Origin of the sequence: Streptomyces sp. NPDC052687 (assembly GCF_040678395.1) — a bacterium.
Taxonomy (GTDB): domain Bacteria; phylum Actinomycetota; class Actinomycetes; order Streptomycetales; family Streptomycetaceae; genus Streptomyces.
Map to the genome: position 1 here is coordinate 115,344 of NZ_JBFATR010000005.1, position 115,343 is coordinate 230,686.

Annotated in this window: 99 protein-coding genes, 3 tRNA genes and 1 riboswitch (2 of these 103 cut by a window edge); of the genes, 61 read left to right on the plus strand and 41 right to left on the minus strand. The window is 70.2% G+C overall.

Annotated elements, in window-relative coordinates; genetic code table 11:
- Positions 1 to 752: the 5' portion of a cytochrome ubiquinol oxidase subunit I gene (locus AB0K92_RS08065; protein WP_365920516.1), read on the minus strand. 754 nt of this gene lie to the left of the window's left edge; only the first 752 of its 1,506 coding nucleotides appear in the window; it begins with the start codon at positions 750 to 752; its stop codon lies beyond the left edge, outside the window.
- 209 nt (positions 753 to 961) lie between these two features.
- On the opposite strand from AB0K92_RS08065, the gene AB0K92_RS08070 reads away from it, so the two are divergent.
- Positions 962 to 1,381, plus strand: a complete 420-nt coding sequence (locus AB0K92_RS08070; protein ID WP_365920518.1) for a cyclophilin-like fold protein — start codon at positions 962 to 964, stop codon at positions 1,379 to 1,381.
- Positions 1,382 to 1,711: 330 nt separating this feature from the next.
- On the opposite strand, the gene hisC is transcribed toward AB0K92_RS08070, so the two are convergent.
- A complete protein-coding gene (hisC, locus tag AB0K92_RS08075; protein WP_365920520.1) occupies positions 1,712 to 2,791 on the minus strand; it encodes a histidinol-phosphate transaminase in 1,080 nt (359 codons plus the stop codon).
- A gap of 439 nt (positions 2,792 to 3,230) precedes the next feature.
- Between hisC and AB0K92_RS08080 the strand changes: the two genes are divergently transcribed.
- The 3 genes from AB0K92_RS08080 (at position 3,231) to AB0K92_RS08090 (ending at position 6,802) form a co-directional block, all read left to right on the plus strand.
- A complete protein-coding gene (locus tag AB0K92_RS08080) occupies positions 3,231 to 4,343 on the plus strand; it encodes a LacI family DNA-binding transcriptional regulator (protein ID WP_365920522.1) in 1,113 nt (370 codons plus the stop codon).
- Between the two features lie 204 nt (positions 4,344 to 4,547).
- The gene (locus AB0K92_RS08085; protein ID WP_365920524.1) at positions 4,548 to 5,657 is read left to right on the plus strand and encodes a metallophosphoesterase; all 1,110 of its coding nucleotides are present in this window, start codon (positions 4,548 to 4,550) and stop codon (positions 5,655 to 5,657) included.
- Between the two features lie 281 nt (positions 5,658 to 5,938).
- A complete protein-coding gene (locus tag AB0K92_RS08090; protein ID WP_365920526.1) occupies positions 5,939 to 6,802 on the plus strand; it encodes a hypothetical protein in 864 nt (287 codons plus the stop codon).
- Between the two features lie 89 nt (positions 6,803 to 6,891).
- Here the strand turns inward: AB0K92_RS08090 and thiC are convergent, their stop codons facing one another.
- Positions 6,892 to 8,697 carry a phosphomethylpyrimidine synthase ThiC gene (gene thiC / locus AB0K92_RS08095; protein ID WP_365920528.1) on the minus strand — a complete coding sequence of 602 codons (1,806 nt, stop codon included), beginning with the start codon at positions 8,695 to 8,697 and terminating at the stop codon, positions 6,892 to 6,894.
- A riboswitch (TPP riboswitch) is annotated at positions 8,690 to 8,879 on the minus strand. It overlaps the preceding gene by 8 nt.
- 71 nt (positions 8,880 to 8,950) lie before the next feature.
- Here thiC and AB0K92_RS08100 point away from each other — a divergent pair.
- Positions 8,951 to 10,726 carry a YibE/F family protein gene (locus AB0K92_RS08100; RefSeq protein WP_365920530.1) on the plus strand — a complete coding sequence of 592 codons (1,776 nt, stop codon included), beginning with the start codon at positions 8,951 to 8,953 and terminating at the stop codon, positions 10,724 to 10,726.
- Between the two features lie 229 nt (positions 10,727 to 10,955).
- Here AB0K92_RS08100 and AB0K92_RS08105 read toward each other — a convergent pair whose 3' ends face one another.
- The 4 genes from AB0K92_RS08105 to AB0K92_RS08120 form a co-directional block, all read right to left on the minus strand.
- The gene (locus tag AB0K92_RS08105; protein WP_166000368.1) at positions 10,956 to 11,393 is read right to left on the minus strand and encodes an SsgA family sporulation/cell division regulator; all 438 of its coding nucleotides are present in this window, start codon (positions 11,391 to 11,393) and stop codon (positions 10,956 to 10,958) included.
- 99 nt (positions 11,394 to 11,492) lie between these two features.
- Positions 11,493 to 12,206, minus strand: coding sequence for an IclR family transcriptional regulator C-terminal domain-containing protein (locus AB0K92_RS08110; protein ID WP_365920532.1), 714 nt, complete (start codon positions 12,204 to 12,206; stop codon positions 11,493 to 11,495).
- Positions 12,207 to 12,731: 525 nt separating this feature from the next.
- A complete protein-coding gene (locus AB0K92_RS08115) occupies positions 12,732 to 12,944 on the minus strand; it encodes a DUF5326 family protein (RefSeq protein WP_365920534.1) in 213 nt (70 codons plus the stop codon).
- Positions 12,945 to 13,070: 126 nt separating this feature from the next.
- The gene (locus AB0K92_RS08120) at positions 13,071 to 13,388 is read right to left on the minus strand and encodes a cupin domain-containing protein (protein WP_166005035.1); all 318 of its coding nucleotides are present in this window, start codon (positions 13,386 to 13,388) and stop codon (positions 13,071 to 13,073) included.
- 58 nt (positions 13,389 to 13,446) lie between these two features.
- Here AB0K92_RS08120 and AB0K92_RS08125 point away from each other — a divergent pair, with 58 nt between their 5' ends.
- The 5 genes from AB0K92_RS08125 (at position 13,447) to AB0K92_RS08145 (ending at position 17,239) form a co-directional block, all read left to right on the plus strand.
- A complete protein-coding gene (locus AB0K92_RS08125; RefSeq protein WP_365920536.1) occupies positions 13,447 to 13,824 on the plus strand; it encodes a phage holin family protein in 378 nt (125 codons plus the stop codon).
- A 5-nt stretch (positions 13,825 to 13,829) separates the two neighbouring features.
- Complete coding sequence (locus AB0K92_RS08130) at positions 13,830 to 14,321, plus strand: low molecular weight protein-tyrosine-phosphatase (protein ID WP_365920538.1); 492 nt, start codon at positions 13,830 to 13,832, stop codon at positions 14,319 to 14,321.
- Positions 14,318 to 15,460 (plus strand): cystathionine gamma-lyase, encoded by a 1,143-nt coding sequence (locus AB0K92_RS08135; RefSeq protein ID WP_365920540.1) that lies wholly within the window; start codon positions 14,318 to 14,320, stop codon positions 15,458 to 15,460. Before AB0K92_RS08130 ends, AB0K92_RS08135 begins: the two co-directional genes overlap by 4 nt.
- Positions 15,461 to 15,751: 291 nt before the next feature.
- Positions 15,752 to 16,657, plus strand: a complete 906-nt coding sequence (locus AB0K92_RS08140) for a LysR family transcriptional regulator (RefSeq protein ID WP_365920542.1) — start codon at positions 15,752 to 15,754, stop codon at positions 16,655 to 16,657.
- 99 nt (positions 16,658 to 16,756) lie between these two features.
- Complete coding sequence (locus AB0K92_RS08145) at positions 16,757 to 17,239, plus strand: NUDIX hydrolase (RefSeq protein WP_365920544.1); 483 nt, start codon at positions 16,757 to 16,759, stop codon at positions 17,237 to 17,239.
- Between the two features lie 25 nt (positions 17,240 to 17,264).
- On the opposite strand, the gene AB0K92_RS08150 is transcribed toward AB0K92_RS08145, so the two are convergent.
- Complete coding sequence (locus AB0K92_RS08150) at positions 17,265 to 18,773, minus strand: globin domain-containing protein (protein WP_365920546.1); 1,509 nt, start codon at positions 18,771 to 18,773, stop codon at positions 17,265 to 17,267.
- A gap of 345 nt (positions 18,774 to 19,118) precedes the next feature.
- Positions 19,119 to 19,751 carry an HAD-IB family phosphatase gene (locus AB0K92_RS08155; protein WP_365920548.1) on the minus strand — a complete coding sequence of 211 codons (633 nt, stop codon included), beginning with the start codon at positions 19,749 to 19,751 and terminating at the stop codon, positions 19,119 to 19,121.
- 219 nt (positions 19,752 to 19,970) lie between these two features.
- Here AB0K92_RS08155 and AB0K92_RS08160 point away from each other — a divergent pair, with 219 nt between their 5' ends.
- Positions 19,971 to 20,837: a GNAT family N-acetyltransferase gene (locus tag AB0K92_RS08160; RefSeq protein ID WP_365920550.1), complete on the plus strand. Its 867-nt coding sequence runs from the start codon at positions 19,971 to 19,973 to the stop codon at positions 20,835 to 20,837.
- Between the two features lie 94 nt (positions 20,838 to 20,931).
- Here the strand turns inward: AB0K92_RS08160 and AB0K92_RS08165 are convergent, their stop codons facing one another.
- Together AB0K92_RS08165 and AB0K92_RS08170 are read right to left on the minus strand one after the other, a co-directional pair.
- Positions 20,932 to 21,354, minus strand: coding sequence for a heme-binding protein (locus tag AB0K92_RS08165; RefSeq protein WP_365920552.1), 423 nt, complete (start codon positions 21,352 to 21,354; stop codon positions 20,932 to 20,934).
- 96 nt (positions 21,355 to 21,450) lie between these two features.
- The gene (locus tag AB0K92_RS08170; RefSeq protein WP_365920554.1) at positions 21,451 to 22,653 is read right to left on the minus strand and encodes an MFS transporter; all 1,203 of its coding nucleotides are present in this window, start codon (positions 22,651 to 22,653) and stop codon (positions 21,451 to 21,453) included.
- 142 nt (positions 22,654 to 22,795) lie between these two features.
- Here AB0K92_RS08170 and AB0K92_RS08175 point away from each other — a divergent pair, with 142 nt between their 5' ends.
- Both AB0K92_RS08175 and AB0K92_RS08180 read left to right on the plus strand, forming a co-directional pair.
- On the plus strand, positions 22,796 to 23,254 hold the full coding sequence (locus tag AB0K92_RS08175; RefSeq protein ID WP_365920556.1) for a MarR family transcriptional regulator: 459 nt from the start codon (positions 22,796 to 22,798) through the stop codon (positions 23,252 to 23,254).
- Positions 23,255 to 23,341: 87 nt separating this feature from the next.
- The gene (locus AB0K92_RS08180) at positions 23,342 to 23,794 is read left to right on the plus strand and encodes a GNAT family N-acetyltransferase (protein ID WP_365920558.1); all 453 of its coding nucleotides are present in this window, start codon (positions 23,342 to 23,344) and stop codon (positions 23,792 to 23,794) included.
- 63 nt (positions 23,795 to 23,857) lie between these two features.
- On the opposite strand, the gene AB0K92_RS08185 is transcribed toward AB0K92_RS08180, so the two are convergent.
- Complete coding sequence (locus AB0K92_RS08185) at positions 23,858 to 25,243, minus strand: serine hydrolase domain-containing protein (protein ID WP_365920560.1); 1,386 nt, start codon at positions 25,241 to 25,243, stop codon at positions 23,858 to 23,860.
- A gap of 153 nt (positions 25,244 to 25,396) precedes the next feature.
- Between AB0K92_RS08185 and AB0K92_RS08190 the strand changes: the two genes are divergently transcribed.
- On the plus strand, positions 25,397 to 25,960 hold the full coding sequence (locus AB0K92_RS08190) for a dihydrofolate reductase family protein (protein WP_365920562.1): 564 nt from the start codon (positions 25,397 to 25,399) through the stop codon (positions 25,958 to 25,960).
- 86 nt (positions 25,961 to 26,046) lie between these two features.
- Here the strand turns inward: AB0K92_RS08190 and dnaB are convergent, their stop codons facing one another.
- On the minus strand, positions 26,047 to 27,522 hold the full coding sequence (gene dnaB, locus AB0K92_RS08195) for a replicative DNA helicase (protein WP_365920564.1): 1,476 nt from the start codon (positions 27,520 to 27,522) through the stop codon (positions 26,047 to 26,049).
- 460 nt (positions 27,523 to 27,982) lie between these two features.
- On the opposite strand from dnaB, the gene AB0K92_RS08200 reads away from it, so the two are divergent.
- Positions 27,983 to 29,320, plus strand: coding sequence for an MATE family efflux transporter (locus tag AB0K92_RS08200; RefSeq protein ID WP_365920566.1), 1,338 nt, complete (start codon positions 27,983 to 27,985; stop codon positions 29,318 to 29,320).
- Between the two features lie 218 nt (positions 29,321 to 29,538).
- On the opposite strand, the gene rplI is transcribed toward AB0K92_RS08200, so the two are convergent.
- The 4 genes from rplI to rpsF form a co-directional block, all read right to left on the minus strand.
- Entirely contained in the window at positions 29,539 to 29,985 is a 447-nt protein-coding gene (gene rplI, locus AB0K92_RS08205; protein ID WP_166000401.1) for a 50S ribosomal protein L9, read from the minus strand.
- Between the two features lie 18 nt (positions 29,986 to 30,003).
- On the minus strand, positions 30,004 to 30,240 hold the full coding sequence (rpsR, locus tag AB0K92_RS08210; protein WP_003949403.1) for a 30S ribosomal protein S18: 237 nt from the start codon (positions 30,238 to 30,240) through the stop codon (positions 30,004 to 30,006).
- Between the two features lie 45 nt (positions 30,241 to 30,285).
- On the minus strand, positions 30,286 to 30,861 hold the full coding sequence (locus AB0K92_RS08215) for a single-stranded DNA-binding protein (RefSeq protein WP_365920568.1): 576 nt from the start codon (positions 30,859 to 30,861) through the stop codon (positions 30,286 to 30,288).
- Positions 30,862 to 30,941: 80 nt separating this feature from the next.
- The gene (gene rpsF, locus AB0K92_RS08220) at positions 30,942 to 31,232 is read right to left on the minus strand and encodes a 30S ribosomal protein S6 (RefSeq protein WP_014673750.1); all 291 of its coding nucleotides are present in this window, start codon (positions 31,230 to 31,232) and stop codon (positions 30,942 to 30,944) included.
- Between the two features lie 287 nt (positions 31,233 to 31,519).
- Here rpsF and AB0K92_RS08225 point away from each other — a divergent pair, with 287 nt between their 5' ends.
- The 3 genes from AB0K92_RS08225 to AB0K92_RS08235 all read left to right on the plus strand — a co-directional run bounded on the left by AB0K92_RS08225 (position 31,520) and on the right by AB0K92_RS08235 (position 34,221).
- Positions 31,520 to 31,822, plus strand: coding sequence for a hypothetical protein (locus tag AB0K92_RS08225; RefSeq protein ID WP_365920570.1), 303 nt, complete (start codon positions 31,520 to 31,522; stop codon positions 31,820 to 31,822).
- 162 nt (positions 31,823 to 31,984) lie between these two features.
- Positions 31,985 to 33,106: a peptidoglycan bridge formation glycyltransferase FemX gene (gene femX, locus AB0K92_RS08230; protein WP_365920572.1), complete on the plus strand. Its 1,122-nt coding sequence runs from the start codon at positions 31,985 to 31,987 to the stop codon at positions 33,104 to 33,106.
- 83 nt (positions 33,107 to 33,189) lie between these two features.
- Complete coding sequence (locus AB0K92_RS08235; protein WP_166000409.1) at positions 33,190 to 34,221, plus strand: alanine racemase; 1,032 nt, start codon at positions 33,190 to 33,192, stop codon at positions 34,219 to 34,221.
- 169 nt (positions 34,222 to 34,390) lie between these two features.
- On the opposite strand, the gene AB0K92_RS08240 is transcribed toward AB0K92_RS08235, so the two are convergent.
- The gene (locus AB0K92_RS08240; RefSeq protein ID WP_365920575.1) at positions 34,391 to 35,899 is read right to left on the minus strand and encodes a glycosyltransferase 87 family protein; all 1,509 of its coding nucleotides are present in this window, start codon (positions 35,897 to 35,899) and stop codon (positions 34,391 to 34,393) included.
- A 155-nt stretch (positions 35,900 to 36,054) separates the two neighbouring features.
- The gene (locus AB0K92_RS08245; protein WP_365920577.1) at positions 36,055 to 38,325 is read right to left on the minus strand and encodes a transglycosylase domain-containing protein; all 2,271 of its coding nucleotides are present in this window, start codon (positions 38,323 to 38,325) and stop codon (positions 36,055 to 36,057) included.
- Between the two features lie 740 nt (positions 38,326 to 39,065).
- Here AB0K92_RS08245 and AB0K92_RS08250 point away from each other — a divergent pair.
- The 4 genes from AB0K92_RS08250 to AB0K92_RS08265 all read left to right on the plus strand — a co-directional run bounded on the left by AB0K92_RS08250 (position 39,066) and on the right by AB0K92_RS08265 (position 42,852).
- Positions 39,066 to 39,749 (plus strand): PadR family transcriptional regulator, encoded by a 684-nt coding sequence (locus AB0K92_RS08250; protein WP_166000415.1) that lies wholly within the window; start codon positions 39,066 to 39,068, stop codon positions 39,747 to 39,749.
- Positions 39,750 to 39,794: 45 nt separating this feature from the next.
- The gene (locus AB0K92_RS08255; protein WP_166000417.1) at positions 39,795 to 40,877 is read left to right on the plus strand and encodes an inositol-3-phosphate synthase; all 1,083 of its coding nucleotides are present in this window, start codon (positions 39,795 to 39,797) and stop codon (positions 40,875 to 40,877) included.
- 102 nt (positions 40,878 to 40,979) lie between these two features.
- Positions 40,980 to 42,242: an MFS transporter gene (locus AB0K92_RS08260; RefSeq protein ID WP_365920580.1), complete on the plus strand. Its 1,263-nt coding sequence runs from the start codon at positions 40,980 to 40,982 to the stop codon at positions 42,240 to 42,242.
- 136 nt (positions 42,243 to 42,378) lie between these two features.
- On the plus strand, positions 42,379 to 42,852 hold the full coding sequence (locus AB0K92_RS08265; protein WP_365920582.1) for a hypothetical protein: 474 nt from the start codon (positions 42,379 to 42,381) through the stop codon (positions 42,850 to 42,852).
- A 120-nt stretch (positions 42,853 to 42,972) separates the two neighbouring features.
- On the opposite strand, the gene AB0K92_RS08270 is transcribed toward AB0K92_RS08265, so the two are convergent.
- A complete protein-coding gene (locus AB0K92_RS08270; RefSeq protein ID WP_365920584.1) occupies positions 42,973 to 44,415 on the minus strand; it encodes a CCA tRNA nucleotidyltransferase in 1,443 nt (480 codons plus the stop codon).
- 257 nt (positions 44,416 to 44,672) lie between these two features.
- On the opposite strand from AB0K92_RS08270, the gene AB0K92_RS08275 reads away from it, so the two are divergent.
- From AB0K92_RS08275 to trxA, 7 genes are all read left to right on the plus strand, one after another.
- Positions 44,673 to 47,138, plus strand: a complete 2,466-nt coding sequence (locus AB0K92_RS08275) for a DUF6049 family protein (RefSeq protein ID WP_365920586.1) — start codon at positions 44,673 to 44,675, stop codon at positions 47,136 to 47,138.
- Positions 47,139 to 47,182: 44 nt separating this feature from the next.
- Complete coding sequence (gene murJ, locus AB0K92_RS08280) at positions 47,183 to 49,492, plus strand: murein biosynthesis integral membrane protein MurJ (RefSeq protein WP_365920588.1); 2,310 nt, start codon at positions 47,183 to 47,185, stop codon at positions 49,490 to 49,492.
- A 138-nt stretch (positions 49,493 to 49,630) separates the two neighbouring features.
- On the plus strand, positions 49,631 to 51,337 hold the full coding sequence (locus tag AB0K92_RS08285; RefSeq protein ID WP_365920590.1) for a protein kinase family protein: 1,707 nt from the start codon (positions 49,631 to 49,633) through the stop codon (positions 51,335 to 51,337).
- A gap of 18 nt (positions 51,338 to 51,355) precedes the next feature.
- Positions 51,356 to 52,075, plus strand: coding sequence for an RNA polymerase sigma factor SigM (gene sigM / locus AB0K92_RS08290; RefSeq protein WP_365920592.1), 720 nt, complete (start codon positions 51,356 to 51,358; stop codon positions 52,073 to 52,075).
- Positions 52,072 to 53,100, plus strand: coding sequence for a hypothetical protein (locus tag AB0K92_RS08295; protein ID WP_365920594.1), 1,029 nt, complete (start codon positions 52,072 to 52,074; stop codon positions 53,098 to 53,100). The genes sigM and AB0K92_RS08295 overlap by 4 nt, the downstream gene beginning before the upstream one ends.
- A 174-nt stretch (positions 53,101 to 53,274) precedes the next feature.
- Positions 53,275 to 54,246, plus strand: a complete 972-nt coding sequence (gene trxB, locus AB0K92_RS08300; protein ID WP_365920596.1) for a thioredoxin-disulfide reductase — start codon at positions 53,275 to 53,277, stop codon at positions 54,244 to 54,246.
- Between the two features lie 38 nt (positions 54,247 to 54,284).
- Positions 54,285 to 54,617, plus strand: coding sequence for a thioredoxin (trxA, locus tag AB0K92_RS08305; RefSeq protein ID WP_166000436.1), 333 nt, complete (start codon positions 54,285 to 54,287; stop codon positions 54,615 to 54,617).
- A 96-nt stretch (positions 54,618 to 54,713) separates the two neighbouring features.
- On the opposite strand, the gene AB0K92_RS08310 is transcribed toward trxA, so the two are convergent.
- The 9 genes from AB0K92_RS08310 to rpmH form a co-directional block, all read right to left on the minus strand.
- Entirely contained in the window at positions 54,714 to 55,331 is a 618-nt protein-coding gene (locus AB0K92_RS08310; protein ID WP_365920599.1) for a GNAT family N-acetyltransferase, read from the minus strand.
- 158 nt (positions 55,332 to 55,489) lie between these two features.
- Positions 55,490 to 56,611 carry a ParB/RepB/Spo0J family partition protein gene (locus AB0K92_RS08315; protein ID WP_365920601.1) on the minus strand — a complete coding sequence of 374 codons (1,122 nt, stop codon included), beginning with the start codon at positions 56,609 to 56,611 and terminating at the stop codon, positions 55,490 to 55,492.
- Positions 56,608 to 57,687, minus strand: coding sequence for a ParA family protein (locus AB0K92_RS08320; protein ID WP_365920751.1), 1,080 nt, complete (start codon positions 57,685 to 57,687; stop codon positions 56,608 to 56,610). The genes AB0K92_RS08315 and AB0K92_RS08320 overlap by 4 nt, the downstream gene beginning before the upstream one ends.
- A 319-nt stretch (positions 57,688 to 58,006) precedes the next feature.
- Positions 58,007 to 58,723 carry a 16S rRNA (guanine(527)-N(7))-methyltransferase RsmG gene (gene rsmG, locus AB0K92_RS08325; RefSeq protein WP_365920603.1) on the minus strand — a complete coding sequence of 239 codons (717 nt, stop codon included), beginning with the start codon at positions 58,721 to 58,723 and terminating at the stop codon, positions 58,007 to 58,009.
- A 118-nt stretch (positions 58,724 to 58,841) separates the two neighbouring features.
- Positions 58,842 to 59,354, minus strand: coding sequence for a R3H domain-containing nucleic acid-binding protein (locus AB0K92_RS08330; RefSeq protein WP_365920605.1), 513 nt, complete (start codon positions 59,352 to 59,354; stop codon positions 58,842 to 58,844).
- A 15-nt stretch (positions 59,355 to 59,369) separates the two neighbouring features.
- A complete protein-coding gene (gene yidC / locus AB0K92_RS08335) occupies positions 59,370 to 60,641 on the minus strand; it encodes a membrane protein insertase YidC (RefSeq protein ID WP_365920607.1) in 1,272 nt (423 codons plus the stop codon).
- 3 nt (positions 60,642 to 60,644) lie between these two features.
- Positions 60,645 to 60,995: a membrane protein insertion efficiency factor YidD gene (gene yidD / locus AB0K92_RS08340; protein WP_166000448.1), complete on the minus strand. Its 351-nt coding sequence runs from the start codon at positions 60,993 to 60,995 to the stop codon at positions 60,645 to 60,647.
- Entirely contained in the window at positions 60,992 to 61,363 is a 372-nt protein-coding gene (gene rnpA, locus AB0K92_RS08345; protein WP_365757026.1) for a ribonuclease P protein component, read from the minus strand. The genes yidD and rnpA overlap by 4 nt, the downstream gene beginning before the upstream one ends.
- A 21-nt stretch (positions 61,364 to 61,384) precedes the next feature.
- Positions 61,385 to 61,522 carry a 50S ribosomal protein L34 gene (gene rpmH, locus AB0K92_RS08350; protein WP_003956500.1) on the minus strand — a complete coding sequence of 46 codons (138 nt, stop codon included), beginning with the start codon at positions 61,520 to 61,522 and terminating at the stop codon, positions 61,385 to 61,387.
- Between the two features lie 395 nt (positions 61,523 to 61,917).
- Here rpmH and dnaA point away from each other — a divergent pair, with 395 nt between their 5' ends.
- The 11 genes from dnaA (at position 61,918) to AB0K92_RS08405 (ending at position 76,860) form a co-directional block, all read left to right on the plus strand.
- Entirely contained in the window at positions 61,918 to 63,873 is a 1,956-nt protein-coding gene (gene dnaA / locus AB0K92_RS08355) for a chromosomal replication initiator protein DnaA (protein ID WP_365920609.1), read from the plus strand.
- Between the two features lie 1,086 nt (positions 63,874 to 64,959).
- On the plus strand, positions 64,960 to 66,090 hold the full coding sequence (gene dnaN / locus AB0K92_RS08360) for a DNA polymerase III subunit beta (protein WP_166000453.1): 1,131 nt from the start codon (positions 64,960 to 64,962) through the stop codon (positions 66,088 to 66,090).
- Positions 66,091 to 66,305: 215 nt separating this feature from the next.
- Positions 66,306 to 67,181 (plus strand): phosphogluconate dehydrogenase (NAD(+)-dependent, decarboxylating), encoded by an 876-nt coding sequence (gene gnd / locus AB0K92_RS08365; protein ID WP_365920611.1) that lies wholly within the window; start codon positions 66,306 to 66,308, stop codon positions 67,179 to 67,181.
- Positions 67,182 to 67,264: 83 nt separating this feature from the next.
- Positions 67,265 to 68,386 (plus strand): DNA replication/repair protein RecF, encoded by a 1,122-nt coding sequence (gene recF / locus AB0K92_RS08370; RefSeq protein WP_365920613.1) that lies wholly within the window; start codon positions 67,265 to 67,267, stop codon positions 68,384 to 68,386.
- A complete protein-coding gene (locus tag AB0K92_RS08375) occupies positions 68,383 to 68,913 on the plus strand; it encodes a DciA family protein (RefSeq protein WP_365920615.1) in 531 nt (176 codons plus the stop codon). Before recF ends, AB0K92_RS08375 begins: the two co-directional genes overlap by 4 nt.
- A 560-nt stretch (positions 68,914 to 69,473) precedes the next feature.
- A complete protein-coding gene (gene gyrB, locus AB0K92_RS08380) occupies positions 69,474 to 71,546 on the plus strand; it encodes a DNA topoisomerase (ATP-hydrolyzing) subunit B (RefSeq protein ID WP_166000462.1) in 2,073 nt (690 codons plus the stop codon).
- Between the two features lie 42 nt (positions 71,547 to 71,588).
- A complete protein-coding gene (gene gyrA / locus AB0K92_RS08385; protein WP_365920618.1) occupies positions 71,589 to 74,183 on the plus strand; it encodes a DNA gyrase subunit A in 2,595 nt (864 codons plus the stop codon).
- Between the two features lie 18 nt (positions 74,184 to 74,201).
- Entirely contained in the window at positions 74,202 to 75,119 is a 918-nt protein-coding gene (locus AB0K92_RS08390) for a DUF3566 domain-containing protein (protein WP_365920620.1), read from the plus strand.
- A gap of 135 nt (positions 75,120 to 75,254) precedes the next feature.
- A tRNA-Ile gene (locus tag AB0K92_RS08395) sits at positions 75,255 to 75,331 on the plus strand.
- Positions 75,332 to 75,613: 282 nt separating this feature from the next.
- Positions 75,614 to 76,075: a lactococcin 972 family bacteriocin gene (locus AB0K92_RS08400; protein ID WP_365920623.1), complete on the plus strand. Its 462-nt coding sequence runs from the start codon at positions 75,614 to 75,616 to the stop codon at positions 76,073 to 76,075.
- 161 nt (positions 76,076 to 76,236) lie between these two features.
- Complete coding sequence (locus AB0K92_RS08405) at positions 76,237 to 76,860, plus strand: DUF6518 family protein (protein WP_365920625.1); 624 nt, start codon at positions 76,237 to 76,239, stop codon at positions 76,858 to 76,860.
- A gap of 166 nt (positions 76,861 to 77,026) precedes the next feature.
- Here the strand turns inward: AB0K92_RS08405 and AB0K92_RS08410 are convergent, their stop codons facing one another.
- On the minus strand, positions 77,027 to 77,425 hold the full coding sequence (locus AB0K92_RS08410) for a DUF6344 domain-containing protein (RefSeq protein ID WP_365920627.1): 399 nt from the start codon (positions 77,423 to 77,425) through the stop codon (positions 77,027 to 77,029).
- Between the two features lie 340 nt (positions 77,426 to 77,765).
- On the opposite strand from AB0K92_RS08410, the gene AB0K92_RS08415 reads away from it, so the two are divergent.
- A complete protein-coding gene (locus AB0K92_RS08415) occupies positions 77,766 to 77,894 on the plus strand; it encodes a DLW-39 family protein (RefSeq protein WP_003999697.1) in 129 nt (42 codons plus the stop codon).
- A gap of 322 nt (positions 77,895 to 78,216) precedes the next feature.
- Positions 78,217 to 79,497 carry a hypothetical protein gene (locus AB0K92_RS08420; protein ID WP_365920629.1) on the plus strand — a complete coding sequence of 427 codons (1,281 nt, stop codon included), beginning with the start codon at positions 78,217 to 78,219 and terminating at the stop codon, positions 79,495 to 79,497.
- Here AB0K92_RS08420 and AB0K92_RS08425 read toward each other — a convergent pair.
- Together AB0K92_RS08425 and AB0K92_RS08430 are read right to left on the minus strand one after the other, a co-directional pair.
- The gene (locus tag AB0K92_RS08425) at positions 79,484 to 81,097 is read right to left on the minus strand and encodes a protein kinase (RefSeq protein WP_365920631.1); all 1,614 of its coding nucleotides are present in this window, start codon (positions 81,095 to 81,097) and stop codon (positions 79,484 to 79,486) included. The two genes, AB0K92_RS08420 and AB0K92_RS08425, sit on opposite strands and share 14 nt — an antisense overlap.
- 164 nt (positions 81,098 to 81,261) lie before the next feature.
- On the minus strand, positions 81,262 to 81,810 hold the full coding sequence (locus AB0K92_RS08430; RefSeq protein ID WP_166000479.1) for a DNA-binding protein: 549 nt from the start codon (positions 81,808 to 81,810) through the stop codon (positions 81,262 to 81,264).
- Between the two features lie 184 nt (positions 81,811 to 81,994).
- Here AB0K92_RS08430 and AB0K92_RS08435 point away from each other — a divergent pair.
- Positions 81,995 to 82,067: transfer RNA gene (locus AB0K92_RS08435), tRNA-Ala, on the plus strand.
- A 492-nt stretch (positions 82,068 to 82,559) separates the two neighbouring features.
- On the opposite strand, the gene AB0K92_RS08440 is transcribed toward AB0K92_RS08435, so the two are convergent.
- Positions 82,560 to 83,261, minus strand: a complete 702-nt coding sequence (locus tag AB0K92_RS08440) for a DUF5324 family protein (protein WP_365920633.1) — start codon at positions 83,259 to 83,261, stop codon at positions 82,560 to 82,562.
- Positions 83,262 to 83,544: 283 nt separating this feature from the next.
- Here AB0K92_RS08440 and AB0K92_RS08445 point away from each other — a divergent pair, with 283 nt between their 5' ends.
- Both AB0K92_RS08445 and AB0K92_RS08450 read left to right on the plus strand, forming a co-directional pair.
- Positions 83,545 to 84,078, plus strand: coding sequence for a peptidylprolyl isomerase (locus tag AB0K92_RS08445; protein WP_365920635.1), 534 nt, complete (start codon positions 83,545 to 83,547; stop codon positions 84,076 to 84,078).
- A 98-nt stretch (positions 84,079 to 84,176) separates the two neighbouring features.
- Positions 84,177 to 85,070: a rhomboid family intramembrane serine protease gene (locus AB0K92_RS08450; RefSeq protein WP_365920637.1), complete on the plus strand. Its 894-nt coding sequence runs from the start codon at positions 84,177 to 84,179 to the stop codon at positions 85,068 to 85,070.
- Between the two features lie 276 nt (positions 85,071 to 85,346).
- On the opposite strand, the gene crgA is transcribed toward AB0K92_RS08450, so the two are convergent.
- Positions 85,347 to 85,601 (minus strand): cell division protein CrgA, encoded by a 255-nt coding sequence (gene crgA, locus AB0K92_RS08455; RefSeq protein ID WP_166000487.1) that lies wholly within the window; start codon positions 85,599 to 85,601, stop codon positions 85,347 to 85,349.
- A gap of 141 nt (positions 85,602 to 85,742) precedes the next feature.
- On the opposite strand from crgA, the gene AB0K92_RS08460 reads away from it, so the two are divergent.
- The 5 genes from AB0K92_RS08460 (at position 85,743) to AB0K92_RS08480 (ending at position 89,349) form a co-directional block, all read left to right on the plus strand.
- A complete protein-coding gene (locus tag AB0K92_RS08460) occupies positions 85,743 to 86,522 on the plus strand; it encodes a DUF881 domain-containing protein (protein ID WP_365920639.1) in 780 nt (259 codons plus the stop codon).
- Positions 86,523 to 86,635: 113 nt separating this feature from the next.
- On the plus strand, positions 86,636 to 86,833 hold the full coding sequence (locus AB0K92_RS08465) for a hypothetical protein (protein ID WP_365920757.1): 198 nt from the start codon (positions 86,636 to 86,638) through the stop codon (positions 86,831 to 86,833).
- Entirely contained in the window at positions 86,830 to 87,468 is a 639-nt protein-coding gene (locus AB0K92_RS08470; protein WP_365920641.1) for an aminodeoxychorismate/anthranilate synthase component II, read from the plus strand. Before AB0K92_RS08465 ends, AB0K92_RS08470 begins: the two co-directional genes overlap by 4 nt.
- Positions 87,465 to 88,580: a class E sortase gene (locus AB0K92_RS08475; protein WP_365920643.1), complete on the plus strand. Its 1,116-nt coding sequence runs from the start codon at positions 87,465 to 87,467 to the stop codon at positions 88,578 to 88,580. Before AB0K92_RS08470 ends, AB0K92_RS08475 begins: the two co-directional genes overlap by 4 nt.
- 13 nt (positions 88,581 to 88,593) lie before the next feature.
- On the plus strand, positions 88,594 to 89,349 hold the full coding sequence (locus AB0K92_RS08480; protein WP_365920645.1) for a class E sortase: 756 nt from the start codon (positions 88,594 to 88,596) through the stop codon (positions 89,347 to 89,349).
- A gap of 87 nt (positions 89,350 to 89,436) precedes the next feature.
- Here AB0K92_RS08480 and pknB read toward each other — a convergent pair whose 3' ends face one another.
- The 6 genes from pknB to AB0K92_RS08510 form a co-directional block, all read right to left on the minus strand.
- The gene (gene pknB, locus AB0K92_RS08485; protein ID WP_365920647.1) at positions 89,437 to 91,449 is read right to left on the minus strand and encodes a Stk1 family PASTA domain-containing Ser/Thr kinase; all 2,013 of its coding nucleotides are present in this window, start codon (positions 91,447 to 91,449) and stop codon (positions 89,437 to 89,439) included.
- 167 nt (positions 91,450 to 91,616) lie between these two features.
- Positions 91,617 to 93,089 (minus strand): penicillin-binding protein 2, encoded by a 1,473-nt coding sequence (locus tag AB0K92_RS08490; RefSeq protein WP_365920649.1) that lies wholly within the window; start codon positions 93,087 to 93,089, stop codon positions 91,617 to 91,619.
- Complete coding sequence (locus AB0K92_RS08495; protein WP_365920651.1) at positions 93,086 to 94,525, minus strand: FtsW/RodA/SpoVE family cell cycle protein; 1,440 nt, start codon at positions 94,523 to 94,525, stop codon at positions 93,086 to 93,088. The genes AB0K92_RS08490 and AB0K92_RS08495 overlap by 4 nt, the downstream gene beginning before the upstream one ends.
- A 27-nt stretch (positions 94,526 to 94,552) precedes the next feature.
- The gene (locus AB0K92_RS08500) at positions 94,553 to 96,091 is read right to left on the minus strand and encodes a Stp1/IreP family PP2C-type Ser/Thr phosphatase (protein WP_166000505.1); all 1,539 of its coding nucleotides are present in this window, start codon (positions 96,089 to 96,091) and stop codon (positions 94,553 to 94,555) included.
- A gap of 140 nt (positions 96,092 to 96,231) precedes the next feature.
- Positions 96,232 to 96,741, minus strand: coding sequence for an FHA domain-containing protein (locus tag AB0K92_RS08505; protein ID WP_166000507.1), 510 nt, complete (start codon positions 96,739 to 96,741; stop codon positions 96,232 to 96,234).
- A 10-nt stretch (positions 96,742 to 96,751) separates the two neighbouring features.
- Positions 96,752 to 97,600, minus strand: a complete 849-nt coding sequence (locus AB0K92_RS08510; protein ID WP_365920654.1) for a DUF3662 and FHA domain-containing protein — start codon at positions 97,598 to 97,600, stop codon at positions 96,752 to 96,754.
- Between the two features lie 620 nt (positions 97,601 to 98,220).
- Here AB0K92_RS08510 and AB0K92_RS08515 point away from each other — a divergent pair.
- Positions 98,221 to 98,304, plus strand: a tRNA-Leu gene (locus tag AB0K92_RS08515).
- Positions 98,305 to 98,613: 309 nt separating this feature from the next.
- Here the strand turns inward: AB0K92_RS08515 and AB0K92_RS08520 are convergent.
- Positions 98,614 to 99,612, minus strand: a complete 999-nt coding sequence (locus AB0K92_RS08520) for a LuxR C-terminal-related transcriptional regulator (RefSeq protein WP_365920656.1) — start codon at positions 99,610 to 99,612, stop codon at positions 98,614 to 98,616.
- Positions 99,613 to 99,864: 252 nt separating this feature from the next.
- Between AB0K92_RS08520 and AB0K92_RS08525 the strand changes: the two genes are divergently transcribed.
- From AB0K92_RS08525 to AB0K92_RS08570, 10 genes are all read left to right on the plus strand, one after another.
- The gene (locus AB0K92_RS08525; protein ID WP_365920658.1) at positions 99,865 to 100,101 is read left to right on the plus strand and encodes a hypothetical protein; all 237 of its coding nucleotides are present in this window, start codon (positions 99,865 to 99,867) and stop codon (positions 100,099 to 100,101) included.
- 145 nt (positions 100,102 to 100,246) lie between these two features.
- A complete protein-coding gene (locus AB0K92_RS08530; protein WP_365920660.1) occupies positions 100,247 to 100,411 on the plus strand; it encodes a hypothetical protein in 165 nt (54 codons plus the stop codon).
- A 41-nt stretch (positions 100,412 to 100,452) separates the two neighbouring features.
- On the plus strand, positions 100,453 to 101,493 hold the full coding sequence (locus AB0K92_RS08535; protein ID WP_365920662.1) for a transcriptional regulator: 1,041 nt from the start codon (positions 100,453 to 100,455) through the stop codon (positions 101,491 to 101,493).
- A 352-nt stretch (positions 101,494 to 101,845) separates the two neighbouring features.
- Complete coding sequence (locus tag AB0K92_RS08540; RefSeq protein ID WP_365920664.1) at positions 101,846 to 102,067, plus strand: phosphopantetheine-binding protein; 222 nt, start codon at positions 101,846 to 101,848, stop codon at positions 102,065 to 102,067.
- Positions 102,064 to 102,822 (plus strand): alpha/beta fold hydrolase, encoded by a 759-nt coding sequence (locus AB0K92_RS08545; RefSeq protein ID WP_365920666.1) that lies wholly within the window; start codon positions 102,064 to 102,066, stop codon positions 102,820 to 102,822. The genes AB0K92_RS08540 and AB0K92_RS08545 overlap by 4 nt, the downstream gene beginning before the upstream one ends.
- On the plus strand, positions 102,819 to 103,598 hold the full coding sequence (locus AB0K92_RS08550; protein WP_365920668.1) for a hypothetical protein: 780 nt from the start codon (positions 102,819 to 102,821) through the stop codon (positions 103,596 to 103,598). The genes AB0K92_RS08545 and AB0K92_RS08550 overlap by 4 nt, the downstream gene beginning before the upstream one ends.
- Entirely contained in the window at positions 103,595 to 105,373 is a 1,779-nt protein-coding gene (locus AB0K92_RS08555; protein WP_365920670.1) for a non-ribosomal peptide synthetase, read from the plus strand. Before AB0K92_RS08550 ends, AB0K92_RS08555 begins: the two co-directional genes overlap by 4 nt.
- A 2-nt stretch (positions 105,374 to 105,375) precedes the next feature.
- Entirely contained in the window at positions 105,376 to 106,596 is a 1,221-nt protein-coding gene (locus AB0K92_RS08560) for a cytochrome P450 (RefSeq protein WP_365920672.1), read from the plus strand.
- Positions 106,597 to 106,658: 62 nt separating this feature from the next.
- Positions 106,659 to 110,369, plus strand: a complete 3,711-nt coding sequence (locus AB0K92_RS08565) for an amino acid adenylation domain-containing protein (protein ID WP_365920674.1) — start codon at positions 106,659 to 106,661, stop codon at positions 110,367 to 110,369.
- A gap of 93 nt (positions 110,370 to 110,462) precedes the next feature.
- Positions 110,463 to 115,343 carry the 5' portion of an amino acid adenylation domain-containing protein gene (locus AB0K92_RS08570; RefSeq protein WP_365920676.1) on the plus strand. 1,083 nt of this gene lie beyond the right edge of the window, so the window shows 4,881 of its 5,964 coding nt (coding positions 1-4,881); the start codon lies at positions 110,463 to 110,465; its stop codon lies off the right edge, out of view.

The following is a 115,343-nucleotide window of genomic DNA, read 5'->3' on the forward strand; positions in this document are numbered from 1 at the left end:
TGCTCGTACATGACCTTGCCGAGGGTGTCGCCGCTGATCGCGGTGAACAGGCCGCCGACCGCGAGGGTGACCAGGCCGAGCCGGAGCGAGGTGCGCATCACGGGGATGTGCTTCTTGCGCAGCAGGTGGAAGGCGGCGATGCCGACCATGAAGGCGCCACCGGTGAGGAAGGCGGCCGAGAAGCTGTGGAAGACCTGGTTGAGCGTGGTGTTCTGGGTGAGGACCAGCCAGAAGTCGGTCAGCTCGGCGCGGCCCTTCTCCTCGTTGATCCGGTAGCCGACCGGGTGCTGCATCCACGAGTTCGCCGCGAGGATGAAGTACGCCGACAGCAGCGTGCCGATCGACACCATCCATATGCAGGCCAGGTGGATCTTCTTGGGCAGCTTGTCCCAGCCGAAGATCCACAGGCCGATGAAGGTCGACTCGAAGAAGAAGGCTATGAGGGCCTCGAAGGCGAGCGGGGCGCCGAAGACGTCGCCGACGAAGCGGGAGTAGTCGGACCAGTTCATGCCGAACTGGAACTCCTGCACGATGCCCGTGACGACGCCCATCGCGATGTTGATCAGGAAGAGCTTGCCCCAGAACTTCGTGGCCCGGAGGTACTTCTCCTTCTCCGTTCGCACCCACGCGGTCTGGAGGCCGGCGGTGAGGGCGGCGAGCGAGATCGTCAGGGGGACGAACAGGAAGTGGTAGACGGTGGTGATGCCGAACTGCCAACGCGCCAGAGTCTCGGGCGCCAGAGCCAATTCCACGTCGTCAGTCTCCTTACCTCGCCGTGGGCACGGCAGTTTGCGGCCCTTTGTCACCCCCAACAAGGGAGCAACCGGGACGCGCTTGTGAACGCGTTCACATTCACAAGCAATTATGACGCACCGATTCTCGCCACCGGCAGGGGGGTCCCACCTTGGCCGCAGCGGCACCCTCTTGGCAGCGACTTCAACGTCTTGTTGAATTGCACGCCATGCACACACAGCACTCACAGCCACACGCAGAGGCGCAGCCACCGACCCGCATACGGATCTCCTGGCCGGCCGGACACCTCACCGCGATCCTCGACGACACCCCGACGGCCCAGGCCCTCGCCAAGGCCCTGCCGCTCGTCTCCACCGCGCACACCTGGGGCGAGGAGGTCTACTTCGACACGGGAGTCTCGGTTTCACGTGAAACCGACGCCCGCCAGGTCGTGGAACCGGGCACGGTCGCCTTCTGGACCGACGGCGACGCCCTCGCGCTCCCCTACGGCCCCACCCCGATCTCGCGGGGCGACGAATGCCGCCTCGCCAGCCCCTGCAACGTCCTCGGCCGCCTCGACGGCGACCCCCGCCTCCTCGCGACCGTGCGCAACGGCGACCCTGTGCGCGTAGAGCTCGCGGAGCTGTAAGGGCTCCGCTGCTTCACCGCCGCTGAGCCGTCAGGACTCTCCGCCGCTCCTGGCTCGCCCGAGGTGCCGCACCACCCGGACGGGCATCCCAGGACAGCGCCACGGGAAGCACCACGGGCAGCACTGCGGCGTTCGCCTTCGCGACACCCTGCTCACCGAACCCGCCGTCCTGGCCGAGCCCGGCCAGCCTCGCGACCTCTCCGCACAGCCCTCGCACAGCCCTGGCACCGCCCCCCGAACGCCCCCGCCGCCGAGCGCGTCACGGCAAGAAAAAACGCCGTGACCCGAGCCGGGCCACGGCGACCGCCACACCCCCGGAAGGGGCCCTGCTCACAGCTCCTTGCGGAACGCCTCCGCCACCTTCAGGAAGATGTCGTTCCCCTCGGCCTCCCCGATCGTCACGCGCACACCCTCGCCCGGGAACGGCCGTACCACCACGCCCGCCTGCTCACACGCGTCGGCGAAGGCGACCGTACGCTCCCCCAGGCGCAGCCACACGAAGTTCGCCTGGGTCTCGGGCACCGTCCAGCCCTGGGAGCGCAGCCCGTCGACCACGCGGGTGCGCTCGCAGACCAGCGAGCCGACCCGGCCGAGCAGCTCGTCCTCGGCGCGCAGCGAGGCGATCGCCGCCTCCTGCGCCAGCTGGCTCACCCCGAACGGCACTGCGGTCTTCCGCAGCGCCGCCGCCACCGGCTCGTGTGCGATCGCGAAGCCGACCCGCAGCCCGGCGAGGCCGTAGGCCTTGGAGAACGTCCGCAGCACACAGACGTTCGGCCGCTCCCGGTACAGCTCCACGCCGTCCGGCACCTCGGGGTCGCGGATGAACTCCCGGTACGCCTCGTCGAGGACGACCAGCACATCGCCGGGCACCCGGTCCAGGAAGCGCTCCAGCTCGGCCCGGCGCACCACCGTGCCCGTGGGGTTGTTGGGGTTGCAGACGAAGATCAGCCGGGTGCGGTCGGTGATCGCCCCTGCCATCGCGTCCAGGTCGTGCACATCGCCCGCCGTCAGCGGCACCCGCACCGAGGTCGCGCCGCTGATCTGAGTGATGATCGGGTACGCCTCGAAGGACCGCCAGGCGTAGATCACCTCGTCGCCGGGTCCGGAGGTCGCCTGCACCAGCTGCTGGGCGACGCCGACGGAGCCGGTGCCCGTGGCCAGGTGGGAGACCGGGACCCCGAACCGCTCGGACAGCTCGTTCATCAGCCCCGTACAGGCCATGTCCGGGTAGCGGTTGAAGGAAGCGGCCGCGGCCGTGACGCGCTCCATCACACCGGGCAGCGGCGGATAGGGGTTCTCGTTGGAGGACAGCTTGTAGGCCACCGGACCGTCCGCGGCGGCGGGCTTGCCCGGCTTGTAGGTGGGGATACCCTCCAGCTCGGCGCGCAGCTTGGGGCTCGTCTCGCTCACCGCAGTCCTCCTCGCGACCACCGGCGCCGCCTGGCCGCCGCCGGCTTCCAATGCTTCTTACCTTATGAGGATTCGGCCCGGCTGCGAACAGGTGAGCGCACACCGGATAGCGGGGAAAGCCAACCTCCCCCGTCCCAGCGGCATCAGGGGCATCACCGCCCGAAGGCGTACGAAGCGGGGGGCGCGCCGCACATATATCTACGCGCCGGTGGCTCACTCCCTGGCGCGCATCCCCCATGCAGGTGAGTTGAGACCTCTTCGAGACCTGGACCGGTCAACAGGCGGGTGCACGCCGACAAGTCACGTCCTATGCCCAACCGCTTCAACTACCTCTAATTCAGAGGCGATTGCCGCCGCCCAGCCATGCAGAAACGTGCCTGTCAACGGCTGCATATGCGTCCGCACTACCCCACCGCATGAGCCCTACTATCGGCTCGCCATGACAGCAGCAGGGAAGCACCAGGTGAGCCGCGCGGAAACCTCACGTCGAGGCAGCCGGCCGGGCCGGGCGGGCATCAGAGACGTGGCCGCCGCCGCCGGAGTCTCCATCACGACCGTCTCCGACGCCCTGAACGGCAAGGGCCGGCTCCCGGACGCCACCCGGCGCCATGTCCGAGAAGTCGCCGACCGGCTGGGATACCGTCCCTCGGCCGCGGCCCGCACCCTCCGTACCGGCAAGTCCGGCCTCATCGGCCTGACCGTGACCACGTACGGGGATGAACCTTTCACCTTCACCGAGTTCGCGTACTTCGCGGAGATGGCGCGGGCCGCCACCTCGGCCGCGCTCGCGCGCGGCTACGCCCTGGTCATCCTGCCCGCGACCTCCCGCCACGACGTCTGGTCGAACGTCGCCCTGGACGGCACCGTCGTCATCGACCCCTCCGACCAGGACCCGGTCGTCAGCGAGCTGGTCCGGCAGGGTTTACCGGTCGTCTCCGACGGCCGCCCGGCCGGCTCCCTGCCGGTCACCGCCTGGGTCGACAACGACCACGAGGCCGCCGTCCTGGGCATCCTCGACCACCTGGCCGACGCCGGCGCCCGCCGGATCGGCCTGCTCACGGGCACCACCACGGACACCTACACCCACCTGTCGACCACCGCGTACCTGCGCTGGTGCGAGCGCGTCGGCCAGGACCCGGTGTACGAGGCCTACCCGGCCCACGATCCGTGCGCGGGCGCCGTCGCGGCCGACCGGCTGCTCGCACGCCCGGACCGGCCCGACGCGGTCTACGGGCTGTTCGACCCCAACGGCACCGACCTGCTCGCCGCCGCCCGGCGCTACGGCCTGCGCGTACCGGACGACCTGCTGCTGGTCTGCTGCAGCGAGTCCACCGTGTACGCCAACACCGAACCGCCGATCACCACGCTCTCCTTGAAGCCCCGCCGGATCGGCACGGCCGTGGTCCAGCTCCTCATCGACGCCATCGAGGGCGTCGAATCGGAGCACACGGTCGAGCAGGTGATACCGACCGAGCTGATCGTGCGTACCTCGTCCCAGCGACGCCCGCCGCGGACGACGGTCAGCCCGCCACGGGTCCCCGGAGAGGGCTAGGGTCCGCGGAGGAGGGCCGGACAGGGCGGGCACCAGGTCGGTCGAAGCCCGGCCCAATCGGGGCGAAAGCCGCAGTGAACTGGACTCTTGCTCTGATTCACCACCCCTGGGTCATCACACGGCGCGATCCGCATTCCTATGATGGGCCCACGACACCGCGGGCCGCTGCGACCAGGCAGTCCGAAGCGGTGCAGCTGCGGCGCGATGGTGGAGGGGTCGATGACTCAGGGGGCCGGTCAGGGACCCGAGGTGGAGCGGACGGCGACGTTGCGCGACTTCCGGGTACCCGCGTACGTCCACGAGACCGGTCCGTACGTCCACAGCTCTCACCCCGGCGAGGTCCCCGGCCCCGTCGTGGAGCCGGTGTCCTTCCCGCCGGAGTACACGCCGACCCAGCGCGACCTGCCCGTGATCAACCGGGGTGACACGCTTCAGGTGACCGTCGACCCGGCGCCCGCCCCCGCCCCCGCGCCCGTCGCCCAGCCCGCCACGGTTCCGGGCCCCCTGTTCGTCGTGGGCGACGTGCACGGCTACCTCGACGAGCTGGTGGCCGCGCTGCAGGAGAAGGGCCTGATCGACGCCGCCGGGCACTGGTGCGCGGGTACCGCGCGGCTGTGGTTCCTCGGCGACTTCACCGACCGCGGCCCGGACGGCATCGGCGTCATCGACCTGGTGATGCGGCTGTCCGCCGAGGCCGCCGCGGCCGGCGGTTACTGCAAGGCCCTGATGGGCAACCACGAGCTGCTGCTCATCGGCGCCAAGCGGTTCGGCGACACGCCGGTCAACTCCGGCGCGGGCACCGCGACCTTCCAGGCGGCCTGGCTGCTCAACGGCGGCCAGAAGACCGACATGGACCGCCTCCAGGACCACCACCTGCAGTGGATGGCCCGCCTCGACGCGCTCACCGAGATCGACGGCCATCTGCTCGTCCACTCCGACACCACCGCCTACCTGGACTACGGCGACTCCATCGAGGCCGTCAACGACAACGTCCGCGAGACCCTCACCCGCAACGACGCGGACGAGGTCTGGGACCTGTTCCGCAAGTTCACCAAGCGCTTCTCGTTCCGCGACGAGGGTGGCGCCGACGCCGTGCGCACCCTGCTCGACACCTACGGCGGCACCCGCATCGTCCACGGCCACAGCCCCATCCCCTACCTGCTGGGCGAGGTCGGCTCCGAGGACGGCGAGGACAGCACCGGGCCCGTGGTCGAGGGACCCCACGTCTACGCCGACGGTCTCGCCATCGCGATGGACGGCGGCGTGACCATGGCCGGGAAGCTGCTGGTCCAGCAACTCCCGCTGCACAGCTGAGCGTTCGGCGTCCGGGCATCCCCTCGAAGCCCGACCGGCGTCGGACCCGTGCCCGATCGGTGCGGATACGCGCACGACCGGTGTCCGGCCGGCGCCGCACCGGATCCCGACCGGTGTCCGACCGGTCGGTAACGCCGCAGGCCGGGGCCCAATTTCGGTAAACCCCCTGTCACCGCCTGCCGTCACCGCTCTACCATCGGCATATCCGTAGCAGGCTCCCCTCCGTTTCTGCCCGACGGCTCGTCAGCGTGCGAGCCCCAAGCCCTACGGAGCATCGGGGGATGCACATGAACAGCGTTCCGCAGCACCTGCTGAGCGAGGACCGCCAGGAGTACGAGCGGCTCCTCGACGAGGCGCTGCGCTCGGCACCACACCGCCCGGAACTGGCCGCTGTCGGACAGCGGCTGAACACCGAACAGCTGCGCACCATGGCGCTCGGCGCCACGGCCCTCATCACCGCGGCCGCCACGAGCGAGTACCAGCACTATGTGAAGGTCCGCGAGGAACTGCGCCACCCGGCGGCGTCCACCCCGTCGTCCGTCCGCGCGTCCGACTCCGCCGAGCCGGGGCCGAGCGCGATGGGGCTCGCCACCACCATGGGAGAGGCCGCCGAAACCGCCGGCGCGGGCGTCGTCGCCGTGATCGCCGTCCTCGCCCCCGTCCTCGCCGGCACCGCCGCGGCGATCTTCCTGCTCGTCGGCTACATCCTGAAGATGCTCGACCCCGATCAGGCGTTCGCCCGGACCATGCTCACCACCGGCTGGATATTCGGTGCCGTGACCGCCCTGGCGATCCTCGTCGCCGCGGTCGGTCTCCTGCTCACCGCGCTGCGCAACCGGCCCACACCGGAACCCGGTCCCTACGGCGCGGAGAACAGCGAACTGGCGCAGGCCAGAGAAGCCTGGCGCGAGGCCCTGCTCGAACGCGGCATCGTGCCGTTCCTGCGCGAAGCCCTCGCCGAACCCGGCACCGCCGCACTGCACCACACGGCACCGCCGGCGCCCACCGGCCGCATGCCGCACCTCGGGTACGACCGCCCCGGCTTCACCAGCCCCGGCGACGGCCGGTCGGCCGGGCGGCCCCGCTTCACCAGCCCTGACTACACCAGCCCGGACTTCGGCGGCCCGGACCACCATCCGGAGTGACCGCTGGCTTGCGCCCCCATGGTGCGGGGAGCGCAAGCCGGAGACGGCGCCTTGCCGGGCCCCGCGGGCGTCTGCCGGTCGCGGCGCGGTCAGTCCGCGATCGGCAGATAGACCCGGTTGCCCGCCGCGGCGAACTCCTTCGACTTCTCCGCCATGCCCTGCTCGATCTCCGCCTGGGTGCCGCCGTGTTCGCGGCGGATGTCCTGGGAGATCTTCATCGAGCAGAACTTCGGCCCGCACATCGAGCAGAAGTGCGCCGTCTTGGCGGGTTCGGCCGGCAGGGTCTCGTCGTGGAACGCACGGGCCGTGTCGGGGTCGAGGGCCAGGTTGAACTGGTCCTCCCAGCGGAACTCGAAGCGCGCGTCGGACAACGCGTCGTCCCACTCCTGCGCACCGGGGTGCCCCTTGGCGAGGTCGGCCGCGTGGGCGGCGATCTTGTAGGTGATGACACCGGTCTTGACGTCGTCACGGTTGGGCAGGCCCAGGTGCTCCTTGGGCGTGACGTAGCAGAGCATGGCCGTGCCCCACCAGGCGATCATCGCGGCACCGATGCCGGAGGTGATGTGGTCGTACGCCGGCGCGACGTCCGTCGTCAGCGGGCCGAGCGTATAGAACGGAGCTTCATCGCAGATCTCCTGCTGAAGGTCGATGTTCTCCTTGATCTTGTGCATCGGGACATGCCCCGGGCCCTCGATCATGGTCTGTACGTTGAAACGCTTCGCGATCCGGTTGAGTTCCCCGAGCGTCTTCAACTCGGCGAACTGCGCCTCGTCGTTGGCGTCCGCGATCGAGCCCGGCCGCAGGCCGTCACCGAGGGAGTAGGTGACGTCGTACGCGGCGAGGATCTCGCACAGTTCCTCGAAGTTCTCGTAGAGGAAGGACTCCTTGTGGTGCGCCAGGCACCACGCCGCCATGATCGAGCCGCCGCGGGAGACGATGCCGGTCTTGCGGTTCGCGGTCAGCGGGACGTACGCCAGGCGCACGCCCGCGTGGACCGTCATGTAGTCCACGCCCTGCTCGGCCTGCTCGATGACGGTGTCCTTGTAGATCTCCCAGGTCAGTTCCTCGGCCTTGCCGTCGACCTTCTCCAGGGCCTGGTAGAGCGGCACGGTGCCGATCGGGACGGGGGAGTTGCGCAGCACCCACTCGCGGGTGGTGTGGATGTTGCGTCCGGTGGACAGGTCCATGACCGTGTCGGCGCCCCAGCGGGTCGCCCAGGTCATCTTCTCGACCTCCTCCTCGATGGAAGACGTCACGGCCGAGTTGCCGATGTTGGCGTTGACCTTCACCAGGAACCGCTTGCCGATGATCATCGGCTCGATCTCCGGGTGGTTGACGTTGGCCGGCAGCACCGCCCGGCCCGCCGCGATCTCCTCGCGGACCACCTCTGGAGAAACGTTCTCCCGGATGGCCACGAACTCCATCTCCGGCGTGATCTCGCCGCGGCGCGCATACGCCAGCTGCGTGACCGCCTGGCCGTCACGGCCCCGGCGCGGCTGGCGCGGCCGTCCGGGGAAGACCGCGTCGAGGTTGCGCAGGCCGCCGCGCGGCGAGGTGTGCTTGATTCCGTCGTCCTCGGGACGGACGGGACGGCCCGCGTACTCCTCGGTGTCGCCGCGGGCGATGATCCAGTTCTCCCGCAGCGGTGGCAGACCCCTGCGGACGTCGGTGTCGACGTTCGGATCGGTGTACGGGCCGGATGTGTCGTACAACGTGACCGACTGCCCGTTGGTGAGGTGCACCTGGCGGACCGGCACCCGCAGGTCGGGGCGGGTGCCCTCGACGTACGCCTTGTGCCAGCCGATGGACTTCCCGGCCTCCCCGTCGGTCGACGTCCCCGTCGCGACGGAGGCGTTCTGCGTGGAGGCAGGCGTGCGCGCGTCCTTGATGGTCATGAGACCTACTCCCTACGCCGGCATTACCCGGTAACAGGTTCGGCGGTCGACGCAGCGGTATCCGTCATCCGACGTCTCGTGTGAAACATCACTCGCGATGGGTGATGTTTCATGTGAAACATCGCTGGGACGGAGGTCAGCGCCCTCTCAGCCCGGTGCTCCGAGCTCCCGCGTGTACAAAGGTGCCTCCACGCTAGCGTCAATTCGGGCGCGGTGAACAGGGGGCCCCGGTCGTTCTTGCGATGATCGGTCGGTGACCACGACGCAGCATCCCCCGTTCCCACCGCCCGAGCCCCCGCGCGGCGCAGGCCCCGGAGGCGGTCGTCACGACGAGCGTGCCGCCGGGGCGCACCCCGGAAGTGGTCCCGGAAGCGGCCCCGGAGGCAATCCGGGACGTGACTCCGGGGGCGGCTTCCGAGGTGGGTATGGAGACGGGCCCGGATCCGGTGACGGACGTGACCCCGGGCACGGTGACTGGTTCGGGTCCGGCGGCGGCCACAGCGCCGGGCACGGTGGCGAGTCCACGTCCGGCGGCGGCCACGGGCATCGCGGCGAGCCGGGTGCCGGTGGCGCGCCTGGACACGGCGGCGGGTCCGGCTTCGGAGGCGGCCACGGTGGTGGGTCGAGCTCCGGCGGCGAGTCGAACTCGGGTGGCGGGTCGAACTCCGGAGGCGGGCACGGAGGCGGTCACGGCCATGGTGGCGGGCACGGTGGCGGTGGCGGGCACGGGCACTCGCACAGTCATGGGCACGGCCCCGCGACGCCCGTCTCCCGGCATCTGCGCAAGCTGATCGCCGCCGTCCTCATCCCCTTCGCCGCCGCCGTGGTGGTCGGGCTGGCCGTGCTCTGGCCCGGCGGCGCACCGCCGCACGAACGGACCGGGGTCGGTTTCGACCGGCAGACCCAGCAAGCCACGGTCACCAGGGTCGAGAAGGTGGACTGCGGTGCGGTCAACGCCTCGGCACCGCCCCCGACCGGCGACACCTCCACCGCCGAAGGCTCCTCCGCCCAGCAGCAGGCCAACGGCACCTGCAAGAAGGCGACCATCCGCGTCGACACCGGCGAGGACAAGGGCCGTACCTTCAACGAGATCGTCCAGCCGGACCAGTCACGGCAGCTGGAGGAGGGTCAGAAGGTGATCGTCGCCTACGAGCCCTCCGCCCCGAAGGACCTTCAGTACTCGGTCACCGACGTGAACCGCAGGCTGCCGATGGGTCTGCTCGCCGGTCTCTTCGCGCTCGCCGTCGTGGTCGTCGGGCGGCTGCGGGGCGTCATGGCGCTGATCGCGCTGGCCATCAGCTTCCTGGTGCTGAGCTTCTTCGTCCTGCCGGCCATCCTGCAGGGCTCCAACCCGCTGCTGGTGGCGGTGATCGGGTCGAGCGCCATCATGCTCATCGCCCTCTACCTGTGTCACGGACTGTCGGCCCGGACATCCGTGGCAGTGCTCGGCACCCTGATCTCGCTGCTGCTGATCGGTGTGCTCGGCTCGCTGTTCATCGGCTGGGCCGCGCTCACCGGCGACACCGACGACAACACCGGCCTGATCCACGGGCTGTATCCGTCGATCGACATGAGCGGTCTGCTGCTCGCCGGCGTCATCATCGGTTCGCTGGGCGTCCTGGACGATGTGACGGTCACCCAGACGTCGGCGGTCTGGGAGCTGCACGACGCCAACCCGACGATGGGCTGGCGCGGCCTGTACCGCGCGGCCATCCGGATCGGCCGCGACCACATCGCCTCCGTCGTCAACACGCTGGTCCTGGCCTACGCGGGCGCCGCCCTGCCGCTGCTGCTGCTCTTCTCGATCGCGCAGAGCAGTGTCGGCACGGTCGCCAACAGCGAGCTGGTCGCGGAGGAGATCGTGCGCACGCTGGTGGGCTCGATCGGTCTGGTGGCCTCGGTGCCCGTCACGACGGCCCTCGCCGCGCTGGTGGTCTCGGCGGACCGCCCGGCGGCGGAGCCGGCGACGGCCGGCTCACGGACGCCGATGCCGCGCAGCGGGGGCCGGGGACGACGCCGCAAGCGGTGACGCTGCCGGTGCCGTCCGACGGCCACCGCACGCCGGCGCCCCAGCGCCCCGTGCCCACCGGCCCACCACCGGGGCACCGGGCGCCACCGGGTCACCGAGTCATCGGCCCACCGACCCCACTGCCTACCGGCCTCCCGGACCACAGATACGTCGGTAGGCCGATACGCAGGTACGCCGGTACGCAAAAAAGCCAAGAAGAAGCGTTACTCCACTCGAAGTACGCGCCGCCTCAACCCGCGCTCTGCTCCTCCGCGAGGATGCGGTCGAGCGCCTCGTCGAGGTGCGCGTCGAAGTCGGCGAGCGAGCCTTCCTGCCCCAGGGGCACCAACTTGTCGGTGCGGTCCAGGAAGGCGACGAGCGGCGCCGACGAGGAGCGGAACAGCGCCTGGTCGGCGCCCACCTGCAGCCGGATCAGCACCTCGCCCAGGGAATCGGGCTCCACGGGGGAGACCCGCACATCGCCCTCGCCGCAGGCCCGGCCCACACCGTCGATCAGCAGCTCGCGCCCGAACGCCCAGGTGACCGGCGCGTCTCCGGGCAGATGGAAGGTCAGGCGGACGGCGTAGGGATCACAGGTCTCGTACCGCAGCTCCACCGGGATGCGGAAGGAGAGTTCCTCGGAGACGAGAAAGCTCATCATGACCTCTGCCTGTACGGACTCGCGCATCGCCTACCCCGTCTGTTGCCGTCGATTGGCCGGGAATCAACCGTTGAATACTGCTGGCATCTTGCTGAACGTACACAGCAGATCACAAGGAGTGAGTTTTCAGATACTGATAGAAAGCGGGAGCGACCCCAGAAGGCGCCCGACCTCGTTCTGCAACTGACGGGCCGCGGGCAGCAGCCGGTCGGCCTGATGACAGGGGAGGGAGATGGCCATCGTGGCCGCCGTCGCCCCCACCGTGATCGGGATCGCCGCGCAGACCGTGCCCAGCGCGTACTCCTGACGCTCGATCACAGGTTCCATCCTGCCCACGCGTTCCAGACGCCGGAGCAGCGTTCGATTGTCACGCACCGTGTACGGAGTGAGGGACTGCACGGGATAGCGCTCCAGGTGATCGCGGCGGGCGGCCTCGTCCAGCTGGGACAGCAGACACTGGCCGATGGCGTGCGCGTGGCCGGTCTCGCGAAAGTCCGCCCACTCCTCGACCGCCGGATTGCCGGGGCTGTCGGAGACGCACACCACCTCGATCTCGCCTTCCCGGTAGATCGCGTAATACACCGGCACACCGATCGAATCCCGCCAGCGTGCGAGTGTCTCGGCCACCGTGCTGCGACGTTTCTCCTGTGCCCCGCTGCTGCTCAGCCGCTCGGCCGCCGCGCCGAGGAAGAACAGCCCCTTCTCGCGCCGCAGATAGCCCTCGTGCACCAGGGTGCGCAGCAGGTGGTAGGTGGTCGGGAGGGCGAGGCCGGTCTCGCGGGCGAGTTGTTTGGCCGGTGCGCCGTTGTCGTGGCCGGCGACGCACTCCAGAAGGCGCATCGCGCGCTGGACCGAACCGATGAGCGTCGTGGACTGCTGTGCGGGCGGGGTCTCGGGGCGCGCCCGCGGCACCGGCCGCCCGGAGGAGGACGGGGCGGCCCGCCGGGGTGCCTCCGGGCTGCGCGCGGAGGAGCCGGCAGGGGTGGGCTGCTCGGGAGGCCGCACGCGCAGGGCCTGGGGGGAGGGGCCAGGGCGGGAAGGGGCGGGGGGTGCGTGGGGTCCTGCGGGTGCGGTGTCAGCCGTGGCCAAGAGGTCACTCCCGGAAGCGCGAGGGGGCAGCCCGTGCGGAGAAACACGGGTGGGATGTGGGGGTGTACGCCGCTCGCGGGCTCGTCCCGCGGGGGTTCCGGACTCTATTCGTCCGCCACGGCCCGCAGACGCCCCGCAGGGGAAACTTCCCCCGCCCGAGGGAACCGGCCGTTCCTGTTACCGGCCCCCGTCACCCACATCTCCATCTGTCGCCCCCGTCGCCCCCGTCGCCCCCGCGAGCACACCGGCCCCGGTCGCCCCGCGACGGACGCGCGTCTACCAGTCGCCCTTCGTCGAGGAGCCGGCGGTGAACTTGCGTACGACGTAGATGAGTCCGGCGACCAGTGCCACGAAGAGCAGCAGCTTGAACAGCAGTCCGATCACGAAGCCCACGACGCTCGCGATCAGGCCGCCGAACACCACCAGGGCGATGACCGGCACCGCGACCCACTTCACCCACCACGGCAGCCCCGCGAAGATCTCTCGCATCGCCCTCGCCTTTCTCTCGTCTTCGATGTCCTGCCCTCGATGCTAGGTGCGTGGGCAGGCCCGGCGGGGGCCTCGCATCCCTTGTCGTCCCCTGAGCTGTCCCCTAGGGAATCCCGGGGCCCGGCCTCAGCTCTCGGGCGGAGAGAACACCACCAGGACCCGCAGATCCTCGCTGATGTGGTGGAACTTGTGGGGCACGCCGGCCGGGACGTACACCACGCTGCCGCGCGCCACCTGCGTGGTCTCCATCCCGACGGTGAGCGAGGCCCGGCCGCTGACCACGAAGTACACCTCGTCCTGGCGGTGCGGTTGCTGCGGGTCGTGCTCCCCCGCGTTCAGCGCGTACAGGCCGACCGACATGTTCCGCTCACGCAGGAACTGCAGGTAGGCCCCCTCGTTGGCGGCGCGCTCCGCCTCCAGATCGTCCAGCCGGAATGCCTTCATCGTTGCGTCGCCCTCGCGCCCCTGCTCGTAGCCGTCCTGGTCTGCCACGATCAGACACATGATGAATTTCCTAGTCAAGACGATCGCCAACGCGGGCGCCCTCGCGGTCGCCGTGTGGCTGCTCGACAAGATCACCCTCACCGGTGACGGCACCGGCAAGAAGATCGGCACCCTGCTGCTGGTGGCGCTGCTCTTCGGGCTGGTGAACGTCCTGGTCAAGCCGCTTGTGAAGCTGCTCAGCCTGCCGCTGCTCATCCTCACGCTCGGCCTGTTCACCCTGGTGGTGAACGCGCTCATGCTGCTGCTCACCTCGTGGCTGGCCGACAAGCTGGACCTGAGCTTCCACGTCGAAGGCTTCTGGACCGCCGTCCTCGGCGGCCTGATCATCTCCGTCGTGTCCTGGGCGCTCAACGTCGTCCTGCCCGACCGGGACTGAGTGCCATGACGTACCGCGTCTGCTTCGTCTGCACCGGCAACATCTGCCGCTCCCCGATGGCCGAATCCGTCTTCCGGGCCCGGGTCGAGGAGGCCGGGCTCGGCGGCCTGGTCGAGATCGACAGCGCCGGCACCGGCGGCTGGCACGAGGGCGACCCGGCCGACCCGCGCACCGTCGCCGTACTGGAGGAGCACGGGTACGACAGCGCCCACACGGCCCGCCAGTTCCGCCCCTCCTGGTTCGGGCGGCTCGACCTGGTCGTCGCCCTCGACACCGGACACGCCAAGGCGCTGCGCCGCCTCGCGCCCACCGAGGAGGACGCCCGCAAGGTCCGGCTGCTGCGCTCGTACGACCCCGCCGCGGGCGACGACCTCGACGTCCCGGACCCGTACTACGGGGCGAGGGACGGCTTCGAGGAGTGTCTTGAGATGGTGGAGGCGGCGAGCGCCGGTCTGCTCGCCGTGGTACGTGAGCACGTGGAAGGGCAGGCGGCATGAACGATTCCGGTCTTTTCGAGGGCGGTGACGGCACCCGCGCGGTGCGGGCGGGGCTGCCCGAGCCGGTCAAGTACGAGCCGACCCTGCCCGGGCCGGTCTTCGCCGCGCACTTCCATCTGCCGGGCGAGCCCACCGGGCCGTACACCTACGGCCGCGACGAGAACCCGACCTGGACGCACCTCGAGGCCGCGATCGGCGAGCTGGAGGCGCCCGGCGAGGACGGCGTGGAGACGCTGGTCTTCGCGTCCGGCATGGCGGCCATCTCGTCGGTGCTCTTCTCCCAGCTGCGCGCCGGGGACGCGGTCGTCCTGCCCAGCGACGGCTATCAGGTGCTGCCCCTGGTGCGGGCGCAGCTGGAGGCGTACGGGATCGAGGTGCGCACCGCGCCGACGGGCGGGGACGCCCAGCTCGACGTCCTGGACGGCACGAAGCTGCTGTGGATCGAGAGCCCGTCCAACCCCGGCCTGGACGTCTGTGACATCCGCCGGCTCGTCGAGGCGGCCCACACGCGCGGAGCCCTGGTCGCCGTCGACAACACCCTCGCGACACCGCTCGGGCAGCGCCCGCTGGAGCTCGGCGCCGACTTCTCCGTCGCCAGCGGCACCAAGCAGCTCACCGGGCACGGTGACGTCCTGCTGGGCTACGTCACCGGCCGCGCGGGCGAGCCGATGACCGCCGTACGCCGTTGGCGCAAGATCGTCGGCGCGATCCCCGGACCGATGGAGGCCTGGCTGGCCCACCGCTCGATCGCCACGCTCCAGCTGCGCGTGGAGCGGCAGAACGCCACCGCGCTCGTGGTCGCCGAGGCACTGCGGCAGCGCCCGGAGGTGTCCGGGCTGCGCTATCCGGGGCTGCCGGACGACCCGTCCCACAAGGTCGCCGCGCGGCAGATGCGGCGCTTCGGGTGCGTGGTGTCGTTCACGCTGCCCAGCCGCGCGCGTGCGGACCGTTTCCTGGAGGCGCTGCGCCTCGTGGACGACGCGACCAGCTTCGGCGGGGTGCGGTCCACGGCCGAGCGGCGCGGTCGGTGGGGCGGGGACGCGGTGCCGGAGGGCTTCGTCCGGCTGTCGGTCGGCGCCGAGGACCCCGAGGACCTGGTGGCGGATCTGCTGCGCGCGCTGGACGAGTCGGCACGGTGACCCGCCGGACCCGCCGGGCGGAGTGACCGCCGGCGCGGCAGGCGGTACGGGCGTCCGTTCGGCACGCCTACTACGGGCAGCCGTTCGGCGCGCCTACGTCGAACGGACGGTCCGAACCTCCCCCCTCGTGGCTCGGACCGTCCTCGGTTCCGCGCGCCAAGAACCGCTCCAACAAGGCTAGTTGACTCTCTGTCAGTGTCCAATCACGGTAGCGACAGAGACCTATCGACTTATTTATAGTGAGGCCCTGCCCAGGGGGCTGGGAGGTCGGCAGGGGAAGGGGGCTTCGCCATGGACCTGGCCTTGCTGCGCACCTTCGTGACGGTGCACCGGGCCGGATCCTTCACCCGCGCGGCCGCGCTGCTCGGCCTCTCCCAGCCCGCCGTCACCTCGCAGATCCGCACGCTGGAACGGCAGCTCGGCCGCCCGCTCTTCCTGCGGCAGGCGCGGGGCGTCACCCCGACATCCATCGGCGACGAACTCGCCCACAAGGCCGCCCCGCATCTCGACGCCCTGGTGGAGATCGCCGAGACCGGGCTCGACGACGAGTCCTCCTTACGCACCCTGCATCTCGCGGGACCGCCCGAGTTCACCGCCGAACGGGCCCTGCCCGCCCTGGCCGGGCTGACCGGCGAGCAGGGCCGGGGCTGCGCCTTGCGGGCCTCCTTCAGGAACGCCGAGGAGGTTCTGGAGGGGCTGGCCGCCGGGCATCACGATCTCGCCATCAGCACGGCCCGGCCGCGCGGCGCCCTGCTCACCGCCACACCGCTGTGCGACGAGGAGCACGTCCTGGTCGCCGCCCCGCGCTGGGCCGAGCGCGCCGACTCGGGACTGCCGCGCGACAAGGCCGCGGCCGCCCTGGAGAACCTGCCTGTCGTCGAGGTCCACGAATCGCTGCCCTTCGTCTCCCGCTACTGGGCCTCCGTCTTCGACTCCCGCCCCGACGCCTCCGGAACCGTCATCGTCCCGGACCTGCGGGCCGTCCTGGCGTGCGCGATCGCCGGCGCCGGCATCGCCGTCCTGCCCCGCTATCTGTGTGCGGGCGCGCTGGAGCGCGGCGAGGTGGTCACGCTGCACGAGCCGGCCGTGCCGCCACTGCGGACCTACTTCCTGGTGGTGCGCACCGGGACGCTGGCTATGCCGCACATCGCCCGGGCCCACGAGTGGCTGCAGCGAGCGGCGTCCGACTGGTGCTGAGCCGCGGCACCCGAGCGACGGCCCGGCCGTCACACGATGAGCCCCATCGGTCACGTTTCGCGATGTTTCACGTGGAACCAGCGGGGCCACATTTCACCCATGACCGTCCGACCCGTGGTCAAGCGCACCGCCCGTGCCGTCCTGCTGGACGGTGACGACCTGATCCTGATCAAGCGCACCAAGCCCGGTGTGGATCCCTACTGGGTGACTCCCGGGGGCGGGGTCGAGCCCGAAGACCCGACCGTCGTCGATGCTCTGCACCGCGAGGTCCACGAGGAGCTGGGCGCCAAGATCACCGATGTCGTGCCGTGTTTCGTGGACACCGTCGAGCACATCGGCGAGGACGGCGGCACGACCGGTGTGAAGGTCCAGCACTTCTTCGTCTGCCGGCTGGAGTCCATGGACCCGGCGCTGCGCCACGGCCCCGAGGTGGAGCAGCCCGCGGGCGAGTACGAGATCGTCCGGGTGCCGTTCACCCGGGTCGGTATCGCCTCCGTCCACCTGGTGCCGTTGTCGCTGCGGCACTACCTCGACGGGAACATCGAGGGCGTACGCGCCATGCACGCACCCGACCTGGGCTGACGCCCCGAGCCCGCGCGCCCCCGGGTCAGCTGCCCGCCGCGACCAGTTCCTCCACCGAGTCATGCCGTATGCGGCTCGCCGGGATGCCGACGTGCCGGAGCGCGTGCACACCGCTGCGGATCATCCCGGGCGGGCCCGAGAGGTAGGCGTCGTACTCGTTCCACGGGCCGTACTCGCGTATGGCGTCGGGCAGTCGGAGGTGCGCCTGCTGGTCGATGATCGCGCGGACCGAGAGCCAGGAGTGGCTCTGCTGCAGCCTGAGCATGGTGTCGATGTCGTACAGGTCCTGGTCGGTGCGGGCGCCGTAGAACACCTCGACCGGCCGCCGCTCGCCGTGCTCGGCGACGTCCTCGACGAGTGCCTTGATCGGGGCGATCCCGGTGCCGCCGCCCAGGCAGAGCAGCCCGCTGTCGGTGGTGTGGTCGACGGTCATGGAACCCGCCGGCGGGCCGAGCCGGATGACGTCGCCGGGCCGGGCCCGGTGCACGAGGGCGTTGGAGACCCAGCCCGCGGGGACCGCTTTCACGTGGAACGTCAGCAGGCCGTCCGAGCGCGGGGCCGAGGCGAAGGAGTAGTGCCGCCACACGCGCGGCCACCAGGGCGTCTCCACGCTCGTGTACTGGCCGGCGAGGAAGGGGTACGGCTGGTCCGGGCGGACGGTGAGGACGGCGATGTCGGGGGTGCGCAGATCGTGCGCGACGACCTCGGCGTGCCACCACGCGGGGGCGCGCAGCTCGTCCGCGGCCGCCGCGTCGATCATGACCTGGGAGATCGTCGTGTACGTCCGCACCCACGCCGCTTCGGTCTCCGCGTCCCAGATCGCCTCGGCGTACCGGCTCAGCGCGCCGATGAGACATTCGCCGACGGCCGGATAGTGCTCGGGCCGGGTGCCGTACTTGCGGTGTCCACGGCCCAGGTTCTGGAGGTAGTCGACCAGGACCGGGGTGTTGTCGATGTGCTCCGCGGCAGTGAGCAGCGCCCTGAGCAGGCGGTCCCGCTGGGTGTCCATCGCGGGCGGGAAGAGCGACCTCAGCTCGGGGTGGCGGACGAAGAGCAGCGCGTAGAAGTAGGAGGTGACCTTGTCGGCCACCGGCTCGATCTCGGCCATGGTGCGCCGGATGAGCACGGCGTCCGGTGAGGCGTCCCGGGCCGGGGCGAACGGCTGTGACGGTGACAGTGCCTGCGGCCGCTCGGTGGGGGCGGAGGCGAAGGCGGGGCGCTGTGGCGGGACGCGGTCGTGGGCGGAGGGCGGTGGGGGGACGCGGTCGTGGGCAGGGGTCTCGGTGACGCGCGTGGGCAGGGGGCGGGTGGGCAGTTGCGGGGTGGCCAGAGCGTCCTCGCCGTGAGAAGGCGCCGACGAGGGCGTGGACGCCGGTGGTGCCGGGGATATCCGCGGTCCGGCCGTCTCCGGCGCGGCTGCCGCCTCCGGCTCGTTCTCCGGTGCCGTGGTCGCCGGCTTCCTGCGCGGCGTGAACCAGCCGCCCCCGCCGTCGGCAGTGCCGTGGTCGGCCGACGTGGTGGTCGGAGCGTCCATGCTGTGCCTCGCCTCGAACATCTCTCGGTCGGTCTGCGCACTTCCCCGATCGGAAGGTGCCTGCTTCCCCCGTGGACGGCTTGCTCTCCCCCTGGTGCTCCGCGCCCGGTGCGGCCTGTTCCATCCGTCTCGGCACAGGCGTCAGCCGTATACCCCGGAACGCGGGTTCTCGATCTCTCCGTCCCGTCGAGCTGCCTTTCCCCTGTCCTCGTCCCCCTGCGGGAAGGCGTGCCGCCTCTTCCCGACCGAGAACCGGACTCGACCATACCGGCCACCGCGTCGCACACAAGTCCCCCCTTCACCGGTCACGAATCCGACCGTGGGGCGAACCATGAGTTCTCTCAATTACCGGACGTCGCGCACCAATTCGTAGGCATCCCACAGATCCTTCCCCTCATAGGTGTGGGTGGCCAGACCGGTCAGACGGTGGTCGGCGTTGACCGCGACGGAGACAGGTACGGCTGCGAACAGATCCGTGTCCGACGACGAGTCTCCGTACGCGACGCAGTCGGCCCGTGTCACACCGAACTGCCGGCACAGCCGGTCCGCGATCATCACCTTGGCCGCGGCACTGAGCACACCCGTCGGGTCCACGGGCTCGGTGAACGGTACGGCGGGGAAGAGCGACCCGTGCGCCGCGTGCGCGCCCCAGCCGGTCAGGCGTTCCACGAAGAACGACGGGGACAGGGAGACCACGGCGCAGTAGTCACCCCGTTCCCTGATCTCCGCCCACACGTCCTGGATGCGAGACAGCCAGGGCGCCCGCTCGAAGGCCGACACGACGTGCGCCTCGGTCAGTTCCGCCCACAGGGTGTGGACCCGCTGCGCGTACTCCGGCGGATCGATCTCGCCGGCCGACATGGCCCGGTCGAGCTCGACCGTCTCCCTCTCCAGACCGAGTTGCCGCGAGATCTCCACCGGCGCGGACGTCCCGTACAGCAAGGTGCCGTCGAGGTCGAAGAGATGCAGTCTCGCCATGGGCGTCGAGGTTACCGGCGATGCCTTCGGGCTTGCCCGAGCGAGAAAGGCGAGACCTGCTCAGGCATCGGGCGGACGCCCGCCGTTCGTCGATGTTTCACGTGAAACACCTCGCCCTCGTCCTCGTGCGGTCCCCATGGTCACGGCATGGCCAAAAGGACGTACGTCTCACTCGAAACAGGTGGACGCCGAGGGCACCCGTCGGACAGCCTGACCTGCGTGCCCACTCCTTCCGTCGCCGCCCTGCCCATCCGCCGTCTGACGCTTCGCGATCTCACCGCCTGCGCCGACCTGTCCGAGAACCGGGGGTGGCCACGCGAAGAGCACAAGTGGGGCTTCCTCCTCACCGCGGGGAAGGGGTACGGCATCGACGACCCCGACGGAGGGCTCGTCAGCGCCTGCGCCGTCACCGAGTACGGCCCGCACGGCCGCCCTGATCTTGCCGCCATCGGCATGGTGCTGGTGGCCGAGCGGCACGCCCGGCAGGGCGTCGGACGCCGCCTGATGCGGCATGTCGTCTCCACGATGGGCACCACCCCGCTCACGCTGCACGCGACGCCCTACGGCCGCCCGCTCTACGAAGAGCTCGGGTTCAAGGTCACCGGCCGGGCCGAGATGCTGCGGGGTCGCTTCACCCCCGACGGACCGGCACCGAAGATCGCCACCCGCCCCGCGACGGCAGAGGATCTGCCGGCGATCCTGCGGCTGGACGAGGAGGTGTTCGGCTCCGATCGCACGCACATCATCACCCGGCTGCCCGCCTTCGCCGACCAGCTGCGCGTCGCGGAGGAGCGCGGCCGGATCATCGGCTACACGGCCGCCTGGCCCAACATGGACACCCACGTGGTGGGCCCGCTGATCGCCCGCGACACGGAGACCGCCCAGGCGCTCATCGCCTCCCTCGCCGCCCACACCGACCGGCCCCTGCGGACCGACATCGACGTACGGCACGAAGAGCTGCTGGCCTGGGCGAAGGAGCGCGGGCTGGCATCCGTCGCCTTCAACGCGGTGATGACGTACGGCATCGGGGACCTGCCCGGGGACTGGAGCCGGCGGTTCGCTCCGCTCACGGTCGCCGCGGGCTGAGCCCACGGAACGCGGAAGACGCCGGCCCCCGTCGAGGGCCGGCGTCTTCTTCTTTTCGTCGGAGAGCCGCGCTTCTTCCGTAGGAGAGCCGCGCTCAGGCGAGGGCTTCCACGGCGGCGGTCGCGAAGGCGTGATCCTGCTCCGGCGCTCCGCCGCCGACACCGATGGCGCCGATCAGCCGGCCGTCGCGGTGCACCGGCACGCCACCGGCGATGAACAGCAGCGGCTGGCTGAGCGCGGTCGGAAGGCTGTGGAAGGGCCCGTCCGGCTTGACGGCGTCGACCAGGTCCGCGGTGGGGGCGTTGAGCTGGAGCGCGGTGTACGCCTTGCGGGTGCTGGTCTCACCGGAGATCAGGACGGCCCGGTCGTCGCGCCGGAAGGCCAGCAGGTGGCCGCCGGCGTCCAGGACGGTGACGCTGACGGTCACCCCGGCGGCCTCGGCGGCGTGCGACGCGGCCGCGACCAGGGTCTCGGCGTCCTGGATGGTCAGGGGAGCGACGGCGGTGGTGGTGCTCATGAGGGGTTTCTCCTGAAGGGTGTTCTCGGTTCTTGCGAGGTGGGTGCCGGATCGCCGGCCGCGGGGACGGCCCTGGCCCCGCGGCCGGCGATCACGTCAGTGATGGACGGGCGTCGGCTGCTCGGTGAGGGGCACGGACGCCGGTACGCGGGTCTTCTCCCGGCGCTCCAGGGCGGCCGAGAGGACGGCGAGCAGCAGGGCGGCGGCGGCCAGCAGCGCGCCGACCCAGTTGGGGGCGGTGTAGCCCAGTCCGGCGGCGATCACCAGACCGCCGAGCCAGGCGGAGAGCGCGTTGCCGAGGTTGAAGGCGCCGATGTTCACGGCGGAGGCCAGGGTCGGGGCGCCGTGTGCCTGGTCGAGGACCCGCTTCTGCAGAGGCGGCACCGTGGCGAAGCCCAGGGCGCCGATCAGGGTGATCGTGACGGCCGCGAGGATCTTGTTGTGCGCGGTGAGCGTGAACAGCGCCAGAACCAGGGCGAGGGCGCCCAGGGAGACGTAGAGCATGGGCATCAGCGCGCGGTCGGCGAACCTGCCGCCGACGAGGTTGCCGCCGACCATGCCGAGTCCGAAGAGGACCAGCAGCCAGGTGACGGAGCCCTCGGCGAAGCCGGCGGCGTGGGTCATCATCGGCGCGATGTAGGTGATGGCCGCGAAGACGCCGCCGAAGCCGAGGACGGTCATCGCCATGGCGAGCAGGACCTGGACGTTCTTGAAGGCGGCCAGCTCGTGACGCAGCCGCACGCCCTCCGGCTTGGGCATGTCGGGCACCAGCTTGGCGATGCCCGCCAGGCCGATGACACCGAGCACGGCGACGATGGCGAAGGTGACGCGCCAGCCGATGGACTGGCCGACGAGGGTGCCCAGCGGGACACCGACGACGTTGGCGACGGTCAGTCCGGTGAACATCATCGCGATGGCTCCGGCCTTCTTGTCCAGGGCGACGAGGTCGGCCGCGACGACCGAGCCGATGCCGAAGAACGCGCCGTGGGCGAGTGAGGCGACCACGCGGCCGATCAGCATGACCCCGAAGACGGGGGCGACGGCCGAGAGCAGGTTGCCGACGACGAACAGGCCCATCAGCAGCATCAGCATCCGCTTGCGGGAGACCTTGGTGCCGAGCACGGTCATCAGCGGGGCGCCGAGCACCACGCCCAAGGCGTAGCCGGTCACCAGGTAACCGGCGGTGGGGATGGAGACCCCGTAGTCGCTCGCGACCTGGGGCAGCAAGCCCATGATCACGAACTCGGTCGTTCCGATCCCGAAGGCCCCGATCGCGAGGGCCAGAAGCGCGAGAGGCATGTGGGGTACACCTTCCCAGAAGATTGCAGGTGCGCTTAGCGTGCGTCCACAATAGTTGCAGACGCGGGTTAATCGCAAACGCCGACTATTGCGCGACTGCTCTATCCTGGAGTCCAGACGCTCCGGGACGGAGGAAACGCCCATGACAGCGACGGACCCCGCGCTCACCGCCCTCGCCCAGGGCTGGTGCGCCCTCTCCCTGCTCCACGGCCGCATCGAGGCGCACATCGAGCGGGCGCTGCAGGCCGGGCACGGGCTGAGCGTGCGCGAGTACTCCCTGCTCGACGTACTCAGCCGGCAGCACAGCGGCGAAGGGGGGCATCTGCAGATGAAGCAGGTCGCCGACGCGGTGGTGCTCAGCCAGAGCGCGACCACCCGGCTGGTCACCCGGCTCGAGGACCGCGGGCTGCTGGAGCGCTACCTGTGCCCCACGGACCGGCGCGGGATCTACACCGACGTCACCGAGGCCGGCCTGAAGCTCCTGGCGGAGGCGCGCCCGACCAATGACGCCGCGCTGCGCGAGGCGCTGGACGAGGCGGCCAAGGTCCCGGAGCTGGCACCGCTCGTGCGGGTCGTGCAGTCAGGGCGCGTTCCTGCCTGAGGCGCGCGCGGGGCCGTGCGGGCGCGGGTCGCCGCACATGGTGCGTGCAGAACCGTGCGAGCGCGGGTGGCCGCATAAGGTGCGGACATGGGAGATCTTGAGATACGCGCCGCGATCGCCGACGACGTCCCCGCGATCGTGGCCATGCTCGCGGACGACCCGCTGGGCGCCCAGCGGGAGTCACCGGACGACCTGGCCCCCTATCTGACCGCGTTCGAGCGGCTCGCGGCCGATCCGAACCAGCACCTCGTCGTAGCCGTCCGGGAGGGCCGTATCGTGGGTACGCTTCAGCTCACGATCATTCCGGGGCTCTCCCGGCGTGGGGCCACCCGGTCGATCATCGAGGCCGTCCGCATCCACGCCGACGAACGCGGCGGCGGCCTGGGCACCCAGCTCATCGAGTGGGCGATCGACACGTCCCGGCGGGAAGGCTGCCATCTGGTCCAGCTGACCACCGACAAGTCCCGCGTGGACGCCCACCGCTTCTATGAACGGCTCGGCTTCGAGGCGTCCCATCTCGGCTTCAAGCTGCAGCTCTGACGAGACGACGAGGGGGGTCTGTTTCACGTGAAACAGACCCCCCTCGGTTCCCCTCAGGGCCGCCTACTTGATTCCCCGCCACCCCTCCGGGTCCACGCCTCCCGGCACATCGGCCGTCTCGTCGTACGGCTGACGCGTGAAGACGAACGAGCCGAGGTCGAGATGGCTCACGGACCCGTCCGGCCGCCGCACGGTCCTCAGCACCTCCCCGGCGTAGTAGCCCTCCAGCCCGGTCCAGGTCCCGTCACCGTTCGCCCGGAAACGTGAACGGCGGCCGGTGGCACCCAGGGGCTCCAGCGAGACACCGCCGTCGGCCGTCAGCCGCAGCACGAACGCCTGCGTTCCCCAGTACCACTGTCCCGCCAACTCCAGTACGGACGGCTCCACTTCCGGCAGTGGCCGCCATGGCTCGGGGATCCGGGGCTCCGCCTCGGCGACGATCCGGATGAGGTCGGCGCTCACCGCCGCCGGCAGCAGTCCGGAGGTGCAGTTGGTCAGCACGACGGCCGCGACATCGTCGTCCACGCTGAAGGTGAGGTTGGCCAGAAAGCCCGGAAGCGAGCCCGAGTGGCCCGCCAGCCGCCGGCCGTCCCCGTGGCGGATCTGCAGCCCGAGCCCGTACGTGACGCCGTCGGCGAGATCCGCCGGTTCCGCGGGAGCGGCCGGCGTCCGCATCTCCCCTACGGACTCCGCGCTCAGCACCCTGTCGTCCCCGTGCATCAGGAAGGCGGCGAACTTCGCCAAGTCGCCTGTGGTCGACCACAGTTGCCCGGCCGGAGCCATCCGGCCCAGGTCCTCCGCCGGCTCCGGCAGCATCACGTCGGCCCAGGGATGCACCGCCCACCCACCGGCGTGCGGGGACGACGGCCGGCCGCTCGTCCGGCTGAGGCCCAGCGGTTCGAGCACCTCGCGCCGGAGGACGTCCTCCCACGGAGCACCGCGCAGCTCCTCCACGAGTGCGCCGAGCAGTGTGTAGCCGGGGTTCGAGTAGTGATGGCGGCGGCCGACGGGATGCCGGAAGGGCTGCTCTCCCAGGACGTCCGACAGTTCCGGCCGCAGGGATCCGGGAGTGCGCTCCCACCAGGGCGCCGGGCTCTCGGCGGCCAGCCCGCTGGTGTGCGCCAGCAGCTCGGCGATGGTCGCCTCCCCCGCACCGGTGCCGGGCAGATGTTTCTCCAGTGGGTCCCCGAGATCGAGGATGCCTTCGTCACGCAGTCTGAGGACGAGGACCGCGGTGAAGGTCTTGGTGATCGAGCCGATCCGGTACTGCACGTTCTCGTCCGGCCCATGCCCGTCCACCGAGGTCCGCGCCCCGTACCAGACGGCCCGCCCGTCCCTGACCACCGCCGCCACCAGCGACGGTGTGCGCCCTTCCGCCTGCGCCACGGCGATCCGGTGCAGCAACGCCCGCCGCGTACCGGGGAACAGGTCTTCCTGAGATGTCATCATGCGCCCAGTCCATCCCGAGCGGCCCCGGACGTCGAGTCGGTATCTCGATGACATGTCTGTTTGCGAGCTCGCGAACCGGGTCGCGCGCACCGATGAGTTTTGCGCGCCGGGCCGGTCCGTACGCGTGAGACCGACTCACGAAAGGCCGGCGCCATGCGGAAACTGATCTACGGCATGAACCTGTCCCTGGACGGCTACATCGCCGCACCCGGCGACGACATCGGCTGGAGCGTGCCGAGCGACGAGCTGTTCCAGTTCTGGTCCGACCGGTTGGAGGCGACCGACCTGGCGCTGTACGGGCGCAAGCTGTGGCAGACGATGAGCTCCTACTGGCCGACCGGCGACCGGCAGCCCGGCGCCACCCCGGCGGAGATCGAGTACGCGCGCCGCTGGCGGGACATGCCGAAGGTGGTGTTCTCGTCGACGATCGACAAGGTCGACTGGAACACCCGCCTGGTCACCGGCGACGCGGTCGCCGAGATCACCCGGCTCAAGGCCCAGGACGGCGGCCCGATGGACATCGGCGGCGCGACGCTCGCCGGGGCGACCATGCGCGCCGGACTGATCGACGAGTACGTGCTGGCCACCGCGCCGGTCCTGGTGGGCGGCGGCACGCCGTTCTTCACCGCGCTGGACAGCTGGGTGAACCTGAACCTGGTGGAGACGCGGAGGTTTCCCTGCGGCGTGATCCTGACCAGGTACGAAACGAGGCGCTGACCGCCCGTCCGGCAGCCACGGTCTTTGGGCGCCGCGGGTGACACCAGGGGAGCCGGATCGATCGTGCCGCGCACGCGACCCGCGGCTCAGGTCTGGGCCATGTCCACGAAGCGCGAGTAGTGGCCCTGGAAGGCGACGGTGATCGTCGCCGTGGGGCCGTTACGGTGCTTGGCGACGATCAGGTCGGCCTCTCCCGCGCGGGGGGACTCCTTCTCGTAGGCGTCCTCGCGGTGCAGCAGGATGACCATGTCGGCGTCCTGCTCGATGGAGCCGGACTCTCGCAGGTCCGAGACCATCGGCTTCTTGTCGGTGCGCTGCTCCGGACCACGGTTCAGCTGGGAGAGCGCGATGACCGGGATCTCCAGCTCCTTGGCCAGGAGCTTGAGGTTACGGGACATGTCCGAGACCTCCTGCTGCCGGCTCTCGGCACGCTTGGAACCGCCGGACTGCATCAGCTGGAGGTAGTCGATGACGACCAGCCGCAGGTCGTTGCGCTGCTTCAGCCGGCGGCACTTGGCCCGGATCTCCATCATCGACAGGTTCGGGGAGTCGTCGATGTAGAGCGGTGCCGCGGAGACGTCCGGCATCCGGCGGGCCAGGCGGGTCCAGTCCTCGTCGGTCATCGTGCCGGAGCGCATGTGGTGGAGCGCGACCCGGGCCTCGGCGGACAGCAGTCGCATCGCGATCTCGTTGCGGCCCATTTCGAGGGAGAAGATCACGCTGGGCAGGTTGTGCTTGATCGCCGCGGCGCGGGCGAAGTCCAGCGCGAGCGTCGACTTACCCATGGCGGGACGCGCGGCGATGACGATCATCTGGCCCGGGTGCAGACCGTTGGTAAGCGCGTCGAAGTCGGTGAAGCCGGTCGGGACACCGGTCATCTCGCCGCTGCGCGAGCCGATGGCCTCGATCTCGTCGAGGGCGCCTTCCATGATGTCGCCCAGCGGCAGGTAGTCCTCGCTGGTGCGCTGCTCGGTGACCGCGTAGATCTCGGCCTGGGCGCGGTTGACGATCTCGTCGACGTCGTCGTCGGCCGCGTATCCCATCTGCGTGATCCGGGTGCCGGCCTCGACGAGGCGGCGCAGGACCGCGCGCTCGTGGACGATCTCCGCGTAGTACTCGGCGTTGGCCGCGGTCGGCACTGTCTGCACGAGGGTGTGCAGATATGCGGCGCCGCCCACCTTGTTGATCTCACCGCGCTTGGTCAGTTCGGCGGCGATGGTGATCGGGTCGGCCGGCTCGCCCTTGGCATAGACGTCCAGGATGGCCTGGTAGATCGTCTCGTGGGCGGGCTTGTAGAAGTCGTGGCCCTTGAGGATCTCGACGACGTCGGCGATGGCGTCCTTGGAGAGCAGCATGCCGCCCAGGACGGACTGCTCGGCGTTAAGGTCCTGCGGCGGCACCCGTTCGAAGGCCGGACCTCCGCCGTCCCACGCGCCGTTCTCACTGCCGCGGTCGTGCTGCTCGTCCCGGCCTCGGCCGCCGTCCGGACGACGGCGGGAGGGCAGGCGATCGCTGGGACCGCTGTCGGCCCACGGATCGTCCAAGGGCTCGGAAATGCTCACCGAGCCACCTCCTCCCGTCCGCGGAACGGACCTCGCCGTGCCCCTCAGTTCTACGGCACGGCACTGACAAATCGAGAAGCCCAACTCCGCTTGCCGGGCGCCGGTTTTGTCATGGTTTCCCGGCCGCCGGACGGAGCGGGCGCCGGACCACGGTAGGCCCCTCGCCACCGTCAGCCAATCTGGTTATCCACAGGCCATGTGGACGACGGGCCCGATGCTGTGGAGAACTGCCCGAAACCTGTGCACGACCCGGTGGACAGCCCTGTGAACAAGAACTCGCGTGACCCGCCGGAACGCCTCTGACCTGGGGTTTTCACATCCACCGGCTGTGCAGAAGAAAAACTTCCCCGGTCGGACCAAGATCACTTCGCACGGTGCACGGGAACGCACACCGTGAGACGCAAAGTAAGAGTCACTAAGCCTTTGCATCACTTACCTGTGGACGATTAGATTGGTGCTCATGACACAGGCTCCCGCGACCCCCAGAACGGTCCGGCGACAGCACGATCGGGAGATCGTCGCGCTGGCCGTCCCCGCCTTCGGCGCACTGGTCGCCGAGCCCTTGTTCGTCCTGGCCGACAGCGCGATCGTCGGCCATCTCGGAACGGCCCAGCTCGCCGGTCTCGGCGTCGCCTCCGCCCTCCTCACGACGGCGGTGAGCGTCTTCGTCTTCCTCGCCTACGCCACCACCGCCGCCGTCGCCCGCCGCGTGGGCGCCGGCGAACTGCGGGCCGCCATCCGTCAGGGCATGGACGGCATCTGGCTGGCCCTCCTGCTGGGCGCCGGCGTCATCGCCACCGTCCTCCCCACCGCCCCCGCGCTGGTCGGCCTCTTCGGCGCCTCCGACACAGCGGCCCCCTACGCGACCACCTATCTGCGGATCTCCGCGCTCGGCATCCCCGCGATGCTCGTCGTCCTCGCGGCGACCGGCGTCCTGCGCGGACTCCAGGACACCAGGACACCGCTGTACGTCGCCGTCGCCGGCTTCGTCGCCAACGGCGCCCTCAACGCGGGCCTCGTCTACGGCGCCGACCTCGGCATCGCGGGCTCCGCCTGGGGAACCGTCATCGCCCAGTGGGGCATGGCCACCGCCTATCTCGTGGTGGTCGTCCGCGGTGCGCGCCGCCACGGGGCCTCGCTGCGCCCCGACGCCGCCGGGATCAAGGCCTCCGCCCAGGCGGGCGTCCCCCTGCTGGTGCGCACGCTCTCCCTGCGCGCGATCCTGATGATCGCCACCGCTGTGGCGGCCCGGCTCGGCGACGCCGACATCGCCGCCCACCAGATCATCCTGTCGCTGTGGAGCCTGCTCGCCTTCGCCCTCGACGCCATCGCCATCGCCGGTCAAGCCATCATCGGGCGCTATCTCGGCGCCGGGGACGCCCAGCGCGCGCGTGACGTCTGCCGGCGCATGGTGCAGTGGGGCATAGCCGTCGGCTTTCTGCTGGGCCTGCTCGTGATCGTGTCCGGTCCGCTCTTCCTGCCCCTGTTCACCAGCGACTCCGCCGTGAAGGACGCCGCGCTCCCCGCTCTGCTGGTGGTAGCCCTCTCCCAGCCGGTCAGCGGAGTCGTCTTCGTCCTGGACGGTGTCCTCATGGGCGCAGGCGACGGACCGTACCTCGCCTGGGCCATGGTGCTCACCCTTGCCGTCTTCACTCCGGTGGCTTTGCTCGTCCCCAGCCTCGGCGGCGGACTCACCGCCCTGTGGCTCGCGATGACCCTGATGATGACCGTCCGGATGCTCACGCTGTGGGTCCGCACGCGCTCGGGCCGCTGGCTCGTGACGGGAGCGACGCGCTGACGGCAGGGGACGCGCCGACGGGGCTGGGGGTGCGCTGATGGCGAGAGCAACGCCTCGGCGGCGGCTGCTCCACGGCCCGTTTCACGTGAAACGAGCAGTTCCACGTGAAACCACCCGTGCCGCAGTACCGACCCAGCACCACCCGAACACATACGAAGAGGGGCCGCACCCAGCACGGGTGCGGCCCCTCTCTCAGCTGTTCGAGCCGAGCGCAGCGATCAGGCCGCGACGACCTCGATGTTGACCTTGGCGGCAACCTCGGGGTGCAGACGCACGGACGTCTCGTGGGCGCCCAGGGTCTTGATCGGCGTGCCGAGCTCGATGCGGCGCTTGTCGACCTCGGGGCCACCGGCAGCCTTGATCGCCGAAGCGATGTCGGCCGGGGTGACGGAGCCGAAGAGACGACCGGCGTCGCCGGAGCGGACGGCCAGGCGGACCTTGACGCCCTCGAGCTGGGCCTTCACAGCGTTGGCCTGCTCGATGGTCTGAATCTCGTGGATCTTGCGAGCACGACGGATCTGCTCGACGTCCTTCTCGCCACCCTTGGTCCAGCGGATAGCGAACTTCCGCGGGATCAGGTAGTTGCGAGCGTAGCCGTCCTTGACGTCGACGACATCGCCGGCGGCACCGAGGCCGGAGACCTCGTGGGTGAGGATGATCTTCATGAGTCGGTCACCCTTCCCTTAGCGCGCGGTGGACGTGTAGGGCAGCAGCGCCATCTCACGGCTGTTCTTGACGGCCGTGGCGACGTCACGCTGGTGCTGCGTGCAGTTGCCGGTCACGCGGCGGGCACGGATCTTGCCGCGGTCGGAAATGAACTTCCGCAGCATGTTCGTGTCCTTGTAGTCCACGTACGTGACCTTGTCCTTGCAGAACGCGCAGACCTTCTTCTTAGGCTTGCGCACAGGCGGCTTCGCCATGGTGATTCTCCTGTGTGATCAAGAAGTTGGGGTGCGAGCCCGCCCTTAGAAGGGAGGCTCGTCCGAGTAGCCGCCACCGCCGCCGGAGCCGCCGCCCCAGCCGCCGCCCTGGTTGCCACCGGCGGGAGCGCCGGTCGCCCACGGGTCGTCGGCGGGAGCGCCGCCACCCTGCTGGCCGCCACCGGGGCCGCCGCCCCAGCCGCCGCCCTGCTGGCCGCCGCCACCGCCGCCGTAACCGCCGCTCTGGCCACCCCGGCCGCTGGTCTTGGTGACCTTGGCCGTGGCGTTGCGCAGGCTGGGGCCGACTTCCTCGACGTCCAGCTCGAAGACCGTGCGCTTGACACCCTCACGGTCCTCGTACGACCGCTGCTTCAGCCGGCCCTGCACGATGACGCGCATGCCCCGCTGAAGGGACTCGGCGACGTTCTCGGCCGCCTGGCGCCAGACCGAGCAGGTCAGGAAGAGGCTCTCGCCGTCCTTCCACTCGTTGGTCTGACGGTCGAAGGTGCGGGGAGTGGACGCGACACGGAACTTCGCGACCGCCGCACCGGAGGGGGTGAAGCGCAGCTCGGGGTCGTCGACAAGATTGCCGATGACCGTGATGACGGTCTCGCCTGCCATGGGGGAACCTCTCGGCGGGTTTGCTGCTGCTGGCTGCTGGTGGTGCTACTCGAGTCCCGAGATCAGCTGAGCGGGAGAGCTCAGTGGGTCTCGGGGCGGAGGACCTTGGTCCGGAGGACCGACTCGTTCAGGTTCATCTGGCGGTCGAGCTCCTTGACGACCGCAGGCTCGGCCTGCAGGTCGATGACCGAGTAGATGCCCTCGGGCTTCTTCTTGATCTCGTACGCGAGACGACGACGGCCCCAGGTGTCGACCTTCTCGACCTTTCCGCCACCGTCACGGACGACAGAAAGGAAGTTCTCGATCAGCGGGGAGACAGCGCGCTCCTCGAGATCGGGGTCGAGGATGACCATCACCTCGTAGTGACGCATGTGGAACCCACCTCCTTTGGACTCAGCGGCCACGGTCGTTCCGTGGCAGGAGGGTTGTGATGCGTACGCAACGGTATCGGCCGCCACTGACAATCAGGGGTCGGTGAGCGGCATCCCAGGTGGGCCGGGTGTTAGCTCCTGGCGAGCCTGGGCAGACACCGGTGCAGACGGTACAGACTACCCGCACACCGGCTTCCGGTTGAAATCCGGTCGCGGAGGCGGTCAGTCTGTACACATCGGGTGTGTATGGCGCTACAGTGCGCCGTTTTCCGCAAGGAGGTGCCCACATGGCACAGGCATTGCGACCCAACACCGCCGGTTCCCTCTTCGCCACCGACGACAGGCCCCACCCCGTCCAGGACGCCCTGATGGCGGTGACCCTGGTACTGGGCGTGGTCTCGTTCGTCACGGCGCAGTTCCCCAGCCTGCATCTGCTGAGCTCCTGGACCGGTCTGGTGGGGATCTTCACCGGCGCGTACGGCCAGTGGATCTCGGAAACGACCCGCGAACGCTTCGGGCTGATCCTGGGCCTCGGTGCCTCCGGGCTCGGCTTCTTCCTCGGCATGGCGCACGGCGGCCTCTTCGGCTGAGGCCCCGGCCGCACCGGCACCTCGTCCCCGCCCCGGCAGCCGTCTGGCCGGGGCGAAGGTGCCGTACGCCCAATCGGGCCGCTTCCCGGGCGCAGTAGGCTTCGGCGCTAGAGCCGGAGCCCCTGTACCCATGGGGACACACCAGCCCGAGGAGCGCCCCGAATGAGCCTGACCCTGAGGACCATCAGTCGCGAGCAGCATCTGGCCTACATCCAGAGCCTGCCGGCGGCGAGCCACATGCAGGTCCCGGCCTGGGCAGACGTCAAGGCGGAGTGGCGTTCGGAGAATCTCGGCTGGTTCGACGAGCGCACCGGCGAGCTGGTCGGCGTGGGCCTTGTCCTCTACCGTCAGCTGCCGAAGATCAAGCGCTACCTGGCCTATCTCCCCGAGGGCCCGGTCATCAACTGGTTCGCGCCGAACCTCGAGGACTGGATGCAGCCGATGCTGGCGCACCTGAAGCAGCAGGGCGCCTTCTCCGTGAAGATGGGCCCGCCGGTGATCATCCGGCGCTGGGAGGCCGCTTCCATCAAGCAGGGCATCCAGAACCCGGACGTGAAGCGCCTGCGGGACATCGAGGCGGACTTCATCGAGCCGCGCGCCTTCGAGGTGGCCGACAAGCTGCGCCGGATGGGCTGGCAGCAGGGCGAGGACGGCGGCGCCGGCTTCGGTGACGTGCAGCCCCGCTACGTCTTCCAGGTGCCGCTGGCCAACCGGTCCCTGGAAGAGGTGCACAAGAACTTCAACCAGCTGTGGCGCCGCAACATCAAGAAGGCTGAGAAGGCCGGGGTCGAGGTCGTCCAGGGCGGCTACCACGACCTGGAGGAGTGGCAGCGGCTGTACGAGATCACGGCGGTGCGCGACAAGTTCCGGCCCCGCCCGCTGTCGTACTTCCAGCGCATGTGGACGGCCCTCAACAGCGAGGACCCCAACCGCATGCGGCTGTACTTCGCGCGGCACAACGGGGTGAACCTGTCGGCGGCGACGATGCTGATCGTCGGCGGCCACGTCTGGTACTCCTACGGCGCCTCCGACAACATCGGCCGTGAGGTCCGGCCCTCGAACGCGATGCAGTGGCGGATGCTGCGCGACGCCTACGCGCTCGGCGCCACCGTCTACGACCTGCGGGGCATCTCCGACTCGCTGGACGAGTCCGACCACCTCTTCGGCCTCATCCAGTTCAAGGTGGGCACCGGCGGCCAGGCCGCCGAGTACCTCGGCGAGTGGGACTTCCCGCTGAACAAGCTGCTCCACAAGGCGCTCGACATCTACATGTCGCGCCGCTGAGCGCGGGGCGTTTGCTTCCATAGCTCCGACAGCTTCCATACCTCTGATACACCGCAGCCACGAGAAAGGTTCCAGGTCCGGCCATGGCGCTCACGCTCTACGTCGACACCGCGCGCTGGCGGGCGCACCACAAGCACGTGCAGGAGCAGTTCCCGGGGCTGGTCCCGGTCTGCAAGGGCAACGGCTACGGCTTCGGGCACGAGCGGCTGGCGGAGGAGGCCACACGGCTGGGCGCCGACATGCTCGCCGTCGGCACCACGTACGAGGCCGCGCGGATCAAAGACTGGTTCAGCGGCGACCTGCTGGTGCTGACGCCGTACCGGCGCGGCGAGGAGCCGGTGCCGCTGCCCGACCGGGTCGTGCGGTCGGTGTCGTCGGTCGACGGCGTGTACGGCCTGGTGGGTGCCCGCGTCGTCATCGAGGTGATGTCCTCGATGAAGCGGCACGGCATCAACGAGCAGGACCTGCCGCAGCTGCACGCCGCGATCGAGAACGTCCGCCTGGAGGGCTTCGCGATCCACCTGCCGCTGGACCGCACCGACGGCTCGGACGCCGTCGAGGAGGTCATCGGCTGGATGGACCGGCTGCGCGCCGCCCGGCTGCCGCTGCACACGATGTTCGTCAGCCACCTCAAGGCCGATGAACTCGCCCGCCTCCAGCAGCAGTTCCCGCAGACGCGGTTCCGCGCGCGCATCGGCACGCGCCTGTGGCTGGGCGACCACGAGGCCACGGAGTACCGCGGTGCCGTCCTCGACGTCACCCGCGTCTCCAAGGGCGACCGCTTCGGCTACCGGCAGCAGAAGGCCGCCTCCGACGGCTTCCTGGTCGTCGTGGCGGGCGGAACGTCGCACGGGGTGGGTCTGGAGGCCCCGAAGGCGCTGCACGGCGTCATGCCGCGCGCCAAGGGCGTGGCCCGCGCGGGTCTCGCCACGGTGAACCGGAACCTTTCTCCGTTCGTCTGGGGCGGCAAGCAGCGCTGGTTCGCCGAGCCGCCGCACATGCAGGTGTCCATCCTGTTCGTGCCGGCCGACGCCCCGGAGCCGAAGGTCGGGGACGAGCTGGTGGCCCATCTGCGGCATACCACCACCCAGTTCGACCGGCTCGTGGACCGCTGAGCACCGGAGCAACCGAGCACCCGGGGGCGCGCCCCCGCAGACCGCATGAAGGCCGTACGCGCAGGAATCCCGCGTACGGCCTTCTGCGTGCCCGCCTCTGCGTGCCCGCCTCTGCGTGCCCGCCCCTGTCTGGCGCCTCTGCGCGCCGCTTCTGCGCCGTCCTGTTCGCTCAGGGCGAACCGCCGGCCTCCTTGGAAGCGCCCCACTCCACCTGCGCACCCGACGCGCCCTCGAAGTGCGCCGCGTGGCGGGGCGGATGGGCCGCGGCACCGAGCACGAAGACGTCCTCCGCGCCGTCGAGCACGCCTCCGGAGGGATCGTCGTCACCGTCACGGCGCACCACGTCCCGTTCGGGCATGAGGATGTCGCGGACCACGACGGCGCACAGATACAGCGTGCCGAGCAGATGCACGCCGATCGCCCAGTGGTAGCCGTCGGTCGGCAGTCCCTTGTGGGCGTCGCCGCTGGTCGTGTACGCGAGGTACATCCAGATGCCCAGGAAGTACATGACCTCGCAGGCCTGCCAGATGAGGAAGTCCCGCCACTTGGGCCGGGCCAGCGCGGCGAGCGGCACCAGCCACAGCACGTACTGCGGCGAGTAGACCTTGTTGGTGAGGATGAAGGCCGCCACGATCAGGAACGCCAGCTGGGCGAAGCGAGGCCGGCGCGGGGCGGTGAGGGTGAGCGCCGCGATGCCCACGCAGCACAGCAGCATCAGCAGCGTGGCGAGGGTGTTGACGGTCTCGGTGCTGAGCGGGTCACTGGAGTTCTGCGCGAGGATCAGCCAGAAGGAGCCGAAGTCCACGCCGCGTTCCTGGCTGAACCGGTAGAACTTCGACCAGCCCTCGAAGGCGAAGAGCATGACCGGTCCGTTCACCACCACCCAGGCGAGGACCGCGCCCCCCAGTGCCTTCCCGAAGTCCCGCCACCGGCCCGCCCGCCAGCACAGCACGAACAGCGGACCGAGCAGGAAGACGGGATAGAGCTTGGCGGCCGTGGCGAGCCCCAGGAGGACACCGAAGGCGAGCGAGCGGCCCCGCGCCCACATCAGCATCGCGGCGGCCGTCAGGGCGACGGCCAGCAGGTCCCAGTTGATGGTGGCGGTCAGCGCGTAGGCGGGCGCCAGGGCGACCAGCAGACCGTCCCAGGGGCGCCGGGCATGCGTACGGGTCACGCAGACGGCGATGACGGCAGCGCAGACCATCAGCATCCCGGCGTTGACCATCCAGTACCACTGCTCCTGGTGCTGGATGCTGCCGTCACCCGGCGTGAGCCAGGCGGCGACCTCCATGAAGACACCGGTGAGCACCGGGTACTCCAGGTACTCCATGTCGCCGGGGAGCCGGTCGAAGTACGGCACGAGACCGTCGGCGAATCCACGCCCCTGGTAGAGGTGCGGGATGTCCGAGTAGCACGCGTGCGTGTACTGCGAGCTGGCGCCGAAGAACCAGGCCCCGTTGTAGCAGGGCGCCTTCTGGACCAGTCCGAGGGCGAACACGCCGATCGCCACGAGCGCGATCACCCGCACGGGAGTCCACCAGGACGTCCCGAGCAGGGCGCGCCGCCCGATGGGGCCGCCGATCAGCTCGCTGCCGGCCGCAGCGACCTCGTCGGCCTTCGTCGGCCGTACCGGGTCCGGCTCCTGCGCGCTCGTCTGCGTCGTTTCTGCACTGGGCATGGGGCACATCCTGCCGTACGCGGCTGAGGATCCACGGTGACGTCGGCCGCTGAGAGGGCCAGGGAGAGAAAAGTGCCCCTGTTTCACGTGAAACGAAGTGTTTCACGTGAAACAGGGGCACAAGCCGCGCTCAGGGAGAGCCGTGACGGCCGGCGTCACTCGGTCTCTGTGCCTCCGAAGAACCCTCCGTTGCCGTTGCCGCCGTTGCCATTGCCACCGGTGCCGGATGTCTGACTGACGCTGGGCGCGGGCGAGACATCGCCCTCACCACCGCCGGGATCGCCGGGGCCGCCGTTGTCGTTGCACCAGCCGAAGGCGCAGCTCTCGCTCGGCGACGCGCTCGGAGTCGGCTCGGGCTCGGACGTGCTGGGCGAGGGGCTGGGCTCCTCGGTCACGGTCTCGCTCGGCGTCGCGGTGACCGACGGCGTCGGGGACGGGGCACCGACCTGGTCGATGACCTCTCCGATCGGTGAGGGCTCGGGGAAGCCGGGATCCGACTCGCCCTTCAGCGCCACCTTCATGTATTCGGTCCACACCTCGGTGGGGATGTCACCGCCGTGGATGGAGTCCTTGCCGGCCGTGCCGTTCATGGAGAGCAGCGCGTGGCTCTTGGGGTTCTCACGGAACATCGCCACCGCGGTCGACAGCTGCTGGGTGTAGCCGACGAACCAGGCGGACTTGTTCTCGTCGGTGGTACCGGTCTTGCCGGCCGCCGTACGCCCCAGGGCCTTGGCGTTCTGGGCCGTGCCATTTTCGATGACGTTCTCGAGGACCTTCGTGACGTTGTTCGCCACGTTCGCGGGGATCGCTTCCTTGACCGCGGGCTTGTCGAAGCCCGGAAGCGGCTGGCCGCCCCGCTTGACCTGCTTCACCGAGTACGGATCGACCTGCTTGCCGGAGGCCGCGAACGTCGCGTACGCGTCTGCCATGCGGATCGCGCTGGGGGTGGAGGTGCCGAGCGCGAACGACGGGTTGGTCTCGGAGAAGCTCTGCTTCAGGATGCCCGCCTGCTGAGCAACGTCCCGCACATTCTCCATGCCGACGTCGACGCCGAGCTGCACGAACGGGGTGTTCACGGACTGCTCCATCGCCTTGTGCAGGGTGATGTAGCCCCAGGGATGGTCGCTCTCGTTCTCCTGGTAGAAGAGCGAGTTGTCTTCCTTGAGGTAGTAGCTGCCGTCCGGCTTCTGCACCTTGAGGTGGTCGTTGCCGTTGTACTTGCTCATGGGCGAGATGCCGACACCGTCGCTCTTGTACGTGCCGTACTGCATGGCCGCGGCGAGTACGAACGGCTTCCACGTCGAACCGACGGGGACACCCGAGGTGTCCGCGTTGTTGTTGAAGTGGCCCTTCTCGTAGCCGGCGCCGCCGTAGAGGGCGACGATCGCCCCGTCGTTGGGCTTCACCGACGCGGCACCGAACTGGACGTGCTGGTCCAGCTTCCGCTTCGGGTCCAGGCGCTCCTTCTCGATCTTCTTGACGGCCTTGGCCAGCGCCTCGACCTTGCCCCGCTCGAATGTCGTGTAGATCTGGTAACCGCCCTGATCGAACTGGGCCTCGGTGATGTCGCTGTGGGCCAGCACGTACTTCTTGGCGGTGTCGACCAGGTAGCTGATCTGGCCGGTCATGCCCTTGATCGCCTTGCGGCCCTGGGGCTCGGGGTACTCGCTGACGGCCTCCTGGTACCTGGCGTCCGAGAGGTGGCCGTCCTTGTTCATCTCCCCGAGGATCCAGCGCCACCGCTTCTCGGACCGCTCCCGGTTCGCGTCCGGGGTCGCCGACGAGTCGAGCCCCTCGTTGCCGGCCGGGTCGTAGTACGTCGGTCCCTTCAGCAGGGCCGCGAGGAAGGCGCACTCGCTGGCGCTGAGGTCCGTGGCGTCCTTGCCGTAGTACGTCTGCGCGGCGGCCTGGATGCCGTACGCGCCCCGCCCGTAGTACGAGGTGTTCAGGTAGCCCTGAAGGATGTCGCGCTTGTCGAGCTTCGTCCCCACCTTGATCGAGATGAACATCTCCTTGAACTTCCGGGAGACGGTCTGTTCCTGGCTCAGGTAGGTGTTCTTGACGAACTGCTGGGTGATCGTGGATCCGCCCTGGGTGTCACCGCCCGTGGCCATGTTGGCCAGGGCGCGGGCGATACCCATCGGATCGACGCCGGAGTCCTCGTAGAACGTCTTGTTCTCGGCGGAGATGACCGCCCACTGCATGTCCTTCGGGATCTGGTCGAAGGAGATGTTCTGCCGGTTCTCGCCGGAGCCGGTCGCGACCATCTGCTTGCCGTCGGCCCAGTAGTAGACGTTGTTCTGGGACAGCGCGGCGGCGTTCTCCTCGGTGGGGATGCCCACCATCGCGTAACCGATGCCGGCGACGGCGACCAGGCTGCCGAAGAAGGCCAGGCAGAGACCGGAGATCAGCTTCCAGGAGGGCACCCAGCGCTCCCAGCCGTACTTGCCGGAGCGCGGGTAGTCGATGAACCGCTTCCGGTCGGAGGCGGCGGCCCGCCCCCGCCCGCGTCCGGGCCCGTTCGGTCCGCCGGGTCCGCGTCGCCCGTTCTCGGGAGCTCTGCGGCGGCTGCCGGAACCCCTCTGCGCTGCCCGCCGGGCCTCGGCGCGGCTACTGTACGACCGTTCCTCGCCTCCCGGCGCGTGAGAACCCGACCCATAGGTGTCGGATGGAGATCCGGTGGCGCCTCGCGGTGCCGCTCGGCGGCCGGAGGACGAGCCGGACTGGCCGCGTCGGGCCGCGGCACGTCCGCCTCCCTGCGGCTGCGGCGGTTTGCGACGGTGCTCGCTCATCGAACGATTACTCCTCGGGCAGGCGCACCCTTGCGCGCCTGGAAACGGCGGCTGGTTTCCGGTCCCCCCGAAGTACGGATGTGGCCGGTTCCGCATTCACCCGTACTGCACCAGGGACGGGGACGCCCCCGGACGCAACTCGGTTCCCGGTGGTGTGCATGCCGCACAGACTACGCAGCGGCAAAACCCGCCGAGCCCCGAAGTTCACCCCAAAACAGGCAACTCGGCTCCAACGAAACGGTGATGTGACGCCGCTCACGATTCCCCCTCTTGTCGCACGGGAGGGGTCGTTCTATCGTGCTGATGTATCGAGTCGATACATCAGCACGACATAAAGACCGTGACGGTGCGACCGCGGAAGAGAGGAGGCGATCATGAGCCGGCGTTCCGGGATCCTCGAGTTCGCCGTACTCGGCCTGCTCCGCGAATCTCCGATGCACGGCTATGAGCTGCGCAAACGACTCAATACGTCACTGGGTGTGTTCCGCGCGTTCAGCTACGGGACGCTCTACCCCTGCCTCAAGACGCTGGTCGCAAACGGCTGGTTGATCGAAGAACCGAGCCAGGACGCCGAGGAGGCGCCGGCCGCCCCGCTCACGGGCCGGCGCGCCAAGATCGTCTACCGGTTGACGGCGGAGGGCAAAGAGCACTTCGAACAGCTGCTCTCGCAGACCGGCCCCGACGCGTACGAGGACGAGCACTTCGCCGCGCGGTTCGCCTTCTTCGGGCAGACGTCGCGCGATGTACGCATGCGCGTGCTGGAGGGCCGCCGCAGCCGGCTGGAGGAGCGCCTGGAGAAGATGCGCGCCTCCCTGGCGCGCACCCGCGAGCGCCTCGACGACTACACCCTTGAGCTCCAGCGCCACGGCATGGAGTCCGTGGAGCGCGAAGTGCGCTGGCTGAACGAGCTCATCGAGAGCGAGCGGGCAGGGCGGGACCTTCGGGGTTCCCCCTCCGGGGAGCCCGCTCAGCAGGACACCACATCTGGAGCGCCGGGCGGCCTGCCCCGGCCCGGGGACGACACCCGGCCGGATACGCCCGACGACACCGCCACGTGAGACCCCCGTCAGGGCCTCACCGAGTACACACAGGGAGCAACCGGAATGGGTTCGGTTCGCGTAGCCATCGTCGGCGTGGGCAACTGCGCCGCGTCGCTGGTGCAGGGAGTCGAGTACTACAAGGACGCCGACCCGGCGTCCAAGGTCCCCGGCCTGATGCACGTGCAGTTCGGCGACTACCACGTCCGTGACGTGGAGTTCGTCGCCGCGTTCGATGTCGACGCGAAGAAGGTCGGCCTCGACCTCGCGGACGCCATCGGCGCCTCCGAGAACAACACCATCAAGATCTGCGACGTGCCCCGCACCGGCGTGACCGTCCAGCGCGGCCACACCCTCGACGGCCTCGGCAAGTACTACCGCCAGACCATCGAGGAGTCCGCCGAGGAGCCGGTCGACGTCGTCCAGGTCCTCAAGGACAAGCAGGTCGACGTCCTCGTCTGCTACCTGCCGGTCGGCTCCGAGGACGCGGCGAAGTTCTACGCCCAGTGCGCCATCGACGCCAAGGTGGCCTTCGTCAACGCCCTCCCGGTCTTCATCGCCGGCACCAAGGAGTGGGCGGACAAGTTCACCGAGGCGGGCGTCCCGATCGTCGGTGACGACATCAAGTCCCAGGTCGGCGCCACCATCACGCACCGCGTCATGGCGAAGCTGTTCGAGGACCGCGGTGTCATCCTGGACCGCACCATGCAGCTGAACGTCGGCGGCAACATGGACTTCAAGAACATGCTCGAGCGCGAGCGCCTGGAGTCCAAGAAGATCTCCAAGACGCAGGCCGTCACCTCGCAGATCCCCGACCGGGACCTCGGCGAGAAGAACGTCCACATCGGCCCGTCCGACTACGTCGCCTGGCTCGACGACCGCAAGTGGGCCTACGTCCGCCTCGAGGGCCGCGCCTTCGGTGACGTCCCGCTGAACCTGGAGTACAAGCTCGAGGTCTGGGACTCCCCGAACTCCGCCGGTGTCATCATCGACGCCCTGCGCGCCGCGAAGATCGCCAAGGACCGCGGCATCGGCGGCCCGATCCTGTCGGCGTCCTCGTACTTCATGAAGTCCCCGCCGGTCCAGTACTTCGACGACGAGGCCCGCGAGAACGTCGAGAAGTTCATCAAGGGCGAGGTCGAGCGCTAGCGAGACCCAGCGGCTCCGCGCTGACGCACGCGACCCTGTGGGTGGTGAAGGGTCCCCGAGGCACTGCGCCCGGGGACCCTCCCCATATGTGAGGCTGACCCCATGGCCGTCGTACGTGATCTGCGCGTCCTGCTCCGCTTCCGGAACTTCCGGCGCCTGCTCGCCGTACGACTGCTCTCCCAAGGCGCCGACGGCGTCTACCAGGTCGGCCTCGCCACGTACGTCGTCTTCTCCCCGGAGAAACAGGCCTCACCCGCCGCGATCGCCTCCGCCATGGCGGTGCTGCTGCTCCCGTACTCCCTGGTGGGCCCGTTCGCGGGCGTGCTCCTCGACCGCTGGCGCCGCCGCCAGGTCTTCCTCTACGGCAATGTGCTGCGCGCCTTGCTGGCCACGGGCACCGCGCTGCTGATGACCAGCCACGTCCCGGACTGGCTCTTCTACGTCTCCGCCCTCTGTGTCACCGCCGTCAACCGCTTCGTGCTCTCCGGCCTGTCCGCCGCGCTGCCGCGCGTGGTCGACGCCGAGCGACTGGTGATGGCCAACTCCCTCTCCCCGACCGCCGGTACCCTGGCCGCGACCGCGGGCGGCGGCCTCGCCTTCGTCGTACGGCTGGCCGGGTCCGACTCCGACGCGGCGGTGGTGCTGCTGGGCGCCGCGCTGTACCTGTGCGGCGCCGCCGCCTCCCTCCGCATGCACCGTGACCTGCTGGGGCCGGATCCCGAGCAGGTCCGTCCCCGCCTGGGGGCGGCTCTGTCCGGCACCCTGCGCGACCTCCGGGCGGGCGTGCGGCATCTCGCCGGCCCCGCCCGCCGGGAGGCCGCCTGGGCACTGGCGTCGATGACGCTGATGCGCTTCTGCTACGGCGCGCTCACGGTCATGCTGCTGATGCTCTGCCGGTACGCGCTGACGTCGGACACCGACGACGGACTCGCCCTGCTGGGGCTGGCGCTCGGCGTGTCCGGTGCCGGGTTCTTCGTCGCCGCCGTGCTGACGCCCTGGGCCGCCGGACGGCTCGGCCCCGGCCGCTGGATCGTCGTCTGCGCGGCTGCGGCCGCCGTCCTGGAGCCGGCCCTGGGACTGCCCTTCGCCACCGGCCCGCTCCTCGTGGCGGCCTTCGTGCTCGGGCTGACCACCCAGGGCGCGAAGATCGCGACGGACACCGTCGTCCAGTCCTCGGTCGAGGACGGCTTCCGCGGCCGGACCTTCTCCGTCTACGACGTCCTGTTCAACGTCGCCTTCGTCGGAGCGGCCGGCGTGGCCGCCCTGATGCTGCCCCCGGACGGCCGCTCCACGGCACTGGTGGTCCTGGTCGCTCTGACCTACGCGACGGTTGCGGTGGCTATGGCCCGCTTTGAGCGCCGCTAAGTGTCACATCAAGGCCACAGACCCGCTCCTTGGTATGGCGATGTCAGTGGTGGCCGATACCTTACGTGGGTCTTATTCGATCTTTATGCGCGTCGTTCTTCCGCGTCACGCACCCAGTTTCCAGGGGGATCCCCAAGTGACCACTTCGCCGCCCCAGGGCAACCCGTTCGCGCAGGGCCAGCCCCAGGGGCAGAACCCGTACGGCCAGCAGCCCGGCTTCCCGCAGCAGGGCGCCGCGCCCTACGCCCCCGTTCCGGAGCAGCCCCGCCGCAAGCTCACCTTCAAGACGATCAAGAACATCGTCATCGTGATCGCGGTCGCCTCCGTGGCCATCGGCGGCTTCATAGCCAGCCGGGACGACGCCAACACCGCAGCCGTCGGTGACTGCATGCACCGCGGCAGCACCGACGACAACAACCCGGACCTTGAGGTTGTCGACTGCAAGGACGCCAAGGCCGAGTTCGTCGTGCTGGCGAAGGTCGAGGGCTCGTACTCCGCGCTCACCGCCGAGTCCGCGTGTTCCAAAGAGGCCAAGGACTTCCAGTACTCGTACACCGAGTCCGGTGACGGCAGCGACTTCCTGCTCTGCCTGAAGGATTACAAGAAGTAAGGCGGGCAGCGAGAGGGGCGATGTTTCACGTGGAACATCGCCCCTCTTCACATCCGGGAGTCCCGGTGAGTGCTCTGCGGAGGTCGTGTTTCACGTGAAACACGACCTCTTTTCACACCCTCAGCTTCGCTCGGCCCACCACTCCTTGAGCGCCGCGACCGCCTCGTCGTGCCCCATCGGCCCGTTCTCCAGGCGCAGCTCCAGCATGTGCTTGTAGGCCTGGCCGACCTCGGGGCCCGGCTTGATGCCCAGGATCTCCATGATCTGGTTGCCGTCGAGGTCGGGCCGGATCGCGTCCAGCTCCTCCTGCTCCTGGAGCTGGGCGATGCGCTCCTCCAGACCGTCGTACGCCCTGGACAGCGCGGCGGCCTTGCGCTTGTTCCGCGTCGTGCAGTCCGAGCGGGTCAGCTTGTGCAGCCGCTCCAGGAGATGGCCCGCGTCCCGGACGTAGCGGCGTACCGCCGAGTCGGTCCACTCTCCCGTGCCGTAGCCGTGGAAGCGCAGGTGCAGCTCCACCAGCCGGGAGACGTCCTTGATCAACTCGTTGGAGTACTTCAGCGCGGTCATGCGCTTCTTGGTCATCTTCGCCCCGACCACCTCGTGGTGGTGGAACGAGACGCGGCCGTCCTTCTCGAAGCGGCGGGTGCGCGGCTTGCCGATGTCGTGCAGCAGCGCCGCCAGCCGGAGCGTCAGGTCCGGACCGTTCTCCTCCAGCGCGATCGCCTGCTCCAGGACGATCAGCGTGTGCTCGTAGACGTCCTTGTGCCGGTGGTGCTCGTCGCTCTCCAGACGCAGGGCCGGCAGCTCGGGCAGCACATACCCGGCCAGGCCGGTGTCCACGAGCAGCGTGAGTCCCTTGCGCGGGTGTGCGGAGAGGATGAGCTTGTTCAGCTCGTCCCGCACCCGCTCGGCCGAGACGATCTCGATCCGCCCGGCCATCTCCGTCATCGCCGTGACGACCTCGGGAGCCACCTCGAAGTCGAGCTGCGCGGCGAAACGCGCGGCCCGCATCATCCGCAGCGGATCATCCGAGAAGGACTCCTCGGGCGTCCCCGGGGTGCGCAGCACCCGCGCCGCGAGATCGTCGAGTCCGCCGTGCGGGTCGATGAACGTCTTCTCCGGCAGGGCCACCGCCATCGCGTTGACGGTGAAGTCACGCCGGACGAGGTCCTCCTCGATGGAGTCTCCGTACGAGACCTCCGGCTTGCGGGACGTCCGGTCGTAGGCCTCCGACCGGTAGGTGGTCACCTCGATCTGGTAACCGTCCTTCTGCGCCCCGACCGTGCCGAAGGCGATGCCGACGTCCCAGACGGCGTCCGCCCAGGGCCGCACGATCTTCAAAACGTCCTCGGGGCGGGCGTCGGTCGTGAAGTCCAGGTCGTTGCCGAGCCGGCCGAGCAGCGCGTCCCGGACCGAGCCGCCGACCAGGGCGAGAGAGAACCCGGCCTCCTGGAAACGGCGAGCGAGGTCATCGGCGACCGGGGCGACCTGCAGCGGCTCGGTCACCGCACGGTCCTGCTCCTGGGTCACGGCGCTGGTGGTTTCTTCCTTGGCGTTCGGCACAACAGAAGAGGGTACGTGGCCTGGGGCACCGCGGGCGCGCCGATTGTTCCCGCCCGGACCTGGCCGCCGATACCCGCCCAAAGCAAGCCCTTGCGACGTACTCCAGCGCTCCCCTCGATACGTACACATTAGGGGCGGCGGCCCCAGTTCCCCGATCTTGTGGCACGGTCCGCGGCACTTCCCCTCAGCGCGCATCGTTACCATGCGTGGACGCACATTCCGACGACCACTGACGACGACGAGGGACGGGCGAGCGCGTGGCCGAGGCGGCAGACATCCAGGGGACGTGTCCCTCACCTGCCCGCCGGCGGCTGCTGCGCGCCGGAGCACTGCTGGCGGGGGCACCCCTGCTGGCCGGCTTCTGCCAGCTGTCCGCCGCGCCGACCGCGGACGCCGCCGCCCGGACCACCGCGAAGGCCGCCTCCGGCTCACGCACGGTGGCCGTCGCCCTCGACTCGTTCAGCCCGGCCGCCCCCACGGACGGTGACACGCTCACCGTCTCCGGCACGGTGACCAACAAGGGCAAGGAGACGATTACCGACGCCCATGTGGACCTGCGGGTGGGCGAGGAGCTGACCACCCGCTCGGGGATCGACACCGCCGCCAAGAACGGCGCTTACGTTCCGGGATCCGACGGCAGGGAAGTCGGCGGGGACTACACCCAGGAGTTCGACAAGCTCACCCCGGGCGTCTCCGAGCACTTCAGCATCTCGGTGCCGGTCGACGAGCTGGACCTCGGTGACGAGGGCGTCTACTCGTTCGGTGTCTCGCTGACCGGCGAGACCGCCTCGCGGCCCTGGGACGAGGTGCTGGGCTTCCAGCGGACCTTCCTGCCCTGGCAGCCCGACGAGGCGGAGCCGAGGACCAGAACGACGTTCCTGTGGCCGCTGGTCTCCACGGCGCACATGACGGCCGAGACCGGCTCCAACGAGCAGCAAACGCCGGTCTTCCTCAACGAGGACCTCGCCGCTGAGATCTCCCCCGGCGGCCGGCTGGCGCAGATGGTGGCGCTCGGCAAGGACCTGGACGTCACCTGGGTGATCGACCCGGACCTGCTGGCCTCCGTCGACGCGATGACGCGCAGCTACGAGGTGCGGGCCGGCGACGACACCGTCCCGGGCAACCGGCAGGCGGTCGCCAACCAGTGGCTCGCCGAGCTGCAGAAGGCGGTGGCCGGCAAGGAGGTCGTTGCGCTGCCCTACGCCGATCCGGATCTCGCCTCCCTCGCCCACCACGGCACGGACGTCACCGGCTCGCTGAGCCAGTACAAGGCGGCCACGGATGTCGCCGCCACCACCGTCGAGTCGATCCTCCACGTGCAGCCGAGCACCGACTTCGCCTGGCCCGTCGACGGTGCGATCGACCCGTCGATCGTCAAGGTCGCCACCTCCGCAGGTGCCGACCGGGTCATCACGCGCAGCGACAGCCTCGAGGAGAGCGGCGCGCTGCCGTACACGCCGTCCGCGGCCCGCCCCATCGGCGGCGGCACCACCGCGGTCGTCGCGGACGCCCGGCTGTCCACCGCCTTCGAGGCGGATCTGACGAAGGCGTCCGCGGGCACACTCGCCGTGCAGCGGTTCCTCGCGCAGAGCCTCGCCGTGAACCAGCAGACGGACAAGCAGCGCAGCATCGTCGTCGCCCCGCAGCGCATGCCGAGCGCGAGCCAGGCACGGGCGATGGCACAGGCCATCACGGCTCTCCAGGGCGGCACCTGGACCGAGACGCAGGAGCTGAGCGCCGCCGCCGAGGCCAAGCCGGACGCCCGGGCCACCAGGAAGGTGCCGCCCGCCTCGGCGTACCCGTCGGCGCTGCGCAAGCGGGAACTGCCCCGTGAGGCGTTCGAGCAGATCGCGACCACACAGGACAAGCTCGACGACTTCCGGGTGATCCTCTCCTTCCCGCTGCGCGTGGCGACGCCGTTCGGGCGGGCCATAAACCGGGAGATGTCCACGTCGTGGCACGGCCGTGCCGCCGAGGCGCAGAGCTACCGCGACGGCGTCGAGGACTACCTCGACGACCTCGCCAAGCAGGTCAAGCTGATCGACAAGTCGGAGACCAAGCTCTCCGGCCGCAGCGCCACCATCCCGGTGACCGTGCAGAACAACCTGGTGCAGGGCGTCGACAACCTGGTGCTGCGGCTCACCTCTACCAGCCCCACGCGCCTGGAGATCGGCGGCAAGGCCTACGCCGAGCAGCGCGTCTCCGTCTCCGGGGGGCACAGCCAGTCGGTGAAGTTCGACACCTCCGCCAACGCCAACGGCCGGGTGACGGTGATCGCCCAGCTGTTCACCGAGGACGGGCAGCCGTACGGCGAGGCCGTCCAGTTCGACGTGAAGGTCACCGAGATCACGGCCACCGTGATGCTCGTCATCGGCGGCGGCGTGCTGCTGCTGGTCCTCGCCGGCTTCCGGATGTACACCCAGCGCAAGCGGGCGGCCGCCCGGCAGGCCGAGGAGGACGGTCAGGACCCGGCGGACGCGGCGGCGGGGGCGACGAAGGACACGTCGGCTGACGCATCGGCGGACGCGGTGACGGGCGGCACGGCGGACGCGCGGCACTCCGCGGGCACGCCCGAGAACCCGGAAGACCCCGAGGACCGTCACACGGAGGAGTCGGGCACCCGGCCCGGGGCAGGCGACCCGGAGCAGCCGAGTGACCCGGCACCGGACACCCCAGCGGAAAGCGCCGACCCGTCCGGCGCGGGTGAGAGAGTGGACCGTTGAGGATGTCGTGGCCGGTGGGCCCGGGACGATGAGGTGGGGTAAGCATGAACGCGCCGTACGACGGTGACCGCGGCCAGGCCGTGGGCAGCTCGGGCTTCCCCGAGGGCCCACCGCCCGAGCACGGCCAGGTGCCGCCGCAGCACCCGGCGGACATGTACCTCCAGGACGCCTACGAGCAGGACCCGTACCGGGCGCAGGACCTCACCGCCCAGGACCCGGTCGCCGAGGCGCTGTACGACCGCGCCGCGCACCCCCCGCCGCCCCCGGGCACGTACCCGCCGCCGCAGCAGCTGTACGCCCAGCCTCCGCAGTCGCCGTACGCCCCCGACCCGAACGTGTGGGCGCAGACCCCGGCACCCGAGCCGGACGGCGCCACCCAGTACCTGCCGTACGGCGACGACCCCCGCACCACCCAGTACGTCGGCGTCGACGACCTGGTCACCGAGGCCGGCGGGCAGCGCCACGAGCACGACGCCTTCGCCCACCTCTTCCGCGACCAGCAGCAGGGCACCGCGCGCCCGGCGACGGACCACCCGGGCGTGCCCGGACCGGCCGCCGCACCGGGCACCGGACACGAGCAGGGACACGGACAGGGACCGGCGCCGCAGTACCCCTCGCCCGGGCAGTACCAGGCGCAGGAGGGCCAGTACCCCGTACCCGAACAGCAGGAGCCCCAGGACCCGGCTCCGGCGCCCGCGGCTGCGGCCGCCGCCCCGAAGAAGGGCGGCCGCGCGGCCGGTCTGCTGAAGTCGAGCGCCGTGATGGCGGCGGGCACGATGGTCTCGCGCCTGACCGGGTTCATCCGCTCCGCGATGATCGTCTCGGCGCTGGGCGTCGGCCTGCTCGGCGACACCTTCCAGGTCGCCTACCAGCTGCCGACCATGATCTACATCCTGACCGTGGGCGGCGGCCTCAACTCCGTCTTCGTCCCGCAGCTGGTCCGGGCGATGAAGGAGGACGAGGACGGCGGCGAGGCCTACGCCAACCGGCTGCTGACCCTGGTCATGGTCGCCCTGGGCGCCCTCACCGTGCTCTCCGTCTTCGCCGCGCCGCTGCTGATCCGGCTGCTGTCCGACGCGGTCGCCAGCGATCCCGCGGCCAACGAGGTCGGCGTCACGTTCGTCAGCTACTTCCTGCCCTCGATCTTCTTCATGGGCATCCACGTGGTGATGGGCCAGATCCTCAACGCCCGTGGCCGCTTCGGCGCGATGATGTGGACGCCGGTCCTCAACAACATCGTCATCATCGTGACGCTCGGCATGTTCCTCTGGGTGTACGGCACCGCCGAGCACTCAGGCATGACCGTCACGAACATCCCGCCGGAGGGCCAGCGGCTCCTCGGCCTCGGCGTCCTGCTCGGCCTGGTCGTCCAGGCGCTGGCCATGATCCCGTACCTGCGCGAGACGGGGTTCCGGCTCCGACTGCGGTTCGACTGGAAGGGACACGGTCTGGGCAAGGCCGTGACCCTGGCCAAGTGGACCGTCCTGTTCGTCCTCGCCAACCAGGCGGGCGCCATCGTCGTGTCCCAGCTGTCCACCGCGGCGGGCAAGGACTCGCCCGTCGACGGCACCGGCTTCGCCGCCTACGCCAACGCGCAGCTCATCTGGGGTCTGCCGCAGGCCATCATCACGGTCTCCCTGATGGCGGCCCTGCTGCCACGGCTCTCGCGCTCCGCAGCCGAGGAGGACGCGGGCGCCGTCCGCGACGACATCTCCCAGGGCCTGCGGACGACGGCCGTGGCGATCGTGCCGATCGCCTTCGGCTTCCTCGCCCTCGGCATCCCCATGTGCACCCTGATGTTCGGCTCCTCCGGCACCGACGAGGCCACGAACATGGGCTACATGCTGATGGCCTTCGGCCTCGGCCTGATCCCGTACTCCGTGCAGTACGTCGTGCTGCGCGCCTTCTACGCCTACGAGGACACCCGGACCCCCTTCTACAACACGGTCATCGTCGCCGCGGTAAACGCGGGCGCGTCCGTGCTCTGTTACCTGCTGCTGCCCGCCCGCTGGGCCGTGGTCGGCATGGCCGCCTCGTACGGCCTGGCCTACGTCACCGGTGTCGGTGTCGCCTGGCGCAGGCTGCGCAAGCGGCTGGGCGGCGACCTCGACGGCTCGCGCGTGCTGCGGACGTACGCCCGGCTGAGCATCGCCTCGGTGCCGGCGGCCCTGCTGAGCGGGGCGGCCTGCTACGGCATCACCCAGGCCCTCGGCCAGGGCGCCCTCGGCTCCTTCGCCGCGCTGCTGGCCGGTGGGGCGGCACTGCTGGGCACCTTCTTCGTGGCCGCCCGGAGGATGCGCATCGAGGAGCTGAACTCGCTGGTCGGCATGGTGCGCGGCCGCCTCGGCCGCTGAGACGGGGGGCAGGGGCACAACCTTCGACCGCCACCGTGTGTCGTGCATAGCGGCGGACTGTGGGCACAATTGGTTTCGGCGTCGGACGGCGCGCACGGGGTCGTACGGCGCGCAATGGATGGGGAGGCAGGAACGACGGTGGCGGAACGGAGCACGGCTGCCGTCGACGTGGCAGACAACAGCGGCGAGGAGCCGCTGACCGCCAAGGCGGATCAGGCGGACCAGTCCACGGCCGACGGGGTGGCCCAGAAGCGGGAGCGGGACACGGAACGGAACGAGGCACAGGGGAGTGACGGGATCGAAGGTCCCGTGAAGAAGGCCTCGCCGCCCGAGCTGCACAGCGGCCACAAGCTCGCCAGACGCTACCGGCTCGAGGAGTGCGTCACCCGTCTGGACGGTTTCAGCAGTTGGCGCGCGGTCGACGAGAAACTGCGCCGTGCCGTCGGCGTCCATGTGCTGCCCGCGGACCACACCCGTGCCCGCGCCGTGCTGGCCGCGGCCCGCTCCTCCGCGCTGCTGGGCGACCCCCGGTTCGTCCAGGTCCTCGACGCCGTCGAGGAGAACGACCTCGTGTACGTGGTCCACGAATGGCTGCCCGACGCCACCGAGCTGACCACGCTGCTCTCCGCCGGGCCGCTGGAGCCGCACGACGCCTACCAGATGGTCAGCCAGCTCGCCTCCGCCATGGCCGCCGCACACCGCGAGGGCCTGGCCCATCTGCGCCTCAACCCCAACGCCGTGCTGCGCACCTCCACCGGCCAGTGGCGGATCCGCGGCCTCGCCGTCAACGCCGCGCTGCGCGGCATCAGCTCCGACACCCCGCAGCAAGCCGACACGGAAGCCATCGGCGCCCTGCTGTACGCCGCGCTCACCCAGCGCTGGCCCTACGAGAACGACGCCTACGGCCTGTCCGGGCTGCCCAAGGACGTCGGCCTGATCGCTCCTGACCAGGTACGCGCCGGTGTCCACCGCGGCCTGTCGGAGCTCGCCATGCGTGCGCTCGCCAACGACGGCGCCACCGCCTCCCGTCACGAGTCCCCCTGCACCACGCCGGAGGAACTGGTCAAGGCGATCGGGGAGATGCCCCGCATCCGCCCGCCGGAGCCGGCGTTCACCGCCCCGCCGGAGTACCAGCGCACCACCTACCAGCAGGGCACGTACGGCCGCACCGCACCGCATCCCGGCGTCACCCAGCCGGTAACCACCCCGCCGCCCCCGTTGCAGAGCCGCACCGGCAAGGCCCTCAAGTGGGCCGTCTCCGCCCTGTTGATCGCCGCCCTCGGGCTGGGCAGCTGGCAGCTCGCGGACGCCCTGATGGACCAGGGCGGCAAGGCCGACGACCCGAACCAGACGCAGACGACCGACAGCGAGGACAAGAACACCGAGAAGCCGAAGAAGCCGCAGCCGATCGCCATCCAGCAGGCCCGCGACTTCGACCCGTTCGGCAAGGACGGATCCGAGAAGCCCGGCGACATAAGCAAGGTCTACGACGGCACTCCCGGCACGTACTGGCAGACGGACTACTACCTGGGCGCCAAGTTCGGCAATCTCAAGAGCGGCGTCGGCGTCATCCTCGACCTCGGCAAGGTCCAGGAGGTCGGGAACGTCTCGGTCACCTTCGTGGGCAGCACCTCGGTCGAGCTGCGGGCCGCCGAGGGGGACGCGGAGCCGCAGAGCTTCGACGCCTACGCCAGGGTCGCGGGCGGCGCGGGCACCACGGTGCAGCTGAAGCCCGGCAAGGAACTCAAGGCCCGCTACCTGCTGGTGTGGCTGACCGAACTGCCGCTCCAGGCGGACAGCGGCCAGTACCGCGGCAGGGTCGTCGACATCAAGGTGACCAGCTGAAAGGGCGGGGGCGGGGGCGTGCGGAGCGACCATCACGATGCACCTGACGAGGTCCTTCTGGCGCGCCACGTCGCCGGCGACCCCCAGGCCTTCGGGGAGCTGGTGCGGCGTCACCGGGACCGGCTGTGGGCCGTCGCCCTGCGCACCCTCGGTGATCGCGAGGAGGCGGCCGACGCGGTGCAGGACGCTCTCGTCTCAGCCTTTCGTGCCGCCCACACCTTCCAGGGCAAGTCGGCCGTCACGACCTGGCTGCACAGGATCACGGTGAACGCCTGCCTGGACCGCGCCCGCAAGGCCGCCTCCCGCAAGACGGCACCCGTCGACGACACCGAGCGCCTGGAACAGCTGCTGGAGCCGCACGAGTCGGCCTCGGCGCCCGCCGAACGCAACGATCTGCACCGGCAACTCCTGGAGGCGCTCGGCACGCTCCCGCCCGACCAGCGCGCCGCGCTCGTCCTGGTCGACATGCAGGGCTACCCGGTCGCCGAGGCCGCCCGCGTGCTGGACGTACCGACCGGGACGGTCAAGAGCCGCTGCGCCCGCGGCAGAGCGAAACTGCTGCCCCTGCTCACCCATCTGCGGCCGGAGAACACCGCTGCCGGCACACCACCGGGTGGGGAGCGGAACCGGACTCAGGGGACATCCGTCCCACCGGCAGCGGGCCCGCGCGACGGAAGCCCGCGAGACACCGGGTCGAGCGATTCAGCTGCTGTGAAGGGCGGAGGTGGGCGAGCGTGACTTCCTCGACGGACACGGCCGGGCACCCGGACGTCACCGAGATCTCCGACTTCACCGAGGGCCTGCTTCCTCCCTCTCGCACCACGGACATACGACGGCATCTGGACGCGTGCGAGCTGTGCGCCGACGTCCACGCCTCGCTGGAGGAGATCCGGGGCCTGCTGGGCACCCTGCCGGGCCCTCCGCGGATGCCCGCCGATGTCGCGGGCCGGATCGACGCCGCCCTCGCCGCTGAGGCCCTGCTGAACGCCTCGGCGCCCGAGCCGGCGACGGAGGACGGCACCGGCAAGCCGGTGGGCGCCGGCAGCCTCATGTCCGACGCGTCCGACAGGAACAGCGGCCCAGACACCGCTGCCGCGCCCGACACCACTGCCGCGTCCGGCACCCGCAGCGACGACGGCGCCCGTGTTTCACGTGAAACATCGACCGCGACGGACCGCCCTGCCGGACGCGCCCATGTGTCCTCCACCGGTCCGGGCCGCAAGAACCGTGGCGACCGCAGAGACCACGGGACCCGCAGGCTCGGTGGCCGCCGCCGGGCGGCCGTCCTGGGCGCCGCCCTCTCGGCTGCCGCGCTGGGGCTCGGTTCCGTCCTGTGGACGTCTCTGAGCGGCACCGAGCCGGGCACCTCGGCCCACGAGCGCCAGACCACCGCCGCGGACACCTTCGCCGAGGGACGACTCGAGACACAGGTCGCGGATCTCCTGGCCGAGCAGGACGGCACCCGGAAGGGCACACGAAGCCCGGACCGGCGCATCGAGACCACCCCCGGCTCCGGTCAGCCCCGCGTCTTCCAGCAGCCCACCGCCGACGTCCCCGACTGCGTCCAGCAGGGCATCGGACAGCGTGGCGAAGCCCTCGCCACCGAGGAAGGCGTCTACAAGGGGACGGACGCGCTGCTCGTCGTCCTCGCCGACGGCTCCGACCCCGCACGGGTGACCGCCTACATCGTCGAGTCGACGTGTGTGAAGGAGCCCACGGCGGGCGCGGCGAAGGTGCTGCTGAAGAAGTCCTACGCACGCTGAGGCACCGCCTCGTGCGTTGCTCGTCCTCGGGACCGCGTCTCGTATAGCGGTCACCCGCCCGTGTGCCCGGCCACAGCGGGAATGCGCGCCCCTTAGGATCCGTTGGGTGGGGTGAGAGTTCTGAAAGGAGCTCCACCGGTCAAACGACGCCGTCCAGAGACGAGGAAACAAGCCGTGAGCGACGTCCGTAACGTGATCATCATCGGCTCCGGGCCCGCCGGCTACACCGCGGCGCTGTACACCGCGCGCGCGTCGCTGAAGCCGCTGGTGTTCGAGGGCGCCGTCACCGCGGGTGGTGCCCTGATGAACACCACCGACGTGGAGAACTTCCCGGGCTTCCGCGACGGCATCATGGGTCCCGAGCTCATGGAGAACATGCGCGCTCAGGCCGAGCGCTTCGGTGCCGAGCTCGTCCCGGACGACATCGTCTCCGTCGACCTGACCGGTGAGATCAAGACCGTCACGGACACCGCCGGCACCGTCCACCGGGCGAAGGCCGTCATCGTCGCCACCGGCTCCCAGCACCGCAAGCTCGGCCTGCCCAACGAGGACGCCCTGTCCGGCCGCGGTGTCTCCTGGTGTGCCACCTGCGACGGCTTCTTCTTCAGGGACCACGACATCGCCGTGATCGGTGGCGGTGACACCGCGATGGAGGAGGCCACCTTCCTCTCGCGCTTCGCCAAGTCCGTGACGGTCGTCCACCGCCGGGACACCCTGCGCGCCTCCAAGGCGATGCAGGAGCGCGCCTTCGCCGACCCGAAGATCAAGTTCGTCTGGGACAGCGAGGTCGCGGAGATCCAGGGTGATCAGAAGCTGTCCGGTCTGAAGCTGCGCAACCTCAAGACCGGCGAGTTCTCCGACCTGCCGGTCACCGGTCTCTTCATCGCGATCGGCCACGACCCGCGCACCGAGCTCTTCAAGGGCCAGCTCGACCTGGACGAGGAGGGCTACCTGAAGGTGGACGCGCCCTCCACCCGGACCAACGTGACCGGTGTCTTCGGCGCCGGTGACGTGGTGGACCACACCTACCGTCAGGCGATCACCGCAGCCGGTACCGGCTGCTCCGCCGCTCTCGACGCCGAGCGCTTCCTCGCTGCCCTCGCGGACAACGAGCAGAAGGCCGAGCCCGAGAAGACCACTGTCTGACCCATCCGCCCCACGCATCATCAGTTAAGGAGCCCGCCGTGGCCGGCACCCTCAAGAACGTGACCGACGACACCTTCGAGCAGGACGTCCTCAAGAGCGACAAGCCCGTCCTGGTGGACTTCTGGGCCGCCTGGTGCGGTCCGTGCCGCCAGATCGCGCCGTCCCTGGAGGCGATCGCCGCCGAGTACGGCGACAAGATCGAGGTCGTCAAGCTGAACATCGACGAGAACCCGGGTACGGCCGCCAAGTACGGCGTCATGTCGATCCCCACCCTGAACGTCTACCAGGGCGGCGAGGTCGCGAAGACCATCGTCGGCGCCAAGCCGAAGGCCGCGATCATCCGCGACCTCGAGGACTTCATCGCCGAGTGACGTCCACGGGAAACGATCGACGTTTCACGTGAAACACGAATGGGCCGGCCCGTGAGGGCCGGCCCATTCGTGTGAGAAAGCCGGGACAGGCAATCGCTAGAGCGGTCGCAGCGCCGGCTCCTTCTGCACCGCGCCGAGCAGCCGGTCCAGGGCCATCTCTACGTCTTCCTTCCAAGAGAGCGTCGTTCTCAGTTCCAGTCGCAGTCGCGGATGCGCGGGATGCTGCCGGACGGTCTTGAAGCCCACGGCCAGGAGGTGGTCGGCAGGCAGGAGACAGGCGGGTTCCTTCCAGCGGGCGTCACCGAACGCCTCGATCGCCTTGAAACCGCGACGCAGCAAGTCCTTGGCCACCGTCTGCACCATCACCCGGCCCAGGCCCTGCCCCTGGAAGCCCGGCAGGATGAACGCGGTGATCAGCTGAACCGCGTCAGGCGACACCGGGCTCGTGGGGAACGCCGCCGAGCGGGGCACGTAGGCCGGGGGCGCGTAGAGCACGAATCCCGCCGGTACGTCGTCGACGTAGACGACCCGTCCGCAGGAGCCCCAGTCCAGCAGCACGGCGGAGATCCAGGATTCCTTCTCCAACGCGGCGGTACCCGTCTTCACCGCCGTCTCGCCGCTGACCGGGTCCAGCTCCCAGAAGACACAGGAACGGCAGCGCTGTGGAAGATCTTGGAGGTTGTCCAGTGTGAGCGGTACGAGCCGACGCCCCATGAAGGCTGTTCCTCGCTTCCTTGTCCGCTCCCTACCCACACGCATGGTATCCACGAAGCGATTCCATCGATACCGGCAAAAAGCAAAGTGCGGGCCGTGTTCCGGTACACACCGGACACGACCCGCACAGCTCCGGGGAGCGGTACAGAGGAGAAGGCTCAGCCCTCGGTCTCCTCGCCGTCGCCCTCCAGCAGGCTCTTCTGGAGTACCGGGCCCTCGCCCGGGGCCAGCGTGCTGAGGATGCGTTCAAGATCCTCCACCGAGGCGAACTCGACGGTGATCTTGCCCTTCTTCTGGCCCAGGTCGACCTTCACCCGCGTCTCGAAGCGATCGGAGAGCCGGGTGGCCAGCTCGTTGAGCGCCGGCGAGACCAGGGAGCCGGCCCGGGGGCCCTTGGCCCGCTGAGTCGCCTTGGGCCGCGACCCCATCAGGGTCACGATCTCCTCGACGGCCCGCACGGACAGCCCCTCGGCCACGATCCGGTGAGCCAGCTTGTCCTGCTCCTCCGAGTCCTCCACGGAGAGCAGGGCCCTGGCGTGCCCGGCGGAGAGCACTCCGGCGGCCACCCGGCGCTGGACCGCCGGGGAGAGCTTCAGCAGACGCAGCGTGTTGGAGACCTGCGGGCGGGACCGACCGATGCGGTCCGCCAGCTGGTCGTGCGTGCAGTTGAAGTCCTTCAGCAGCTGATCGTAGGCAGCGGCCTCTTCCAGCGGGTTCAGCTGCGCGCGGTGCAGGTTCTCCAGGAGAGCGTCGAGGAGAAGCTTCTCGTCCTCCGTCGCCCGCACAATCGCCGGGATGGCCTCCAGGCCCGCCTCCCGGCAGGCCCGCCAGCGCCGCTCGCCCATGATCAGCTCATAGCGCCCGGGGCCCAGCTGCCGTACGACGACCGGCTGGAGCAGGCCGACCTCCCTGATGGAGGTGACCAGCTCGGCGAGCGCGTCTTCGTCGAAGACCTCACGCGGCTGCCGCGGGTTGGGCGTGATGGCGTCGAGCGGGATCTCGGCGAAGTGGGCGCCCACGGGAGGAGCGGGCGAGTCCGCAGCGCCGTTGGCCGACGGCTCCTCTGTTTCACGTGAAACAGGCGGCAGTGTGGCCACCTTCGCGGCGGCCACCCCGCGGTCACTCGTCAGCACCGGGACGGCCGCGGGAGAGGCCGAACCGACGCTCCCCCCGGCACCCCCTACGGCACCCACCGCGGTCTGCGCCGGTGTCTTCTCGGTCGGGGCCGCAGGGATCAGTGCCCCGAGTCCACGGCCCAGCCCCCTCCGTCGCTCGCTCACTGGATCCCCTCCACCATGCTCTGATCGTTCTGAGCGCCGATGTGCGCGTGCGTCCCGTCATAGCCGACGCTGATGCCCGCGCCCCTCAGCGCGATTTCCCGTGCCGCCTCAAGATAGGAGAGGGCACCGCTCGATCCGGGATCGTAAGTCAGTACCGTCTGCCCATAGCTCGGCGCCTCGGAGATGCGGACCGAGCGGGGAATGCTCGTCCGCAGCACCTCGTCGCCGAAGTGATTGCGCACCTCTTCCGCGACCTGGGACGCGAGGCGCGTCCGGCCGTCGTACATGGTGAGCAGGATCGTCGACACATGCAGGGCAGGGTTGAGGTGCCCCCGCACCAGGTCGACATTGCGCAGCAGCTGCCCCAAGCCCTCCAGCGCGTAGTACTCGCACTGGATCGGGATCAGGACCTCCTGGCCGGCGACCATCGCGTTGACCGTCAGCAGGCCGAGCGAGGGCGGGCAGTCGATGAGGATGTAGTCCAGCGGCTGCTCGTACGCCTGGATGGCTCGCTGAAGACGGCTCTCCCGTGCCACCAGGGACACCAGCTCGATCTCCGCACCGGCGAGATCGATCGTGGCGGGGGCACAGAAGAGACCCTCGACGTCGACGACTGGCTGGACGACCTCGGAGAGCGGCCTGCTCTCGACCAGCACGTCATAGATGGACGGAACCTCGGCGTGATGGTCGATCCCCAGAGCAGTGGACGCGTTGCCCTGCGGATCCAGGTCGATCACCAGGACCCGGCTGCCGTGCAGAGCCAGCGAAGCAGCGAGGTTGACGGTCGTCGTGGTCTTGCCCACGCCGCCCTTCTGGTTGGCGACCACGATGACGCGGGTCTGCTCGGGCCGTGGCAGGCCCTCGCCGGCGCGGCCCAGAGCCTCGACCGCCAGTTGGGCAGCACGACCGATGGGAGTGTCGTCCATCGGAGGCGGTGTTTCACGTGAAACATCCGCTCCCGTCGACTCGGTACGGGGACCGGGGACCGGATCGGTCATCGGTCCCGCGATGTTGGCGTCGGACCGCAAGGATTCACTCTCCTCGACTTCAGGCTCGCGATGAACAGAGCCTCCCATGCCTTCGGGGTGGTGAACCAGTGAGGCCTGGTCTTCTGTGGAGAAATCCACCTCTGTGGACAACTCTGTGCCCCCGGAGAGGGATGGGGCGTCGGAGGGAACAGGGGCATCGGAGGAAACGGGAGCCTCGTCGAGGGACCCGAGAGGCTTACGGTCGCGGGGTTCGGCCGCGGCGCGGCCGCGGCTGATGATGCCGTGCAGCAGTGAGCGACGTTTCACGTGAAACACGATGCACAGCGGCTGCGGCCGAACTGCCGCGACACTCCGTGATGCGTGGGTTTGGCAGCTTGTGTGGAATACGCCTGGTCGACCGGGGCGATCAGCGGCGTCGGCGTGCGCGGCCGGTCCGGGCCGCCTTGGCACGCTTGGCCGCGAAGCGGACGCCGCCGGGGCTCTCGCCGACCTCCACCCGCACGACGGTGGACATCGGATCGACGACCCCCTCACCCACATGCAGGATCGAGGTCTCGACCGCGCCGAGCTTGCTCAGCGCCGTGGCGGCTGCCTTCAGCTCCTCCTCGGCGGTGTCACCCTTGAGCGCGAGCATCTCGCCGTAGGGCCGCAGCAGCGGGATGCCCCAGGCGGCCAGCCGGTCCAGCGGAGCCACGGCGCGGGCCGTCACCACATGGACGGGAGGCAGCTTGCCCATGACCTCCTCGGCCCGCCCACGAACCACGGTCACATGATCCAGGCCCAGCAGTTCCACGACCTCGGTCAGGAAGTTGGTCCGCCGCAGCAGCGGCTCCAGCAGCGTGATCTTCAGGTCCTCCCGGACCAGCGCCAGCGGGATGCCGGGCAGGCCGGCACCCGAGCCGACGTCGCACACCGTCACCCCCTCGGGCACGACCTCCGAGAGCACCGCACAGTTCAGCAGGTGCCTCTCCCAGAGGCGGGGCACCTCACGCGGGCCGATGAGCCCCCGCCGCACTCCTGCCTCGGCGAGAAGCTCGGCGTATCGGACCGCATCCGCGAAGCGATCGCCGAATACGTCACGAGCCTGCTCGGGAGCAGGGGGGAGCTCAGCTGCCTCCGTCACGGGGACCGTCCTTCCGTACCGCATCGGCGCGCTGAGCGCCGACCTCCAGAACTACCAGGCTGACAAAGTTCGGCCCCGCCTGCGCAACAGACGGGGCCGGAGGAACGTGCGTACCGAATCAGTTGGGCAACACGACGACGAAGCGCTGCGGCTCCTCGCCCTCGGACTCGCTGCGCAGTCCGGCGGCCTTGACCGCGTCGTGGACGACCTTGCGCTCGAACGGAGTCATCGGCTTCATCTTCACGGGCTCGCCGCTGCTCTTGGCCTCGGCGGCGGCCTTGGCGCCCAGCTCGGACAGCTCGGAGCGCTTCTTGGCGCGGTAGCCGGCGATGTCGAGCATCAGGCGGCTGCGGTCCCCGGTCTCCCGGTGCACGGCCAGCCGGGTCAGCTCCTGAAGGGCCTCCAGGACCTCGCCGTCGCGGCCGACCAGCTTCTGCAGGTCACGGCTGCCCGTGTCGCTGACGATGGAGACAGAGGCGCGGTCGCCCTCGACGTCCATGTCGATGTCGCCGTCGAGGTCGGCGATGTCCAGCAGACCCTCGAGGTAGTCCGCGGCGATCTCACCCTCCTGCTCCAGGCGGGTCAGGGTGTCTGCACCCTCGGCAGCGGCGGAGGTGGTGCCTTCCGTCACGGGATGGACTCCTTCTTACTTCTTGGACGGGGACTTGGGCCGCTGCGGACCCTTGCGCTGGCCGGACTGGGCCCGGCTGCGGGAGCCGCCGGACTTGGACGCCGCCTTCCCGGTGGAACCCGCGGGGGTGTCGTCCTGGGGCTCGTCGGACTTGATCAGCGACGTCTTCTCACCGCCGCCCGCAGGCTTGGGCGGGGTCGCCTGGCGCTTGGACTTGGGCTGCCGCTTGGGCTGCTGCCGCTTGGCAGCGGTGGTGGCGGTCGTCGTACCGTCCTCGTTCTCCGCGACGACGGTGCTCTCGCTCTTCACCACGGTGCCGTCGGCCTGAGCGGCGAGCCCGGCCTTGGACAGACCGTTGATGAACTTGCGCTCGTACTCGTTGCGGTCACGGCCCTTGGCGACGATGGCCTTCACGATGGCCTTGTCCCGGCGTCGGCTGACCTTGCCGCGGTGCGTGACGTGCTTGTACAGGCGCTCCAGGTAGGCGGACTGGGCCTTGGAACCCGGGGTCGGGTTGTTGTGGATGACGTACATCTGCTGGCCCATGGTCCACACGTTGGTGGTCAGCCAGTAGACGAGGACACCGACCGGGAAGTTGATGCCGAAGACGGCGAAGATGACCGGGAAGACGTACATCAGCATCTTCTGCTGCTGCATGAACGGCGTCTTCACCGTGGTGTCGACGTTCTTCGTCATCAGCTGGCGCTGCGTGTAGAACTGCGACAGCGACATCAGGATGATCATGATGGCGGTGACGACCCGCACATCGGTGATCGAGGAGCCGAGCGCTTCGACCTTGCTGGAGCTGTCGGTGAACTTCGCGGCGAGCGGGGCACCGAAGATGTGGGCCTTCTGCGCGCTCTCCAGCAGCCGTTCGTTGATCACGCCGATGGTGTCGTTCGACGCGATGCTGTTGAGCACGTGGTACAGGGCGAAGAAGAACGGTGACTGCGCCAGGATGGGAAGGCACGAGGAGAGCGGGTTGGTGCCCGTCTCCTTGTACAGCTTCATCATCTCTTCGGACTGGCGCTGCCGGTCGTTCTTGTAGCGCTCCTGGATCTTCTTCATCTCCGGCTGGAGCGTCTGCATGGCCCGCGTCGCCTTGATCTGCTTCACGAAGAGCGGGATCAGGCAGATACGGATCAGAATCACCAGGGACACGATGGACAGGCCCCAGGCCCAGCCCGTGTCCGGGCCGAAGAGCGCACCGTACAGCTTGTGGAACTGGACGATGACCCACGAGACGGGCGTGGTGATGAAGCTGAAGAGGCTGGCAATCGTGTCCACTAATCATGCTCCTTGGGCATGGGACGAGGTCTCTGCGGCCGGGCTCGAGACATTGTCGTCGGTGGCCGTTTCGGCGGCGGAGGGCCCGCCCTTCCGTGCGCGCCAGGCGTCGCGCAGCATCTCGTGCCACCGTGGACGCTTGCGCGGCGGGACATGGTCCACGCCGCCCAGCGACCACGGATTGCAACGCAGGATGCGCCAGGCCGTGAGTGCGGTGCCCTTGAGAGCGCCGTGCCGGTCGATGGCCGTGTAGCCGTAGTGGGAACACGACGGGTAGTACTTGCACACCGGCCCGAGCAGCGGGCTGATAGTCCACTGGTAGAGCTTGATCAGCGCCAGCAGCGGGTACTTCATCGCGCGCCCCCTCCCAGCAGCCGCTGCAGAGCGGCGTCCAGGTCTCGGGCCAGTTGTGCGTGGTCGGCGTCACCCGCTCCGGGCAACGCGCGTACGACTACCAGGCTACCGGGGGGCAGCTGAGCGACTCGATCGCGCATCAGGTGGCGAAGTCTGCGCTTCACCTTGTTGCGGACGACCGCACCGCCCACAGCCTTGCTCACGACGAAACCCGCACGCGTCGGGGGAGCGCTCTCCCCAGGCGCGTGCGGGTCCGTGGCACCGCTTCGAAGGTGGACGACGAGGAGTGGGCGTCCTGCCCGGCGTCCTCGTCGTACCGCGGTCGCGAAGTCCTCGCGCCGCCTCAGCCGGTTCTCGGTGGGCAGCACGATGTCATGACCTGACCGGGATCAGGCGGACAGACGGGCGCGACCCTTGCTACGGCGGGACGCGAGAATCGCGCGGCCGGCACGGGTGCGCATACGCAGCCGGAAGCCGTGGGTCTTCGCGCGACGACGGTTGTTCGGCTGGAAGGTGCGCTTGCTCACTCGGGGGCTCCAGAAAGAAATCGGTGGTGGCGGGGTGCCGTCCTGGCTGTCACCGTGCGCCCACGAGTAGCTCGCGTTACGCCCGAGTGCACCGCTTTCCGATCACCGGACTACCCCCACGGTGGCGGGGACGTGATCTGTGCCCATCGGAGGCAGGCGGCAGCAGCCATCGACAACTCGACCTGGTTACGGTACGCGGGGCTACGCCATCCGGTCAAACCGGCGGCGGGTGAGGGACACTATCCACAGGCTGGGGACAACAACTTGAACCGCAAGGGTCGCCCTGACTACCGTGGCTGGACTCCGATTCGTTCCCTTATCCCTACCGACCCGGTTTTTCATCCCGACCCGTCCCACAACCACACGTTCGTGGGACCTGTGAGAGAGCGTGCCCTGTGGCTGACGTACCTGCCGATCTTGCCGCAGTGTGGCCACGTGTACTCGAGCAGCTCCTCGGTGAGGGCCGCGGACAGGGTGTCGAGGCCAAGGACGAGCACTGGATCCGGCGCTGCCAGCCGCTGGCGCTGGTCGCCGACACGGCGCTGCTCGCCGTACCGAACGAGTTCGCGAAGGGTGTGCTGGAGGGCCGCCTGGCGCCGGTCGTGAGCGAGACGCTGAGCCGTGAGTGCGGCCGCCCGATCCGGATCGCGATCACCGTCGACGACTCCGCGGGCGAGCCCCCGGCCCCGCCGGCGCCTCCGGCCCAGCCGCGCTACGAGGAGCCCGAGCTTCCGTCGAGCCCGTACGAGGGCGGCTACGGCCGCCACCGCGCGGAGCCGCTGCCCGGCACCGGCGACGACCAGCTGCCCACCGCGCGCCCCGCCTACCCGGCGGAGTACCAGCGTCCCGAGCCGGGCGCGTGGCCGCGGCCGGCGCAGGACGAGTACGGCTGGCAGCAGCAGCGCCTCGGCTTCCCCGAGCGCGACCCGTACGCGACGCCGCCACAGGACGCGTACCGCTCGCGCGCCCAGGACTCCTACGGGCCGTCCGGCCAGGAGTCGTACGGGTCCTCCGGGAACGACACCTACGGGTCCCAGGTCTCCGACGGCTACGGCGGCAAGTCGGGCGAGGGGTACGGTGCGCCGTCCCCGGAGTACCGTCCACAGGGTGTGGAGCGTCCGCCGTACGACCAGCGGCGCTCCGACTACGAGTCGTCGCGCGGTGACTACGACCAGCAGGGTGCCCGCCGCGAGCTGCCCGAGCCGCCGGACGGCCCTCCCGTGCACCGCGGCCCGGCCGGTACCGCGCTGCCCTCCGCGAGCGGCGCCCCCGGTCCGCTGGCCGCGCAGCCCGCGCCGGCGACCGGCCCCGGCGAGCCGACCGCGCGGCTGAACCCGAAGTACCTCTTCGACACCTTCGTCATCGGCGCCTCGAACCGCTTCGCGCACGCGGCCGCGGTGGCCGTCGCCGAGGCGCCGGCGAAGGCGTACAACCCGCTGTTCATCTACGGCGAGTCCGGGCTCGGCAAGACGCACCTGCTGCACGCGATCGGACACTACGCGCGGAGCCTGTACCCGGGCACGCGCGTGCGGTACGTGAGCTCGGAGGAGTTCACCAACGAGTTCATCAACTCCATCCGTGACGGCAAGGGCGACAGCTTCCGCAAGCGCTACCGCGAGATGGACATCCTGCTCGTCGACGACATCCAGTTCCTCGCGGACAAGGAGTCGACGCAGGAGGAGTTCTTCCACACCTTCAACACGCTGCACAACGCGAACAAGCAGATCGTGCTGTCCTCCGACCGGCCGCCGAAGCAGCTGGTCACGCTGGAGGACCGGCTGCGGAACCGGTTCGAGTGGGGCCTGATCACCGATGTCCAGCCCCCGGAGCTGGAGACGCGGATCGCGATCCTGCGCAAGAAGGCGGTGCAGGAGCAGCTGAACGCGCCGCCGGAAGTGCTGGAGTTCATCGCCTCGCGGATCTCGCGCAACATCCGCGAGCTGGAGGGCGCGCTGATCCGGGTGACGGCGTTCGCGTCGCTCAACCGGCAGCCGGTCGACCTGGGTCTGACGGAGATCGTCCTCAAGGACCTGATCCCCGGCGGCGAGGACTCGGCGCCCGAGATCACCTCGACAGCGATCATGGGTGCCACGGCGGACTACTTCGGGCTGACCGTCGAGGACCTGTGCGGGACCTCGCGCGGGCGCGCGCTGGTCACCGCCCGGCAGATCGCCATGTATCTGTGCCGTGAGCTGACGGATCTGTCGCTGCCGAAGATCGGCGCGTTGTTCGGCGGCCGCGACCACACCACGGTGATGCACGCCGACCGCAAGATCCGCAATCTGATGGCCGAGCGGCGCTCGATCTACAACCAGGTGACCGAGCTGACGAACCGCATCAAGAACGGCTGACACACGCCGCGTACGGCGGGCGTACGGCGGTGAGGGCGCCTCCGGAGGAGATCCGGGGGCGCCCTTCGTCGTGCCGCCCTGCGCGCGGGGCCCGGCCGGCGGGCGAGGAGCTTCAGCCAGGCCCGCGGAGACGGCCACCGTGCCACCTGCCGAGGCTCCCACCGCACCTGCATGAGCTCCCGGAGCACCCCCTGGGGACCCCGTCCGCGCCCGCGAAGGCTTCCGGAGCACCCCCCGGACACCCCCCTCCGCGCCCGCGAAGGCGCTCGCAGCCCCTCCGCCCCCACCCCCGCCGGCCACCCCGTGTTCGATTTCCTGCCGGGTTACGGCCGCCCTCCACAGATTCGGCGACTTTTTTCCGTCCACACGCTGGGGACTGCCGAGTTGTCCAGATCGCATCCACAGGCGAGCCTGTTGAAGGACGATCAGACCAGGTCAGTGGGTTGTGGATTCGTGGACGAACGATCTCCACAGGGTGTGGACAACACGGCGGTCCACACCCTGTGCACGGAGTTGTCCACCGGCAACCCACAGCCTGGGGGCGGTTGTCCCCAGCGATCCCCAGCTTCTCCACATGGCTGTCCACTGTTCGGCAACCCGGCGCACCTCCTCACCGCGTCGAGTGAAAGGCGTCACACAAAGGTGCCGGGTTGGGCTGTGGGAAAGACGGGTAAAGCTGGGGACGAGGCTGGGGAGAACTCGCCCTCACCTGTGCATGGGGTGTGCAGAACTTTCCGTTCTCCACAGAGACCCCCGGTTGTCCACCGGCGCCGCCCACAGGCCCCGTGGACAAAATTCCCGCGCTGAGCTGGGCAAACGCGGTTATCCACGGTATCCACAGGCCCTACTACTACGAACGACTAGAGAGAGCCCGGAATCCGTTTCGAAGTGGGCCCTGTGCACAACTCGCTCCCGGTTGCCCGGCTGCCCCTCGGCACGACTTGACCCCGAGAGGCACCTACTGTCAGTGCGGTGCGTCAGACTGGTCCCCGGTGTCCTTCCCCTCCCCGGGGCCGGCGACACCGAGACAGACGACGAAGGCGAAGCAGGGCGAGAAGCGCCGGCAACAGCAGGAGGCGGCTTACGGTGAAGATCCGGGTGGAACGCGACGTACTCGCGGAGGCAGTGGCCTGGGCGGCGCGCAGCCTCCCGGCCCGTCCGCCGGCGCCTGTCCTCGCCGGCCTGCTCCTGAAGGCCGAGGACGGCCAGCTGAGCCTGTCCAGCTTCGACTACGAGGTCTCCGCGCGGGTCAGCGTCGAGGCCGAGGTCGAGGAGGAGGGCACGGTCCTGGTCTCCGGCCGCCTGCTCGCCGACATCTCCCGGGCGCTCCCCAACCGCCCGGTGGAGATTTCCACAGACGGTGTACGGGCGACGGTGGTGTGCGGCTCCTCCCGCTTCACCCTCCACACCCTGCCGGTGGAGGAGTACCCGGCGCTGCCGCAGATGCCGAACGCCACGGGCACCGTCCCCGGCGAGGTCTTCGCCTCCGCCGTGCAGCAGGTCGCCATCGCCGCGGGCCGGGACGACACGCTGCCCGTCCTCACCGGTGTGCGCATCGAGATCGAGGGCGACACCGTCACCCTGGCCTCCACCGACCGCTACCGCTTCGCGGTCCGCGAGTTCCTGTGGAAGCCGGAGAACCCGGACGCCTCCGCGGTCGCCCTGGTGCCCGCCAAGACGCTCCTGGACACCGCGAAGTCCCTGGGTGCCGGTGACAGCGTCACGCTGGCGCTGTCCGGCTCGGGCGCGGGCGAGGGCCTGATCGGTTTCGAGGGCGCGGGCCGCCGGACGACCACGCGTCTGCTGGAGGGCGACCTCCCGAAGTACCGGACGCTGTTCCCGACGGAGTTCAACTCCGTCGCCGTGATCGAGACCGCCCCCTTCGTGGAGGCCGTCAAGCGCGTGGCCCTGGTCGCCGAGCGGAACACCCCGGTGCGGCTCAGCTTCGAGCAGGGCGTGCTCATCCTGGAGGCCGGCTCCAGCGACGACGCACAGGCTGTGGAAAGGGTCGACGCCCAGCTGGAGGGCGACGACATCTCGATCGCCTTCAACCCGACCTTCCTGCTGGACGGTCTCAGCGCGATCGACTCCCCGGTGGCCCAGCTGTCGTTCACCACGTCCACCAAGCCCGCGCTGCTCAGCGGCAAGCCGGCACTGGACGCGGAGGCGGACGAGGCGTACAAGTACCTGATCATGCCGGTCCGGCTCAGCGGCTGACCGTTCGTCCACAGTTCCGGTCGACCCTTCGTCCACAGCCCCTCCACAGCGGAGAAACCGCAGGTCAGGGCCTGTGTCCGAATGAGCGCTCAGGCCCACAGGTGTGCGCGGGTGTCCGGGTTTAGGCTCGGACACAGGTACGGCCGTGCCGCGGTGGAGAACCGCCCGGCACGCCGTGCCGCCACGCCACCTCGGACACCTAAGGAACACAACTGATGGAGCTCGGTCTCATCGGCCTCGGCAAGATGGGCGGCAACATGCGCGAGCGCATCCGCCGCGCGGGCCACACCGTCGTCGGATACGACCGCAACCCGGACCTCGCCGATGTCCACAGCCTGGAAGAGCTGGTGGGCAAGCTCAGCGGCCCGCGCGTGGTCTGGGTCATGGTCCCGGCCGGCGAGGCCACCCAGTCGACCATCGACCGGCTCGCCGAGCTGCTGCAGCCCGGCGACATCGTCGTCGACGGCGGCAACTCCCGCTGGACCGACGACGAGAAGCACGCCGCCCAGCTGGCCGCCAAGGGCATCGGCTTCGTGGACTGCGGTGTCTCCGGCGGCGTCTGGGGCCTGGAGAACGGCTACGCGCTGATGTACGGCGGCGACGCCGAACACGTCGCCAGGGTGCAGCCGATCTTCGACGCGCTCAAGCCGGAGGGCGACTTCGGCTCGGTGCACGCCGGCAAGGTCGGCGCGGGCCACTTCGCGAAGATGGTCCACAACGGCATCGAGTACGCCATGATGCAGGCCTACGCCGAGGGCTGGGAGCTGCTGGAGAAGGTCGACTCCGTGGAGAACGTCCGCGAGGTCTTCCGCTCCTGGCAGGAGGGCACGGTCATCCGGTCCTGGCTGCTGGACCTGGCGGTCAACGCCCTCGACGAGGACGAGCACCTGGACCAGCTGCGCGGCTACGCGCAGGACTCCGGCGAGGGCCGCTGGACCGTGGAGGCCGCCATCGACAACGCCGTGCCGCTGCCCGCGATCACGGCCTCCCTGTTCGCGCGGTTCGCCTCGCGTCAGGACGACTCGCCGCAGATGAAGATGATCGCCGCGCTGCGCAACCAGTTCGGTGGCCACGCGGTCGAGAAGAAGTAGTCCACACCCTGGGGAAACCCGGGGGAACTCCCTGGGGAAGCCCGGGGACACGTTCCACCCGCCGGAGGAGGTCGGCGACCGCCATGCACGTCACGCATCTGTCGCTGGCCGACTTCCGCTCGTACGCCCGGGCCGAGGTCCCGCTCGACCCGGGCGTCACCGCGTTCGTCGGCCCCAACGGGCAGGGCAAGACGAACCTCGTCGAGGCCGTCGGCTATCTCGCCACCCTCGGCAGCCACCGCGTCTCCTCCGACGCCCCCCTGGTCCGCATGGGCGCCGAGCGGGCGGTGGTCCGCGCCCAGGTCCGGCAGGGCGACCGGCAGCAGCTGATCGAGCTGGAGCTGAACCCCGGCAAGGCCAACCGCGCCCGCGTCAACCGCTCCTCGCAGGTCAGGCCCCGCGACATCCTGGGCATCCTGCGCACGGTGCTGTTCGCGCCGGAGGACCTGGCGCTGGTGAAGGGCGACCCCGGCGAGCGCCGCCGCTTCCTCGACGAGCTGATCACCGCCCGCTCCCCGCGCATGGCCGGCGTGCGCTCGGACTACGACCGGGTCCTCAAGCAGCGCAACACCCTGCTGAAGACGGCCGCGCTGGCCCGCCGCCACGGCGGCCGCTCCATGGACCTGTCCACCCTGGACGTCTGGGACCAGCACCTCGCCCGCGCGGGCGCCGAACTCCTCGCCCAGCGCCTGGACCTGATCAACGCCATCCAGCCGCTCGCCGACAAGGCGTACGAGCAGCTGGCCCCCGGCGGCGGCCCGGTCGCCCTGGAGTACAAGCCGTCCGCGCCCGGCGAGGCCCACACCCGCGAGACCCTGTTCGAGCAGCTGATGGCCGCGCTCGCCGACGTCCGCAAGCAGGAGATCGAACGCGGCGTCACCCTCGTCGGGCCGCACCGCGACGATCTGCTGCTCAAGCTCGGCGAACTGCCCGCCAAGGGCTACGCCTCGCACGGCGAGTCCTGGTCCTACGCGCTGGCGCTGCGCCTGGCCTCCTACGACCTGCTGCGCGCCGAGGGCAACGAGCCGGTGCTGATCCTGGACGACGTCTTCGCCGAGCTGGACGCCCGTCGCCGCGAGCGGCTGGCCGAGCTGGTCGCGCCCGGCGAGCAGGTCCTGGTGACGGCGGCGGTCGACGACGACGTACCGCACGTCCTGGCCGGGGCCCGGTACGCCGTGTCCGGCGGGGCGGTGGAACGGGTATGACCGACCAGGCACCGAAGCGGGCGCCCGAACCCTCCGGCGTCGACCTCGCGCGCGTGGCGCTGCGGGCGGCGAAAGAGGCGGCACGCGCGCGTGGGGACGCGGCCCAGCAGAAGAAGCAGGCCCGCCGCGGCGGTGGTCTGCGCTCCGGCGCGCGCGCCGATGGCCGCGATCCGATGGCGCTGGGCGCGGCGATCAACCGGCTGATCACCGAGCGGGGCTGGGAGGCGCCGGCCGCGGTGGGCGGTGTGATGGGCCGCTGGCCGGAGATCGTCGGCGAGAACCTGGCCAAGCACTGCGTCCCGGAGAAGTACGACGAGGACGAGCGGGTGCTGGTGGTGCGCTGCGACTCCACGGCCTGGGCGACGAACCTGCGGCTGCTGGCCCCGCAGCTGGTGGCCCGTCTGAACGAGGACCTGGGCCATGGCACGGTCCGGATGATCAAGGTGCTCGGCCCCGGCGGCCCGGCCCGCCGCTACGGCCCGCTGCGCGCCCCGGGCAGCACCGGCCCCGGCGACACCTACGGCTGAGTCCCGCCCCTCACCGGTTTCCGCCCTTCACCGGCTCCCCCTTCGCCGGCTCCCGGCCCTCACTGGTCGCCGGCTCCCGGCCCTCACTGGCCCTTGCCTACTCGGCCTTCACCGAGTCCAGGCGCTAGCGACCCCCCTCCCACAGCCCTCGGCGTCCCCCTCTCGGCCTCCATCAGCCTCACGTGACCGACATCACGCCGCCGCGCCCCACTCGTCCCCATTTCCACAGCAGTCACTGTCTTGTCGTGCAACCGCAAGCACATGCGATTTCCGACCTGACCGGGGAGTAGCTTTCGGTTGACGCGCCGAAGCGCTGGGTGCCTCTGTGAGCCTCTTGGAGCCCCCTTCCGTATATCGGGACCCGATCGAGGACGGTTCAGGGCGGCACATGAGGACTCAGGTACCGGCAAACCCCCATCACTGTCAGTGCTACCGGTAGACTGGAAGACAATCCCGCCCCGACCGTGGGGACCGCCCGGGAAACGCTGAGCAACGCTGATCAAGGCTTACCAACGCAACATGCCGCAGCCGCTCCGGCAACCCGCCGACGAGCCCGGCTCGTGCTGTGCCAGAAAGGGCGCTTCGTGGCCGATTCCGGCAACCCCAACGAGAACATCCCGTCCACCGAGGCCGCGGCCGAAGGCACCGAGGCCTCCGTCTCGACCTCGTACGACGCCAGTGCCATCACCGTCCTCGAGGGTCTGGACGCGGTCCGCAAGCGACCCGGTATGTACATCGGTTCCACCGGCGAGCGCGGCCTGCACCACCTCGTGTACGAGGTCGTCGACAACTCCGTCGACGAGGCGCTGGCCGGGTACGCGGACACGATCGAGGTGACGATCCTCCCCGACGGCGGCGTCCGCGTCGTCGACAACGGCCGCGGCATCCCGGTGGGCATCGTCCCGTCCGAGGGCAAGCCGGCCGTCGAGGTCGTGCTGACCGTGCTCCACGCGGGCGGCAAGTTCGGCGGCGGCGGCTACGCGGTCTCCGGTGGTCTGCACGGCGTCGGCGTCTCGGTCGTGAACGCGCTGTCGAGCAAGGTCTCCGTCGAGGTCAAGACGGACGGCCACCGCTGGACCCAGGACTACAAGATGGGCGTCCCGACCGCCCCGCTGGCCAAGCACGAGGCCACCGACGAGACCGGCACCTCGGTCACCTTCTGGGCCGACGGCGACATCTTCGAGACCACCGAGTACTCGTTCGAGACGCTCTCGCGGCGCTTCCAGGAGATGGCGTTCCTGAACAAGGGACTGACCATCAAGCTCACCGACGAGCGCGAGTCGGCGAAGGCCACGGCCGGCGCGGACGAGGCGGGCGCGGACGAGAAGCACGAGCCGAAGACCGTCACGTACCACTACGAGGGCGGCATCGTCGACTTCGTGAAGTACCTCAACTCCCGCAAGGGAGACGTGGTGCACCCCACCGTCATCGACCTGGAGGCGGAGGACAAGGAGAAGTCCCTGTCCCTCGAGGTCGCGATGCAGTGGAACAGCGGCTACAGCGAGGGCGTCTACTCCTTCGCCAACATCATCCACACCCACGAGGGCGGCACCCACGAAGAGGGCTTCCGCGCGGCGCTGACGAACCTGATCAACAAGTACGCCCGCGACAAGAAGCTGCTCCGCGAGAAGGACGACAACCTCACGGGCGACGACATCCGCGAGGGTCTGACCGCGATCATCTCCGTCAAGCTCAGCGAGCCCCAGTTCGAGGGCCAGACCAAGACCAAGCTGGGCAACACCGAGGCGAAGACCTTCGTCCAGAAGGCGGTCTACGAGCACCTCAGCGACTGGCTGGACCGCAACCCGAACGAGGCGGCGGACATCGTCCGCAAGGGCATCCAGGCGGCCACCGCGCGCGTGGCGGCCCGCAAGGCGCGCGACCTGACCCGCCGCAAGGGCCTGCTGGAGACCGCGTCGCTGCCGGGCAAGCTGGCCGACTGCCAGTCCAACGACCCGGCCAAGTGCGAGATCTTCATCGTCGAGGGTGACTCCGCCGGCGGCTCCGCCAAGTCCGGCCGCAACCCCGAGTACCAGGCGATCCTCCCGATCCGGGGCAAGATCCTCAACGTCGAGAAGGCGCGGATCGACAAGATCCTGCAGAACCAGGAGATCCAGGCGCTCATCTCCGCCTTCGGCACCGGAGTCCACGAGGACTTCGACATCGAGAAGCTGCGCTATCACAAGATCATCCTGATGGCGGACGCCGACGTCGACGGCCAGCACATCAACACCCTGCTGCTGACCTTCCTGTTCCGCTTCATGCGGCCGCTGGTCGAGGCGGGCCACGTGTTCCTCTCCCGCCCCCCGCTCTACAAGATCAAGTGGGGCCGGGAGGACGTCGAGTACGCGTACTCCGACCGCGAGCGCGACGCGCTGATCGAGATGGGCCGCCAGCGCGGCAAGCGCATCCGCGAGGACTCCATCCAGCGCTTCAAGGGCCTCGGCGAGATGAACGCCGAGGAGCTGCGCGTGACGACCATGGACCAGGAGCACCGCGTCCTCGGCCAGGTCACCCTCGACGACGCCGCCCAGGCCGACGAGCTGTTCTCGGTCCTCATGGGCGAGGACGTCGAGGCCCGCCGCCAGTTCATCCAGCGCAACGCCAAGGACGTCCGCTTCCTCGACATCTGAGTCGGTCTCAGCTGACCGCACCAGGAAGGATCCCCACCAGCAATGACCGACGAGAACACTCCCGTCACCCCGGAGCAGGGCGGCGAGGTCGCCATGCGCATCGAGCCCGTCGGGCTCGAGACGGAGATGCAGCGCTCGTACCTCGACTACGCGATGTCCGTCATCGTCTCGCGTGCGCTGCCCGACGTCCGCGACGGCCTCAAGCCCGTCCACCGCCGCGTGCTGTACGCCATGTACGACGGCGGCTACCGCCCCGAGCGCGGCTTCTACAAGTGCGCCCGCGTGGTCGGCGACGTCATGGGCAACTACCACCCCCACGGCGACTCCTCGATCTACGACGCGCTGGTCCGTCTCGCCCAGCCCTGGGCGATGCGCATGCCGCTCGTCGACTCCAACGGCAACTTCGGCTCGCCGGGCAACGACCCGGCGGCGGCCATGCGCTACACCGAGTGCAAGATGGCGCCGCTGTCGATGGAGATGGTCCGCGACATCGACGAGGAGACCGTCGACTTCACGGACAACTACGACGGCCGCTCCCAGGAGCCGACCGTCCTGCCCTCCCGTTTCCCGAACCTGCTGATCAACGGCTCGGCCGGCATCGCGGTCGGCATGGCGACCAACATCCCGCCGCACAACCTGCGCGAGGTCGCCGCCGGCGCCCAGTGGTACCTGGAGCACCCCGAGGCCTCCCACGAGGAGCTGCTGGACGCGCTCATCGAGCGCATCAAGGGCCCCGACTTCCCGACCGGCGCGCTCGTCGTCGGCCGCAAGGGCATCGAGGAGGCGTACCGCACCGGCCGCGGCTCCATCACCATGCGCGCGGTCGTCGAGGTCGAGGAGATCCAGAACCGCCAGTGCCTGGTGGTCACGGAGCTGCCGTACCAGGTCAACCCCGACAACCTCGCGCAGAAGATCGCCGACCTGGTGAAGGACGGCCGGATCGGCGGCATCGCCGACGTCCGCGACGAGACGTCGTCCCGTACGGGCCAGCGCCTGGTGATCGTCCTCAAGCGGGACGCGGTCGCCAAGGTCGTCCTGAACAACCTGTACAAGCACACCGACCTGCAGACGAACTTCGGCGCCAACATGCTGGCGCTGGTCGACGGCGTGCCGCGCACGCTGTCCCTCGACGCGTTCATCCGCCACTGGGTGACGCACCAGATCGAGGTCATCGTCCGCCGTACGAAGTTCCGGCTGCGCAAGGCCGAGGAGCGCGCCCACATCCTGCGCGGCCTGCTCAAAGCCCTGGACGCGATCGACGAGGTCATCGCGCTGATCCGGCGCAGCGACACCGTCGACGTCGCGCGTACGGGCCTGATGGAGCTCCTGGAGATCGACGAGATCCAGGCCAACGCGATCCTCGAGATGCAGCTGCGCCGCCTCGCGGCCCTGGAGCGGCAGAAGATCGTCCAGGAGCACGACGAGCTCCAGGCGAAGATCAACGAGTACAACGAGATCCTCGCCTCGCCGGTCCGCCAGCGCGGCATCGTCAGCGAGGAGCTGGCGGCGATCGTCGAGAAGTACGGCGACGACCGCAAGACCCAGCTGGTGCCCTACGACGGTGACATGTCCATCGAGGACCTGATCGCCGAGGAGGACATCGTCGTCACCGTCACGCGCGGCGGCTACGTCAAGCGCACCAAGACGGACGACTACCGCGCCCAGAAGCGCGGCGGCAAGGGCGTCCGCGGCGCGAAGCTGAAGGAAGACGACATCGTCGACCACTTCTTCGTCTCCACCACGCACCACTGGCTGCTGTTCTTCACCAACAAGGGCCGGGTCTACCGCGCGAAGGCCTACGAGCTGCCGGACGCCGGCCGCGACGCGCGCGGGCAGCACGTCGCCAACCTGCTGGCCTTCCAGCCGGACGAGACGATCGCCGAGATCCTCGCGATCCGCGACTACGAGGCGGCGCCCTACCTGGTCCTGGCCACCAAGGCCGGCCTGGTGAAGAAGACCCCGCTGAAGGACTACGACTCCCCGCGTTCGGGTGGTGTCATCGCCATCAACCTCCGCGAGCGCGAGGACGGTTCGGACGACGAACTGATCGGTGCCGAGCTGGTCTCGCCGGACGACGATCTGCTGCTCATCAGCAAGAAGGCGCAGTCGATCCGGTTCACGGCGACGGACGAGGCGCTGCGCCCGATGGGCCGCGCCACCTCGGGTGTCAAGGGCATGAGTTTCCGTGAGGGAGACGAACTGCTCTCGATGAATGTTGTTCGACCCGGTACGTTCGTGTTCACTGCTACCGACGGCGGATACGCGAAGCGGACCGCTGTCGACGAGTATCGCGTCCAGGGACGCGGCGGCCTCGGCATCAAGGCCGCCAAGATCGTCGAGGACCGCGGTTCGCTCGTCGGTGCGCTGGTGGTCGAGGAGACCGACGAGATCCTCGCCATCACGCTCTCCGGCGGTGTGATTCGCACGCGAGTCAACGAGGTCAGGGAGACGGGCCGTGACACCATGGGCGTCCAACTGATCAATCTGGGCAAGCGCGATGCCGTGGTCGGCATCGCACGTAACGCCGAGGCGGGACGCGAGGCGGAGGAGGTCGACGGCGACGTGGCCGTCGACGAGACCGCCGAGGATGCCGCGACGACCGGCACGGACGAGGGTGAGGCGCCCTCGGCCGAGTAGCACGAGGAGTGAGACAGCGTGAGCGGAGCCACGGGCGCCGGACCGGCCGGTACCTCGACGGGTCGTACAACGACCGGTCAGGAAGCGGACGGCGGTGGCCGTGGCTCCGCCGCGCAGGCGGCGGATCCGCAGACGACGAACCTGAAGGCCGTCACGTCGCCTGCGAAGAACGCCGGTGCAGGTGACCCCGGTGCCGGAAGCACCGGCGCCGACAGCGCCGCCGTCGCCGGTAACGCCGGCGCCGATGCCGCCGGTCCCGTCGCCGATGCCGCCGGCACCGCCAAGCGCGGCAGGAGCGGCAGGAGCGGCAAATCCGCCAAGAACGCGCGCAACGCGAAGACCTCGCCCTCGCCTGACACGCATGGATCCCAGGGGGGAACTGTGACGGACACCCGAGGCCCGCAGACCCAGCAGCCGGGGGCCTCGCCGCTGCCCGGGGAACGGCAGCCGCAGCAGCCCACCGGGCCGTACCACCCGCCGCAGGCCTACCCCGCGGGGCAGGCGGCGCCGAGCGCGGCGGGCGGCGCCGTACGCCGGCCGCGCACCGGGGCGCGCACCACCCCGCGCGTCCGCAAGGCGCGCCTCAGGGTGGCGAAGGCCGATCCGTGGTCGGTGATGAAGGTCAGCTTCCTGCTGTCGATCGCGCTGGGCATCTGCACGATCGTGGCGGCGGCCGTGCTGTGGATGGTCATGGACGCGATGGGCGTCTTCTCGACCGTGGGCGGCACCATCTCGGAGGCCACGGGCTCCAACGAGTCGAACGGCTTCGACCTCCAGGCCTTCCTGTCCCTGCCCAACGTGCTGCTCTTCACCTCGATCATCGCGGTGATCGACGTGGTCCTGGCGACCGCCCTGGCGACCCTGGGCGCGTTCATTTACAACCTCTCCGCGGGCTTCGTGGGCGGTGTGGAGCTGACGCTCGCCGAGGACGAGTGAGGCGGTTCCCTGGTGGGCCGGACGTGGGGCCCGGACGGGGTCCCGGCCCCTCCCCGGCCATCGATTTTGGGACTGGCCCGGTCGTGCGCTAATCTTCAGGAGTCAGCGCGCGGGACACACACCGCAGAGCGCGGCGGGGCTATAGCTCAGTTGGTTAGAGCGCATCCCTGATAAGGATGAGGCCACAGGTTCAAATCCTGTTAGCCCCACCAGCACGAAGACCCCCGGTCCGGATGGACCGGGGGTCTTCGTCGTTTTCGTCGTCGTCGCCTTCCGTCTTCATCGCCTCCTCCTCGTCGCCGCCGCCTCCAGTGAGCCGGCAGTCGGCGTTCGCCCTGAAGGTGAAATGTGTCCGTATTAGGCGCTTTAAATCATGGGGGAATTTCTCGCCAAGATCGTTTACAGTGGATCTTGATCATCGAGATCACCGAGGGCTGTGTGCGATTTCCGCACGGACCAGCAGCCCTTTTTGTTGACGGGGAGATATTTCATTAATGAAGAAGTCTGTGACGAAGATAGCCGTCGCCGCCTCCGCGACGGCTTTCATCGGGGCGCTCACCGCTGCGGCGCCCGCGACCGCGGCCGGCCCGGCGCCGGCTCCGGTACAGGTCCGCACGTTCACCGCGGACAGCGGTGTGAAGCCGCCGGCCCAGCTCATCGGGCCGAACGGCGAGAAGCCGAGTGAGTGGGGCGTGGTGAGCTACCCCGCCGGTGCCAAGGGCCTGAAGACCCCCCGCGTGAGCAAGGGCGGCGGCACCTGGAACTACGGCACCAACCTGGACGGCGTCTACAAGGGCTGCTACTCCAACTACATCCACCCGACGAAGAAGCACTCGGCCAGCGTCTCCATCGCGAACGCCACCGACAAGGACGTCCGCGAGAAGGACATCTGGGCCAAGGCGTACGCCAAGGCGGGGACCGCCCACACCTGCAGCGCGTACTGGGGTGTCTACTAGGCACGGCGCCCGGCACCGGGCCCGGCAGGTCTCTGGAACCCTGCCTGGCACGGTGCCAGACACGACGTACTGATCCATGTCCTGGCCGGCGGCCGCCTCGGCGGTGCCGGCCAGGACATGGGTCGTTTTTCTGCCCGTCCCCCCACAGCGAGGTTGTACGCGTGCGCTCCTCTTTCCGTTCTTCTTTGCCGAGACTGACGCTGGTTCTCGGTATTTCCGTCGCCGTAGGAATTCTCGGGCCCCTGCTCGGCCCGGTGAGCGGATCGGTGAGCCAGATCGCTTCCGCCACGTTGAGTGCCGGGTGGGCGTATGCCGCGGTCGCCTATGCGGCCGGAATGGCGAGCCGTTCGAAAAGAGGAGCCGCGGTTCTCGGCGTCGTCTCCCTCTGGGGGTGCGTCACGGTCTACTACCTGACGAAGGCCGCCCAGGGCGACTACCTCAAGGCGGACCTCAGCGATCCCACCGGGAAGACCGAGTACTTCGCCTGGGGCGAGCTGCTGTCCATGATCGGGCTGTGGGCCGTGTTCGCCTGCCTCCTGGGGCCCGTCTGCGCGATCGCCGGGAAGGCTTCGCTCAGCGGTCCCTGGCCTCTTCTGTCCCAGCTCCTGCTGCCCGCCGTGGTCATGGTCGAGACGACCATGCGCCTGGCTCATCCGGCGCCGCTGCAGGACCAGCTGGTGGTGACCACATGGCAGGTCACCCGCATGCTGGCGATCGCCGCCGTCGTCGCCCTGGTCGTCAGGGCGCTGTGGAGGGGGCGGGCGTCCGTACGTCCCGCGGGGTGACGTCCCCCTGCGCGCACGAAGGCCCGGCCACCGAGGGGTGACCGGGCCGCTTCGTGAGGGCGGTACGCGGTTCGCCGTGCTGACAGGGTGGAGAAGGAGGATCAGGGGGGCGGAGGACTCCCGCCGTGGGGTGGGGGAGGGCTCCTGCGGGTATGGCCGCTGGCGCTCAGCGCTGGAGGGGCGTGACGACGGCTTCTTCCGGAACGGCCGAGGAGGCGTCGGAGGCGTCGGACTCGTCGGTCAGGGGAGCGCAGTCGGTGTTCGCCGGGGCCGCGTCCGCGAGCGGCCGGTGCCGGCAGCTCGGGGAGGTGCCGTGGGCCTCGGCCCGGATCCGCTGTTTCATCGTGGGGGGCAGGGACCGGGCGCCGGCCCAGGCCCAGGGGGACATCGCCGGTGTCGCCGGTGTCGTGACCGGGGCGGTGGCGCCCTTGCCGCTGTTGCTGGCCGAGTCGGTCTGGGGTACGGCCGCGGCGGCGGTCGTGGTGACGAGTCCGAGCGCCGTGAACAGCGCGAGGAAGGCGGTGACGAAGGCGGTCCACAGCTTCATGACCGTGGTGCGGGCCATGGCCCCTCACTTTCGGGTTGGGCGATTTGCGTACTTTCCTCATGATGTGTATGCGGGTCGCGAAGTGGTGGACCGACGCCCGTGGCGCGTCGATGTTCAGATGAACACCACCCGTATGGACGCAAGAGGGCCGGAGGACCTTTGCGGTGGCGCGAAATGGCCCGTTGTGTCACCATCCGTGATGGTCTGATCACCGTGTGATCGGAAAGGCGGTTTCCGCTTCTACGGCGGCTTCGCGGGCGGGAGTTGGGCCCAGGGCGCAGGTCACCGATCGATATCGGTCGGTGTGTATAGTCGGGCGCCAGAGGTCCCCTACGTCAAGGAAAGACGAGGTCGCGCGGTGAAGAAGCTTCTCCTGGTCGCACTGGCCGCCATCGGCGGGCTCCTCGTGTACCGCCAGATCCAGGCGGATCGCGCCGAGCAGGATCTGTGGACGGAGGCGACTGACTCCGTGCCCACGGGTTCGTGACCACCGACATACCCGTCCGAGCAATCGGAACCGGAACAGTCTGAACAGACCCCGGCCGCCTCGCGGTCGGGGTTTCGTGTGTGCACGGCGAGGACGCCTGGGTAAGGGGGCCCGCGTGAGGTGGTGTCGTTCATCGGCGGTACGCGCGCGCGTGGCCGTCACCGCGGTGATAGTGGGGGCGCTGGCCGTGCCGGCCGCGCCGACGACCGTCCCCGCGGCGGCGGGTGTCACCGCATCGGCGGGGCGCGCGTCAGCGGATCTTTTATCGGGGGATCTCGTGGCTGGGGATCTCGTGGCTGGGGATCTCGTGGCTGGGGGCCTCGTGGCTGGGGACTTCGAGGCGGGGGACGCCGCCGCGGCAGCCGACTTCGCCGGAGCGGCCGGTCCTGCCGCAGCGGCGGACGACGACCCGCGCGGGTACGCCTTCGCCGCGGACGCCCGGCCGGTGCGCGCGGCGACGGGCACCACCGACGCCGCCCTCCTTCGGCCCGGCTCCACCTACCGGAGCACCCTCCCGGCCGACGGGACCGCCGCCCACTACCGCCTCGACCTCGACGCCACGTCGAACGCGTACGTCTCCGCCACCGCCGTACCCGACCCGGCCGCTCCCCTCGCCGCCTCCGACGGCATCAAGGTCTCCGTCCAGAACACCGACAGCCGATCCTGCTCCTACGACACCGCGACCATCGGCGGCTCCCGCAGCCCGCGGCCGCTCACCGCGACGGGGGCACGCGAGGCGGACGGGCCGCTGTGCGAGGGCGCCGGGACGTACTACGTGGTCGTCGAGCGGGTCGGGCCCGGACGCTCCGGTGGGACGCCCTGGGAGCTGGAAATCGGCGTCTCCACCGAGCCGCGCCTCGCGCAGGCGGCGGCCAGCCGCGCGCCGGAGGCCTGGGACTCCGCCTCCCCCGCTCCGCCCACGGACGAGCCCAGGCGCCGGCCCGGCGGCGCCGGCTTCGACACGGCGGCACCCCTGGGACAGGGCGTCTGGACCGCCGGCATCACACCCGGACAGACTCTGTTCTACGAGATCCCCGTCGACTGGGGCCAACGGCCGTACGCCACCGCCGAACTGGGCAGCGCGGGCGGCACCGACCACTCCTACGCCGTCGCCGCCCTGCGGCTGTCCCTCCACAACCCCGTGCGGGCCCTCGTCGACGACGACGGCACCGGCTACGACGGCAGACAGCAGTCGGCCACGCTCGCACCGTTGCCGCCGGTCGACTTCGCCAACCGGTACGCCTCGGCCGACCGGGTGAGCGGTATGCGGTTCGCCGGCTCCTACTACCTCGTCGTGCATCTCGCCGCCCAGGTCGCCGAGAAGGTCGGTCCCGGGCCGTTCGGGCTCACGCTGCGCGTCCGGGTGCAGGGCGACGCGCAGGACGGCCCTCTCTACGCGGGACGGTCCGTGCCCCAGGGGCTTTTCGACGTGACCGGAGGGGAGCGGGAGGCCGCGTCGGGCGAATCCGGGGGAGGCGGCGCCGCGATGGCGGCGGTCGCGGTGGGCGGATTCGGCGCGGGGACGCTGATTCTGGTGGGGCTGGCGGTGTGGGCGGTGCGTGCGCGGCGGCTTGGAGCGGGGGGAGCCCTTAGATCTGGGTGAGCGCCCAGAACCCCACGGCGTAGCAGGCGAGGGCCAGCAGCAGCAGAGGGATCACCGCTTGGGCGGGCGGGCCGGGCCGGCGTGCGGCGGCGTGCGAGCGGCGTCCGGAGGTTTTCTGCTCGGGGAGTGGAACCTGCGGGTCGCGAGCGGTGTACGAAGCAGTAGAGGTGCCGGTGGGGTGCTGCTGCTGTGGCGGTGGCAGCGGCGGGGCCGCCGGGAACGACAGCGGGGCTTGCGAGCGGGGGGAGACGACGTGGTGGGGTTCGTGCGGGTGGTGTGGGGGGCGCGAGGCCTCGGCCTGTGGGGGGTGCGAGGTGTGGGCCTGCGGAGGCGGCAGGTGGAAGCTGCCGGTGTCCGACATGGTGGAGGGCTGTGGGGGAGCGGCCGGGACGGGCGAGGTCGGCGGGGTGTGCGGAGTCTGCGGAGTCTGCGGGGGATGGGTGGGCCGGGGGCCGTTGGGGGAGTACGGGCCTTGGTCCGGGCGTTTGTCCTGCTGGAAGCCCTGCTGGGGGCTGTGGGTGGGGTCTTGGCGAGGATGCGCGGGCTGACGCCCCGGATCGGTTGCGGACGTCACGGACACCGTGCCCGGCCACGCGGAGCCGGAGTCGAAGCCGGAGCCGGAGCCCGTGCCCGCGCCCATGCCCGTGCCGGACAGGGAGTCCACGTCGCCCCCGGACCGCGCGGTGGCCGAGCGGAAGTCCGTCCGCACTCCGGGCGCCGGCCGGGGACCGTCCGGCCCGAACCCGTCCGGGAGCGGACCGAGTTGGTCGAAAATCTCGATCAGCTCGTCGTCGGGCCCCGGCTCCGGCAGGAGCTCCGCCGCCGCGGCGAGCGCCTTGCGCGCCCCGGTGGCCGTGCGGAAGCGGGCCTGTGGGTCGGGTTGCAGCAGCGCCGCCACGACCTGCCACAGCGGCTCGGGAATGTTCTTCGGCGCCGCAGGCGTGCCATGCTCCGCGAAGTACTGCACCAGTGCCTTGGCGTCCGGTTTGGCGCCCTCCAGCAGATAGAGCGCGACCAGCCCCACGGCGAAGAGATCCGCGGGAAAGTCGGGATCGGCTCCCATCATCTGCTCCGGCGCGAGGTAGCCGGGCGTTCCCACCACCAGGTTGGTCTCGGTCAGCCGCGGCTCGCCGAACCGCATGGCGATGCCGAAGTCGGACAGCCGCAGCCTCGGCCGCCCCGTCCCGGTGGCCTCCAGCAGCACGTTGGCGGGCTTGATGTCGCGGTGCACCACGCCCTCGGCGTGCACCGCGGACAGCCCGGACAGCAGCTGGTCCAGCAGGGTGCAGACGAAGGCCGGCGGCAGCGGGCCGTAGTCACCGACGAGGTGGACCAGCGAGCCGCCGGCGACCAGGTCCATGGTGAACAGCACCTTGTCGTCGTCCGCCGCCCAGCTGGCGGGGGCCAGTACATGTGGGTGGTCGATCCGCAGCGCCTGCTCACGGACGAAGCGCAGCAGCGAGTGCGCGTCGCTCTGCTGGAGGACCTTGGCGGCGACATAGCGGCGGCGCCGGTGGTCCCAGGCGCGCCAGACGGCGCCGGTCCCGCCGCGCCCGATCGGGTCGACCAGTTCGTACCGGCCGGCGAAGACCTCACCCATCGCTGTACGCCGCTCCTCCCCCTCGGCCCCGTGCGTTCCCCTCGCGGATTCCCCCGTGCTCCGGCACGCTCCCCCGTTCGGCGCGCCCCCGTCGCGCCTCCCCCTCGCGTTCGTTCACGGCGTCGGCCCGGTTGCCGCACCCCTTCGGTGACCGGGCCGGCGGTTCAGTTCTGGTGGGACTGGTAGTGCGCGACCGCGTCGGAGGTGCGGCCCGCGCCGTAGACCCGGAGGAACTCTGCCAGCTCCGGGTGGGTCGGGGCGAGAGAATCCGCGGCGTCGATGATGTCGCCGGCGGCCGCGACCGAGCGCAGCAGCGACTGGATCTCGCGGACCACCCGCTTGACGGTGGGCGCCCCCGAACTGCTGGTCGTCTGCGTCGTGTTGCTGAGCACCGAGCCCCCCTGCGACTTCTTGATCTCTTCCATGCGCTCGGTGGCCTCGGCCGCGCTCACGCTGCCGTCCGCGACCTGCGCCGCCAGCTCCTGGAGCAGCTGCACCCGCTGGACCACGGCCGGATTGCCGATCTTGGCCCGCTGACCGCTCATCAGCTGCGACAGCATCGGCGCGGACAGTCCCAGTACCCCCGCGAGACGAGCCTGGTTGAGGCCAAGATCGTCGATGAGCTTACGGAAGAGCGCCCCCAACGGCTCCCCGTACCAGTTCCGCTGCAGTTCCCGCGCTCTTGCGGTGGCTTCCTGCTGTGCGGCGTCCATTGCGTCTCCCCATCGCTTCCCCAAAAACCGTGGTTCGCTGTAGCGAACCACGCCGAGCATCTTACGGAGCGTGGTCGTTCGGGGGGACCCCCCAATCTTTTTGCGAGATACCCGGGGCGACCCGCTACTCTGGTCTGCGGCGCCCGCCGGTGTGTGGTTCCTCCGGGCCGGACGTCTCCCTCACGGGGCCTTAGCTCAGTTGGTAGAGCGCCGTCTTTGCATGGCGGATGTCAGGGGTTCGACTCCCCTAGGCTCCACTCGAGAAAGCCCCTCCGACTTGCGGCAGCGCGAGACGGAGGGGCTTTTCGCGCACCGGGACGGACCGTCGCCGCATGCGCACGTGTGTTCGACGGCGAAGGGTGCAAGGGAGCCCGGCCTGAGGACGGAGTGCGGCCTCCCGCGAAGCCCCCTGCGGCGCTGCACGTGCCGTCCGGCCTCGTTCCCGCTCTCCTGAGCAGGCTGCACACCGGGTAAGTCCGTGCAGGTCATGGTCGTCGCGACCAAGGGTGGGTCCGACCGTTCGGCGCACCGGATTCGGCCTGCGGCCCCGGCTCGCAGATGCAACCGGGTTACGTTTGCCAGGTGCGACCGGGCGGGCCGGGAAGTACCTCGCGGTGGCCCCGGTCTTGGCTTTCGCGAACGCTCATGGAGAGGGCGGCGGCCTGCCCGTTCCACGTGAAACACGGCTGTGGGGCGGGAGAGTCGCAACTCCCCTGCCCCACAACGGTCTTACGGATCAAACGCGGTGCTCAGCCGCGCTCGTCGCGGTCGGCGGCCTCCTCCTCGGCTTCCTTGGCCTCGACCTCGGGGTCCAGGGCGGACGGACCGCTGCCGTCCACCGAGGTCAGCCGGCCGGACTCGGGTACCTCCGTCGCGGCGGGCGGCTCGACCAGCCAGTCCGGGTTGGCCTGCTTGTCCCACCACTTCCAGGCGGCGAAGGCTGTGCCGCCGATGACGCCCAGAATCGCCACGACCTTGAACGCGCGGCCCGCCTTGGCACGGCGCTCGTGCTTGCGGACCAGCTTCTGGATCTCCTGGGGCGAGATCTGACCGCGCAGCGCGGCCAGGGCGGCGGCACCTCGCGCGGTCGCCTCGCTCTTGACGGGCCCGGCCGCGGCGACCGCCTGTTCGATCTTCGGCCGGGAGTAGACGGCGGCCTGCCGCGCGGCCATGCGCGTGCGGTAGGCCGCCTCATGGGCGGCGTGGTCGACCTTCGGCGGCACATGAGACCGGGCCTGTTCCAGATACGGCGCGACGCGCGCCGCGTACTGGACGCGGGCCTGCCCGGCGGCCTGTGACATCTTCGGGGCGAGGCGGGTGCGCGCCTCCTGCGCGTAGTGCGCGGCCCGGTCCTTGGCCGTGTCGGCGTAGGGCGCCACCACTTCCGCGGCGTGCAGCACGCTGTCCTTCGCCGAGCCGGTCGCGGCGCGCACGCTGTCGATGCGGGTCACGGGTTCCTCCTCCTCGGTGGCGTACGGTAATTCGACTTTCCACCCTTTTACGGATCATGCCTGCCGGAACGCGCTGAGGCATGTGCGGGCGGGCATCCGGGTCACTCGGCCGTACGGGGAGTGCGCCGGGGGGATCGATAAGGGATGAATTCGGGGCAACGGGAGCTTGTCGTCGACAATGCCACGGATCGGCGCCGCGCGCTGGCGAACCCGGGTGCTCGGGCGAGGCGCGCGCGGGCCGTGCGAGGATCGGATGACACAGGAAGACAACGGAAGGCACATCGTGGCTGAGAAGCTCTACGCCACTCTCAAGACCAACCAGGGCGACATCGAGATCCAGCTCTTCCCGGACCACGCGCCCGAGACGGTCAGGAACTTCGTCGAGCTCGCGCGGGGCGAGCGCGAGTGGACCCACCCCGCCACCGGCGAGAAGTCCACGGCGAAGCTGTACGACGGCACGGTCTTCCACCGGGTGATCAGCGGCTTCATGATCCAGGGCGGTGACCCGCTGGGCAACGGCACCGGTGACCCGGGGTACCAGTTCAAGGACGAGTTCCACCCCGACCTGCGCTTCGACAAGCCGTACCTGCTGGCCATGGCCAACGCCGGCCCGGGCACCAACGGCTCGCAGTTCTTCATCACCGTCTCCCCGACGGCCTGGCTGAACCGCAAGCACACCATCTTCGGCCAGGTCACCGACCAGGCCAGCCAGAAGGTCGTCGACGCCATCGCCGAGACGCCGACCAACCCGCGCACCGACCGGCCGGTGAACGACGTCGTCATCGAGACGGTCGTCATCGAGACCCGCGAGGGCTGACCACCAAGGTCCTAAATCGCCCATAGGGAACCAAACGCCCCTTCCGTCCGTAAGGATGGAAGGGGCGTTTCTCGCTTACGACGACGTAGGGGACCTCGATGGACCAGGTGTCGGAAAGTCCGCAGGAAGCGCACAGTCTGCCCGGTTGCTACCGTCACCCCGACCGTGAGACCGGGGTGCGCTGCACCCGCTGCGAGCGCCCGATCTGCCCGGAGTGCATGGTCAGCGCCTCGGTCGGCTTCCAGTGCCCCGACTGCGTCCGCGGCGGCTCCGGCACCGGTCACCACCCGGGCGCCTCCCGGCCCCGCAATCTCGCCGGGGCGCCCCTCGCCGTCAGCGGCGATCCCCACCTGGTCACCAAGATCCTCGTCCTGCTCAACCTCGTGGTGTTCGTCGCCGTCCAGGCGTCGTCGGCCCTGCTCGGGGAGATGATGCTGATCGCCCAGTGGCCGCCGGCCCCCTGGACGCCCACCCAGGGCGTCGCCGAGGGCGAGTGGTACCGGCTGGTCACGGCGATGTTCACGCACGAGGCGATCTGGCACATCGCCTTCAACATGCTCAGCCTGTGGTTCCTCGGCGGTCCGCTGGAGGAAGCGCTCGGCCGGCTGCGCTATCTCTCCCTCTATCTGATCTCCGGGCTCACCGGCAGCGCCCTCGCCTATCTCCTCCAGCCCCCGCACACCGCCTCGCTCGGCGCCTCCGGTGCGATCTTCGGCCTCTTCGGCGCCACCGCCGTCCTGATGCGCCGCCGCAACCTGGACATGCGCCCGGTGCTCGTCCTCCTGGCGATCAATCTGCTGTTCACCTTCAACCCCGGCTTCAACATCTCCTGGCAGGCGCACATCGGCGGCCTGGCCGGCGGAGTGGCCGTCGGTCACGCCCTGCTGAACGCTCCGCGGGAGCGCCGGACGCCGGTGCAGGCGGGGGCCTGCGTACTGGTGCTGGCGGTGGTCGTCGGCATGACCCTCCTGCGGACGGCGCAGCTCACCTGAGCGCCTTGCGTGCCCCCTGAGCAGCGGTTGTCCACAGCGTGTGGCCGATCTTGTGCATACGGTGCGGGAACAGCTGTGCCCCCTGTCGCCGGCCCGTGTTTCCGCAGGTCAGACAGGGGGCGAACATGCATTCGGACGCCGGTCGTTCCGTCACACCGGCGTCAACCCTCGATGAGTTATCCACAGATCGTCGTTCTTTTTCCCCACTGTGGAAAACCGCTGTGGATAACTCAGTGGATAGCCCTGGGCAGAACTGCGTTCACTGCCCGGCAGGGCCTACTTCCACTGCGTGGAGACACCGAATCCGGCGGCGATGAACCCGAAGCCCACCACGATGTTCCAGTTGCCGAGCGCGTCGATCGGCAGCGAACCGTCGGTCACATAGAAGACGACGATCCAGGCCAGACCGATGAGGAACATGGCGAGCATGACGGGCGCGACCCAGGCGCTGGTGGTCAGTTTGATGTTCGTCGCCTGCTTCGCCGGAGGCGGCGTGTAGTCGGCCTTCTTGCGGATACGTGACTTCGGCACGAGGGTCTCTCCTGTCGATGCGCTGCGTGGCCGCGCAGGGAACTGGGTCGGGCTCGGGGCAGCGTACAAGGGGACACTGAGTGCTCCCCCGGGCGTCCGTTAGCGTAGTGCTTCCGTGGCGCCGAAGGAGATAAGGGTACGTTGAGCAATTCTGCCGACTCTCCCCAGCCGGGATCCAGCGCTGCCCGCAGTGGATCTTTCCGTCCCGTCCGACTGCTCACGGTGGCCGTCTTCGCTCTCGCGGGACTCCTTTTCTTCACCAGTTTCCACACGGCCAAAGGCACAAATATCCGTACGGATGCGTCCTTGCTGAAGCTTTCCGACCTCATTCAGGAACGCAGCCGCAAGAACGGCGAACTGGACGAGTCCAACGCGGCCCTGCGCGATCAGGTCGAAGCCCTCGCCGAACGCGACGACAACAGCACCCGGGCCGAGGACGAGAAACTGGCCGCCCTGGAGAAGAGCGCCGGCACCCAGAAGGTCACCGGCGAGGCCATCACCGTCACCCTCAACGACGCCCCGCCGGACGCCACCGCCAAGCTCCCGGGCTACCCCGAGCCGCAGCCGGACTACCTGGTCATCCACCAGCAGGACCTGCAGGCCGTGGTGAACGCCCTGTGGCAGGGCGGCGCCAAGGGCATCAAGGTCATGGACCAGCGGCTGATCTCCACCAGCGCCGTCCGCTGCGTCGGCAACACCCTGATCCTCCAGGGCCGCGTCTACTCGCCGCCGTACAAGATCCAGGCGGTCGGCGACCCGGAGAAGCTCCAGAAGGCGCTCTCCGCGAGCCCCGCGATCCAGAACTACATGGTGTACGTCAACGTCTACGGCCTCGGCTGGAAGGTGGAGGAGAACGGAAGGGTCACCCTCCCCGGCTATTCCGGCACGGTCGACCTGCACTACGCGAAGCCCGTGGAGTAGGCCCCGGCCTGCGACCGCCGGACCGGCACCCCGCCGCGCCCACGGTTTCACGTGGAACCAAGCCGATCCTCGAAGGGCCGGGGCCCCGCGCCGTTAGTCTGGTGCCGTACGGCGTGAGTCTGGTGCCGTGGTACGACGGAAGGGACGGCATGTACGGCTGGATCTGGCGGCATCTGCCGGGCAACGCGTGGGTGAAGGCGCTGATCTCCCTGGCCCTGATCCTGGCCGTGGTCTACGTCCTGTTCCAGTACGTCTTCCCGTGGGCCGAACCGCTGCTTCCCTTCAACGATGTGACGGTGGACAACCAGTGAGCGCGCGCATCCTCGTCGTCGACAACTACGACAGCTTCGTCTTCAACCTGGTCCAGTACCTGTACCAGCTGGGCGCCCGGTGCGAGGTGCTGCGCAACGACGAGGTGTCGACCGCGCACGCCCAGGACGGCTTCGACGGCGTCCTGCTGTCGCCCGGACCGGGCGCCCCCGAGCAGGCCGGCGTCTGTGTCGACATGGTCCGCCACTGTGCGGCGACCGGCGTCCCCGTCTTCGGGGTCTGCCTGGGCATGCAGTCGATGCAGGTGGCGTACGGCGGCGTCGTCGACCGCGCGCCCCAGTTGCTCCACGGCAAGACCTCGCTGGTCGAGCACGAGGGCAAGGGCGTCTTCGCCGGCCTGCCCTCCCCCTTCACGGCGACCCGCTACCACTCCCTGGCGGCCGAGCCGGCGACCGTGCCGGCCGAGCTGGAGGTCACCGCGCGCACCCACGACGGCATCATCATGGGCCTGCGCCACCGGGAGCTGCCCGTCGAGGGCGTCCAGTTCCACCCGGAGTCGGTGCTCACCGAGCACGGCCACCGCATGCTGGCCAACTGGCTGGCCGAGTGCGGCGACCAGGGCGCGGTGGCCAGATCCGCGGGGCTGGCCCCGGTGGTGGGCAGGGCCACGGCGTGACCGCACTGCGCCCCGAGCGCGAGAGCACCTCGTACGGGCAGCAGCCGTACGAGGGCTCCGGCACGCTCGGGGACGGGTACGACCGGCCGTCGTACCCGTCACGGACGCCACCGCCATCGTCGCCGGAGACGACGTACCCGTCACAGCCGCCGACGGAAGAGGACCCGTACCCGCCCCTCTCCGCCGAACCGCCGCTCGACGACGAGACGGTGGCGCTGCGCATACCCGAGCCCCTCGATGAGCCCATACCGGCCTCGGCGGCCGCGTCCGGGGCCGGTGCCACCGGAGCGGCGCCCGGCGGCCGTGCGGCCCGCAGGAAGGCCGCCAAGGCCCGCCACGGGCGCCGCCGCAGGACGGCGCCGCCGCCTGCCCCGGCCGACGACGAGCCGCGGGCCCCCCTCTCCCGGGTCGAGGCCCGCCGGCTGGCCAAGGCCCGCAAGCCCGGCCCCGGAGTGATCGCCAGCCGCGTGATCGGCGAGCTGTTCATCACCACCGGCGTGCTGATGCTGCTGTTCGTCACCTACCAGCTGTGGTGGACCAACGTCCGCGCCCACGCCCAGGCCGGCAGCGAGGCGAGCCAGCTCGAGGACGACTGGGCGAGCGGCAGGCGCAACCCCGGCACCTTCGAGCCCGGCCAGGGCTTCGCCCTCCTCCACATCCCCAAGCTGGACGTCAAGGTCCCCATCGCCGAGGGCATCAGCAACAAGAAGGTGCTGGACCGCGGCATGGTCGGCCACTACGCCGAGGGCGCCCTGAAGACGCCGATGCCCGACGCGAAGACCGGAAACTTCGGCCTCGCGGGCCACCGGAACACCCACGGCGAGCCCTTCCGGTACATCAACCGGCTGGAACCCGGCGACCCGATCGTCGTGGAGACGCAGGACACCTACTACGTCTACAAGATGGCGTCCATGCTCCCGGTGACCCCGCCGAGCAACGTGAGTGTGCTCGATCCCGTCCCGAAGGACTCGGGATTCACGGCCCCCGGCCGGTACATCACCCTCACGACATGCACGCCGGAGTTCACCAGCAAGTACCGGTTGATCGTCTGGGGCAAGATGGTCGAGGAACGGCCGCGCAGCAAGGGCAAGCCGGATGCGCTCGTCAGTTAAGGGCAGATGAAACGTGGCAGCGACCACCGACGACACCGAAGAGCACACCACGGCCCCCGAGCCCGCACAGCCCGCGCCCCGGCGCCGTCGCCCCGGCCGGATCGCCATGGCGGTCAGCGTCTTCGGCGAACTCCTCATCACGGCGGGTCTGGTTCTCGGCCTGTTCGTCGTCTACTCGCTGTGGTGGACGAACGTCCTCGCCGACCGCAAGGCGGACCACGAGAGCGACAGGGTCCGCGACACCTGGGCCCACGAGGGCAGCGGCGGCCCCGGCGCCCTGGACACCAAGGACGGCATCGGCTTCCTGCACGTCCCGGACATGAACAAGGACGAGATCCTGGTCAAGAAGGGCACCTCGGCCGAGATCCTCAACAACGGAGTCGCCGGCTACTACACCGACCCCGTCAAGGCGACCCTCCCGATGAGCGGCAAGAACGGCAACTTCAGCGTCGCCGCCCACCGCGACGGGCACGGCGCCGAGTTCCACAACATCCACGAGCTGAAGAAGGGCGACCCGATCGTCTTCGAGACGAAGGACAAGTGGTACGTCTACAAGGTCTACGCCACTCTCCCCGAGACCTCGAAGTACAACGTCAAGGTCCTCGAAGCCGTCCCCAAGGAGTCGGGCCGCAAGAAGGCCGGCAAGTACATCACCCTCACCACCTGCACCCCGATCTACACCAGCCGCTACCGCTACATCGTCTGGGGCGAACTGGACCGGGTGGAGAAGGTGGACGCGCAGCGCACTCCGCCGGAGGAGATCCGCTGACACCCGCCGACACCGGCGGCAGCGACCGAGACGGAGAAGGCCCGGCAGCCACAGGCTGCCGGGCCTTTTTCTCATGTCGCGCCGCGGTCAGTCGCCGTCGCCGCCTCCGAAGAAGCCACCGCCACCGCCGCCGCCGTTGCCGTTGCCGCCGTTGTTGTTGCCTCCGCCGAAGCCCACGGTCGTCAGGGTGATCGTGGTCTGGGCCGGGTCGTCGGTCTCGTTGCCGCCGTCCGGGTCCTGGTCGATGACCAGGGCGGTGTCGCTCTGGTCGCTGCCGCCGGCGAACTGGATGTTGGTGAAGCCGGCCGCGGCCAGTTCCTGCTTGGCCTGGGCGACCGTCTTGTTGCGGACGTCCGGGACCTTGGTCTTCTGCTTCTGGAGCTTGCCGACCTTGATCGTCACCGTGGAGCCGGGGTCGACCGAGGTGCCCCCCGCCGGCGTGGTCTCGATGACCTTGCCGTCCTGGTTCGGGTCGGTGGTCGGGACCTCGGAGCAGGTGCCGGTGAGGTTGTTGGCCGTCATCTGCCGCTGGGCGGCGTCACAGGTCTGGCCCGTGACCGACGGGACGATGGCCTTCGCCTCTTCCTTGGCGATGGTCAGGGTGATCGTGGAGCCCTTCTGGACCTCCTGGCCGGTGACCGGGTTCTGCTCCAGGACGGTGCCGGGCTCCTCCGGGGACTCCTTGGCCTCCGTCTCCACCTTGAAGCCGTACTTGTCGTCCTCCAGCTTCGACTTGGCCTCTTCCAGGCTGTCGCCGATCACGCTGGGCACGGCGACCTTGGGGGCGCCGGTGGAGACGGTCAGCGTGATCGTCTCGCCCTTCTTGACCTCGGTCTGCGGGTCCGGGTTCTGGTCGCAGACCTTGCCCTTCGGCTGCTCCTCGCAGGGCTTGGACTCGATGGCCAGCTCCAGGTCCGAGTTGACCGCCCGTTTCCGCGCGTCGTCCTCCGTCAGTCCGACGAAGTTCGGCACGGACACGTTGTCGTTGCCCACACCCCCGTTGCCGAAGGCGAACTTGCCGATCAGGATCGCGCCGACGAGCACCAGGACCGCCGCCACGACCAGCAGGACCGTGGAGGTGCTGGACTTCTTCTGGCTCTGACGGCGCCGGTCGGGTCGGTCGTCGTAGCCGTCGTCCGGACTCATCGGCGGCATCATCGACGTCGCGCCGGCGTCCGTGGAGCGCAAGGCCGTGGTCGGCTGGTCGTCCGGGTAGCCGCCGTAGCCGACCGATCCCATCGCGGCGGTGGCCGCCACGGGGGCGCCGTCGAGGCACGCCTCGATGTCGGCGCGCATCTCGTCGGCCGACTGGTAGCGGTAGTTCGGGTCCTTGACCAGCGCCTTCAGCACGATCGCGTCCATCTCGGGCGTGATCTCGGGGTCGAAGACGGACGGCGGCTGGGCCTCTTCCCGTACGTGCTGGTAGGCGACGGCGACCGGGGAGTCGCCGACGAACGGCGGGCGGACCGTCAGCAGCTCGTACAGCAGGCAGCCGGTGGAGTACAGGTCGGAGCGGGCGTCCACCTGCTCGCCCTTGGCCTGCTCCGGGGAGAGGTACTGGGCGGTGCCGATGACGGCCGCGGTCTGCGTCATCGTCATGCCGGAGTCGCCCATGGCGCGGGCGATGCCGAAGTCCATCACCTTGACCTGCCCGTTGCGCGTCAGCATGACGTTCGCGGGCTTGATGTCGCGGTGGACGATGCCGTTGCGGTGGGCGTACTCCAGGCCCTGGAGGATGCCGATCGTCATCTCCATGGCGCGCTCCGGCAGCAGCTTGCGGCCGGAGTGCAGCAGTTCGCGGAGCGTGGAGCCGTCGACGTACTCCATCACGATGTACGGGATCGAGACCCCGTCGATGTAGTCCTCGCCCGTGTCGTAGACCGCGACGATCGCGGGATGGTTGAGCGAGGCGGCCGACTGGGCCTCCCGGCGGAACCGGGCCTGGAAGGACGGGTCGCGCGCGAGGTCCGCGCGCAGCGTCTTCACCGCCACGGTGCGGCCGAGGCGGGTGTCATGGGCGAGATACACCTCTGCCATGCCACCGCGGCCGAGCACCTGGCCCAGCTCGTACCGGCCGCCGAGGCGACGCGGCTCTTCCATAGCTTCCTACCAGCCCTCTCCGTCGGTCCCGGTCGCCACTCGTACGACCGGAGGCTGCCGTCCGGGCCTACCGTACCCGGCTCGCTTTCTGTGACCTGGCCAAGCCCGTCACCCGATACAGGACCGGTATCGCAACGTGCACCGATGTGAAGGGGACGTGAGCGGGGTCACTTCCGGTTGCCGATGACCGCCTCCATCACGTTCTTGGCGATCGGCGCCGCGAGGCCGCCACCGGAGATGTCACCGCGGTCGGCGTCCTCGTCCTCCACCACCACGGCGACGGCGACCGGCGAGCTGCCGTCGCTGAGCTTGGCGTAGGAGATGAACCAGGCGTACGGCTTCTCGCTGTTGTCGACACCGTGCTGGGCGGTACCGGTCTTGCCGCCCACCTTGACGCCGGGGATCCGCGCGGTGGTGCCGGTGCCCTCCTCGACGACGGTCTCCATCATCGACTGGAGGATCTGCGCGTTCTCCTCCGACAGCGGCTGGCTCAGCTTCTCCGGCTCGGTCTGCTCGACGGTGTCGAGGCTGGGCGCCTGGAGCTTGTCCACCATGTACGGCTTCATCAGCGAGCCGTCGTTGGCGACCGCCGAGGCGACCATGGCCATCTGCAGCGGCGTCGCGGCGGTGTTGAACTGGCCGATGGACGACAGCGCGACCTCGGAGGGCGCCATGTCCTCGGAGAAGACCGAGGCGTTGGCGCGGACCGGGGTGAAGTGCTCGGAGGTGAAGCCGAAGTCCTTGGCCTTCTCCAGCATCTTGTCGTTGCCGAGGTCGGAGCCGATCTTGCCGAAGACGGTGTTGCAGGACCACTGGAGGGCGACGCGCAGACTGGCGTTCTCGCAGGGGTGGTTGCCGTCGTTCTTCAGCACGGTGGTGGTGCCGGGCATGGTCCACGGCAGCGGCGTCTTGGTCGGCTGGTCCGGGTCCGGGTACAGCCCGTTCTCCAGCGCGGCGGCGGCGGTGACGACCTTGAAGGTGGAGCCCGGCGGGTAGGTCTCGCGCAGGGCCCGGTTCAGCATCGGGTCGTCGGGGTTGTTCTTCTTCTGGAGCTTGTTCCAGGCCCGCTCGTCGTCGGCCGAGTAGCCGGCGATCGTCGACGGGTCGTACGACGGGTACGACGCCAGCGCCAGGATCTTCCCGGTGGACGGCTCGATCGCGGCGACGGCACCCTTGCCGCGCTCCTTCAGGCCCTCGTAGGCGGCCTTCTGCGCGGCGGCGTTGAGGGTGGTGACGACGTTGCCGCCCTCCTTCTTCTCACCCGTGAGCATGTCCAGGGTGTTGCGGAAGAAGAGCCGGTCGTCGTTGCCCGTGAGGATGCCGTCCTCCAGGTTCTCCAGCTGGTTGGTGCCGAAGGCCTGGGAGGCGTAGCCGGTGACGGGCGCCCACATGGGGCCGTTCTTGTAGGTGCGGACGTACTCGAAGTCCCCGCTGGAGGCCTTCTTCGAGCCGGTGATGGCCTTGCCGTCGACGATGATGTCGCCGCGCGGCGTGGCGTAGCGCTCGATGGCGACCCGGCGGTTGTCGGTGTCCGTGGCCAGCTCGTCCGCTCGGACGTACTGGAGCCAGTTGTCGCGGATCAGCAGGGTCAGGATGAGCAGCCCGCAGAAGATCGCGATCCGTCGCAGGGGCTTGTTCATGTCGGGCGGACCACCTGGGTCATCTCGGCGTCGGGGTTGGGAGCGGGGGACGGGGCCGGTCGGCGGGCGGTGTCGCTGATCCTCAGGAGGATGCCGACGAGGGCCCAGTTGGCGATGACGGACGACCCGCCGGACGCCAGGAAGGGCATCGTCATACCGGTCAGCGGGATCAGGCCCATGACGCCGCCCGCGACGACGAACACCTGCAGCGCGAAGGCGCCGGACAGGCCGATGGCGAGCAGCTTGCCGAAGGGGTCGCGGGCGGCGAGGGCGGTGCGCACCCCGCGCTCCACGATCAGGGCGTACACCAGCAGGATCGCCATCACGCCCGCCAGGCCCAGTTCCTCGCCGAAGGTGGCGAGGATGAAGTCGGAGTTGGCGGCGAAGCGGATCAGCTCGGAGTGGCCCTGGCCCCAGCCGGTGCCGAGGGTGCCGCCGGAGCCGAACGCCCACAGGGCCTGCATGGCCTGCTCGGAGTGACCCTCGACGCCCTGGCGGGAGAGCATGTACTCGCGCATCGGGTCGAGCCAGGCGTCGACACGCTGCTGGATGTGGTGCTCGAAGCTCGCCACGCCGACGGCGCCGACCGCGGACATCAGCAGACCGAAGACGATCCAGCTGGTCCGCTCGGTGGCGACGTACAGCATGATCACGAACATGCCGAAGAACAGCAGCGACGTACCGAGGTCGGTCTCGAAGACCAGGATGAGGATCGAGATCGCCCAGACGACGAGGATCGGTCCGAGGTCACGGCCGCGCGGCAGGTACAGGCCCATGAAACGGCGGCTGGCGAGTGCCAGCGCGTCCCGCTTGACCATCAGGTAGCCGGCGAAGAACACCGCGAGCACGATCTTCGCGAACTCACCGGGCTGGATGGTGAACCCGGCGATCGAAATCCAGATCTTCGCGCCGTACAGGTTCTTGCCGAGGCCCGGCACCAGCGGCAGCAGCAGCAGCACCAGCGCACCGACCATGGAGATGTACGTGTAGCGCTGCAGAACGCGGTGGTCCTTGAGGAAGATCAGCACCACGACGAACAGCGCCATGCCCATCGCCGTGTACATCAGCTGCCGGGGCGCGGCGGAGCCCGCCTGCCCGATCGACCGCAGCAGCTCCGACTGGTCCAGCCGCCAGATGGCGACCAGCCCGAGCCCGTTCAGCAAGGTCGCCAGCGGCAGCATCAGCGGATCCGCGTACGGCGCGAACTTGCGTACGACGAGATGGGCGATGCCGGCCAGCAGGCCGAGACCCAGTCCGTAGCTCAGCAGCCCGGACGGCACCTCCTCGTTGATCGCGAGCCCGACGTTGGCGTACGCGAAAACGGGGATGACCACCGCGAACACCAGCAGTGCCAGCTCGGTGTTGCGGCGGCTCGGGGTGCCGATGGAGCCGATCGTGGACGTGTGGTGCGTCGGCGTGTTCGTAGTACTGCTCATGATCTGACAGGGCCTCTCACGGCTTGCCTACTGCTTACCGCACATCGAGACGACCTTCTGCTCTTCCTCCGAGAGGCTGGGGCCGGGCCGGGGAGTGGCGGTCGGGCTCGCGGACGCGGACGGGTTCGGGGACACCGAGGGGCTCGGCGACGCCTTGGACGTGACGGAGGTGCGGGTGGTTCCCGTGACGCCGCCGGCCTCGCCCTCACCGGTCCGCGCGTTGTTCTCGCGTTCCGCGGCTTCCGCGGCCTGCCGCTCCGCCTGCTTGCGGCACGCGGAGGCCTGCACGGCCAGCTCGTCGATCTTCGCCTGGGCGTTCTTCAGGTCGCCCTCGGCGATCGTCGCCTCGACCAGCTTCCGCTGGTAGGGAGGCAGGTACTTGAGTTCGATCTCCGGGTGGTCCTTCTCCACCTCGGACAGCGACACCCAGGCCAGGTCCTGGTTGATGCCGCGGTACAGGGCGACGTGCTCGCCGTTGGTGCCGACGTAGTACTGGGTCTGGGTCCACCGGTAGCCGCCGTAGAGGCCGCCGCCGACCACGGCCAGCGCGAGGACGCTGTAGAAGGAGCGTTTGAGCCACCGGCGGCCCTTGCGGGGCTTGGTGAAGTCGCTCTCGTCGTACTCGCCGAAGCCGCCGGTCGGGATGAACCCGGTGACGTCGCCGGAGCCGGGCGGGCCGAACTCGCCGCCGCCGCCCTGTCCGGGTGCCTGCCGGCCGAGGCCGGAGGCGCGGCCGGCGGGGGTCTGCATGATGCCGTTGTCGGACAGCTGGTGCTGGTTCTCGGCGACCGCGCCGACCACCACCGGCGTGTCCGACAGCTGCCCGGCGAGGGTGTCGCCGGTGTCCAGGTCCAGGACGTCGGCGACGATCACCGTGATGTTGTCGGGGCCGCCGCCGCGCAGCGCGAGCTGGATCAGCTCCTGCACGGTCTCCTGCGGACCCTGGTAGCTGGCGAGGGTGTCCTCCATCGTCTGGTGGGAGACGACCCCGGACAGCCCGTCGGAGCAGATCAGATAGCGGTCGCCGGCCCGCACCTCGCGGATCGACAGGTCCGGCTCCACGTGGTCGCCGCTGCCGAGGGCGCGCATCAGCAGGGAGCGCTGCGGGTGGGTGGTGGCCTCTTCCTCGGTGATCCGGCCCTCGTCGACGAGGCGCTGCACCCACGTGTGGTCCTGGGTGATCTGGGAGAGGACGCCGTCGCGCAGCAGGTAGGCGCGCGAGTCGCCGACGTGGACCAGGCCGAGCCGCTGGCCGGTCCACAGCAGGGCGGTGAGCGTGGTGCCCATGCCCTCCAGCGACGGGTCCTCCTCGACCATCTGCCGCAGCTGCTCGTTGGCCCGCTGTACGGCCGCGCCGAGCGAGGTGAGCACGTCGGAGCCCGGGATGTCGTCGTCGAGGGCGACGATCGTGGAGATCGCCTCCGAGGAGGCCACCTCGCCGGCGGCGGCGCCGCCCATGCCGTCGGCGATCGCGAGCAGCCGCGGACCCGCGTAACCCGAGTCCTCGTTGCCCTCGCGGATCATGCCCTTGTGCGAACCGGCGGCGAAGCGCAGTGACAGACTCATGCGCACCTCGCCCGTCGGCTCCGGGTACAGCCGATCGTGTCGAGCCACACTGCCCACCCTCCGGTCGGGAGCGCGCCGGGGCCCCGGGTGTGGACCGCCGCTGCGTGCTCGCTCCGCTCGCGCTCATTCATGACGTGGCACTACTTCCGCAGCTCGATGACGGTCTTGCCGATGCGGATCGGCGCACCCAGCGGGATCGGCGTGGGAGTCGTGAGGCGGGTCCGGTCGAGGTACGTGCCGTTGGTGGAGCCGAGGTCCTCGACGATCCACTGGCCGTCCCGGTCCGGGTAGATCCTGGCGTGCCTGCTGGAGGCATAGTCGTCGTCCAGCACGATCGTGCTGTCGTGCGCCCGGCCCAGGGTGATGGTCTGGCCCTGCAGCGCGACGGTGGTACCGGTGAGGGTCCCCTCGGTCACGACCAGTTTGGTGGGAGCGTTACGGCGCGCCCGGCCGCCCGCGGGCTGCTGGCGCTGTTGCGGGGGCGCCTGACGCGCGGCCTGCTGCGGCCGCGCGGCCTCCCGCCGGGGTCCGCGCTGGGTGACGCGCGTACCGAACAGGTCGCTGCGGATGACCTGCACGGCCACGATCACGAACAGCCACAGTACGGCCAGGAAACCCAGCCGCATGACCGTGAGGGTCAGCTCTGACATTGCCCCCGGATCACCCTTCGGCTTGCCTATAGATAACGGTGGTGCTGCCCACGACGATCCGCGAGCCGTCGCGGAGCGTAGCGCGGGTGGTGTGCTGCCCGTCCACCACGATGCCGTTGGTGGAGCCGAGATCCTGGATCGTCGAGGGCGTTCCGGTCCGGATCTCGCAGTGCCTGCGGCTCACGCCGGGGTCGTCGATCCGCACGTCGGCTTCGGTGCTGCGGCCCAGCACGAGCGTCGGGCGGGAGATCTGATGGCGGGTGCCGTTGATCTCGATCCAGTAGCGGGTGCGTCCGTCGGCCACCGGCGTGGCGGGAGGACGCTGGCCGGCCGCGGCCGGCGGGTAGCCGTAGCCACCCGGGCGGGCGCCGGGCGGCGGTGCGGCGGGCATGGGGGGCGCGCCCGTGGGGGCGGCCGGCGGGTAGCCGTAGCCGCCGGGGCGGCCGGCGGGCGGTGCGGAGGCGGGCGCCTGCTGCTGGCTGCTGGAGGAGGCGAGCGTACGGCTGCGCACCCGGTACAGGCCGGTGTCGAGGTCGTCGGCCTTCTCCAGGTGGACCTTGATCGCGCCCATGAAGGTGTAGCGCTGCTGCTTGGCGTAGTCGCGGACCATGCCGGCCAGCTCGTCGCCGAGCTGCCCCGAGTACGGGCTCAGCCGCTCGAAGTCGGGGGCGCTCAGCTCGACGATGAAGTCGTTGGGGACGACGGTGCGGTCGCGGTTCCAGATGGTGGCGTTGTTGTCGCACTCGCGCTGCAGCGCGCCCGCGATCTCCACGGGCTGCACCTCGGACTTGAAGACCTTGGCGAAGGTGCCGTTGACCAGACCTTCGAGACGCTGCTCGAAACGCTTCAGGACTCCCATGGGGCACCTCCTCCGTCGTTGCCGTCTGCGTACTGCCGTGCGTGTTGCCGTGCGTTCGCCGTGCTGCTGCCGTGCGTGTCGCCGTGCCTGCTGCCGTGCCTGCTGTTCTGTCTACTGCCCTGTTGTACTGCTTACCCGGTACTGCTTACTGATCGTATCCACGCGCCCGTGAATCGGCTGGTTCCCCCTGTCAGCGCGGTCGACGGGTGTCGACCTGCGCCGGCGGGCGGCTGTGCCGATCCGGTGCCGGCGGGTGCCGGCCGGGACCGGCGGGTGCCGACGAGTGTCGAACGGGTGCCGACGCCTGCGAGGTTCCCTTCGGAGCCCCCCTTCGAACTCCTGCCAAGGATCGTAGAGGCGGTCGCAAACAAGTGTCCCGCACCGGAGTGTGGACTCCGCCCGGCTCCTGGGCAGACGGCCCGGACCGGTACGAGGTTGATACGTGACGGCAACGGCCTGTCGTCGGAGTGCGGCGCGGCCAGGGTGCGGAGACGGGGTGCGCGGGGGGGCCGCCGGGGGGTGCCGGGAACGGATGTGAATCCACCCCGGACAGCGTGCTAATGTTCTGCGTGTCGGAAGGCGCCGGGCCGAAAGGAACGGAGCCGGAAGACACACCCAATGCGCGGGTGGCGGAATAGGCAGACGCGCTGGATTCAGGTTCCAGTGCCCGCAAGGGCGTGGGGGTTCAACTCCCCCCTCGCGCACTAGGAGCGCCGACGTAGTGCTCCTGCGAACCGAAGAAACGGGCTCATCGTGATCACGATGAGCCCGTTTCGCTGTGTGTGAGCAGATCGACCGGGTGTGATGTTGCTTACACGCATGACTGCCGGGCGGCTGGTGGGCCGCCCGGCAGACGGAATCCCTGGTTGTGGATCTTCAGTGGTTCACGGACAGTGAGCTGTCTCACTCTTCGGGCGGTGTGGACCGCCCAGTCGGGGCGAGAGAGGCGAGCAGTGCCCGGCCCGGGCGGGGGACGACGAGCTCAAGTGCTCGTCGCGCGCGGTTGCGCGGCCTCACTCCTCGTTCTGGGACAGGTAACCCCGCTGCACGGCGCGTACCCCGGCCTGGAAGCGGCTGCGCGCGTCCAGACTGGTGATCACGGTGCCGACCAGTCGGCGGGCGGTACGCACGGACACGCCCAGGCTCTTGGCGATGCTCTCGTCGGTGCGGCCCTGGGCCATGAGACGCAGCGCCTCCTCCTGGGTGCGGGTCAGCCCGGTCGGGGACGGCCGAGGGGGCTCGCCCAGCGGGGACGCGTCCGCCCACACGTACTCGAACAGTCGGACCAGCATGGTGAGCAGACCGGGACCGCTGACGATGTAGGCGCCGGCCGCGGTGTCCTCGGCGTCGGCGGCGACCAGCGCCACGCGCCGGTCAATGACGATCATGCGGTTCGGGAGGCTGGGGACCGTGCGGACACGGGCTCCGCGCTCCTCCAGCCAACGGGCGTGATGCATCGTCGCGGCATCCTTGCGGATGCTGTCGACATACACTGTCCTCATCTGCACTCCGCGCTCGAGCAGGAGCAGGTTCAGCGGTTGGGACGCCTTCATGTTCGCCGGAGTCTGCGGGCCGCCCGGAGCGAACGTAAGGAACTCCTTCCGGACCTGGCTGTTGAGCATCTCCAGGTGATCCCGGATGGCCTCCACGCTTTCGATGTACTGGAGGCCCAGCCCAGGTGCCAGGTCTTGGAGATACGCGTAGTCGGCGATGAGTTCGGCGGCGGCTGCTCGGGTCGCCTCCAGACGCTGGCGCTGTGCGGCGATCTCCGCTTCCTGACGCGCCAGCAGTATCTGCATGGCGAGCGGTGGGCTGACGGCGCGCGGTGACGAACCGCTGTCCTCGCTGACGCGCACCAGGGTCAGTTCTGACAGGGTGTCCAGTGCCCCACGCACCGTTTCGACCGGCATCGAAAGCCGCTCGGCCGTTTCCACGACGCTGTCGTCCGGATGCGCCAGCATGGCGCGGTAAACAGCCTCCACGGCGGGATCGAGACCCAGGTGGCCTGACATAGAAGACCCCTCCCCCATTGAGCAGTTTCCCGGCAGGTCGGTTCAGCGGAATAGTGGTCGATATCCGCTGAGCCGGTGAGCCTCACGTCAGTCTAACGACGGGTCACAAGCCCCCTGACCTGCGGGAAGGAAGGCGGCTGCGGAGCGTTATCTGCGTAGGAAACGCCCTCTACACAACCCAAGGCCCAGGCTCTTATGTATTTGGTGCATACCGAGTTGAACCATTCCAGTGGCGCTCCACTGACGGCCGCGGTGGCACACGCCGTCGCTCAGGCGGACGGCGTCGAGCACGCCACTGTTCACCCCGACACCGGGCCTTGTCCCGTCCTCGCGCTGTACACGCGCGCCCGGTCGGCCACCGACGCCGCCGTCGTGGCGACACGCGCATGGCAGGCCGCGGTGGCGCGGGAGAGGTGGGAGAACTGGACCATCGTCAGCATCCGCACCTACCGGATCGGACTTGCCGCGGAGGACGCGCGCCCCTTCTGAACAGCGGCCGCGACCGCCTGCGGTGAACCCTTGTGGCCAGTTCGGCCATGGCCACTCTGCCCGCGGAATTCCTCTTCTGCGAAGGCTGTGAGGCCGTTCAGAATCGTCGGCGATGGATCAAGGAACGGCGTCAAGGAGGAACACCATGCGCTTCGTCAACGCGCTCGCCGCATCACTCGCGGGCATCGCTGCCGCGCTTCTCTTCGGTCTCGCCGCTCAGGGCCCCGAGGCGCCGACCGGCGGTGCGGTGACGGCGAACGGCGGCACCGCGCACGTGCTGATCCCTGCCGGTGACTCGGGATGGCAGTGACCGGGTCCGGGACCCGCTCGCGGCTCACAGGAGCAGAGGGCATGCATTCCGGTCATCTTCCGCCCGGCGAGGCCGTGGACGCCCAGCGGCTGTTGCGGCTGCGCGACGAGGTCCTTGCGGCCCCGTCCGTGAACCAGGTGCACGTCGCCCACCTGGTGGTCGGGGACAGCCCGCGACTGGCGGGCGAGGACCCGGCCCACGTGCAGATCCTGGCCGAGGTGGAGGACTCGTTGCCCCCGCTGGTCGTGCACCGCGCGACGATGCGGGTCATCGACGGGATCGCCCGGCTTCGCGCCGCGACGCACAAGGGGCGGACAACCGTCGCGGTGCGGTTCTTCGACGGCAGTGAGCAGGAGGCGGCCCTCCTCGCGGTCGCCCTGAACATCACGCACGGACGTCCCCTGACCCTGGAGGACCGGACCGCCGCCGCGTTGCGGATCTTCGTGGCACACCCACACTGGTCGGACCGCGCGGTGGCCACTCTGGCGGGACTGTCCGCCACGAAGGTGGCCGCGCTGCGCCGGGACGGCGCGGGTGCGCGGGGCGGCCGCCGCGTGGGCAAGGACGGGCGGGCACGTCCGGTGGACGCGGCCGCGGGGCGCGAGCGGGCCCGGCTGCTGCTGGAACGGAACCCGGGTGCGTCGATGCGGCGGATCGCCCGTGAGGCCGGCATCTCGGCGGCGACCGTCGCAGATGTGCGTGACCGGATGCGCCGCGGCGAGAGCGTCGTCCCGGCGGGCTGCTGGGGTGGGGGCCGGGAGCGCACGACGGTACCGCAGCCCCTCGTCTCGGTGGTTCCCGAGCGGCAGCCAAGGGAGGTGGACGAGCTGGTCCGGGCGGTGCACGAGCTGCAACGGGACCCGTCCCTGCGGCAGAGCGAGGAGGGGCGCTCGCTGCTGCGCATGCTCAGCGTGTGCGGGGTGTTCGCACGTGACCGCGAGAGCATCGCCGCGGCCCTGCCCTGGCACTGCCGGCCCCGGCTTGCCGAGGTGCTGCTGGACTGCGCCCAGATCTGCCAGGACTTCGCGGGAGAGCTGAGCGGCACACCGGGGACCGCTCGACTGCACGCGGTGGGCAGTTGAGCGCCCGTACGGAGCCCGTGTCGCCCGGAACCGGGTCCGCGTCGCCCGTACCGAATCGAGCATCGACCGACGCTGCCCGCCCGCCGGTCAGCTGCCGTCGAACGGCAGCCCCCGGTCGACAGCAGTTGATCACCATCGTTGACGAAAAACCCAGCGGTCGATAAATCTTTGGGCACTGCTTTTTCTCCGCGGCTTTCTGCGTGCCATATCCACCAGTCGATCTCCATGGACAGGGTGCCGTTGACGGCACCATCCGAGTCCTTTTTCCATAGGGGTTCCCTTGTCTCGACCTGCTGAAAATCAGCCCGGATCGCGAGCGGTCGGAAATGATTCCGAGATCAGGATCGAAGAGTTGATTTCGCAGATCACGGAGGTTTTCCAGCGGCGCCTCGACTCAGCTGAGATCGGCCCGGACGACGATTTCTTCCACCACGGCGGATCGTCCTTCCTGGCGGCACTGTGCACGGCGGACCTGCGGAAGAGGGGGATGATCCTTTCGATTCAGGACCTTTTCCTCGCCCCTTCCGCGAAGGCCTTGGCGGCCCGGGTGCAACCGCTGCAGAAGGCCCGATGACCGTGTTCGAGAATCTCCTGTCCCGCCCGGCCGAGACATCCGCCGGGGACCGGGAAACAGCTGTGGACCTGGTCGCCTTCCCGTGTGCCGGGTCCGGGTCCGCCGGCTACCGGGGCTGGCGCGAGGCCCTACCGGCCGACTGGCGCTTCGCCGTGGCCTGTCCGCCCGGCCGCGAGACGAGCTACGGGCAGCCCTTCGCCAAGGACATGGCCCGCCTCGCCGACGACATGGCCGCCGAACTGCGCGCCCGCCGAGCGGACGGCGCCGGTGCCCCCTTGGTGCTGTTCGGCCACAGCATGGGCGGACTGCTGGCCCAGCTGGTGGCCCAGCGGATTCCGGCCGATGCCCTGGTCGTGGCCGCTTGCCCGCCTCCCGCGGCCCGCGCCTCGCTGGACGACGGCAGCCGCCTCGACCACGACGAGCTGCGGCGCGAGGTGGCCGGGATGCTGCAAGTCCTGTCGCCGATGGACCCCGGGCTGCTGGCCGAGCTGGTCGAGCTCACCGCACCCGTCCTCGCCGCCGACGTCGAACTGCTCGCCACCTACCGGGCTCCGGCCACCCGCCTGTCCTGCGACATCTGGGCGCTGTACGGCCGTGAGGACACCCTTGAGCCGCTGCCTTGGAGCGCCGAGACGACGGCCGCGGCCCACGTCCGCGTGTTGCCTGGTTCCCATTTCTTCGTTCAGGAGTCGCCGGGGGCCGTCATCGCCGAACTGCGCCGCTGCCTGGCGCCGGTCGCCGGAGGCGCGGCATGAGCGCGCCGGTGCTGCTGGTCTTCGACTATCCCGGGCGCCGCCCGGAGGCCCGGGTGTCGGACCTGCGGCTGGCGGACGCCGGATACGACGTCCGTCAGCTCATGACCCCGCCGCTGCCCCGGGCCGCCTCCGCGGCGGCCTACGCGCGGCAGGCCCTCGACGCCGCCGCCCGCTCCCTCGGCGAGGTGCACGCGGTTCTGGGGTACTGCATGGCCGCCCCGCTCGCCCAGGAGGCCGCCGTCCTTACCGGATGTCCCCGGGTGCTGCTGTTCGACGGGGAGCCGTCCACGCCTCAGGCCGTCGAGGTGGAATACCGCAAACTCCTCATCTCGGTCGGCGCGTCGGCGGCGCTGCCGTCCTGGTGGGACAGCGCGCTGCTGCGGGAGCCCTCGCAGAGGTTCCTCGGCCATGCCGAACGCCATCTGACACAGACGATCCGACGCTCGATGGCGGAACAGGCCGAGCCCGGGGAGGACGGCGAGGAAGACGGCGACGAGGAGCTGGCCCCGCTGGTCGACGGCTTCCTCGACTGGCTGGCCTACCTGGTGGCGGCTTACCGCACCGGCCACCCGGCCTGGGGCGGCTCGGTCGTCAACTTCCTGTCCCGGCAGCAGCCCGAGATCTCCGCGTGGCCAGGCGCCCGCAGCACCCGTTCGGTGCGTGTCGACACGGCGCGCGAGGACCTGCTGACCGACGCCACGACCCGCCGTCACGTGCTGGAGACCCTCAGCGGCCCCCGGCCCGCGCACGCACACCCCGAGGAAGGAGCGCAATGACGCACAGCAAGCCGGTGGCGCCGACGGCCAGCACCCTCACCGAGCTCTGGGCCCAGGCCGCGGCGCGGCACCCCGACGCGCCGGCGGTGCGGGACACCGCGGCCGCGCTGACCTACGCCCAGCTCGACGCCTATTCCGACGCCGTGGCCCATGCCCTGACCGAGGCCGGCGTACGTCGCGAGGACCGGGTGGCACTCAGCCTCCGGCGCGGGGTCGGCGTCTTCGCCGCCCTGCTCGGCGTCCTGAAGGCGGGCGGCGCCTACGTGGCCATCGACCCGCGCTACCCCCGTGCCCGGCGCGACATGATGATCAAGGGCAGCGGCGCCCGGGTGGTGCTGGCGGAGCCCGCATGGGCCGCCGAGATCCCGGCGGAGCACGTCCTGCCCCTTGTGGAGTTCGAGCCGGCGGTCCGGGTGCCCCGGCCGAACGTGACCGTAGGGCCCCGCAACGCGGCCTGTGTCCTGTTCACCTCCGGTTCCTCCGGCCGGCCCAAGGCGACCGTGCTGGAGCACCGCGGGATCGTCGGCTTCGCCCGCAACCCGGCGCTTCCCGAGCTGACCGGCGAGGACCGGGTCGGCCAGATATCCAGCCTGTCCTTCGACGCCTTCCACTTCGAGACCTGGTGCTCCCTCGCGCAGGGTGCCGAAATCGTCGTGCTGCCGGCCCTGCCGGATCTGCTCGCCTCCGATCTCCAGCGCACGCTGCGCCGGCTGCGCGTGACGGTGATGCTCGTACCGACCATGGCCGTCAACCACGTGGTGCGGGAGGACCGGGACGCGTTCGCACCGCTGCGGATCCTGCACACCGGCGGGGACGCCATCCTGGCCGACACCTGCCGTGAGCTGCTGGCCGGCGAATTCGCCGGCCGGCTGTTCAACCTGTACGGCCCCACCGAGGCTACGACCGCGTGCTCCGCCTTCGAGGTGCGCGAGCTGGCCGAGGACGCGGACGGCGTCCCCATCGGGCAGGCCGTCGCCGGTGCCCATCTGTACGTGCTGGACGACGCGTTGAACCCGGTGGAGGCCGGCGAGACCGGTCAGCTCTTCGTCGGCGGACACGGGGTGGCCCGCGGTTACCACGGGGACCCGGCGCTGACGGCCGCGAAGTTCCTTCCGGACCCCTTCCAGGCGGACGGCACCCGCATGTACGCCACCGGCGACCTGGTGCGTCGACGCCCGGACGGCCAGCTGGAGTTCGTCGGCCGCGCCGACCACCAGGTCAAGATCCGCGGCTACCGGGTCGAGCCCGGCGAGGTCGAGCGGCTGCTGGCCCGGCACCCCCAGGTGCGCGAGGTCGCGGTGGTCCCCGTAGGGGACGACCAGGACCGCATCCTGGCCGCCTTCGTCGAACGGCGCGGCCCGCTGCTGCCGGACGCCGTACGGGCGTTCGCCGAGCACACCCTGCCGGACCACATGGTCCCCAGCAAGATCATGATCCTGCCGAAGATCCCCGCCACCGACAACGGCAAGCGCGACCGTGCCGCGCTCCTGGAGATCCTCGAGGCCGAGTCGGCCCGCAGCCGCGGCCACCAGCCGCCCGCCACCCGCAGCGAGCGCCTCCTGGCCGCCATCTGGTCCGAACTGCTCGCCGTGGAGAAGGTGGGCGCCAACGACGACTTCTTCGCCCTGGGCGGCAACTCCATGCTGGCCTTCCGGGTCCGCCAGAAGGTCAAGCGGGAGACCGGCGTCCTGCTGGAGTTCAGCGACATCCTCCAGCACACGGTGCTGCGGGACATCGCCCGCACGCTGGAACCCCGGCTTCAGGCGGCGGTGTGACGATGCCCGCCCCCACCTCCGTCGACCTGACCGACGTCGCACTGTTCGCCGCCGGCCGGCACCATGAAGCGTTCCGCCGGCTGCGGGCCGAGGCGCCGGTGTACCGCAACCCGTCCGCCGACGGCTCCTGGTTCTGGGCGCTCACCCGGTACGAGGACGTACTGGCCGCCTATCGCGACCACGACACCTTCAGCTCCGCGCACGGGGCCATCCTGGGCGGCTCCTTCCGCACCGGCGGCGACACCGCCTCCGGGGACATGCTCGTCGCCTCCGACCCGCCCCGGCACCGCCTGCTGCGGCGGGCCCTCCACCCCCCGTTCGGCCCTGCCATGGTCCAGCGCGTCACGGACCAGGTCCGCCGACTGGTCCGGGACGGTGTGGAGCGGATGCGCGCGGCGGGCGGCTGCGACATCGCGCTCGACTTCGCCCCGCTGCTGCCGATCGGAGCGCTGATGGCGCTGTTCGGTGTCGAACACGACGACGCCCGTCACATCGTCGGCCTCACCCGGCGCATGGTCGGCTACCGCGATCCCGTCCTGTCCGACCTGAGCGGCGACGAACGCATCCGGCTGGCCTACGCCCAGAGCGAGATCTTCGAGTACTTCGCCGAACTGCTGGAAGACCGCCGCGACCAGCCCGAACGCGACGACGCCATCGGCATGCTGCTGCGTGCCGAGCTCAACGGCCGGCCCCTGGACGACGAGCAGATCCTGTACAACTGCATGAACATCGCCGTCGGCGGCAACGAGACCTCCTCGTACACGACCTGCGCCGGGATCCTGGCGCTGCTGGAGCACCCCGAGACCTGGCGGCGGCTGCGCGCCGAGCCGGGGCTGTTGCCCTCGGCGCTGGAGGAGATCCTGCGCTGGAGCTCCACCAACGCCTACGTGCAGCGGGTCGCGGTGCGCGACACCCGGATCCGCGGCGTGGACATCGCCCGGGGGGACGTCGTGACCCTCTGGAACGTCTCCGCGAACCGGGACGCCGACCAGTTCCCGGACCCGGACCGGTTCGACATCACCCGCAGCCCCAACCGGCATCTGTCCTTCGGCAGCGGCATCCACCGGTGCATCGGCGCCCCGGCCGGCACCGCGGAGCTGACCGAGGCGTTCTCCGCGCTGCTCGACAGCGGGCTGGAGTTCCGCACCGCGGGCGACCCGGTCCGGCTGCACTCCAACTTCATCCTCGGATTCACGTCGCTGCCCGTCGAGATCGTGGCCTGACCACGGACCCGTACGTCCGCCCCGCGCCACCGCGGGCCCACCACATCCCAGGGGATCACCACGTGTCTCACCCACCGTCCGCCGGTCCCTCCCGAGCGGCCCATGACTCCGTCCCACCGCACGACTGGGCGCGGGAGCTGAAGCGTTACGCCGCCGAAAGGCTCCCCGCCTATCTGGTGCCCGACGTCGTCATGGTCGTCGACGACCTCCCCACGACCGCCAACGGAAAGATCGACCGGAAGGCCCTGGCCGCCGTTGAGGTGGTGCCCGGCCCGGCGACGGGGCGGACACCGCGCACCGAGCCGGAGCAGGCGCTGTGCGCCCTGTTCGCCGAGGTGCTCCAGCTGCCGGAGGTCGGCGTCGACACCGACTTCTTCGCGGTCGGCGGCAACTCGCTGCTCGCCATGCGGCTGGTCTGGCGGGTCCGCACCCGCCTGGGCTACGAGCTGAGCGTGCGGGAGGTCTTCGAGGCGCCCACGGTGGCACTGCTCGCCCCCCGGCTCACCGTCGGCGGCACGCCCGCCCCGGCTCTGGTACGCCGGGCGGGTGACGGCGCCGTACCGCTCTCCCCGGCACAGCGCCGGCTGTGGTTCCTCAACCGGCTCGACCGCGGCTCGGCCGCCTACAACATTCCGCTGCCGCTGCGCCTGCGCGGCCGCCTGGACCCCGACGCGCTGTCGGCGGCCCTGGCGGACGTGGTGGAACGGCACGAGGCGCTGCGTACGGTCTTCCCGGAGACCGGCGGCGAGCCGCGGCAGGTCGTGCTGGAGACCGCCGAGGCCTGCCCCGCGCTCGACCCGGTCCGGCTGGACCCGGGCCGTCTCGCCGAGGAGCAGGCCCGGTTCGAGCGTCGCGGTTTCGACCTGCGCACCGACCCGCCGCTGCGGGCGCGACTGGTCCGCCTCGCCGAGGACGAGCACGTCCTGCTGCTCGTCGTCCACCACATCGCCTGCGACGGCTGGTCGCTGGCCCCCCTCGCGCGCGATCTGGGCGCCGCCTACGCCGCCCATGAGCGGCAGGAGCCGGCCGAGCTCGCGCCGCTCACCGTGCAGTACCGGGACTTCACCCTCTGGCAGCGCGAACTGCTCGGCGACGCGGACGACGCGGACAGTCTCACGTCGCGGCAGCTCGCCTTCTGGAGGGAGGCCCTCGCCGGCCTGCCGGACCAGCTCGCCCTGCCCACGGACCGGCCCCGCCCGGCCCGCTCCGGCTACCGCGGCGACACGGTCGACTTCACGCTCGGTCCGGAACTCACCGCCGCCGTGGACCGGTTGGCCACCGAGGCCGGCGCCAGCGCGTTCATGGTCGTCCAGGCGGCCCTGGCGGCCACGCTGACCCGCCTGGGCGCCGGGCACGACATCCCCGTCGGCACCCCGGTCGCCGGCCGCGCCCACGAGGACCTCGACGACCTGGTCGGGTTCTTCGCCAACACCCTCGTGCTGCGCGCCGACACCTCCGGCGATCCCAGTTTCCGGGAACTGCTCGCCCGTGTCCGCGCCTTCGCCTTCCAGGCGTTCGCCCACCAGGACCTGCCGTTCGACGTCCTGGTCGAGGCCCTGAACCCGCGCCGGGACCCGTCCCACCACCCGCTGTTCCAGGTCATGCTGGTCTTCGAGAACAACACCAGGGTGCCGGTCGGCCTGCCCGGTCTCGAGGCCACCGAGGAACCCTCCCGGCTCGGCGTCGCCCGCTTCGACCTGGTGTTCAACCTCACCCCGCCCAGCACGCCCCGAGCGGGCGGTACCCGCGGCTTCGTGGAGTACGCCACCGACCTCTTCGACCGGGACACCGTCGAGCGCATCGCCGGATATCTGGTCGCCACCCTGGAACAGGCGCTCGCCGACCCCGACCTGCCGCTCAGTCGGCTGGACGTGCGCTCCCCGGCCGAGCGGGCCCGTATCGAGGCCTGGAACGCCACCGAGCGTCCCGTCCCGAGCGCCTCGCTGCCCGAACTCTTCGAGGCCCAGGTGGCCCGTACGCCGGACCGCGCCGCGGTCGTCCACAGCACCGGCACGCTGACGTTCGCCGAGCTGAACGCCCGGGCCAACCGGCTCGCCCGGTACCTGTTGCGGCTTGGGGCGGGCCCCGAGAAGGTCGTCGCGCTGGCCCTGCCGCGCTCGCCGGACGTGGTGGTGGCCCTGTGGGCCGTACTGAAGGCGGGCGCCGCCTATCTGCCGGTGGACCTCGACTACCCCGCAGCCCGGGTCCGGGCCATGCTGGAGGACGCCACCCCGCTGCTGGTGCTGACCAGCGTGCACACCGCCGAGCGGCTCCCGGCCGGCGTGGCCCCGCTGTGCGTGGACGACCCGGAGCTCGGCGAGCGGATCGCCGGCCTCGACTCCGCGGACCTCACCGACGCCGACCGCCCGGCCCCGCTGCGTCCCGAGCATCCCCTGTACGTCATCTACACCTCCGGCTCGACGGGCCGTCCCAAGGGCGTCGTCATGCCGGCCGCCCCGATCGTCAACCTGCTGGCCTGGCACGCCGAGGTGATGCCGGCCGAAGCGGACTCCGTGACCGCCCAGTTCGCCTCGCTGAGCTTCGACCCGGCCGCTCAGGAGATCCTGTCGGCCGGCACCAGTGGCAAGACGCTGGCGGTGCCCGCCGAGGACGTCCGGCGCAGCCCCGCCGACCTGGCCCGGTGGCTGGACCGGCAGCGGGTCACCGAGCTGTTCGCCCCGACCGCCCTGATCGAGCTGCTGTGCCAGGAGGCGCTGCGGCTGGGCCTCACCCTGCCCCGGCTGCGGCACGTGGCCCAGGGTGGTGAGGCTCTGGTGCTCAGCGACGCGGTGCGCGCCTTCTTCGACGCCGTACCGGGGCGGCGGCTGCACAACTACTACGGGCCCACCGAGACCCACGCCGCCACCGGGTACACCGTTGACCGGCCGGTCTGCGGGCAGCCCGCGCAGGTGTCCATCGGCGGCCCTATCTGGAACACGCGGATCCACCTCGTCGACGACGCACTGCGCCCGGTGCCGCTCGGCGTGCCGGGGGAGGTGTGTGTCGCGGGAGCCGCCGTGGCCCGCGGCTACCTCGACCGGCCCGCCGAGACGGCTCAGCGGTTCGTCCCCGACCCCTTCGGGCCGCCCGGCAGCCGGATGTACCGCACCGGCGACCTGGCCCGCTGGCGGGCGGACGGACAGCTGGAGTACCTGGGTCGCAACGACTTCCAGGTCAAGATCCGTGGCTTCCGCATCGAGCCCGCAGAGGTGGAGGAGGCCCTGCGGCAGGCGCCGTCGGTGGCCCAGGCCGTGGTGACGGCCGTCGACGCCGAGCACGGGGGCAAGCGGTTGATCGGGTACGTGGTCCCCCGGCAGGGGCGGACCGTCGACCCCGCGTCCGTGCGGGCCTACCTCGCCGAGCGGCTGCCGGGGTACATGGTGCCGGCGGCGCTGGTGGTCCTGGACGGGCTGCCGGTCAACCCCAACGGCAAGGTCGACCGGCTCGCGCTGCCCGCGCCGGCCGAGTCGTCGGCGGTCGCGGGCCGACCACCGCGGACCGGGCGCGAGCGGGAGCTGTGCCGGATCACGGCCGAACTGCTGGGCCGGTCGCGGGTCGGCGTCACCGACAACTTCTTCGAGATCGGCGGGCACTCCCTGCTGGTGACACGGCTCATCGACCACGTGCGCCAGGCCCTCGGCCTGGAACTGCCGGTCCGCTCCTTCTTCGACGAACCGACCGTCGAAGGCATGGCACGCCGTCTGGAGCCGGTGGCCCGGCAGCGGCCGGTGCTGCGCCGCAGGACCGGAAGCGCGGCAGGACAGTCCGGCTGAGAATCCGTCGCCCGGCTCGCGCGCCATCCCCCTCCGCCTCTCGCTTTCCCGCGCTCACGCGCGCCCCACTTGCTCGATGAAGGGTTTTCCGACATGGCAGAACAGCGGTACGCGGCCGCGTTCGCGCAGCAGCGGCTGTGGCTGCTCCAGGCCCTGGAGCCGGAGGACACGGCCTACCACCTGACCGAGGCCTTCCAGGTGTCGGGTCCGCTGGACACCGAGGCGCTCGCCCGGGCGGCACGGCAGCTGTGCGACCGGCACGAGGCACTGCGCACCCGGTTCGAACAGGTCGACGGCTCGATCGTCCAGGTCGTCGCCGAACCCGGCACCGAGCAGGCCCGCCCCGGCTTCCGGCACAGCAGGCTCCCGGCGGCCGAGGGAGCCGGCCGGGAGGCGGCGGTGGCCCGCTTCCACCGGGCCGTGCTCGACGAACCGTTCGACCTGCGCACCGGGCCGCTGATCCGGCTGCACGTCGCCGAGGCGGGTCCCCACGAGCACGTGGTCGCCGTCACCGCACACCACATCGTGTGCGACGGCTGGTCGATGAGCGTGCTGCTGGGCGAGCTGGCGGCCCTCTACCGCGCCGAGGTGCTGGGCGGGTCCGCCGGGCTGCCCGAGCCGGAACTCCAGTACACCGACTACTCGGCCTGGGAACGGGAGTGGCTGGACGAGGAGCGCACCGAGGAGTGCCTGCGCCACTGGCGCCGGCACCTGGCCGGCGCCCCCACGGTGCTGAGCCTGCCGGCCGACCGGCCGCGGCGGGCGACGGGCTTCCCCGCCTCCGGGGTGCACGAGCTCGTCATCGACCCCGTGGTCACCGAGCGGGTCCGCACCCTGGCGGCCGCCACCCGGTCCACCCCCGGTGTGGTGCTGCTGGCAGCCTTCCACGCCTTCCTCGCCCGGGTCACCGGCGAGCGGGACGTCCTCGTCGGGCACCCGGTCAGCGGCCATACCCGGGCGGGCACCGAGTCCCTGGTCGGCATGCTGGTCAACACCCTTCCGCTGCGCGGTGATCTGCGCGACGACCCGGCCTTCGGGGAACTGGTGGAGCGCGTCCGGGCAAGCGTGCTGGACGGGCAGGAGTACGCGGAGCTGCCGTTCGAACGGATCGTCGAGGAGATCAATCCCGACCGCACCCAGGGCGTCAACCCACTCGTCCAGGTGATGTTCCAGCTGCTCGACGAGCGTTTCACCCCCGGTCTGGAGCTGACCGGCACCACCACCCGCCCGCTGCACGCCGCCCAGCCCACCACGTTCTTCGACCTGGCCCTCGACATGTCCTGGCGGGGCGAGCGACTGCACGCCTCCTTCAACTACAGCCGGGACCTGTTCGACCCCGGCACGGTGGCCCATCTCGCGGAGTGCTTCACGACCCTGCTGGCGGCCGCCACGGAGCACCCGCAGACCCCGGTACCGCAGCTGCCGCTGCTCGACGACACCGCCCGGCGCCACGTGCTGCACCGGCTCGGCATGGGGCCCCGCGTCGACGTCCCCGCCGGTGCGACCGTACTGACCGCCCTCGCCGAACGCGTCGCCGAACAGCCGAACGACCTGGCGGTGACCGACGGGCACCGCGAGCTGACCTACCGGCAGCTGGGCGAGGCCGTCGACGCGCTCGCCGCCGAGCTGACCGCCCGCGGAATCGAGCCCGGTGACCGGGTGGGCCTGCTGGTCACCCGGTCCGCCCTGCTGCCGGTGGGCGTCCTGGGGGTGCTGCGTGCCGGAGCGGTGCTGGTCCCGCTCGACCCGGCCAACCCGGCCGAGCGGCTGCGGGTGATGACCGAAGAGGCCGCCCTGCGGCTGGTCGTCACCGACGGCGCGGTCCACGAGCAGGCCGCGTGCCTGGGCCCGCCGCTTCTGGACCTGCGCAGCGTGCGCACGCGGCCCGGACTCGCCGTTCCTCCTCCACCCGGCCCGGACGACGTCGCCTACGTCGTGTTCACCTCCGGCTCCACGGGAACCCCCAAGGGCGTCGTGGTCCGGCACGGGGCGCTGGCGAACCTGTACCACTCCCACCACGCCTCGCACTACGCCGCGATGGCGGCCACCGTGCCCGGTCGCAGGCTGCGCGTCGCCTACACCATGTCGGTGGCCTTCGACGCCAGCTGGGACCAGCTGCTGTGGATGGTCGACGGCCACGAACTGCACGTCGTCGACGACGACACGGCCCGCGACGCCGCACAGCTGCTCGACGCGGTGCGCCGGCGGCGGATCGACGTCCTGGAGGCGACCCCGTCGTTCCTGGAACAGCTGGTCGGTCTCGGCCTGCTGGCCGGGAAGGAGCCGGGGCCCCGGCTGTTCGTGCTGGGCGGCGAGGCCATCCGCCCGTCGCTGTGGAAGACCCTGGCCGCCGCGCCCGACGTGGTCGCGGTCAACATGTACGGGCCGACGGAGTTCACCGTGGACGCCCTGGTGGCCCCGATCGAGGGTGACGCGGGCCCGGTGATCGGCCGCCCGCTGGCCAACTGCGCGGTCGTGGTGCTCGACCCGGCGGGACGGCCCCTGCCGGTCGGGGTGATCGGCGAGATCTGCCTGTCCGGTCCGCAGCTGGCCGCCGGCTATCTCGGCGACCCCGCGCGCACCGCGGAACGCTTCGTCACCGACCCCTTCGAGGCGGTGCCGGGCGGCCGGATGTACCGCACCGGTGACCTGGGCCGGCTGCGCGCCGACGGCCAGGTCGAGTTCGTCGGGCGGCTGGACAGCCAGGTCAAGATCCGCGGCTACCGGGTGGACCCGGGGGAGGTCGAGTCCGCGCTGCTCGCCCACGAGGGGCTTCGGGACGCGGCCGTGGTGGCCCGGCCGGACGCCCACGGGCACATCCGTCTGGTCGGCTACGTGGTGGCGGCCGCACCCGGGCTCGACCGGGCGGCCGTGCGCGACCACCTGGCCCGGCGGCTGCCCGACTACATGGTGCCGTCCGCCCTGGTAGAGGTGGACGAGATCCCCCGCGGCGTCAGCGGCAAGGCGGCCACCGCCGCGCTGCCCGAGCCCGACGCCGCCTCGTTCGGAGCGGGCCGCTACGTCGCCCCGCTGCCGGGTGTGGAGGAGCGGCTCGCGGCGATCTTCCAGGAAGTGCTGGGGCTTGACCGGGTAGGCCGGTTCGACGACTTCTTCCAGCTCGGCGGCCACTCGCTCAGCGCCGTCCAGCTCATCTCCCGCGTCCGCGACCGGCTCGGTGCCGGACTCTCCCTGCGGGCCCTGTTCGAGCGGCCCACGGTCGCCGGACTCGCCACGGACCTGAACCCCGAGGAGGAGCGAGATCGGCTGATCGGCGCGCTCGGCGCCGGACAGCAGGCGGTGGCCTCCGCCGCTCAGCAACGGCTGTGGGTACTCCAGCAGATCGCCCCCGGGAACACCGGCTACAACATGGTCGAGGCGGTCCGGCTGCGCGGACCGGTGGAGCCGGCCGCGCTGGCCCGCGCCGTGGAGACCATGGTGGCCCGGCACGACGTGCTGCGCAGCCGCTACGCGCTGGGCGAGCGGCAGCTGCTGGTCACCGTCGACCCGCGGTGGGGCCACGAGGTGACCTTGCGGGACCTGTCCGGGCTGCCGTCCCCCGAGGCCCGGCGGCGCGCCGAGGAGTACGTCCAAGAGGTCGGACGGCGCTCCTACGACCTGGAGAAGGGGCCGTTGTTCGAGGCCGCCGTGCTCACCCTGGGGCCGGACGAACACCTGCTGGTCCTCGGCGTGCATCACATCGTCTGCGACGGCTGGTCGGTGAAGGTGATGCTGTCCGAGATCGCCGCCCACTACCGGGACCTGACGGCCGGCCGGACCCCCGCGCTGCCCGCACCCGCGCTGCAATACCAGGACTACGCCGCCTGGGAGCGCGGCCCCGAGCACGCGGCACGGCTGGACGCCGATCTGTCGTACTGGCAGCGGCAGCTGGCGGACGCGCCCACCGAACTGGCGCTGCCGTGCGACCGGGAACGGCCCGAGGTGCACGGCGGACGCGGCGCCACCGTCCACTTCCGCATCCCCCTGCGGGACACCGCCGCCCTCACCGACCTGGCCCGCCGCCGTCGCACCACCCTGTTCACCACGCTGCTCGCCGCGTTCCAGGCGGTCCTCGCCCGCTGGACCGGGCAGCGGGACCTGCTCGTCGGCGTGCCCGTGGCCGGCCGCACCCGGGCCGACCTCGAGGGGCTGATCGGTCTGTTCGTCAACATCCTGCCGATCCGCGGCAGCGTCGACGAGAGCCTGTCCTTCGACGCGTTCCTCAGCCGGGTCCACGACACGGTGCTCGCCGGCCACGCCCACCAGACGGCGCCGTTCGAGCAGATCGTGGAACGCCTCAACCCCGCACGCGACCTGGGCCTGAACCCACTGGTACAGGTGACCTGCCAGCTGTTCGAGGACAGCGGCGCCGAGGCGTTGGACCTGCCGGGCGTCGGCGTGGAGTCGGTCCTCCTGGACGTGCCCAGCAGCCGCTTCGACCTCTCCCTCGACCTCACCGGCGACGGCGAGGGGCTGTCCGCCGAACTCTGCTACGACGCCGACCTCTACCAGCGCGAGACCGTCACCGAACTGGCCGAGGCGTTCCAGGCCTTCGTCCGTTCAGCCGGCCGCGACCCCGGCGCGCCGATCGGTCGGATCGCCCCACCGGCCGGTGACCGTGCCGGGGACACGGGGGAGTACGCCGGGGTGGCGGCCGCGCTGAAGGAGTACCCACAGATCCAGGACGCGGTGGTGGTGGCCGGGACGGACGCCGGGGGCCGGCCGTGTCCGGTGGCCCACCTGGTGCCCGCGGACGACATCCGGGCCGACGACTTCGAGGCCTTCATGGACTCCTGGCGGGACGTCTTCGAGAGCACCTACGTCCCCGACCCGGGCGGCGCGCCCGACGCCGCGCTCCAGGGCTGGACCGACAGCTTCACCGGCACCACCATCCCGCCCGAGCAGATGACGGAGTGGGTCGCCGGCACCGTGGACCGGATCCGGGCACTGCGCCCGCGCCGGCTGCTGGAGATCGGG

Bases quoted from the DNA above. Each gene is read 5' to 3' on its own strand.
- AB0K92_RS08550 (WP_365920668.1), top strand. From the start codon at position 102,819: ATGAGCGCGCCGGTGCTGCTGGTCTTCGACTATCCCGGGCGCCGCCCG.
- AB0K92_RS08510 (WP_365920654.1), bottom strand. From the start codon at position 97,600: ATGGGAGTCCTGAAGCGTTTCGAGCAGCGTCTCGAAGGTCTGGTCAAC.
- yidD (WP_166000448.1), bottom strand. From the start codon at position 60,995: ATGAAGTACCCGCTGCTGGCGCTGATCAAGCTCTACCAGTGGACTATC.
- rpsF (WP_014673750.1), bottom strand. From the start codon at position 31,232: ATGCGTCACTACGAGGTGATGGTCATCCTCGACCCCGATCTCGAGGAG.
- AB0K92_RS08130 (WP_365920538.1), top strand. From the start codon at position 13,830: ATGACGTACCGCGTCTGCTTCGTCTGCACCGGCAACATCTGCCGCTCC.
- gnd (WP_365920611.1), top strand. From the start codon at position 66,306: ATGGAGCTCGGTCTCATCGGCCTCGGCAAGATGGGCGGCAACATGCGC.
- AB0K92_RS08170 (WP_365920554.1), bottom strand. From the start codon at position 22,653: ATGCCTCTCGCGCTTCTGGCCCTCGCGATCGGGGCCTTCGGGATCGGA.
- AB0K92_RS08155 (WP_365920548.1), bottom strand. From the start codon at position 19,751: ATGGCGAGACTGCATCTCTTCGACCTCGACGGCACCTTGCTGTACGGG.
- recF (WP_365920613.1), top strand. From the start codon at position 67,265: ATGCACGTCACGCATCTGTCGCTGGCCGACTTCCGCTCGTACGCCCGG.
- AB0K92_RS08530 (WP_365920660.1), top strand. From the start codon at position 100,247: ATGCGCTTCGTCAACGCGCTCGCCGCATCACTCGCGGGCATCGCTGCC.
- AB0K92_RS08150 (WP_365920546.1), bottom strand. From the start codon at position 18,773: ATGGACGCTCCGACCACCACGTCGGCCGACCACGGCACTGCCGACGGC.
- AB0K92_RS08135 (WP_365920540.1), top strand. From the start codon at position 14,318: ATGAACGATTCCGGTCTTTTCGAGGGCGGTGACGGCACCCGCGCGGTG.
- AB0K92_RS08375 (WP_365920615.1), top strand. From the start codon at position 68,383: ATGACCGACCAGGCACCGAAGCGGGCGCCCGAACCCTCCGGCGTCGAC.
- AB0K92_RS08495 (WP_365920651.1), bottom strand. From the start codon at position 94,525: ATGAGCAGTACTACGAACACGCCGACGCACCACACGTCCACGATCGGC.
- AB0K92_RS08310 (WP_365920599.1), bottom strand. From the start codon at position 55,331: ATGGGGCGTCGGCTCGTACCGCTCACACTGGACAACCTCCAAGATCTT.
- femX (WP_365920572.1), top strand. From the start codon at position 31,985: ATGAGCCTGACCCTGAGGACCATCAGTCGCGAGCAGCATCTGGCCTAC.
- AB0K92_RS08535 (WP_365920662.1), top strand. From the start codon at position 100,453: ATGCATTCCGGTCATCTTCCGCCCGGCGAGGCCGTGGACGCCCAGCGG.
- AB0K92_RS08560 (WP_365920672.1), top strand. From the start codon at position 105,376: ATGCCCGCCCCCACCTCCGTCGACCTGACCGACGTCGCACTGTTCGCC.
- AB0K92_RS08425 (WP_365920631.1), bottom strand. From the start codon at position 81,097: ATGGGTGAGGTCTTCGCCGGCCGGTACGAACTGGTCGACCCGATCGGG.
- AB0K92_RS08520 (WP_365920656.1), bottom strand. From the start codon at position 99,612: ATGTCAGGCCACCTGGGTCTCGATCCCGCCGTGGAGGCTGTTTACCGC.
- AB0K92_RS08410 (WP_365920627.1), bottom strand. From the start codon at position 77,425: ATGGCCCGCACCACGGTCATGAAGCTGTGGACCGCCTTCGTCACCGCC.
- AB0K92_RS08085 (WP_365920524.1), top strand. From the start codon at position 4,548: ATGGTGGAGGGGTCGATGACTCAGGGGGCCGGTCAGGGACCCGAGGTG.
- rpsR (WP_003949403.1), bottom strand. From the start codon at position 30,240: ATGGCGAAGCCGCCTGTGCGCAAGCCTAAGAAGAAGGTCTGCGCGTTC.
- AB0K92_RS08200 (WP_365920566.1), top strand. From the start codon at position 27,983: ATGACACAGGCTCCCGCGACCCCCAGAACGGTCCGGCGACAGCACGAT.
- AB0K92_RS08080 (WP_365920522.1), top strand. From the start codon at position 3,231: ATGACAGCAGCAGGGAAGCACCAGGTGAGCCGCGCGGAAACCTCACGT.
- rplI (WP_166000401.1), bottom strand. From the start codon at position 29,985: ATGAAGATCATCCTCACCCACGAGGTCTCCGGCCTCGGTGCCGCCGGC.
- AB0K92_RS08225 (WP_365920570.1), top strand. From the start codon at position 31,520: ATGGCACAGGCATTGCGACCCAACACCGCCGGTTCCCTCTTCGCCACC.
- AB0K92_RS08145 (WP_365920544.1), top strand. From the start codon at position 16,757: ATGACCGTCCGACCCGTGGTCAAGCGCACCGCCCGTGCCGTCCTGCTG.
- AB0K92_RS08175 (WP_365920556.1), top strand. From the start codon at position 22,796: ATGACAGCGACGGACCCCGCGCTCACCGCCCTCGCCCAGGGCTGGTGC.
- AB0K92_RS08165 (WP_365920552.1), bottom strand. From the start codon at position 21,354: ATGAGCACCACCACCGCCGTCGCTCCCCTGACCATCCAGGACGCCGAG.
- AB0K92_RS08140 (WP_365920542.1), top strand. From the start codon at position 15,752: ATGGACCTGGCCTTGCTGCGCACCTTCGTGACGGTGCACCGGGCCGGA.
- AB0K92_RS08120 (WP_166005035.1), bottom strand. From the start codon at position 13,388: ATGAAGGCATTCCGGCTGGACGATCTGGAGGCGGAGCGCGCCGCCAAC.
- murJ (WP_365920588.1), top strand. From the start codon at position 47,183: ATGAACGCGCCGTACGACGGTGACCGCGGCCAGGCCGTGGGCAGCTCG.
- AB0K92_RS08090 (WP_365920526.1), top strand. From the start codon at position 5,939: ATGCACATGAACAGCGTTCCGCAGCACCTGCTGAGCGAGGACCGCCAG.
- AB0K92_RS08105 (WP_166000368.1), bottom strand. From the start codon at position 11,393: ATGCGCGAGTCCGTACAGGCAGAGGTCATGATGAGCTTTCTCGTCTCC.
- AB0K92_RS08185 (WP_365920560.1), bottom strand. From the start codon at position 25,243: ATGATGACATCTCAGGAAGACCTGTTCCCCGGTACGCGGCGGGCGTTG.
- pknB (WP_365920647.1), bottom strand. From the start codon at position 91,449: ATGGAAGAGCCGCGTCGCCTCGGCGGCCGGTACGAGCTGGGCCAGGTG.
- thiC (WP_365920528.1), bottom strand. From the start codon at position 8,697: ATGACCATCAAGGACGCGCGCACGCCTGCCTCCACGCAGAACGCCTCC.
- AB0K92_RS08180 (WP_365920558.1), top strand. From the start codon at position 23,342: ATGGGAGATCTTGAGATACGCGCCGCGATCGCCGACGACGTCCCCGCG.
- AB0K92_RS08190 (WP_365920562.1), top strand. From the start codon at position 25,397: ATGCGGAAACTGATCTACGGCATGAACCTGTCCCTGGACGGCTACATC.
- AB0K92_RS08255 (WP_166000417.1), top strand. From the start codon at position 39,795: ATGGGTTCGGTTCGCGTAGCCATCGTCGGCGTGGGCAACTGCGCCGCG.
- AB0K92_RS08215 (WP_365920568.1), bottom strand. From the start codon at position 30,861: ATGGCAGGCGAGACCGTCATCACGGTCATCGGCAATCTTGTCGACGAC.
- AB0K92_RS08500 (WP_166000505.1), bottom strand. From the start codon at position 96,091: ATGAGTCTGTCACTGCGCTTCGCCGCCGGTTCGCACAAGGGCATGATC.
- AB0K92_RS08110 (WP_365920532.1), bottom strand. From the start codon at position 12,206: ATGCGCCTTCTGGAGTGCGTCGCCGGCCACGACAACGGCGCACCGGCC.
- AB0K92_RS08450 (WP_365920637.1), top strand. From the start codon at position 84,177: ATGGACCAGGTGTCGGAAAGTCCGCAGGAAGCGCACAGTCTGCCCGGT.
- AB0K92_RS08490 (WP_365920649.1), bottom strand. From the start codon at position 93,089: ATGAACAAGCCCCTGCGACGGATCGCGATCTTCTGCGGGCTGCTCATC.
- AB0K92_RS08555 (WP_365920670.1), top strand. From the start codon at position 103,595: ATGACGCACAGCAAGCCGGTGGCGCCGACGGCCAGCACCCTCACCGAG.
- AB0K92_RS08260 (WP_365920580.1), top strand. From the start codon at position 40,980: ATGGCCGTCGTACGTGATCTGCGCGTCCTGCTCCGCTTCCGGAACTTC.
- AB0K92_RS08400 (WP_365920623.1), top strand. From the start codon at position 75,614: ATGAAGAAGTCTGTGACGAAGATAGCCGTCGCCGCCTCCGCGACGGCT.
- AB0K92_RS08430 (WP_166000479.1), bottom strand. From the start codon at position 81,810: ATGGACGCCGCACAGCAGGAAGCCACCGCAAGAGCGCGGGAACTGCAG.
- AB0K92_RS08545 (WP_365920666.1), top strand. From the start codon at position 102,064: ATGACCGTGTTCGAGAATCTCCTGTCCCGCCCGGCCGAGACATCCGCC.
- AB0K92_RS08240 (WP_365920575.1), bottom strand. From the start codon at position 35,899: ATGCCCAGTGCAGAAACGACGCAGACGAGCGCGCAGGAGCCGGACCCG.
- AB0K92_RS08125 (WP_365920536.1), top strand. From the start codon at position 13,447: ATGATGAATTTCCTAGTCAAGACGATCGCCAACGCGGGCGCCCTCGCG.
- AB0K92_RS08115 (WP_365920534.1), bottom strand. From the start codon at position 12,944: ATGCGAGAGATCTTCGCGGGGCTGCCGTGGTGGGTGAAGTGGGTCGCG.
- AB0K92_RS08070 (WP_365920518.1), top strand. From the start codon at position 962: ATGCACACACAGCACTCACAGCCACACGCAGAGGCGCAGCCACCGACC.
- AB0K92_RS08320 (WP_365920751.1), bottom strand. From the start codon at position 57,687: ATGGGAGGCTCTGTTCATCGCGAGCCTGAAGTCGAGGAGAGTGAATCC.
- AB0K92_RS08250 (WP_166000415.1), top strand. From the start codon at position 39,066: ATGAGCCGGCGTTCCGGGATCCTCGAGTTCGCCGTACTCGGCCTGCTC.
- gyrA (WP_365920618.1), top strand. From the start codon at position 71,589: ATGACCGACGAGAACACTCCCGTCACCCCGGAGCAGGGCGGCGAGGTC.
- AB0K92_RS08235 (WP_166000409.1), top strand. From the start codon at position 33,190: ATGGCGCTCACGCTCTACGTCGACACCGCGCGCTGGCGGGCGCACCAC.
- AB0K92_RS08505 (WP_166000507.1), bottom strand. From the start codon at position 96,741: ATGTCAGAGCTGACCCTCACGGTCATGCGGCTGGGTTTCCTGGCCGTA.